Origin of the sequence: Streptomyces sp. NPDC058646, assembly GCF_042716875.1 — a bacterium.
Classification (GTDB): domain Bacteria; phylum Actinomycetota; class Actinomycetes; order Streptomycetales; family Streptomycetaceae; genus Streptomyces.
Genome location: NZ_JBHXRK010000020.1, coordinates 1 through 111395 on the forward strand (window position 1 = coordinate 1; position 111395 = coordinate 111395).

The 111395-nt window shown below is 74.4% G+C and carries 96 protein-coding genes and 9 pseudogenes (1 of these 105 running past the window's edge); 53 read left to right on the forward strand and 52 right to left on the reverse strand.

Annotation, left to right across the window (positions count from 1 at the left end):
* Positions 1–384 precede the first annotated feature (384 nt).
* Entirely contained in the window at positions 385–1431 is a 1047-nt protein-coding gene (locus ACFWUZ_RS23615; protein WP_384376214.1) for a LacI family DNA-binding transcriptional regulator, read from the forward strand.
* Positions 1432–1507: 76 nt separating this feature from the next.
* The gene (locus ACFWUZ_RS23620) at positions 1508–3364 is read left to right on the forward strand and encodes a galactose oxidase-like domain-containing protein (protein ID WP_384376217.1); all 1857 of its coding nucleotides are present in this window, start codon (positions 1508–1510) and stop codon (positions 3362–3364) included.
* 18 nt (positions 3365–3382) lie between these two features.
* Here ACFWUZ_RS23620 and ACFWUZ_RS23625 read toward each other — a convergent pair whose 3' ends face one another.
* Both ACFWUZ_RS23625 and ACFWUZ_RS23630 read right to left on the reverse strand, forming a co-directional pair.
* Positions 3383–3997, reverse strand: coding sequence for a HutD family protein (locus tag ACFWUZ_RS23625; RefSeq protein ID WP_384376220.1), 615 nt, complete (start codon positions 3995–3997; stop codon positions 3383–3385).
* A gap of 5 nt (positions 3998–4002) precedes the next feature.
* A complete protein-coding gene (locus tag ACFWUZ_RS23630; RefSeq protein ID WP_384376223.1) occupies positions 4003–4443 on the reverse strand; it encodes a MarR family winged helix-turn-helix transcriptional regulator in 441 nt (146 codons plus the stop codon).
* A 153-nt stretch (positions 4444–4596) separates the two neighbouring features.
* On the opposite strand from ACFWUZ_RS23630, the gene ACFWUZ_RS23635 reads away from it, so the two are divergent.
* From ACFWUZ_RS23635 to ACFWUZ_RS23645, 3 genes are all read left to right on the forward strand, one after another.
* Positions 4597–6189 carry an MFS transporter gene (locus ACFWUZ_RS23635; RefSeq protein ID WP_384376226.1) on the forward strand — a complete coding sequence of 531 codons (1593 nt, stop codon included), beginning with the start codon at positions 4597–4599 and terminating at the stop codon, positions 6187–6189.
* An 80-nt stretch (positions 6190–6269) separates the two neighbouring features.
* A complete protein-coding gene (locus ACFWUZ_RS23640) occupies positions 6270–6779 on the forward strand; it encodes a DinB family protein (RefSeq protein WP_384376229.1) in 510 nt (169 codons plus the stop codon).
* 110 nt (positions 6780–6889) lie between these two features.
* On the forward strand, positions 6890–7096 hold the full coding sequence (locus tag ACFWUZ_RS23645) for a cold-shock protein (RefSeq protein WP_384376232.1): 207 nt from the start codon (positions 6890–6892) through the stop codon (positions 7094–7096).
* On the opposite strand, the gene ACFWUZ_RS23650 is transcribed toward ACFWUZ_RS23645, so the two are convergent.
* The 3 genes and pseudogenes from ACFWUZ_RS23650 to ACFWUZ_RS23660 form a co-directional block, all read right to left on the reverse strand.
* Positions 7086–7268: a hypothetical protein gene (locus ACFWUZ_RS23650; RefSeq protein ID WP_384376235.1), complete on the reverse strand. Its 183-nt coding sequence runs from the start codon at positions 7266–7268 to the stop codon at positions 7086–7088. The genes ACFWUZ_RS23645 and ACFWUZ_RS23650 overlap by 11 nt on opposite strands.
* A gap of 183 nt (positions 7269–7451) precedes the next feature.
* The gene (locus ACFWUZ_RS23655) at positions 7452–7610 is read right to left on the reverse strand and encodes a hypothetical protein (RefSeq protein WP_384376238.1); all 159 of its coding nucleotides are present in this window, start codon (positions 7608–7610) and stop codon (positions 7452–7454) included.
* 167 nt (positions 7611–7777) lie between these two features.
* Positions 7778–8539: pseudogene (locus tag ACFWUZ_RS23660) on the reverse strand (NADPH-dependent F420 reductase).
* A gap of 480 nt (positions 8540–9019) precedes the next feature.
* Here ACFWUZ_RS23660 and ACFWUZ_RS23665 point away from each other — a divergent pair.
* From ACFWUZ_RS23665 to ACFWUZ_RS23710, 10 genes are all read left to right on the forward strand, one after another.
* Positions 9020–10648 carry a BTAD domain-containing putative transcriptional regulator gene (locus tag ACFWUZ_RS23665; protein WP_384376241.1) on the forward strand — a complete coding sequence of 543 codons (1629 nt, stop codon included), beginning with the start codon at positions 9020–9022 and terminating at the stop codon, positions 10646–10648.
* 55 nt (positions 10649–10703) lie between these two features.
* On the forward strand, positions 10704–12953 hold the full coding sequence (locus tag ACFWUZ_RS23670) for a TOMM precursor leader peptide-binding protein (RefSeq protein WP_384376244.1): 2250 nt from the start codon (positions 10704–10706) through the stop codon (positions 12951–12953).
* Complete coding sequence (locus tag ACFWUZ_RS23675) at positions 12943–14910, forward strand: TOMM precursor leader peptide-binding protein (RefSeq protein ID WP_384376247.1); 1968 nt, start codon at positions 12943–12945, stop codon at positions 14908–14910. The genes ACFWUZ_RS23670 and ACFWUZ_RS23675 overlap by 11 nt, the downstream gene beginning before the upstream one ends.
* 29 nt (positions 14911–14939) lie before the next feature.
* The gene (locus ACFWUZ_RS23680) at positions 14940–16583 is read left to right on the forward strand and encodes a SagB family peptide dehydrogenase (RefSeq protein ID WP_384376250.1); all 1644 of its coding nucleotides are present in this window, start codon (positions 14940–14942) and stop codon (positions 16581–16583) included.
* 31 nt (positions 16584–16614) lie between these two features.
* Entirely contained in the window at positions 16615–19413 is a 2799-nt protein-coding gene (locus tag ACFWUZ_RS23685; RefSeq protein ID WP_384376253.1) for a lantibiotic dehydratase, read from the forward strand.
* Entirely contained in the window at positions 19401–20465 is a 1065-nt protein-coding gene (locus tag ACFWUZ_RS23690) for a lantibiotic dehydratase C-terminal domain-containing protein (RefSeq protein ID WP_384376256.1), read from the forward strand. Before ACFWUZ_RS23685 ends, ACFWUZ_RS23690 begins: the two co-directional genes overlap by 13 nt.
* Entirely contained in the window at positions 20462–21574 is a 1113-nt protein-coding gene (locus ACFWUZ_RS23695) for a peptidase M50 (protein WP_384376259.1), read from the forward strand. Before ACFWUZ_RS23690 ends, ACFWUZ_RS23695 begins: the two co-directional genes overlap by 4 nt.
* A gap of 86 nt (positions 21575–21660) precedes the next feature.
* Positions 21661–22632 (forward strand): ABC transporter ATP-binding protein, encoded by a 972-nt coding sequence (locus ACFWUZ_RS23700; protein WP_384376262.1) that lies wholly within the window; start codon positions 21661–21663, stop codon positions 22630–22632.
* Positions 22629–23384 carry an ABC transporter permease gene (locus tag ACFWUZ_RS23705; protein WP_384376265.1) on the forward strand — a complete coding sequence of 252 codons (756 nt, stop codon included), beginning with the start codon at positions 22629–22631 and terminating at the stop codon, positions 23382–23384. Before ACFWUZ_RS23700 ends, ACFWUZ_RS23705 begins: the two co-directional genes overlap by 4 nt.
* Positions 23381–25327: a TOMM precursor leader peptide-binding protein gene (locus tag ACFWUZ_RS23710; protein ID WP_384376268.1), complete on the forward strand. Its 1947-nt coding sequence runs from the start codon at positions 23381–23383 to the stop codon at positions 25325–25327. The genes ACFWUZ_RS23705 and ACFWUZ_RS23710 overlap by 4 nt, the downstream gene beginning before the upstream one ends.
* 87 nt (positions 25328–25414) lie before the next feature.
* On the opposite strand, the gene ACFWUZ_RS23715 is transcribed toward ACFWUZ_RS23710, so the two are convergent.
* Positions 25415–25588, reverse strand: coding sequence for a thiazolylpeptide-type bacteriocin (locus ACFWUZ_RS23715; protein ID WP_007268044.1), 174 nt, complete (start codon positions 25586–25588; stop codon positions 25415–25417).
* A gap of 166 nt (positions 25589–25754) precedes the next feature.
* Between ACFWUZ_RS23715 and ACFWUZ_RS23720 the strand changes: the two genes are divergently transcribed.
* Positions 25755–27014 carry an amidohydrolase gene (locus ACFWUZ_RS23720; protein ID WP_384376273.1) on the forward strand — a complete coding sequence of 420 codons (1260 nt, stop codon included), beginning with the start codon at positions 25755–25757 and terminating at the stop codon, positions 27012–27014.
* An 83-nt stretch (positions 27015–27097) separates the two neighbouring features.
* On the opposite strand, the gene ACFWUZ_RS23725 is transcribed toward ACFWUZ_RS23720, so the two are convergent.
* Positions 27098–28459 (reverse strand): FAD-dependent oxidoreductase, encoded by a 1362-nt coding sequence (locus ACFWUZ_RS23725; RefSeq protein WP_384376276.1) that lies wholly within the window; start codon positions 28457–28459, stop codon positions 27098–27100.
* Positions 28460–28720: 261 nt separating this feature from the next.
* Between ACFWUZ_RS23725 and ACFWUZ_RS23730 the strand changes: the two genes are divergently transcribed.
* The 3 genes from ACFWUZ_RS23730 (at position 28721) to ACFWUZ_RS23740 (ending at position 30596) form a co-directional block, all read left to right on the forward strand.
* Positions 28721–28912 carry a DUF5302 domain-containing protein gene (locus tag ACFWUZ_RS23730; protein ID WP_214942692.1) on the forward strand — a complete coding sequence of 64 codons (192 nt, stop codon included), beginning with the start codon at positions 28721–28723 and terminating at the stop codon, positions 28910–28912.
* A gap of 194 nt (positions 28913–29106) precedes the next feature.
* Positions 29107–29520: a rodlin gene (locus ACFWUZ_RS23735; RefSeq protein WP_384376279.1), complete on the forward strand. Its 414-nt coding sequence runs from the start codon at positions 29107–29109 to the stop codon at positions 29518–29520.
* Between the two features lie 191 nt (positions 29521–29711).
* Positions 29712–30596: a glycoside hydrolase family 19 protein gene (locus ACFWUZ_RS23740; RefSeq protein ID WP_384376582.1), complete on the forward strand. Its 885-nt coding sequence runs from the start codon at positions 29712–29714 to the stop codon at positions 30594–30596.
* A gap of 16 nt (positions 30597–30612) precedes the next feature.
* Here the strand turns inward: ACFWUZ_RS23740 and ACFWUZ_RS23745 are convergent, their stop codons facing one another.
* The 3 genes from ACFWUZ_RS23745 to ACFWUZ_RS23755 form a co-directional block, all read right to left on the reverse strand.
* Positions 30613–33375 (reverse strand): AAA family ATPase, encoded by a 2763-nt coding sequence (locus ACFWUZ_RS23745; RefSeq protein WP_384376282.1) that lies wholly within the window; start codon positions 33373–33375, stop codon positions 30613–30615.
* A 234-nt stretch (positions 33376–33609) separates the two neighbouring features.
* Positions 33610–35370, reverse strand: coding sequence for a S8 family serine peptidase (locus ACFWUZ_RS23750; protein WP_384376585.1), 1761 nt, complete (start codon positions 35368–35370; stop codon positions 33610–33612).
* Positions 35371–35781: 411 nt separating this feature from the next.
* Positions 35782–36519, reverse strand: a complete 738-nt coding sequence (locus tag ACFWUZ_RS23755) for a DUF1838 family protein (RefSeq protein WP_384376285.1) — start codon at positions 36517–36519, stop codon at positions 35782–35784.
* A gap of 164 nt (positions 36520–36683) precedes the next feature.
* On the opposite strand from ACFWUZ_RS23755, the gene ACFWUZ_RS23760 reads away from it, so the two are divergent.
* The 3 genes from ACFWUZ_RS23760 (at position 36684) to ACFWUZ_RS23770 (ending at position 39090) form a co-directional block, all read left to right on the forward strand.
* On the forward strand, positions 36684–37673 hold the full coding sequence (locus ACFWUZ_RS23760) for a DUF1996 domain-containing protein (RefSeq protein WP_384376288.1): 990 nt from the start codon (positions 36684–36686) through the stop codon (positions 37671–37673).
* A gap of 83 nt (positions 37674–37756) precedes the next feature.
* Positions 37757–38368, forward strand: coding sequence for a sigma-70 family RNA polymerase sigma factor (locus ACFWUZ_RS23765; protein WP_384376291.1), 612 nt, complete (start codon positions 37757–37759; stop codon positions 38366–38368).
* Positions 38365–39090 (forward strand): anti-sigma factor family protein, encoded by a 726-nt coding sequence (locus ACFWUZ_RS23770; protein WP_384376294.1) that lies wholly within the window; start codon positions 38365–38367, stop codon positions 39088–39090. The genes ACFWUZ_RS23765 and ACFWUZ_RS23770 overlap by 4 nt, the downstream gene beginning before the upstream one ends.
* Positions 39091–39328: 238 nt before the next feature.
* On the opposite strand, the gene ACFWUZ_RS23775 is transcribed toward ACFWUZ_RS23770, so the two are convergent.
* From ACFWUZ_RS23775 to ACFWUZ_RS23800, 6 genes are read right to left on the reverse strand one after another with little or no spacing between them, the layout of a single operon-like run.
* Positions 39329–40573 (reverse strand): cytochrome P450, encoded by a 1245-nt coding sequence (locus ACFWUZ_RS23775; protein ID WP_384376297.1) that lies wholly within the window; start codon positions 40571–40573, stop codon positions 39329–39331.
* Positions 40570–41808: a cytochrome P450 gene (locus tag ACFWUZ_RS23780; RefSeq protein ID WP_384376300.1), complete on the reverse strand. Its 1239-nt coding sequence runs from the start codon at positions 41806–41808 to the stop codon at positions 40570–40572. Before ACFWUZ_RS23780 ends, ACFWUZ_RS23775 begins: the two co-directional genes overlap by 4 nt.
* Complete coding sequence (locus ACFWUZ_RS23785) at positions 41805–42437, reverse strand: ATP/GTP-binding protein (RefSeq protein ID WP_384376303.1); 633 nt, start codon at positions 42435–42437, stop codon at positions 41805–41807. Before ACFWUZ_RS23785 ends, ACFWUZ_RS23780 begins: the two co-directional genes overlap by 4 nt.
* Positions 42418–42771 (reverse strand): DUF742 domain-containing protein, encoded by a 354-nt coding sequence (locus ACFWUZ_RS23790; RefSeq protein ID WP_384376306.1) that lies wholly within the window; start codon positions 42769–42771, stop codon positions 42418–42420. Before ACFWUZ_RS23790 ends, ACFWUZ_RS23785 begins: the two co-directional genes overlap by 20 nt.
* Positions 42768–43169, reverse strand: coding sequence for a roadblock/LC7 domain-containing protein (locus tag ACFWUZ_RS23795; RefSeq protein WP_384376309.1), 402 nt, complete (start codon positions 43167–43169; stop codon positions 42768–42770). Before ACFWUZ_RS23795 ends, ACFWUZ_RS23790 begins: the two co-directional genes overlap by 4 nt.
* On the reverse strand, positions 43166–44731 hold the full coding sequence (locus ACFWUZ_RS23800) for a sensor histidine kinase (RefSeq protein ID WP_384376312.1): 1566 nt from the start codon (positions 44729–44731) through the stop codon (positions 43166–43168). Before ACFWUZ_RS23800 ends, ACFWUZ_RS23795 begins: the two co-directional genes overlap by 4 nt.
* A gap of 308 nt (positions 44732–45039) precedes the next feature.
* Here ACFWUZ_RS23800 and ACFWUZ_RS23805 point away from each other — a divergent pair, with 308 nt between their 5' ends.
* The 4 genes and pseudogenes from ACFWUZ_RS23805 to ACFWUZ_RS23820 all read left to right on the forward strand — a co-directional run.
* Positions 45040–45939, forward strand: coding sequence for a RimK family alpha-L-glutamate ligase (locus tag ACFWUZ_RS23805; protein WP_384376316.1), 900 nt, complete (start codon positions 45040–45042; stop codon positions 45937–45939).
* On the forward strand, positions 45936–46739 hold the full coding sequence (locus ACFWUZ_RS23810; protein WP_384376319.1) for a RimK family alpha-L-glutamate ligase: 804 nt from the start codon (positions 45936–45938) through the stop codon (positions 46737–46739). Before ACFWUZ_RS23805 ends, ACFWUZ_RS23810 begins: the two co-directional genes overlap by 4 nt.
* A gap of 114 nt (positions 46740–46853) precedes the next feature.
* Positions 46854–47708 carry a DMT family transporter gene (locus ACFWUZ_RS23815; protein ID WP_384376322.1) on the forward strand — a complete coding sequence of 285 codons (855 nt, stop codon included), beginning with the start codon at positions 46854–46856 and terminating at the stop codon, positions 47706–47708.
* A gap of 81 nt (positions 47709–47789) precedes the next feature.
* Positions 47790–48314: pseudogene (locus ACFWUZ_RS23820) on the forward strand (alcohol dehydrogenase catalytic domain-containing protein); the annotation flags it as partial.
* Here the strand turns inward: ACFWUZ_RS23820 and ACFWUZ_RS23825 are convergent.
* The gene (locus ACFWUZ_RS23825) at positions 48271–49353 is read right to left on the reverse strand and encodes a DUF2330 domain-containing protein (RefSeq protein ID WP_384376325.1); all 1083 of its coding nucleotides are present in this window, start codon (positions 49351–49353) and stop codon (positions 48271–48273) included. The pseudogene ACFWUZ_RS23820 and the gene ACFWUZ_RS23825 sit on opposite strands and share 44 nt — an antisense overlap.
* A 109-nt stretch (positions 49354–49462) precedes the next feature.
* Between ACFWUZ_RS23825 and ACFWUZ_RS23830 the strand changes: the two genes are divergently transcribed.
* The gene (locus ACFWUZ_RS23830) at positions 49463–49942 is read left to right on the forward strand and encodes a hypothetical protein (RefSeq protein WP_384376328.1); all 480 of its coding nucleotides are present in this window, start codon (positions 49463–49465) and stop codon (positions 49940–49942) included.
* 78 nt (positions 49943–50020) lie between these two features.
* On the opposite strand, the gene ACFWUZ_RS23835 is transcribed toward ACFWUZ_RS23830, so the two are convergent.
* Positions 50021–50839 carry a hypothetical protein gene (locus tag ACFWUZ_RS23835; RefSeq protein WP_384376331.1) on the reverse strand — a complete coding sequence of 273 codons (819 nt, stop codon included), beginning with the start codon at positions 50837–50839 and terminating at the stop codon, positions 50021–50023.
* A gap of 173 nt (positions 50840–51012) precedes the next feature.
* On the opposite strand from ACFWUZ_RS23835, the gene ACFWUZ_RS23840 reads away from it, so the two are divergent.
* On the forward strand, positions 51013–51474 hold the full coding sequence (locus ACFWUZ_RS23840) for an STAS domain-containing protein (RefSeq protein WP_384376334.1): 462 nt from the start codon (positions 51013–51015) through the stop codon (positions 51472–51474).
* A gap of 38 nt (positions 51475–51512) precedes the next feature.
* Positions 51513–52991 carry a condensation domain-containing protein gene (locus ACFWUZ_RS23845; protein ID WP_384376337.1) on the forward strand — a complete coding sequence of 493 codons (1479 nt, stop codon included), beginning with the start codon at positions 51513–51515 and terminating at the stop codon, positions 52989–52991.
* A gap of 15 nt (positions 52992–53006) precedes the next feature.
* Here the strand turns inward: ACFWUZ_RS23845 and ACFWUZ_RS23850 are convergent, their stop codons facing one another.
* From ACFWUZ_RS23850 to ACFWUZ_RS23870, 5 genes and pseudogenes are all read right to left on the reverse strand, one after another.
* Positions 53007–53237, reverse strand: a complete 231-nt coding sequence (locus ACFWUZ_RS23850) for a S8 family serine peptidase (RefSeq protein ID WP_384376340.1) — start codon at positions 53235–53237, stop codon at positions 53007–53009.
* A gap of 713 nt (positions 53238–53950) precedes the next feature.
* Positions 53951–54130 (reverse strand): annotated as a pseudogene (locus tag ACFWUZ_RS23855) (S8 family peptidase); the annotation flags it as partial.
* An 86-nt stretch (positions 54131–54216) separates the two neighbouring features.
* The gene (locus ACFWUZ_RS23860) at positions 54217–55437 is read right to left on the reverse strand and encodes an RNA polymerase sigma factor (RefSeq protein ID WP_384376588.1); all 1221 of its coding nucleotides are present in this window, start codon (positions 55435–55437) and stop codon (positions 54217–54219) included.
* A gap of 67 nt (positions 55438–55504) precedes the next feature.
* On the reverse strand, positions 55505–55861 hold the full coding sequence (locus ACFWUZ_RS23865) for a YciI family protein (RefSeq protein ID WP_384376343.1): 357 nt from the start codon (positions 55859–55861) through the stop codon (positions 55505–55507).
* 255 nt (positions 55862–56116) lie between these two features.
* Positions 56117–56386: a hypothetical protein gene (locus ACFWUZ_RS23870; RefSeq protein ID WP_031151204.1), complete on the reverse strand. Its 270-nt coding sequence runs from the start codon at positions 56384–56386 to the stop codon at positions 56117–56119.
* 161 nt (positions 56387–56547) lie between these two features.
* Between ACFWUZ_RS23870 and ACFWUZ_RS23875 the strand changes: the two are divergent.
* The 3 genes and pseudogenes from ACFWUZ_RS23875 to ACFWUZ_RS23885 form a co-directional block, all read left to right on the forward strand.
* Positions 56548–56757, forward strand: a pseudogene (locus tag ACFWUZ_RS23875) (thioredoxin family protein); the annotation flags it as partial.
* Positions 56691–57872 carry a cytochrome P450 gene (locus ACFWUZ_RS23880; RefSeq protein ID WP_384376347.1) on the forward strand — a complete coding sequence of 394 codons (1182 nt, stop codon included), beginning with the start codon at positions 56691–56693 and terminating at the stop codon, positions 57870–57872. The pseudogene ACFWUZ_RS23875 and the gene ACFWUZ_RS23880, both read left to right, overlap by 67 nt.
* 20 nt (positions 57873–57892) lie before the next feature.
* Positions 57893–58086 (forward strand): annotated as a pseudogene (locus ACFWUZ_RS23885) (ferredoxin).
* A 306-nt stretch (positions 58087–58392) separates the two neighbouring features.
* Here ACFWUZ_RS23885 and ACFWUZ_RS23890 read toward each other — a convergent pair.
* Complete coding sequence (locus tag ACFWUZ_RS23890) at positions 58393–58599, reverse strand: cold-shock protein (protein WP_384376350.1); 207 nt, start codon at positions 58597–58599, stop codon at positions 58393–58395.
* A gap of 295 nt (positions 58600–58894) precedes the next feature.
* Here ACFWUZ_RS23890 and ACFWUZ_RS23895 point away from each other — a divergent pair, with 295 nt between their 5' ends.
* Positions 58895–60370 carry a DEAD/DEAH box helicase gene (locus ACFWUZ_RS23895; RefSeq protein WP_384376353.1) on the forward strand — a complete coding sequence of 492 codons (1476 nt, stop codon included), beginning with the start codon at positions 58895–58897 and terminating at the stop codon, positions 60368–60370.
* A 44-nt stretch (positions 60371–60414) separates the two neighbouring features.
* Here the strand turns inward: ACFWUZ_RS23895 and ACFWUZ_RS23900 are convergent, their stop codons facing one another.
* From ACFWUZ_RS23900 to ACFWUZ_RS23915, 4 genes are all read right to left on the reverse strand, one after another.
* Complete coding sequence (locus ACFWUZ_RS23900; protein WP_384376356.1) at positions 60415–61356, reverse strand: class I SAM-dependent methyltransferase; 942 nt, start codon at positions 61354–61356, stop codon at positions 60415–60417.
* A 181-nt stretch (positions 61357–61537) separates the two neighbouring features.
* The gene (locus ACFWUZ_RS23905) at positions 61538–62050 is read right to left on the reverse strand and encodes a hypothetical protein (RefSeq protein WP_384376359.1); all 513 of its coding nucleotides are present in this window, start codon (positions 62048–62050) and stop codon (positions 61538–61540) included.
* Positions 62051–62278: 228 nt separating this feature from the next.
* Complete coding sequence (locus ACFWUZ_RS23910) at positions 62279–62785, reverse strand: SRPBCC domain-containing protein (protein ID WP_384376362.1); 507 nt, start codon at positions 62783–62785, stop codon at positions 62279–62281.
* A 150-nt stretch (positions 62786–62935) separates the two neighbouring features.
* On the reverse strand, positions 62936–63979 hold the full coding sequence (locus tag ACFWUZ_RS23915) for an NUDIX domain-containing protein (protein ID WP_384376365.1): 1044 nt from the start codon (positions 63977–63979) through the stop codon (positions 62936–62938).
* Positions 63980–64396: 417 nt separating this feature from the next.
* Here ACFWUZ_RS23915 and ACFWUZ_RS23920 point away from each other — a divergent pair, with 417 nt between their 5' ends.
* The gene (locus tag ACFWUZ_RS23920) at positions 64397–65662 is read left to right on the forward strand and encodes a DUF418 domain-containing protein (RefSeq protein WP_384376368.1); all 1266 of its coding nucleotides are present in this window, start codon (positions 64397–64399) and stop codon (positions 65660–65662) included.
* 39 nt (positions 65663–65701) lie between these two features.
* Here the strand turns inward: ACFWUZ_RS23920 and ACFWUZ_RS23925 are convergent, their stop codons facing one another.
* Positions 65702–67033, reverse strand: coding sequence for a phytase (locus ACFWUZ_RS23925; protein ID WP_384376371.1), 1332 nt, complete (start codon positions 67031–67033; stop codon positions 65702–65704).
* Between the two features lie 568 nt (positions 67034–67601).
* Between ACFWUZ_RS23925 and ACFWUZ_RS23930 the strand changes: the two genes are divergently transcribed.
* From ACFWUZ_RS23930 to ACFWUZ_RS23955, 6 genes and pseudogenes are all read left to right on the forward strand, one after another.
* Positions 67602–68069 carry a hypothetical protein gene (locus ACFWUZ_RS23930; protein ID WP_384376374.1) on the forward strand — a complete coding sequence of 156 codons (468 nt, stop codon included), beginning with the start codon at positions 67602–67604 and terminating at the stop codon, positions 68067–68069.
* 447 nt (positions 68070–68516) lie between these two features.
* Complete coding sequence (locus ACFWUZ_RS23935; protein WP_384376377.1) at positions 68517–69071, forward strand: hypothetical protein; 555 nt, start codon at positions 68517–68519, stop codon at positions 69069–69071.
* A gap of 69 nt (positions 69072–69140) precedes the next feature.
* Positions 69141–70970: an RNA ligase family protein gene (locus tag ACFWUZ_RS23940; RefSeq protein WP_384376380.1), complete on the forward strand. Its 1830-nt coding sequence runs from the start codon at positions 69141–69143 to the stop codon at positions 70968–70970.
* Positions 70970–73987 (forward strand): poly(A) polymerase, encoded by a 3018-nt coding sequence (locus tag ACFWUZ_RS23945; protein ID WP_384376382.1) that lies wholly within the window; start codon positions 70970–70972, stop codon positions 73985–73987. Before ACFWUZ_RS23940 ends, ACFWUZ_RS23945 begins: the two co-directional genes overlap by 1 nt.
* Positions 73988–74322: 335 nt before the next feature.
* Complete coding sequence (locus tag ACFWUZ_RS23950) at positions 74323–76479, forward strand: discoidin domain-containing protein (protein WP_384376384.1); 2157 nt, start codon at positions 74323–74325, stop codon at positions 76477–76479.
* Between the two features lie 114 nt (positions 76480–76593).
* A pseudogene (locus ACFWUZ_RS23955) lies at positions 76594–76818 on the forward strand (hypothetical protein); the annotation flags it as partial.
* Here the strand turns inward: ACFWUZ_RS23955 and ACFWUZ_RS23960 are convergent.
* The 3 genes and pseudogenes from ACFWUZ_RS23960 to ACFWUZ_RS23970 all read right to left on the reverse strand — a co-directional run.
* Positions 76805–77722, reverse strand: coding sequence for an NADP-dependent oxidoreductase (locus tag ACFWUZ_RS23960; RefSeq protein ID WP_384376591.1), 918 nt, complete (start codon positions 77720–77722; stop codon positions 76805–76807). The pseudogene ACFWUZ_RS23955 and the gene ACFWUZ_RS23960 overlap by 14 nt on opposite strands.
* Positions 77723–77924: 202 nt before the next feature.
* Positions 77925–78360, reverse strand: a pseudogene (locus ACFWUZ_RS23965) (family 1 glycosylhydrolase); the annotation flags it as partial.
* A gap of 165 nt (positions 78361–78525) precedes the next feature.
* Positions 78526–78842: pseudogene (locus tag ACFWUZ_RS23970) on the reverse strand (sugar ABC transporter substrate-binding protein); the annotation flags it as partial.
* Between the two features lie 46 nt (positions 78843–78888).
* On the opposite strand from ACFWUZ_RS23970, the gene ACFWUZ_RS23975 reads away from it, so the two are divergent.
* Entirely contained in the window at positions 78889–80199 is a 1311-nt protein-coding gene (locus ACFWUZ_RS23975) for an ROK family protein (RefSeq protein WP_384376387.1), read from the forward strand.
* A gap of 176 nt (positions 80200–80375) precedes the next feature.
* On the opposite strand, the gene ACFWUZ_RS23980 is transcribed toward ACFWUZ_RS23975, so the two are convergent.
* The 4 genes and pseudogenes from ACFWUZ_RS23980 to ACFWUZ_RS23995 form a co-directional block, all read right to left on the reverse strand.
* Positions 80376–81452 carry an RNA ligase (ATP) gene (locus tag ACFWUZ_RS23980; protein WP_384376390.1) on the reverse strand — a complete coding sequence of 359 codons (1077 nt, stop codon included), beginning with the start codon at positions 81450–81452 and terminating at the stop codon, positions 80376–80378.
* A gap of 120 nt (positions 81453–81572) precedes the next feature.
* Positions 81573–81791 carry a DUF6196 family protein gene (locus tag ACFWUZ_RS23985; RefSeq protein WP_384376392.1) on the reverse strand — a complete coding sequence of 73 codons (219 nt, stop codon included), beginning with the start codon at positions 81789–81791 and terminating at the stop codon, positions 81573–81575.
* 101 nt (positions 81792–81892) lie between these two features.
* Positions 81893–81949, reverse strand: a pseudogene (locus ACFWUZ_RS23990) (hypothetical protein); the annotation flags it as partial.
* A gap of 84 nt (positions 81950–82033) precedes the next feature.
* On the reverse strand, positions 82034–82876 hold the full coding sequence (locus ACFWUZ_RS23995; protein ID WP_384376395.1) for a peptidoglycan-binding protein: 843 nt from the start codon (positions 82874–82876) through the stop codon (positions 82034–82036).
* A gap of 316 nt (positions 82877–83192) precedes the next feature.
* On the opposite strand from ACFWUZ_RS23995, the gene ACFWUZ_RS24000 reads away from it, so the two are divergent.
* Together ACFWUZ_RS24000 and ACFWUZ_RS24005 are read left to right on the forward strand one after the other, a co-directional pair.
* A complete protein-coding gene (locus ACFWUZ_RS24000; RefSeq protein ID WP_384376398.1) occupies positions 83193–83657 on the forward strand; it encodes a hypothetical protein in 465 nt (154 codons plus the stop codon).
* 76 nt (positions 83658–83733) lie between these two features.
* The gene (locus ACFWUZ_RS24005; protein WP_384376594.1) at positions 83734–84573 is read left to right on the forward strand and encodes a MerR family transcriptional regulator; all 840 of its coding nucleotides are present in this window, start codon (positions 83734–83736) and stop codon (positions 84571–84573) included.
* Here the strand turns inward: ACFWUZ_RS24005 and ACFWUZ_RS24010 are convergent.
* Positions 84536–84865, reverse strand: coding sequence for a hypothetical protein (locus ACFWUZ_RS24010; RefSeq protein ID WP_384376400.1), 330 nt, complete (start codon positions 84863–84865; stop codon positions 84536–84538). The genes ACFWUZ_RS24005 and ACFWUZ_RS24010 overlap by 38 nt on opposite strands.
* 152 nt (positions 84866–85017) lie before the next feature.
* Between ACFWUZ_RS24010 and ACFWUZ_RS24015 the strand changes: the two genes are divergently transcribed.
* Positions 85018–85494 (forward strand): hypothetical protein, encoded by a 477-nt coding sequence (locus tag ACFWUZ_RS24015; RefSeq protein WP_384376403.1) that lies wholly within the window; start codon positions 85018–85020, stop codon positions 85492–85494.
* A gap of 482 nt (positions 85495–85976) precedes the next feature.
* Positions 85977–86549 (forward strand): GNAT family N-acetyltransferase, encoded by a 573-nt coding sequence (locus ACFWUZ_RS24020; protein WP_384376597.1) that lies wholly within the window; start codon positions 85977–85979, stop codon positions 86547–86549.
* Here ACFWUZ_RS24020 and ACFWUZ_RS24025 read toward each other — a convergent pair.
* Positions 86510–87571, reverse strand: coding sequence for a helix-turn-helix transcriptional regulator (locus ACFWUZ_RS24025; RefSeq protein WP_384376406.1), 1062 nt, complete (start codon positions 87569–87571; stop codon positions 86510–86512). The two genes, ACFWUZ_RS24020 and ACFWUZ_RS24025, sit on opposite strands and share 40 nt — an antisense overlap.
* 112 nt (positions 87572–87683) lie before the next feature.
* Here ACFWUZ_RS24025 and ACFWUZ_RS24030 point away from each other — a divergent pair, with 112 nt between their 5' ends.
* On the forward strand, positions 87684–88136 hold the full coding sequence (locus ACFWUZ_RS24030) for a DUF3224 domain-containing protein (protein ID WP_384376409.1): 453 nt from the start codon (positions 87684–87686) through the stop codon (positions 88134–88136).
* 76 nt (positions 88137–88212) lie between these two features.
* On the opposite strand, the gene ACFWUZ_RS24035 is transcribed toward ACFWUZ_RS24030, so the two are convergent.
* The gene (locus ACFWUZ_RS24035) at positions 88213–90945 is read right to left on the reverse strand and encodes a DNRLRE domain-containing protein (protein WP_384376412.1); all 2733 of its coding nucleotides are present in this window, start codon (positions 90943–90945) and stop codon (positions 88213–88215) included.
* 211 nt (positions 90946–91156) lie between these two features.
* On the opposite strand from ACFWUZ_RS24035, the gene ACFWUZ_RS24040 reads away from it, so the two are divergent.
* The 4 genes from ACFWUZ_RS24040 to ACFWUZ_RS24055 all read left to right on the forward strand — a co-directional run bounded on the left by ACFWUZ_RS24040 (position 91157) and on the right by ACFWUZ_RS24055 (position 93375).
* Complete coding sequence (locus tag ACFWUZ_RS24040) at positions 91157–91594, forward strand: hypothetical protein (RefSeq protein ID WP_384376415.1); 438 nt, start codon at positions 91157–91159, stop codon at positions 91592–91594.
* A gap of 165 nt (positions 91595–91759) precedes the next feature.
* A complete protein-coding gene (locus tag ACFWUZ_RS24045; protein WP_384376418.1) occupies positions 91760–92062 on the forward strand; it encodes a hypothetical protein in 303 nt (100 codons plus the stop codon).
* 119 nt (positions 92063–92181) lie between these two features.
* Complete coding sequence (locus tag ACFWUZ_RS24050) at positions 92182–92640, forward strand: Crp/Fnr family transcriptional regulator (RefSeq protein WP_384376420.1); 459 nt, start codon at positions 92182–92184, stop codon at positions 92638–92640.
* 291 nt (positions 92641–92931) lie between these two features.
* Positions 92932–93375 carry a subtilase-type protease inhibitor gene (locus ACFWUZ_RS24055; RefSeq protein ID WP_384376423.1) on the forward strand — a complete coding sequence of 148 codons (444 nt, stop codon included), beginning with the start codon at positions 92932–92934 and terminating at the stop codon, positions 93373–93375.
* Between the two features lie 75 nt (positions 93376–93450).
* Here the strand turns inward: ACFWUZ_RS24055 and ACFWUZ_RS24060 are convergent, their stop codons facing one another.
* Positions 93451–94341, reverse strand: a complete 891-nt coding sequence (locus tag ACFWUZ_RS24060; protein ID WP_384376426.1) for a GNAT family N-acetyltransferase — start codon at positions 94339–94341, stop codon at positions 93451–93453.
* Between the two features lie 65 nt (positions 94342–94406).
* On the reverse strand, positions 94407–94817 hold the full coding sequence (locus ACFWUZ_RS24065; protein WP_384376429.1) for a hypothetical protein: 411 nt from the start codon (positions 94815–94817) through the stop codon (positions 94407–94409).
* A gap of 161 nt (positions 94818–94978) precedes the next feature.
* Between ACFWUZ_RS24065 and ACFWUZ_RS24070 the strand changes: the two genes are divergently transcribed.
* Positions 94979–95704 carry an NAD-dependent deacetylase gene (locus ACFWUZ_RS24070; RefSeq protein WP_384376432.1) on the forward strand — a complete coding sequence of 242 codons (726 nt, stop codon included), beginning with the start codon at positions 94979–94981 and terminating at the stop codon, positions 95702–95704.
* A 39-nt stretch (positions 95705–95743) separates the two neighbouring features.
* Here ACFWUZ_RS24070 and ACFWUZ_RS24075 read toward each other — a convergent pair whose 3' ends face one another.
* The 7 genes from ACFWUZ_RS24075 to ACFWUZ_RS24105 all read right to left on the reverse strand — a co-directional run bounded on the left by ACFWUZ_RS24075 (position 95744) and on the right by ACFWUZ_RS24105 (position 103236).
* On the reverse strand, positions 95744–96226 hold the full coding sequence (locus ACFWUZ_RS24075; RefSeq protein ID WP_384376435.1) for a VOC family protein: 483 nt from the start codon (positions 96224–96226) through the stop codon (positions 95744–95746).
* Between the two features lie 136 nt (positions 96227–96362).
* Positions 96363–99944, reverse strand: a complete 3582-nt coding sequence (locus ACFWUZ_RS24080) for a CDP-glycerol glycerophosphotransferase family protein (protein WP_384376438.1) — start codon at positions 99942–99944, stop codon at positions 96363–96365.
* Between the two features lie 194 nt (positions 99945–100138).
* Positions 100139–100513, reverse strand: a complete 375-nt coding sequence (locus ACFWUZ_RS24085) for a hypothetical protein (RefSeq protein ID WP_384376441.1) — start codon at positions 100511–100513, stop codon at positions 100139–100141.
* A 62-nt stretch (positions 100514–100575) separates the two neighbouring features.
* Positions 100576–100995, reverse strand: coding sequence for a roadblock/LC7 domain-containing protein (locus ACFWUZ_RS24090; protein WP_384376444.1), 420 nt, complete (start codon positions 100993–100995; stop codon positions 100576–100578).
* A 71-nt stretch (positions 100996–101066) separates the two neighbouring features.
* Positions 101067–101858: a transcriptional regulator gene (locus ACFWUZ_RS24095; RefSeq protein WP_384376447.1), complete on the reverse strand. Its 792-nt coding sequence runs from the start codon at positions 101856–101858 to the stop codon at positions 101067–101069.
* The gene (locus ACFWUZ_RS24100; protein WP_384376450.1) at positions 101855–102274 is read right to left on the reverse strand and encodes a hypothetical protein; all 420 of its coding nucleotides are present in this window, start codon (positions 102272–102274) and stop codon (positions 101855–101857) included. The genes ACFWUZ_RS24095 and ACFWUZ_RS24100 overlap by 4 nt, the downstream gene beginning before the upstream one ends.
* Positions 102275–102672: 398 nt before the next feature.
* A complete protein-coding gene (locus tag ACFWUZ_RS24105; RefSeq protein WP_384376453.1) occupies positions 102673–103236 on the reverse strand; it encodes a TetR/AcrR family transcriptional regulator in 564 nt (187 codons plus the stop codon).
* Positions 103237–103363: 127 nt separating this feature from the next.
* Between ACFWUZ_RS24105 and ACFWUZ_RS24110 the strand changes: the two genes are divergently transcribed.
* A complete protein-coding gene (locus tag ACFWUZ_RS24110) occupies positions 103364–104653 on the forward strand; it encodes a PucR family transcriptional regulator (RefSeq protein WP_384376456.1) in 1290 nt (429 codons plus the stop codon).
* Here the strand turns inward: ACFWUZ_RS24110 and ACFWUZ_RS24115 are convergent.
* The 4 genes from ACFWUZ_RS24115 to ACFWUZ_RS24130 all read right to left on the reverse strand — a co-directional run bounded on the left by ACFWUZ_RS24115 (position 104559) and on the right by ACFWUZ_RS24130 (position 111008).
* Complete coding sequence (locus tag ACFWUZ_RS24115) at positions 104559–106511, reverse strand: APC family permease (protein WP_384376459.1); 1953 nt, start codon at positions 106509–106511, stop codon at positions 104559–104561. The genes ACFWUZ_RS24110 and ACFWUZ_RS24115 overlap by 95 nt on opposite strands.
* Before the next feature lie 62 nt (positions 106512–106573).
* Positions 106574–108004: a helix-turn-helix domain-containing protein gene (locus ACFWUZ_RS24120; RefSeq protein ID WP_384376462.1), complete on the reverse strand. Its 1431-nt coding sequence runs from the start codon at positions 108002–108004 to the stop codon at positions 106574–106576.
* 317 nt (positions 108005–108321) lie between these two features.
* Positions 108322–108777, reverse strand: coding sequence for a (2Fe-2S)-binding protein (locus ACFWUZ_RS24125; protein WP_384376465.1), 456 nt, complete (start codon positions 108775–108777; stop codon positions 108322–108324).
* A 20-nt stretch (positions 108778–108797) separates the two neighbouring features.
* The gene (locus ACFWUZ_RS24130) at positions 108798–111008 is read right to left on the reverse strand and encodes a molybdopterin cofactor-binding domain-containing protein (protein WP_384376468.1); all 2211 of its coding nucleotides are present in this window, start codon (positions 111006–111008) and stop codon (positions 108798–108800) included.
* A gap of 366 nt (positions 111009–111374) precedes the next feature.
* Between ACFWUZ_RS24130 and ACFWUZ_RS24135 the strand changes: the two genes are divergently transcribed.
* Positions 111375–111395 carry the 5' end (the start) of an SCO4226 family nickel-binding protein gene (locus ACFWUZ_RS24135; protein ID WP_384376471.1) on the forward strand. The gene runs 231 nt beyond the window's last position, so only the first 21 of its 252 coding nucleotides appear in the window; the start codon lies at positions 111375–111377; its stop codon lies off the right edge, out of view.

Sequence of the window (111395 nt, forward strand, 5' to 3'; positions counted from 1 at the left end):
ACCTCCACCTCCCCCCACACCCCCGCCCCCTCAGGCGCCCCGGCCACCCCCACCGCCCCCCCCGGCGCCCCCGCCCCCCCCCCCCCCCCCGCGGCGGCCCCGCCCCCCCCCCCCCCCCCCCCCCCCCCCCCCCCCCCACGTCCGGGGCAAGACCCTCAGCCTTCCCCGCCGGTGGAGGTGCGCGGGGCGCCGACCGGCTCGGTCTGCGGGGATCCGCGCCGGTGCAGGCCGGCGGAGGCCAGGCGCGCCAGGCGGAGGACCGCCCGCGCGGGGGTGCCCGGCAGCGGGCGTCCGGCTGTGACCGGACCACCGTGCGGGGCCGCGGCAGCGGTTACCCTGCTGTGCGGCGAGGCACCCGCCCGCGGGCCCGCGTGAGGAGCACCCGTGCCCGGACAGCGCCCTGGGGACCGCCCCACCCTGGAGGCGGTGGCGGCGCGTGCCGGGGTGTCGCGCGCCACCGCGTCCCGTGTGGTCAACGGTGGTGACGGCGTCCGCGCGCACCTGGTGGACCGGGTGCGCACCGCGGTCCGGGACCTCGGCTACGTCCCCAACCACGCGGCCCGCACCCTGGTCACCCGGCGCACCGGCGCCGTCGCGGTGATCATCGCAGAGCCGGAGATCCGGATCTTCTCCGATCCCTTCTTCTCCCGCCAGGTGCGCGGCATCAGCAAGGAATTGACCTTGCACGACACCCAGTTGGTCCTGCTGCTGGTGGAGGACCGCGGCGACTACGACCGCATCGAGCGCTATCTGGCGGGCGGCCACGTCGACGGGGCGCTGGCCTTCTCGCTGCACACCGACGACCCGCTGCCGGCGATCACCCGCCGCATCGGCATGCCCACGGTCTACGGCGGCCGCCCGGGCTGGACCGCCGGCCCCGGGGACCACGGCGCCGTGGCCTACGTCGACGCCGACAACCGCGGGGGCGCGCGGGAGGCCGTACGGTACCTGCTGGACGGGGGCCGCCGGCGGATCGCGCACATCGCCGGCCCGCTGGACCAGACCTCGGCGGCCGACCGGCTGAGCGGGTACCGGGACGTGCTGCCGGACGCCGATCCGGCGCTGGTCGCCGAGGGGGACTTCACCGCGGCGGGCGGGGCCCGGGCGATGGCCGAACTGCTGGACCGGGCGGGCCCGGTCGACGCGGTGTTCGCCGCGAACGACCTGATGGCGACGGGCGCGCTGCGGATACTGCGGGAGCGCGGCCGCACGGTTCCCGGGGACGTGGCGCTGGTCGGCTTCGACGACGCCGAGCAGGTGGCGCAGAGCACCGATCCGCCGCTGACGACGGTGCGCCAGGACATCGAGGGCATGGGCCGCCTGATGGTCCGTCTGCTGTTGGGCACCCTGGGCGCGGCCAGGTCCGAAGACGGCGGGGCCCCGGGTTCGGTGGTCACCGCGACCTCCCTGGTACGCCGCGGGTCGGCCTGACGCCGGACCGGTCGAGCCACACCGGCAACGCGCCCGATTTCTCCTAGTATCGGCTGGTCCGAACCTGAGGAGTTCCATGTCCCGCGTGCAACGGTCCGCCATCTTGTCGGCCTGTGTGATCATCGCCGCCCTCGCCGCCACCGCTTCCGCAGGAGCGGCCCCGCTCTCCGCACCCGGCCGCCCCTCCCACGACGGCGCCGCCTCCCCGCGGACGGCCGGGGCCGCGGCCGGGGTGCGGGCCGACGAGGCGGCCGTGCTGGGCACCGAGCACGCGCGGGCACACGCCCGGCTCCGGCGGGCCGTCAAGGACACCGAGGGCTATCCCCAGCAGACGCGGACCGCGAGCCTGACCGCCCTCCGGGACTCCCAGACCGCGGTCAACTCCCGTTTCGAGCGTGCAGAGTTCGGGAGGTTCACCGAGTTCTTCCCCTCGCCCGACTTCGGGGTCCACGCGGCCCAGCTGCCGACGGGCAAGGTGCTGCTGTTCTCCTTCGAACGCGTCGAGGCCGACCCCACCAAGGAGACCGGTCCGACGAACACGGTCGGGCGGACGAACGCCGGTCGCGCCTATCTCTGGGACCCGGCCCGCGGGACCTCGGCCCGGGCCTTCAAGAAGGTCCCGCCGCCGGTCGTGCTGGTGCCCGACGGCACCCATCTCCCGCGCCCGGCGCCGTTCTTCTGCGCCGGGCACGCCTACCTCCCCAACGGGATGCTCGCGGTGTTCGGCGGCAACGTCGGCGGGAAGGGCGGCAGCGGCGCGAAGCTGTCCTTCGTGTTCGACCCGTGGACGGAGACCTGGTTCCGCAACCGCGACATGTCCGTGGGCCGTTGGTACCCCTCGGCCGTGACCGGGCCGGACGGCCGGCAGATCATCATGTCCGGCCAGTCCGAGCGGGGCACCGGTACGCCCACCCCGGTGGTGGAGCGCTTCCCGGCCCTCGGGCACCCCGTGCCCTGGCGTCCGTACGACATCCCCCTGGACGTCCCCTCGCAGCGGCTGCGGTCGCAGGCCCCCTTCCGCAACGACTACCCGCACCTGTTCTCGATGCGGGACGGCCTGATCTACGGACTCGGCCGCGACGCCGACCAGCAGTGGACCTTCGACCCGGTCAAGGACGTGCGGACGGACCTGCCCCGGCGCCCGGCCGACTTCCGCGGCTACGGCTCGGCCGTGCCGCTGCCCGCCGGTTTCCGCGGCCCCGACTCGGTCCTGGTGCTCGGCGGCGACCCGCGCGACCCGCACACGTACCGCCTGTCGGCCGGGCGCTGGACCACGGAGGAACCGAGGGCCTTCGGACGCACCCAGGACGACACGCTGATCCTGCCGGACGGCACCCTGCTCACCGTCAACGGCGCCCTCGACACCCGGGACTACGGCAGCGGGCCGTTCAACCCGAAGGCCGACCCCAAGTACCGGCAGATCGAACTGCGGGACACGCGGGGGCGGTGGAGGCTCGGACCGGCCCAGCGGCTCCCCCGCGGCTACCACTCCAACGCCCTGATCATGCCGGACGGCCGGATGATGGTCACCGGGGACGAGCTCCAGCAGATCGCCAACGACCCCGACATCCGGGACGCCATGGACGGCAGCATCGAACTGTACGAGCCCGCCTACCTGCACCGGGGCGCCCGGCCCGCGCTCGACCGGGTGCCCGCCGGCGAACTCGGCTACGACAAGGCCTTCCAGGTCCGTACCTCCACCCCGAAGGACGTCCGGCGCGCCGTGCTCCTGGCACCGACGACGATCACGCACTCCGTGAACACCAGCCAGCGCCACCTGGAGCTCCGCCTCACCGGAATCGAGGGCGGCACCGTCGGGCTGCGGACACCGCCGTCCCCGGCCGACGCCCCGCCCGGCTACTACATGCTGTTCCTCCTCGACGCGAAGGGGGTCCCGAGCACGGCGAAGTGGGTGAAGCTGGGCGCCCGTTGACCGGACCGCCCGGGCCGCTCAGGCGAACCGCACCACGGCCACGTGTCCCGAGGTGCGGACGAGGCCGGTGAGCGCGCCCGTTGCCAGGACGGCGTCGTACGGGTCCAGGCGGACGGCCGCACCCGCGGACGACTCCGACGACGCGCACGCGTCCGACGGCTCCGACGGCTCGAAGACGGCCGTGCCCGCCAGGGCGACCAGCAGCAGGGTCTCGCCCGGGGCGGCCGTGAGGTCGAGCCCGCCCCGTACGACGGCGGTCCGGGCCCGTACGACGCCCCGGCGGTACATCACGTTGACATTCCGGACCGGGCCGTCGACGAGCAGGCAGTCGGTCGGCTCGTCACCGGCGAAGTCCTGGGGCGCGTAGCGCTCGGCCACCCGGCGGTGCACGCCGCCCACCGTGAGGTCCATGCCCGCGCCCTCGACCAGGGTCAGCGTGCGGTCGACGCCGGGGAAGGCCGAGAAGGGGCCGCCCGCGGCCACGTCGGCCAGGCTGACCCGCCACGCGAAGTCGTCCGTCCCCGCACCCTCGGGGCAGGCCGCGATCTCCCGGGTGACCCCGCCGCCGTTCTTCCAGGCTTCGGTACGGCGGTCGGCCGCCCGCAGGACGCACAGTGCGCCGTCTTCGGCCATGCGCCTCAGGCGTCCTTCTCCATCGTGGGGCGCAGGCGCTCCAGCAGGGCGTAGAGCGTGGCGCTCTCGGTCTCGTCGAGGGTGTCCAGCGCGCCGTGGGTCGCCTGCATCTCCTCCCGTACCCGGCGGATGACCTCGCGGCCGGTGTCCGTCGCGACGACGTTCTTGACCCGGCGGTCGGCGGGGTCCGGCTCACGGCGGACCAGCTCGCGGGCCTCCAGCCGGTCGACGATCCCGGTGACGTTGGACGCGTCGCACACCAGCAGGGCGGCCAGGCCGCGCATCGGCAGGGGCCCGTCGAGCTGGGCGAGGACCCGGGCCTGGGTGGAGGTGAGCCCGTGGTGGGAGGCGGCGGCCGCGAAGTCGCGCCACTGGGCGGCGCCGATGGCGGCGAGCAGTTCCAGCAGCTGGAGCTTGGCGGGGGCGGGCGCGGCGGTGTCGCTCATGCCTGGAGCGTACCCAGAATGGTTGACATTATCAATTGTTTACTTGACCACCTTAACTATCGAGGTCTACCGTCGATCGGGTTACTTGATGAAGTCAAACATCTGTGTTCTGAAGTACTGACGCTCCGAAGCACGAAGAAGGTCCCGCCAGCCATGAGCACCCCCTCCCCCGCCGCCCCGGACTCCGGGCACAGGAACGAGACGGTCATCGTCTTCGCCCTGAGCCTCGCCGCCATGGTCGTGTCGATGATGCAGACCCTGCCCGTCCCGATCCTGGGCCTGATCCGTACCGATCTGGGCAGCTCGACGGCCGAGGTGAGCTGGGTGACCACCGCGACCCTGCTGTCGGCGGCCGTCTTCACTCCGCTCCTGGGCCGCTTCGGCGACCAGCACGGCAAGAAGCCGACCCTGGTGGCCGTCCTCGGCGTCATGGTCGCGGGCTCCGTCATCGCCGCGCTGGCGTCCTCGCTGCCACTGCTGATCGTGGGCCGGGTCCTCCAGGGGGCCGCCACCGCGATCTTCCCACTGGCCCTCTCCGTCCTGCGCGAGGAGGTCCGCCCGAAGAAGCTGCCCGGCGCCATGGCCCTGGTCAGCGGCACCCTCGCCTTCGGCAGCGGCCTCGCCCTCGTCGCCACCGGGCTGCTCACCTCCGGGCCGGACGCGGACTACCGCAACGCCTTCTGGATGGCGACCGGCTTCGCGGTGCTCGCCCTCCTCGCCGTCGTCTTCCTGGTCCCCGCGACCCGGCACAGGACCGGCGGCCGGACCGACTTCCTGGGCGCGCTGGCCCTCGGCACGGCCCTGCTGCTGCTCCTGCTGCCGATCTCCCAGGGCCACGAGTGGGGCTGGGCCTCCGGCCGTACGCTGGGCAGCTTCGCCGGGGCCGCCGTCATGGCCGCCGCGTGGGTGCTGATCGAGCTGCGGGTCCGCGAGCCCCTCGTCGACATGCGGATGTTCGTCCACCGCCCGGTGCTGATGGCGAACCTGGCCGGCGTCCTCGTCGGCTTCGGCATGTTCGCCAACTTCCTCGGCGTCTCGTACCTGGTCCAGATGCCCCACGCACTCACCGGCTACGGCTTCGACGCCTCCATCCTGCGCGCCTCGGTCCAGTTCCTGCTGCCTGGCGCGATCGTCTCGCTGCTGGCCTCGCCGGTGGGCGGGCAGCTCGTCCGGCACCGGGGACCGCGGGCGGCCCTCACCCTGGCCGCCGCCCTCGGCGCGGTCGGCTTCGGATGGCTGGCCCTGGACCACGGTCACAGTGCGTCGGTGATCGGCGCCGGCCTGGTCGTCGGCGCGGCGGTCAGCTTCGGCTACGCCGCCATGCCCGCCGTGATCATGGCGAGCGTCCCGCACCACCAGAGCGGCGTCGCCAACGGCATCAACTCGATCTCGCGCTCCACGGGCAGCGCGATCGGCAGCGCCGTCGTCACCACCATCCTGGCGTCGCAGACCATCGGCCACCTGCCTGCGGGCGTGCCCCCGCTGCCCGCCGAGTCCGGCTTCACCCTCACCTTCGGGATCGGCGCCGCCGCCTTCGCCCTCGTGGCGCTGATCAGCCGGTTCGGCCTGCGCGGTGGCACCGGAACGGTGGCTGCGGCGCAGGCACCGCACGCGGCGACGGGGAAGACGGAAGGGCCCGGGACGGCGGAGGAGGCCGGAGAGGCGGAGGGACCCGGCCCAGCCGGGGCGGCCGGCACGGCAGCCGTGGCCGGGAGGACCGGGGCCGGCGTCGGGGCCGCCGGCTGACCTGCCGTCCGCGCGTCGCGCTCCGCCCGCCCGCGTGTCGCTCGCGGCGGGCGGAGCGCCGCGCCTTGCATGGTGGAGTCATGAAGGCTACGGACGTCATCGCCGACGGGTTCGGACGCATCCACGAGATCGTGCACGAGGTCGTCGAAGGGCTCTCGGCGGAAGACCTCGACGCACGCCTGGACCCGGAGGCGAACTCGATCACCTGGCTCGTCTGGCACCTCACCCGCATCCAGGACGATCACGTGGCGGACGCGGCGGGACGGGAGCAGGTCTGGCGGTCCCAGGGGTTCGCGGACCGGTTCGCCCTGCCGCTGCCCGCCGGGTCGACCGGCTACGCGCACACCGCCCGCGAGGCCGGGACGGTCCGGGTCTCCTCCGGTGAGCTGCTGCTGGAGTACTTCGACGCCGTGCACGAGCACACCCTGGCCTTCGTCCGGGGGCTCGCCGCCGCCGACCTGGACCGCGTGGTGGACGAGCGCTGGGACCCGCCGGTGACCCTGGGGGTCCGCCTGGTCAGCGTCCTGGGCGACGATCTCCAGCACGCCGGCCAGGCCGCCTTCGTACGGGGCCTCCTGGAGCGGCGGTAGAGGAGGCCCGTGGCCGGTGCGGCCCGCGGTCCCGGCCTCACCCGGTCGGAGTACGCCCGGAAGGCGGTACGGGCGGCCGTGGGCCAGTGTCGTGTCACGGGAGGTGCACGATGGAACCGCGCGTCAAAGGGTTCGTCCAGTCGTACAACCGCGACCGGGGGTACGGGTTCATCCTTCCGCTCGGTGAGACGACGCCCGTCTTCGTCGAGGCGGAGGACATAGAGGGTGACCCGAGGGTGCTCTCGGAGGAGCAGCAGGTCACCTTCACCATCGAGCTGGGCCCCGGCCGCATGACGGCACGGCACGTCAGGCCCTGACCCCGCGCCGCAGGACCGCTGCCGGCGCGGCGGCTCCCAGGACCGGGAGCAGGGCCTCCGCACGCAGCACCGCCTCGATGGCCGGGCCGTCGGATGCGGCCCGGTCCGCCGAGCCGCTGATCGCTTCGAGCACGCTCGTGGCGACGGCCACGGCGACGCCGCCGAGGAGCACCCAGCGAGGTCAGGGCCCAGCCGCTGCTGGCGCCCTGGTCGACGCCGGTCATCACCGCGCACAGCCCGGCCGCCGGCGTGAGCACTCCGGGCCCGTCCAGGCCCCGGTCGGCCGCGCTCGTCCCGGTCTCGGGGACGTAGCGGAGCATCAGCACGGCGGCGGCGAGGCAGAGCGGCCCGTCCATCAGGAACACCGTGCGCCGGCCGGCGTGTTCGGCGAGGGCTCCGCCGACGAAGGGGCCGGGGCGGTGCCGATCGCGCTGAAGGCGAGCACCGCGGCCACGGCCCGGTCCTGCCGGGCGAAGAGCCCCCGGCCCGGACGGGTCCTCGCGGGTACGGTCATGGCGCCGCCTGCTTTCCGCCTCTCTGCCGACGGTGGCACCGCGGTGCGACGCCCGCCCCCGAGGCGGCGGCCCCGGGCGGACCGTGCGCGGCTCCCCCGCGGGTCGGCACGCCGGGCCGGCGGGCCGGCGCGCGCGTCGGGAGGCGGGGCGGGCCGGCGCGGGGGGCTCAGCCTCGGAAGTTCTCCTGGCGGACCGGGGAGGCGGCGGCGAGGGCCCGGGTGACGGCCTCGACGCCCTCGCGGAGCCCGTACACGGGGGAGCCGGGCTGCTGGCGCCAGGAGTCGTCGAGGCCCCCGGGTCCACGGTGTCGAAGCCGAGTTCGTCGATGAGGGCGCGCACGGCCTTCTTCGCCGACTCGCCGTCACCGGCCACGGGCAGCGCCACCCGGTCGGGGGCGCCCGCCGGGCGGTGCCGGTCGAGCAGGCCCTGGGCGTACGTGCCGTCGAAGGCCTTGACCACCGGAGGGCCGAGCCGGCGCGCGGTCCAGCGGCTCTCCGTGAAACGTTCGTCCTCGATGCCGGCGATCCTGCCGTCGCGCTGCTGCGGGCGGCAGTTGCAGGTGTCGAGGACGGCGAACCCTCAGCGCTTCGGCAAGGAGGCCCGGCCGCAGGTCCGCCACCTTCTTCAGCGGGACGGGGACCACGACGATCCCGGCGCCGCGCGCCGCCTCGCCGACGGTGACCGCGGTCGCGCCGGTCTCCTCCACGAGGGCGGAGAGGGTGTGGGGCCCGCGCGAGTTGGTCACGGATACCTCGTGTCCGAGGGCCGTGAGCCGGCGGGTGGGATTGCCGCCGATGTTGCCCGCGCCGATGATGCCGCTTTTCATGTGAGCTCTCCGGTGCGGACGGGATCGGGTATCGCGCCGGTGCGAACTCCGCCCGCGGACCGTGCATTCCGTCAGGAGCTTCCCCTCCCCCGAAGGGGCGATCCGGGCCGTGCGGGCCCGGCCTGGCGAACTCCCGCCGCAGCCAAGGGGATCCGGCCATGCAGTGGCGGAATATAGACCTTAAATGGATCACCACTCCATGCTTGGATGGCGCCGCGCCCGCAATTCGTTTACCTGTGAACATTATTGACGGGGTGACTAAATCAAGACAGCCCGCGACTCGACTTTCACAAGATCCGTTATGTATGGTTCCCCCACATCGCCCAACGCGGGGCGGAGTACGGCCACAGGTTTGGTCCGGACTATTTCAGGAGTTTTTCTGAAGTACGCCTGGATAACACCTCGACCGACCAGCGCCCCCGCCATGCTCCATCGCGGAAATACGTGACCCGACACGGGGGACCAGTCATGCGGTTCCAGCTTTTGGGGCCCTTGAGCATTGCGCACGGCCCCGAAACCGTAGTTCTGAAACCATCCAAACCGACCAGCCTTCTCGCCGCGCTCCTCCTCCATCCCAACGGCGTGGTGTCCACCGACTACCTGCTGCGCGCGGTGTGGGACGAGGAGCCCCCCGCCACCGCACGCGCCGCACTCCAGACCTGCGTGCTCCGCCTGCGCCGGCTCTTCGCCAAGTACGGCATATCCGCGACCACCATCGAGGCCGTGCCGGGCGGATACCGCATGCCCAACGACACCGGAACCCTCGACCTCGTGCTGTTCCGCTCCCTGGTCACCCAGGCGCAGGACACCGCAACCCCCGCCTCCGACCGGGCGGAGGAGCTGTACCGGCTGCGCGGGGCACTGTCGCTGTGGCACGGCACACCCCTGGCCAACGTGGCCTCGCGGATGCTCCAGCGCGACGCGGTGCCGGTCCTGGAACAGGAGCGCCTGCGCGTCCTGGAGCGGGTCTGCGATCTCGAACTCGCCGCGGGGAACTGCCACCAGGTCCTGGTCGACCTGTACGAGACCGCGCGCCGGCACCCGGTGCGGGAACGTTTCACCGAACAACTCGTCGAGGCCCTGTACCGCACCGGACGGCAGGCGGAGGCCCTCGCCGAGTGCCGGACCGTCCGGGAACGGCTGCGCGACGAGCTCGGCGTCGACCCGGGTGCCGGACTGCGCCGCCTGGAGCTGGCGATCCTGCGGGCCGAGGACCTGGGGGCACCCGCCGCACCGGCGCTGCCCGCCGCGCCCGCGCTGCCCGCGCTGCCCTCCGGGCAGCCGCCGCGCCACGGCGCGAGGCTGCTGCCCGTACCGGGGTTCGCGGGACGCGAGGCCGACCGCAGGATGCTGGCCGCGCGGCTCACCGCCACCGGCGGCCCCCGGCTGACCGTCGTCTCCGGCGCCCCCGGCATCGGCAAGTCCGCGCTGGCCCACCAGTGTGCGTACGAGGTCCAGGAGGCCTTCCCCGGCGGCGTGTTCACCCTCGCCCTGACCCGTCCCGACGGCACGGGCGTGAGCGCCGAGGAGGCCCGCGGGCAGCTCCCCGGGCCCGGCGGCGGGCGACGGCTGGTGATCCTCGACGACGCATCAGGCGCGGGGCAGGTGCGCGGCCTGCTGCCCGCCACGGGGGACGCGTCCGTGCTCGTGACCAGCAGGCGCGGGCTCGCCGCCGTCGTCGCCACGCACGGCGGTACGGTGCACCGGCTGGACGTCCTGGGCCCCGCCGAGGCGCAGGGGCTGCTCGCCGGGCTGGTCGGGGACGAGCGGATCGGGGCCGGGACGCCGGCCGCGGCCCGGCTCGCCCGCGTCTGCGGCCACTTCCCGCTCGCGCTGCGCATCGCGGCGGGCCGGCTGCTCACCCGGCCGGGGCTGTCGGTCGCCGACTGCGCGGCCTGGCTGGCGGAGGACCCGCCCGCCCGGCTGGCCCTCGCCGAGGATCCGCGGCTGTCGGTACCGGAGGTCTTCGGGCAGGCGCTGGCCGCGCTGGATCCGGAACCGCGGGCGGCCTTCCTCCGGCTGGGCGCGCTCGACCCGGAGGCGCCCTTCACCGAGGCCGGCAGCGACAGCGTGCTCGAACAGCTCGTGGACGCCGGGTTGCTGGAGGACGGGCCGCCCGCGACCCCTTACCGCATGCACGAATTCCTTCGCATCTACGCGCGTTGGTTCGCCGGCGGACGCCTTGAGACCGTGGTGGCCGCCCCGCGCTAGGACCCGCACCTCACCTCCCGCTCCATCCCGCCCAGACCGCACCCAGGGGTGTCCCATGTCCCAAGCCAGTTACACGTCCGTCGCGACGACCCGGCCCCGGATCCGCCGGGACGTGCTCTTCACGGAGACGCCCGACGGCGTGCTCTTCCACAACTCCGACGGCGGCTTCCGCCTCACTGCCAGGACGGCGTACCGGTTCGCCACCCTGATCGTCCCGCACCTCACCGGCGCGCACACGGTCGAGGAGCTCTGCCAGGGACTGGGCGACACGCAGCGGGCCATGGTCGGGGAACTCGTCAGGACGCTGTACGAACGGGACTTCGCACGCTCCGTCACCCCGGCCGGGACCGGTCAGGACACCGGTCCGGACGCCGCGCTCCCGCCCGGCGCGGCCCGCCGGTTCGCCCCGCAGATCGCCTACGTCGACCACTATGCCGACGAGGCCGAGGCCCGCTTCCGGCGCTTCCGGTCCTCCCCCGTCGCCGTGCTCGGCGACGACGCAGTGGCCCGCTGGTGCGCCGCGAGCCTGGTGCGCAACGGCTGCGCGGTCGTCGGGGTCCTGCCGGGGCTGGACCGCACCGGCCTCGACCGCGATGTCGCGGAGGCCGTGGCCGACGGGGCCCCGGTGGAGGTGCGCACGCTGGCGGGCCCCGCCGAGGGGCTGGGCTGGTCCGGACTCGACGGCTACGACACGGTCGTGGTGACCGGCGGACACGGAGCCCCGGCGGTGCTGCTGCCCCTGCTGCGCGCCGGGATCCCGGAAGGCCGCACCCTGCTCCCGGCCTGGTCCTACGGCTGCGACGCCGTCATCGGCCCGCTGATGACGCACGACGGGACGGGCTGCTGGGCCTGCGCGGCGCTGCGGCTCGGCACGGAACGCGGGGCAGCCGGGACGGGCTCGCAGGGCGGTGCGGGCGCCGCCGCCGACCTGTGGAGTGCACTGGCGCTCGGGGCCGGCCCCGAGCACTCCGGTCCGGTGCCGGGCCGGCCGCTGGCCGCGATGATCGGCAACCTGCTCGGCTACGAGGTCTTCCGCGCGGCCTCGGGCGCGCTGCCCGCGGAGACGGCCGGGCGGCTGATCGTGCAGGACATGGAATCCCTCGACGTCACCGCCGAGCCTCTGCTCCCGCACCCCCGCTGCCCGTTCTGCGCGGACGGGGGGACCGAGCCCGCACCGGTGGACCTCGCGGCGGCGGGCACCTCGGGCCTGCCCGGGCTCCCGACGCTGGAGACCGCCCGCGCAGCGGACGCGCTGGTCGAGGAGTTGAACCGCCGGTCCGCGCTGGTCCGCCCCCACGCCGGGGTGTTCACCCGGTTCGCGGACGAACCGCTCACGCAGATCCCCCTCAAGCTCGGTGTGGTGGAGCTGGGCATCGGGCACGGGGGCGCCCGTTCCGTCGTCGCCTTCGACGTCCACCACGTCGCCGGGGCCCGGATGCGCGCCCTGGACGCGGCGGCGCTCGTGTACGCCGAGCACGTGGTCCCGGCCCGCCCCCTCGGGGCCGGGGCGGGCGAGCGCGTCGGGGCGGCGGCGCTGACCACGGCCTCCGGGCTGCCGGGCGAGGCCGCCGTCCACCAGCAGGCCGTCTCGCTCCTGACGAAGGAACCCGTACTGGTCCCGGCGGGCGCCGTCCGGCCCTTCGGCCCTCACAACGCCGAGGGGCTCTTCGAGCGCACCCGGGCCGGCGCGGGGGCGGGCCCGTCCCCGGCGGACGCCGCCGCCGCGGGCCTGCTCTCGGCACTCGCGCACGAGGCGCTCGCGAGGACCCTGCGGGGCGCGGCGGCGGCCCCGGTGGCGCTGCCGGACCCCGAGGACACCGAAGACGCGGGGACCGATCCCGAGCTGCTCTTCCTCGTCCGTTCGGCGGACCGGCTGGGCATGCCGGTCGAGCTGCTGGACCTCGGCGAGGCCGCGCGCAGCGGCGTCCAGGTGCTGCTCGCCCGGTCCGGGGAGCGCTGGGCGGTGGGCAGCGACCTGGACCGGCGGACGGCGGCGGTCGCCGCCCTGCGGGAGCTGCTCGGCGCCGTGCAGTACGAGCGGGACGGGGCGGGCGGGGTGCCGGCCGACACCGGCGACCCGCTGCTGCGGGACCTGGATGCCCGCGCACTGGCCGTGTCCGGGGCCGCCGTTCCGCCCGGAGACGGGACCGCGACCGGCTGGGCCGAGGTCCTGGCCCGCCTGGCCGCGGCGGGCCGCGAGGCCTACGTGGTCCCGACGGGCTCCCCCGACCTGGCCTCCGCGGGCCTGCACACCGTCCGGGTGCTCCTCACGGCGGCCGTCGCGGAGGCGGGCGATGACGCGTAGCCGGGTCACGGTGACCGGCGCCGAGGGGCTCGGGCCCGGGGCCGCCACGCGGTTCGCCGCCCTGCTGGAGGATTCGCTGGCCGCCCTGGACGGTCCGGGTGTCGCCCTGTCCGTCCTCGGCCTGGGCGACGCCTTCGACGACGCCTTCGACGCGCCCGGCGGGCCCAGGGGGGCGGCGGACACGGACGTGCCCGTGCACCTGTACGGCCACCAGGCGGTGGTCGGCCCGGTGGTCCCCGCCGGGGAGCCGGGGTGCGCGCGGTGCCTGGAGCGGCGCTGGCAGGCCGTACGGTCGGTCGCGCTGCGCGACGCGCTGGAACTCGGCGGGTCCACCCGGGCCGCGGGCGAGTGGCCGTACGCCCACGCCTTCGCCGCCGACGCCCTGGCCGCGCTGGTCACCGCGGTCTTCGACCGTCCCCCGGTGGCCGGGCCGTACCCCGAGGTAAGGCTGCTCGACCTGCGCGGCGGGACGGTCCGGCGCTACCCGCTGGTCCCCGACCCGGAGTGCCCGCGGTGCGCGAGCCCCTGCGCCGACGCCCCGGAGGTGCTCGCACTGCTGCCCTCGCCCAAGTACCGGCCGGGTGTCTTCCGTACCCGGCCCATCGGCTCGTACGGCATCGAGCTGGCCGCGTACGCCAACCCGCTGGCCGGCGCCCTGGGCCCGTCCGTGGTCCAGGACGTCTCCTCCACCTCCACGTCCGCGACCATCGGCTGCTTCTCGATGCGCGCGGGCGAGTACCTGCGCGAGACGTTCTGGGGCGGCCACACCAACTCCTTCGACCACAGTGCGCGCGTGGGAGTCCTGGAGGGACTGGAGCGGTACGCCGGCATGCGGGCCCGGACCCGGACCACCGCCGTCACCGGGTCGCTGAACCGGCTCGGCGCCGACGCGGTGGACCCCCGCGTGGTCGGCCTCTACAGCGAGGCCTTCCACCGGGACAACCCGCGGGTGCGGCCCTTCGGTCCCGACCGGGAGATCCCGTGGGTGTGGGGCTGGTCGCTGCGCGACCGGGCGCCCCGCCTGGTGCCCGAGATCCTCACCTACTACCACGCGCCGGGCCTGGAGAACCGGTTCGTCCAGGAGAGCTCCAACGGCTGCGCTTCGGGCGGGAGTCTGGCCGAGGCGGCGTACTTCGGGCTGATGGAGGTCGTCGAACGGGACGCCTTCCTGCTGACCTGGTACGGGCAGCAGCCGCTGCCCGAGATCGACCCGGCCACCAGCTCCCGGCCCGCCACCCGGGCGATGGTCGACCGGCTGGCCCTGTACGGCTACCGCGCGCGCTTCTTCGACACGCGGATCACCTTCCCGATCCCCGTGGTCACCGCGGTGGCCGAGCGGTTCGACGGCGGCCCGGGCCGCATGTGCTTCGGCGCGGGCGCCGGTCTGGACCCGGAATCGGCCCTGGACTCTGCCCTGTGCGAGATCGCCACGGACGCCGTCAACCTCCCGGGCCGCACCGAGCGGGACGAGGCCCGGCTGCGGGCCATGGCCGAGGACTTCGACCTGGTCACCGCCCTGCACGACCATCCGCTGGTGTACGGGGTCCCCGAGATGGGCCGTCACGCGGACTTCCTGCTGCGGCCCCGGCCCGGAGCCGCGGGGACGGCCGGGGCGCAGGGACCGGCGCCGGTGCCGGTCGACGCGCTGCGGTGGCCCGACGGGAGGGGCTCCGCCTCCTCGGACGACGTGCTCGACGACCTGGAGCGGTGCGTGGCCGCCGTCGCCGCGGAGGGCTTCGACGTGGTGGTGGTCGACCAGACCCTGCCCGAGCAGCGCGCCCTGGGACTGCACACCGTCAGCGTGCTGGTGCCCGGCCTGCTCCCGATCGACTTCGGGTGGTCGCGCCAGCGGGCGCTGGGCATGCCGCGGCTGCGTACGGCGCTGCGCGCGGCGGGCCTGCGCGCCCGCGACCTGGAACCCGCCGACCTCAATCCGGCGCCCCACCCCTTCCCCTGACCGCCCGCGACCGACCGTAGGAGGACCCCGTGGGCTACGCCCATGAGTACGCCGACGCCATCTTGCACCGTGGCCGGATACCGATGGAGCCCGTCGACTTCGTGCCCGACTGGGCGGACCGTCCCCGGAAGGCGAAGTTCTATCCCGGTGCGGAGACCCTGCCGCTGCCCGGTGCCGACGCCGCCGGTTCCGCCACCGGGCCGGAGTTCACCCTGCCGCTGCTCTCGGCGATGCTCCAGGAGTCCTACGGGCTGACCGGCCGCCGCCTGGCCGTGCAGGCCAACACCGACCTGGCCGCCCTGCCGCACTACACGCAGGCGAACTGGTCGCGGGGCACCGCCTCCGGCGGCGGGCTCTACCCGGTCAGCGTCTACTGGGCCGCGGGAGCGGGCGGACCCCTCGCTCCGGGCCTGTACCACTACGCACCGCACCAGCACGGCCTGCGCAGGCTGCTGGCCGGTGACGTCACCGGTGAGGTGCGCCGGGCCCTGGGTGCGCGGGAGGCGGACGCGGCGGGCTGCACCCAGTACCTCGTCCTGGGCGTCAAGTACTGGCAGAACTCCTTCAAGTACAACAGCTTCTCCTTCCACGCCGTGAGCATGGACGTCGGGGCGCTGCTCCAGACCTGGCGGCTGTGGGCAGGGGAACGGGGGCTGCGGATCGCGCCGGCCCTCTGGTTCGACGAGGAACGGCTGGCGCGGCTGCTGGGCGTGGCGCCGCGGGAGGAGGGGCTGTTCGCGGTCGTCCCGCTCGAGTGGGCGGGCGCCCCCCGGGAGCCGGGGGGCGCCGGGGGCATCCCGGAGCCGGTCCCTGCCGGAGGCGGACACGAGGCCGTGCCCAGCGGGGACGGACCGGGGTCCCGCCCCGGCGGAGACGGACCGGAGAGCCGCCCCGCCGTGGTCCGCCGGGACTCCGAACGCTCGCGCTCCGTGCTGCAGTTCGAGACGCTGGAGCACATCCACGAGGCCACCCTGGGCCGCGCCGCCGACCGCCCGGCACCGGGCGCCCTCGACGCGGCCGCCGCCTTCCCCCCGCGTGGCGGCGATCCGCTGCCGCTGCCCCCGCCCGCCGCCACCCCGCTCCGGGTGGACCGGGCGCTGCGTGCCCGGCGCAGCAGCTTCGGCCGTTTCGACGCGAGCCGTACGGTGACGGCGGAGCACCTGGCCGCCACCCTGGCCGACAGCGCCGCGGCCTCGGTCGGCAGCGAGGCGGAGCGTCCGGACGGGCCCCGGCTGACCGCCCTGTACGCCTTCGTCAACCACGTCGAGGGCGTCGCCCCGGGTGCGTACGCCTACGATCCGGCGGCCCACGCCCTGCGCCCGGTGGTGTCCGGACCGCCCGGCCCCTTCCTCCAGCGCAACTACTTCCTCTCCAACTACAACCTGGAGCAGGCGGGCGCCGTCCTGGTGCCGACCGTACGGACGACCGCGGTGCTCGACGCGGTCGGCGACCGCGGCTACCGCCTCGTGAACGCGACCGTCGGCGCGGTCGCGCAGACCTTCTACACCACCGCCGCCGCCCACGGGCTCGGGGCCGGCGTGGCGCTCGGCTTCGACAACATCGCGTACATCGAGGAGCTGGGTCTCACGGGCTCCGGCGAGGCGCCGCTGCTGATCATGCTGCTCGGGCACGAGCGGCCGGAACCCGCCGACTTCCGCCACGAGATCGCCTGACCGGGCCGACGAGAGAACCAGGACGATCCGGATGAACACCACCACCGAATGGCACGCGGGCGAGCGCTTCATGCTGCGCGTGGCCGGACTGCCCCTGTCGGCGGTCGACGCCCTGCGCTGCCCGGAGACCTGCCGCTGGGCCGAGGACGTGCTCGCGGACGAGGAGGCGCTGCGCGCCGACGGGGAGCGGCTGAGCGAGCTGCTGCACGAGGCCGTCGGAGCGACCGACCCGGCCCCGGACGGCCCGGACGCGGCCCGCCGCCGTGAACTGCTGCGTCTGCGCCGCCAGATCCACAACAACCGGCTGCCCGCCTCCCCTGACGCGGCCGTACGGGCCCTCGGGGCCGTCCCCGGGGCGGGCGAGCTGCTGGCCGGCTGGCTCCACCGGCGCCGGAGGCTGGAGCGGCTGCTCGCCGAGGGCGGGCCGCTCCTCGCCGGCGACCTCGGCCGCGGCCGCGCGGCCCTGCGCAGGCTGCTGGGGGACGAGCGGCTGCGCCACGGCCTGCTGCTGGCCTCGCCGGTCCTGGAAGGGCAGCTCGACGCCTACGCCAAGGCCACGGCGGAGACCGGCGCTCCGACGGGCCGGGCCCGCAAGGCGGAGCGCTCGGTGCTCTCGTACGTCTACCGCACGGCCTGCAAGACCAGCCCGTTCTCCACCTTCACCGGGGTGGCCACGGGCCGGTTCACCGCCGCTTGCGCGGGCGGGGAGGACGCGGGGGGCGCTCGGGGCGGCGGGGCAGGCCCGGACGTGATCCGCGTCGCGGACAGCTGGAGCAGCCACGTGCGGCTCAACGTGGTCGTGCTGGCCCGGCTGGCCGAGCTGATCCTCGCCGACCCGGTCCGCCGGCGCGACCTGCCGCTGCGGGCCGCCCCGGGCTGGGGCCGCGACGAGGACCGGATCCGCTACGTCCGGCGCTCGGTCACCGCGGGCGACGACTCGGCCGCCGTCACCTTCGACGCGGTCAAGGACCGGCTGTTCTTCCTGCGGCGCAGCGGCACCCTCGACCGTCTCCTCGCGCTCTTCGGCGAACGGCCCGAGCTGCGCCACCAGGAGCTGGCCGACTGGCTGGCGGCGGAGCACGGGGCACCGCCCGCCGAGTGCGAGGCCTACGTCGGCGCCCTGCTCCAGCTGGGCATGGTCCGGGTGCCGTGCCTGGACACCGAGGTCCACGACGGTGATCCGCTGCGCGCCTTCCAGCGGGCCCTGGCCGCGCTGGACCGGCCCTGGGCCCGTACCCTCGCCGCGCTCCTCGACGGGCCCGCCGAGGCCCTGGAGCGCTATCCGGCGGCCGGGCAGAGCGAGCGGGCGGAGCTGCTGCGCGCCCTGCGCTCGGGGCTGCGGCGGGCGCAGGAGGAGCTGGGCGAGCGGGAGGCGGCACTGCCGCAGACCCTGCTGTACGAGGACGTGAGCGCGGGCCGTGACGTCGGCGCCGCGGCGCCGGCCTGGATGGCCGCCGGCGGCGGAGCCCTGCGCGAGGTCGAGCGGATCCTGCCCGCCTTCGACCTCACCCTCGCCCAGCGGATCACCTTCGAGGGGTTCTTCACCGCCCGCTACGGCCCGGGCGGCCGCTGCGAGGACCTGCTCGGGCTGGTGCACGACTTCCACGAGGACTTCTTCGACCAGTACCTGTCCTTCACCGCCCGGCGTACGCCCTTCGACGCGCGCGGGGAGTACGTCCCCGAGGAGAACTGGCTCGGTCTGCCGGGCATCCGCGCCCTGGACGCGGCGCGGCGGGCCTTCACCGGCCGGATGCGGGCCCACTGGTCGGCGTACGAACAGCGGGGCGGCGGTACGGAACTGCGCCTCACCGGGGACGACATCGAGGCGGTGGCCGGCGAACTGGATCCGGTCGTACCGGCCTTCGCGCCGCGCTGCCACCACATCCAGCAGGCCCGCGACCCCGACGGCGGCGGGCAGCTGACCGTGCTGAACCGCTCCTACGGCGGCCTGTCCTTCCCCTTCAGCCGCTTCACGCACGTCTACGAGGCGCAGGACGGGCCGGGCGGGCGGGACGGCCTGGCGGAGGAGCTGCGGGCGGCCGCCGCCCGGGTCACGCCGGAAGGGGCGGTGTTCGCCGAGGTCACCGGCGGACCGGTCACCACCAACCTCAATCTGCACGGACCGCTGACCGACTACGAGATCGTCTGCCCGGGCGAGAGCGGCACCCTGCCGGAGGACCGCCGGCTGCGGCTGGACGACCTGTACGCCGAGCACGTCCCGGAGTCCGGGCGGGTCGTACTGCGCTCGCGCCGCCTGGGGCTGGAGGTCGTCCCGGTCTACCTGGGCTACCTGGTGCCGCTGGCGCTGCCCGCGATCCCGCGCACGCTGCTGCTGCTCTCCCCGTCGTCGATGTCCCCGCTGGACGTGTGGGCGGGCGTGCCGGAGGGTGCTCCGCACGCCGGGGTGACCTCCCGGCCGCGCGTGGTGCACGGGGACGTCGTCCTCAGCCGCCGGAGCTGGACCACGACGGTGGCGGAGCTGCCCGCGGCGGGTGCCCGGGAGGCCGGGCACTTCCTGGAGTGGCAGCGCTGGCGCCGGGCGCACGGACTGCCCGGGCAGGTGTTCGCGACCGTGTCCGCGGGCCCGTCGGCCCTGGGAGCGAAACCGCAGTACGTGGACTTCGACAGCCTGCTCTCGCTGGCCTCCTTCGAGTCGCTGCTGCGCGAGCCCGGCCACCGGGTCGTGTTCCGCGAGATGCTGCCGGCCCCGGACGCGCTGCACGCGGTGTCGGCGCGCGGCGCCCACGTCGCGGAACTCGCCGTCGAGACCTTCACCACCCGCACCCCTGCCCTGCGACGCCCGGAAGGCGGACTCCGATGTCAGAACTGAGCGACCCCGGCACGGACCGGCGCGGCGCATGGCAGGCCGTGCACATCTTCTACGCCGCGAATCCGCAGCCGCTGCTGGTGAACTGCGTGCGTCCGCTGATCGCCTCGCTGGACGCGGACGGGCTGCTGGCCGGGCACTTCTTCATCAACTACTGGCTGGAGGGCCCGCACGTGCGGCTGCGGCTGCGGCCGTCGAGCGAGCGGGCCGCCCCCGAGGTGCGCCGGCGCACCGAGGAAGCCGTCTCGGCCTTCCTGAAGGCCCGTCCGGCGCTCTACGAGGTGGATTCGGGATTCCTCAACGAGTTCTACAACACCCTCTTCGACATCGAGTTCCCCGAAGGCGACCGGGCCGCTTTCATGGGTGCCGACGGGCGGATGAACCTGCGGCCCAACAACTCGTACGCGTACGAGCCCTATGAGCCCGAATTCGGAAAGTACGGCGGGCCCGCCGGAATCGAACTCGCCGAATGGCATTTCGCCCGCTCCAGCGATCTGGTCATGGACGCCCTGAGCCGGATGAACCTGCACCTGCGCACCGTACTGCTGGGCACCTCGGCGCAGTTGATGATGGTGATGGCGGGGGTGTTCCTGCCCGACCGGGAGGAACTCGGCGGCTATCTGGACCGCTACTACGAGTTCTGGCACACGGCCTTCCCGGGGACGGGTTTCATCGGCTCGGCGGAGTACGACCGGACCTACGAGCAGACCGGCCCCGGGCTGGCCCGGCGGTTCGCCGCCGTGCGCGAGGCGCTCGCCTCCGGGGAGACGGGGCGGCTGCCCGCCTTCCTGGCGGGGTGGGCGGAGCACTGCCGTGAGCTGCGCGGGCGGGCCGAAGCCCTGGCGGTCGCCGGTGAGCTGGTCTTCCGTTCCTGGGACGGCACCCGGGACGAGCGGGTCACCGATCCGGCCGTGGCGCTGCCCCTGCTGCTCTCCCCGTACATGCACATGACCAACAACCGGCTCCACGTGACGATCCGGGACGAGGCCTATCTCGCGCACCTGCTGGGGCGGGTGCTGCGCGAGGGCGCCGCGGCCGGAGCGGTGCGCCCGTGAGCGGCCCCGCCGGGCTGCTGGGGCACCGGCCCGCGCTGCGGCCGGGCATCCTGCTGTCCCCGCCGCTGCTGAACGGACCGGCCGTGGTGCACCTCGTGAAGGATCCGGTCTCCGGGTCCTCCTTCGAGATAGGCCCGAAGGAGTTCTTCCTCGTCTCTCGCCTCGACGGCTCCCGCAGCCTCGCGGAGATCGGCGCCGCGTACGGGGAGGCCTTCGGCCGAAGACTCGGCGAGGGCAACTGGCAGCAGCTGCTGGCGCTCCTCGGCAGCCGCCGGCTGCTGGCGGGCGGACCCGGACCCCAGGTTCCGGACCCGCAGGGGCCCCCGCGCAGCGGGACCCTGCTGCGCGGCACGCTGCGCCTGGTCGCCGACGCCGACGCGGCGACGGCCCGGCTGCACCGCCTTCTGCGGCCCGCCCTGCACCCGGTGGTGCTGGGCGTGCTGCTCCTGCTGTGCCTGGCGATGGAGGGGGTGCTGGCCGCCGCGGCGGGCGGGCTCGCACACGACCTGTGGTGGCTGCTCTCGCATCCGGTGCCGTTGCTGGCGGTGGCCACGCTGCTGTGGTTCAGCACGGCGCTGCACGAGTTCGCGCACGGGGTCGCCGCCCGTCATGTGGGGGGAAACGTCGGGGAGATCGGGCTGCGCTGGCGGCTGCCCGTGGCCATCATGTACTGCACCGTGGACAACTACCGTTACCTGGACCGCCGCCGGCACCAACTGGCCGTCGCGGCGGCGGGGGCGTTCGCCAACCTCCTCTTCCTCCTGCCCTTCTTCGGCTGGTGGGCCGCCCTGCCCGAGGCGGATCCGACCGGCCGGGTGCTGGGGGCGCTGCTGCTGCTCGGCAGTGCGCAGGCCCTGGTCAACCTGTTGCCGCTGCCGCCGCTCGACGGGTACACGATGCTCGGCCACGGCCTGCGGGTCACCCGGCTCGCGCCCGCGAGCTCCGCGTACCTGCGGCTGCGGCTGCGCGACCGGGCGGCGGCCGACGCCTATCCGGCCCGGGCCCGCAGGCTCTACCTGGCGTACGGGGCGGGCTCCGCCCTGCTGGTCGTGCTGCTCGCCGCGGCTGCGGCGGGCACCCTCTGGTACGCCGTGGCCAGGGCCTCCTGAATCCCCGTCGTCCACCCCGCCGCCCACCTCCGATTCCGTGACATCCGCCCCCCACCACCACCGAGAACGAGGGAACCGCACGCCCCATGAGCACTGACAGCACCACCCCGCCGCCCGACACCGGACCCGACGCCGCCGTCACCGTCACGGAGGTACGCAAGCGCTACGGCGACCGCACCGCGGTCGACGGCGTCTCCCTCGACGTCCGCCGCGGCGAGTTCTTCGGGCTCCTCGGGCCCAACGGAGCGGGCAAGACCACCCTCGTCGAGATCATGGAGGGCCTGCGGCAGGCCGACTCCGGAACCGTCCGGGTGCTCGGCCGGAGCCCCTGGCCGCGCAACACGGCGCTGCTGCCGCGGATCGGCGTACAGACGCAGGCCTCGGCCTTCTTCGTCCGGCAGACCGCCCGCGAGCACCTCCTGACCGTCGCCGGGCTCTACCGGGCCGAGCGGGGAGCGGCGGACCGCACGCTGGAGACCGTCGGGCTGACCGGACAGCGCGACGTGCTGGTGGAGAACCTCTCGGGCGGGCAGCGCCAGCGCCTGGCCATCGCCTCCGCCCTGGTCCACGGCCCCGAGCTGATCTTCCTGGACGAGCCCACCGCGGCCCTCGACCCGCAGGCCCGCCGCGACCTGTGGGAGGTCCTGCGCACCCTCAAGAGCGAGGGCCGCACCATCGTCTACACCACCCACCACCTGGACGAGGCCGAGGCCCTGTGCGACCGGGTGGCCATCCTCGTCGACGGCACCATAGCCGCCCTCGACTCCCCCCACCGGCTCGTCACCGCCGCCGGGGCGCCGGCCCGGCTGCTGCTGCCCGCGGGCCGGATGGCGCTCGACGACGCGGCCGCCCTGCCGGGCGTGGACCGGGCCACCCTCCAGGGCGGCTCGCTGGTCCTGGAGACCGCTTCCCCGGGCAAGGTCCTCCAGGCCGTCGACGCGATCACCGGGCTCGACGGCGTGATGACCCGTACGGCCACGCTGGAGGACGTCTACCTCGAACTCACCGGTACGGCCGCCGGCCACGCCGCCACCCACCCCACGGAGTCCCAGGCATGAGCGCGTACACGGCCCTGATCGCGGCCGGCTACCGGGCGCAGGTCCGGGACAAGGCCACCCTCTTCTTCACCTTCGCCTTCCCGCTGCTCTTCCTCCTCGTCTTCGGCCTGATCTTCAGCGGGCAGGAGGTGGAGGAGAGCGGCCGCCCCTACATCTCGTACATCGCGCCCGGCGTGATGTCGTGGGGCGTGGCCAACGCCGCCGTGTTCGGCATCGCGTTCACCCTGATGCAGTGGCGCCGGGACGACCTGCTGCGGCTGATCCGGCTGACGCCGACACCGCTGACGACCGTACTGGCCTCGCGGTACGTGCTGGCGCTCGTCGTCGGCGTCGCGCAGGCCGCGGTGTTCGTGGCGGTGGCGATGCTGCCGGGCTTCGGGCTGGAGCTGGACGGGCGCTGGCCGCTCGTGCTGCCCGCCCTGGTCCTCGGTATCACCGCCTTCATGGCGATCGGCGTGATCGTCGGCACCTACGCGAACACCCCCGAGGCGGTGGCGGCGATCGCCAACTGCATGATGGTGCCGATGGCTTTCCTGTCCGGCTCCTTCCTGCCGCTGGACTTGATGCCGTCCTGGCTGCAGTCGGTGTCCCGCGTCCTGCCGCTGCGCTACCTCAACGACGCGGCGACCGGCGCGCTGACCGGCTCGGGCTCCCTGTCCGCGATCGGCACCGGGTGCGTGGTGCTCCTCGGCTTCGCCCTGCTGTTCGGCGGGATCGGGCTGAAGACCTTCCGATGGAGCAACCGGACATGACCCCGACTTCCGTGCGTACGCGTCCCGTCCAGGCCCCGGACGGCACCGCGATGGAGACGGCGCGGCGCGAACTGGCCGGCGCCCTGGCGGACCTCGGCGCGCAGGTGGTCACCCTCGGTGTCCACGACGCGCTGGGGCCGCGCGCCGCCGACCCGTTCGCCCCGGTCCGGGCGGCCGCCACCGTCCACCTCGCCGCCCGCGCCGTCCTGGTCGGGCCCTGGGGCGGGGACGGCACCGCGCCCGCCTGCGGCCAGTGCCTGGCGATGCGCCGCCAGCGGCTGCGCAGCCGGAGCGAACGGGACGCCCTGGAGACCGGCAGCGCGGCCCCCACCCCGGTCGCGGCGGACTGGCCGCGGCTCACCCCGTACCTGCTGGACGCGGTGCGGGCGCTGCACGGGGCGGTCTTCCAGGGATCCGCGGCCGCCCCCGGCCCCACGGCCGCGGACCGGGCCCTGCCGCAGGTCTCGCGGCTGGACCTGAAGACCCTCCAGGTGCGGACCTACCCGCTGGCGGCGGATCCGCTGTGCCCCGACTGCGGGCCGGGCGGGACGGACGCCCCGGTGCCCTTCGTCCCGGCCTCCCGGCCGGTGCCGGACCCGGGCGCGCAGCGGCTGCGCGCGGCGTCCTCGTACCCCATGCCGCACGCGGCGCTGGCGAACCCCGAGAGCGGCGTGCTCGGCGGGGGCACCTGGATCGACGTCACCTCGCCGACGACGGCGCCGGTCGCGGGCAGCGTGTTCATGCGCGGCTACGCGGGTCTGACCGACGTGACCTGGAGCGGCCAGGCCAACAGCTTCTCCGGCAGCCGCGACCTGGCCTACCTGGAGGGCCTGGAGCGGTACGCGGGCACCCACCGGCGCACCGGCGGCTCCCTGCTCACGGCCTCGTACGCGGAGCTGGGCGAGCGGGCGCTGGACCCGGCCCTGTGCGGTCTCTACCCGCCGGAGACCTACCGTGACGACCCGATGGTGTCGCCCTTCGACCCGGACCGGCCGATCCCCTGGGTGTACGGGCATTCGCTGCGCGACGACCGGCCGGTACTGGTACCGGCACGGCTGGTGCACTACAGCGCCGGACTGGCCTGCGACAACTTCGTCTTCGAGTGCTCCAACGGGTGCGCGATCGGCAGTTGCACGGAGGAGGCGCTGCTCGGGGCGTTGCTGGAACTGATCGAGCGGGACGCCTTCCTGGTCGCCTGGTACGCCGGACTGCCCCTGACGGAGATCGACTTGGCCTCCGTGCCGGGTCCGGCGGTGCGGATGATGGCCGACCGGGCCGCCCTCCAGGGGTACGACGTGCACGTCTTCGACAACCGGATCGACCTCTCCGTGCCCGTGGTGACGGCGCTCGCGGTGCGCCGTGACGGCGGGCCGGGGCTGTTCTCCTTCGGCGCGGGCGCGGCACTGGATCCGGCGAAGGCCGCCGAAGCGGCCCTGTCGGAGGTCCTGACCTACATCCCGCACCTGCCCCGTCAGGTGGCGGAGCGGCGGACCGAACTGGAAGCGATGGCCGCCGACTTCGGGCGGGTGCGCCATCTGAAGGACCACGCCCAGCTGTACGGGCTCCCGGTGATGGCCCCGTACGTGAGGCCCTACCTGGAACCGGCGTCCGTGCAGCCGATGGCCGAGGTCTACCGGTCGTGGAACGCGGAGGGCAGGCCGCGCACGGCGGACCTGCGCGACGACCTCACGTACTGCGTCGAGGAGTTGGTGCAGTCCGGGCACGACGTGATCGTCGTCGACCAGACGACTCCCGAGCAGCGGCGGATCGGGCTGCGCACGGTGTGCGCGGTCGTTCCGGGCCTGCTGCCGATCGACTTCGGCTGGTCGCGGCAGCGGGCTCCGTTCATGCCGCGGCTGCGCACCGCTCCCCGCCGCGCGGGGCTGCGCCCGACGGACCTGGACGGGACGGGGATCCGGATGGTCCCCCATCCCTTCCCCTGAGGCCCGAGCCGGCCGGGCAGGTACCACCGGTGCCCCGGCCCCCGCTCGCGCGGGGGCCGGGGCACCGGTGTGCGTACGCCGTGGACGTCAGGCGCTGCAGGAGGTCGTGCTGGTGGTCGAGGAACAGGTCGAGGTCGAGCTGCAGCTCGTGGAGCCGGCGAGCACGACCTCGCTGGCGTCCGAGTAGTCGGAGATCTCGAAGGTCTCGGACTCGAGCTCGAGGATCTCGTCGGCGAGCGAGGCGAGGGGAGACTTCTCCATGGTGACTCCTTCAACGTGGTGCGGTCGGTGGGTGGTGCGGTGTGGTGCCCCCCCATCAGAACCGGTCGCACCTGCACCTGACCCGGCGTACCGCTGACACCTCGCTGACGGAAAGTGTCAGCGCCCTGGCGTCCCGGTCCCGGGAGCGCTGACCGATCATGGCCGCATGACCGAACTCGCCGGACTTCCCGGACTGGCCGGAATCGTCAGGCCGTTGACGACCCTCTACCTGGACCTGCACCGGCATCCCGAGCTGTCGGGCGCCGAGGAGCGCACGGCGGGCCGGTTCGCCGACTGGCTGGAGGCCGCGGGGTACGAGACCACGCGCGGGATCGGCGGGCACGGCGTCGCCGGGGTGCTGCGCGGCGGCGGGGGACCGACCGTACTGCTGCGGGCCGAGCTGGACGCCCTGCCGGTCCGGGAGACGACCGGGCTGGCCTACGCGAGCGAGGGCGCGGCGGCGCACGCGTGCGGGCACGACCTCCACCTGGCCGCGGCGGCGGGGGCCGCCTCGCTGCTGGCCCGGTCGCCACTGGCCCGGCAGGGCACGCTGGTCGTCGTGGGCCAGCCCGCGGAGGAGACCCTGGCGGGCGCCCGGGCCATGCTGTCGGACGGCCTGTACGAGCGCACCGGCGTCCCGGACGCCGTGCTGGCACAGCACTCGGCCCCGCTGCCCGCGGGGATGGTGGCCCACGGGTACGGGCCGATGACCGCGGGCAGCGTCACCTTCCGCATCGTGGTGCACGGCCGCGGCGGGCACGCGGGGGCCCCGCACCTGACGGTGGACCCGGTGGTGGCGGCGGCGCACGTGGTGACCCGGCTGCAGACGGTGGTGGCCCGGGAGGCGGCGCCCTCGGAGCAGGTCGCCGTCACGGTCGGCTCGTTCCACGCGGGCGAGCGGGCGAACGTCGTGCCCGAGCGGGCCGAACTGGCCGTCACCGTGAGGGCGGCCGGTGAGGCGGCCCTGGCGCGCGCGGCCGCGGCGGTGGAGCGGATCGTGCGCGCGGAGTGCGCGGCGGCGGACTGCCCCCGGGAGCCCGGGATCGTCCGCGTGTCCGCGTCCCCCGTCACCCATCCCGACCCGGCGACGACGGCCGCGGTACGGGGGGCCCACGTGACGGAGTTCGGCCCCGAGCGGGTGGCCATGTGGCCGCCGTCCCTGGCGACCGAGGACTTCGCACTGTTCGGCGACGCGGGGCGTGACCTGCACGGCGCGGAAGGGGTCCGCCTCGCCTACTGGATGTTCGGGGCCATCGGGCCGGCGGCCTGGGCGGCCGCGCCGGGGGCGACCGCGGCCCTGAAGCTGGCGGCGCTGCCCGCCAATCACGCGCCGGATTTCGCACCGGACGTGCGCACGGCGCTGCCGGCGGGCGTACGGGCGCTGACGGCGGCCGCCCTCACCTGCCTGACGGCTCCGGTGCCGTAGGCGCCGGGCCGGCCGGCGCGCGCACCGCCTCGCGCGATGCGGAGGGGGCCGGGACCAGCCGGGTCCCGGCCCCCTTCCGCCGGTCAGGCTCCGCTCGCCTCCAGCATGTCCTCGCGCTCGACGATCTTCACGCGCGCGCGGCCCTGGGGTTCGCCGAGGGCCTTCTCCGCGGCGTCGAGGCGGTACCAGCCGTCCCACGTCGTCCAGCGCACGCTCCGCTCGGCGAGGAAGGCCTCGACGGCCTCCGGTGCGGGCGCGGCCGGGGTGAGCAGCCGGCCTTCCGCATGGTCGGCGAGGAGGTTCGCGACGGTCTCGTTGGCGTCGCCCTTGGTGTGGCCGATGAGCCCGACCGGGCCGCGCCGGATCCATCCGGTGACGTACGTCGACGGGAGGTGCCTGCCGGCCTCGATCACACGGCCGCCCTCGTCGGGGACCGTACCGGTCTCCACGTCCCAGGGGAGCTTGGGCAGCTCGTCCGAGAGGTAGCCCACGGCGCGGTAGACGGCCTGGACGTCCCAGTCGGTGAACCGGCCGGTGCCCTTCACGTTGCCGGTGCCGTCGAGCTCGGTGCGCTCGGTGCGCAGTCCGACGACCTTGCCGTCCTCGCCGAGCACCTCCGTGGGCGACTCGAAGAAGTGCAGGAAGAGCTTGTGGGGGCGGTCGCCGATGTCGCGGATCGCCCAGTTCTCCAGGGTCTTGGCGACCATGTCCGCCTGCTTGTTGGCGCGGCGGGTGGCGATGGAACCGTCGTCGTAGTCGATGTCCTCGGGGTTCACGATGACCTCGATGGTGGGCGAGTGGTCCAGCTCGCGCAGCTCCATCGGGCTGAACTTGGCCTGCGCCGGACCGCGACGTCCGAAGACGTGCACCTCGAGCGCCTTGTTGGCCTTGAGGCCGGCGTGGACGTTCGGCGGTATCTCGGTCGGCAGCAGCTCGTCGGCCGTCTTCGCGAGGATGCGGGCGACGTCGAGGGCGACGTTGCCGACGCCGAGCACCGCGACCTTCTCGGCCTCCAGCGGCCAGGTACGGGGGACGTCGGGGTGGCCGTCGTACCAGGAGACGAAGTCCGCGGCGCCGTAGGAACCGTCGAGTTCGACGCCCGGGATGGTCAGCATGCGGTCGGCCGTGGCGCCCGTGGAGAAGATCACCGCGTCGTAGAACGAGTGCAGCTCGTCGAGGCTGATGTCGTTCGGGTAGTCGACGTTCCCGAAGAGGCGGACCTGCGGCTTGTCGAGCACCTGGTGCAGGGCGGTGATGATGCCCTTGATCCGCGGGTGGTCGGGGGCGACGCCGTAGCGGATCAGGCCGAAGGGCGCGGGCATCTTCTCGAAGAGGTCGATGGACACGCCGGGCTCGAGGGCGGTCTCGGACTTCAGCAGCGCGTCCGCCGCGTAGATCCCTGCGGGACCGGCACCGACGATTGCTACCCGCAGGGGGCGAGGCATGACGAAGTTCCCTTCGAGCGATGAACGAGGTGGATCAAGCAGAACCATAAACTGAGGTAACCCTAACCCAGCACCCCGTGGCCGTTTATGGCCCCATAACCAAACCTTATGCCTCCCCCAAGCTATGCTTGGAGCCTTGCATTCCGGTCGCGTTCCACTGGAGGAGCGCCCGCCCGGTGAGCGCACCCTCAGGGGGAACTCGCTGGTCAGCAGGCACCCGAGCTGACAGACTGAAACGGTTTGATCACCCCAGGAGGACGAATGGCAGACGAAACAGACACCCCGCAGGACGAATCGCCGGCCGAGGAGGCCAAGCGCAAGTTCCGGGAGGCGCTGGAGCGCAACGCGGCGAATGCCCAGTCCCAGCAGGCGCACCAGAGCCGGGCGAAGGTCCAGGGATCCAGCAGCGGCCCCGGCGGCAAGAACAAGAAGGTCCGCCGCAAGACCGGCTGACCCTCCGCCCCGAGGAGCTCAGTCTCGCCGCCCCGGCGGCGGGACCGGGCCGCCCGCCGCACCCCGGGGCGGCCGGTGTGCCAAATGGGCCACCCGGGTGAGTGGGGATAACCACGAGCACCTACAGCAGTTGATCAGCGCGTCCCGCCGAGGGCAGCTATCTCATGCGACAGTGCGACAGAAGGATCCCCCACATGTTCAAGAAGTTCATGGCCACCGCCGCGGTCACCGCCTCCGTACTGGGCGCGGGCGCCGCCGCAGCCTCCCCGGCGATGGCGATCGGCAACGACAACGGCGTCAACACCGTGAACGGCAACGGCGCCGCGCAGATCTACGGCAACCAGGCCACCGAGGGCCGGATGAGCCCGCAGCTCGGTGCGATCCAGGGCTCGCTGAACAAGCTCTGCGTCGGCCTTCCGGCCAAGGTCAACGCCCAGTCCCTGGTGGCGGTCCTCGCCAACATCGGCGTCCAGGACGTCAACATCCTGTCGAACCCGCAGAACCAGCAGTGCACCGAGAACTCCACCCAGGCCAAGGGCGACGAGTCGCTCTCGCACATCCTGGAGAACATCCCGGTCCTCTCGGGCAACCTCTCTGCGGGCAGCTGACCTGCGGCCACGGCTCCGGCGCGACCCCCGCGCCGGAGCCGTGGCACGGAATCACCACGAGATCCCCATGGTCTAGACCTTGACAGGTCCAGACCATTTTCGCTTCAGTGGCGTAGTTGCCGCCCCACGGCAACTCCCCCCACTGAAGGAGCAGTTACGTGATACGTGCGTTTCGCCACCGTGCCCTGTCCATGGTCGCCGCCGCGGCCGTCACGGTCGGCCTCGCTCTGACCTTCCCCTCCTCCTCCGCCTCCGCGGCGCCCGCCTGCGCCGGAGCGTGGGGCTCCTCCGCCGTCTACACGAACGGCATGAGCGCCTCGTACAACGGGCACAACTGGCAGGCCAAGTGGTGGACCCAGGGCGAGACGCCCGGCACCACGGGGCAGTGGGGCGTCTGGTCGGACCAGGGCGCCTGCGGTGGGGGCGGCGGGCAGGACCCCGACCCGGGCAACCCCTCCGGCTTCGTGGTCTCCGAAGCCCAGTTCCAGCAGATGTTCCCGAACCGGAACCCCTTCTACACCTACAACGGCCTGGTCGCGGCCCTGTCGGCGTACCCGGGCTTCGCGCAGACCGGTGACGACACCGTGAAGCGGCGCGAGGCCGCCGCCTTCCTCGCGAACGTCTCGCACGAGACGGGCGGCCTGGTCCACATCGTCGAGCAGAACACCGCCAACTACCCCCACTACTGCGACGCGACCCGGCCCTACGGCTGTCCGGCCGGCCAGGCCGCCTACTACGGACGCGGCCCGATCCAGCTCAGCTGGAACTTCAACTACAAGGCCGCCGGTGACGCCCTCGGCCTGAACCTGCTCGCCAACCCCTACCTGGTCGAACAGGACCCGGCCGTCGCCATGAAGACGGCGCTCTGGTATTGGAACACCCAGAACGGGCCGGGCACGATGACCGCCCACACCGCCATGGTGAGCGGCGCGGGCTTCGGCGAGACCATCCGCTCGATCAACGGGGCCCTGGAGTGCAACGGCGGCAACCCGGCGCAGGTCCAGAGCCGCATCTCCACCTACCAGCGCTTCACGCAGCTGCTCGGGGTCACGCCGGGGAACAACCTCGGCTGCTGACGGCCCGGCCCGGGGCTCAGCGGCTGCCGCTGAGGGCGGTGGCCAGCTGAGCCCTGGAGCGGACGTTGAGCTTCTGGTAGATGCGGGTCAGCCGGGCCTCGACCGTCTTGACGCTGACGAACAGCTTCGCCGCCGCCTCCTGGTTGCTGGCGCCCCGGCCGACGAGCACGGCGAGACGGACCTCGGCCTCCGTCAGCGAGGCGACCGCTTCGGCCCCGTTCCCCTCCCCGGGTCCGGCGGCCGGTTCCCGGGCGAGTTCCGCCCAGGGACCCGCCCCGGCCCCCTCGAACTCCCCGGCCGCGGCCAGGAGGGCGGCGCGGGCCGGTGCTCGCCGCCTGCGGCGCCGTTCCACCCGGGCGAGGGCCAGCAGCGTCCGGCCCCGTTCCAGCGGTAGCCGGAGGGCGGCGAACCGCTGCTCCGTCGCCTCCAGGAGGGCGACCGCGGCGTCGGCGTCGCCCTGGGCCGACAGGCACAGGCCCCGGGCCCGGTCGAGGGCGGCGACCACCCCGGCGCGTCCGAGGCCGCGGGCGGTCCCGTGGACGCAGTCGAGCAGCCGGGCGGCCTCCTCCGGTGCGTCCGCGGCGACCAGCGCCTCGGCCAGGTCACCGTGCCAGCGCAGGACGGAGGGGTCCACCACCTGCTGGGCGGACTCCAGTGCGGCGACCCGGCGCAGGGTGGCCACGGCCTTGGCCGCCTCGCCGGTGGCCAGTTCGACCAGCCCGAGCGCGTGCAGGCTGCGCGAGAGGAACACCTGGTCGTGCTCCTCCTCCGAGGCCTGGATGCCGCGCCGGGCGTACCCGGCGGCCCGCGCGAAGCTGCCGCCCATCGCCTCGGCCATCGCGGCCACGTACCAGGCGGGTCCGGGCGACAGCCCGGCCTCGATCGTCAGCTCCAGGGCGCGCCGGGCGTGGGTGGAGGCGGCCTCGCACCGGCCGCCGCGCAGTTCGACCTCGGCCAGGCTGCGCAGGACCTCGAAGACGTCCTCGGCGGACCCGGTGCGCTGGACGGCGGGCAGCAGCACCATCAGCAGCCGGCGGGCGTCGGCGAGGCGGTCGTCGAAGAGGGCGTGGCGTACGGCGAGGTAGCGCGGGGCGTTGCGCATGCCGAGGGGCACTTCGGGCGCCGGCAGGGCGAGTGCCTCGGCCAGGATGTCCTCGGCGTCGGGGTCGCCCAGGATGCGTCCCATGCGGGCCCGGACCGTGAGGGCCATGGCCTCGGCGACCTGGTCGCCGCCCTTGGCCGCGAGCGCCCCGGCCTCGGCGGCCGCGTCGCGGGAGCGGACGGGGTCGCCGTCGCTGAGGTTGTGCTTCCAGGCGATCCGCAGCTGGACGGCCGCTTGCAGGGCGGGGTCGCCCTCGGCGTCGACCATGGCGTGGGCGAAGGTCTCCTCCAGGGTGCCGAGGGCCTGCCCGGCGGCGTCGATCACGGCGAGCCGGGCCCGTACCCGGTCAGCCGGGGAGGCGTCGCGGGCCAGTACGGCGCGGGTGGCCCGGCGGGCGAGGTCGGCGCGCCCGGCCCACCCGGCGTCCTCGGCGGCGGCGACGAGCCGGGCCAGCTCCTCCCCGGCCAGGTGGTGCGGCGTGCGCTCCGCGGCGAGCAGGCCCAGTTCGGCGGCGAGGGCCCGCTGTCCGCGGCGGCGGCAGGCGGCGGCCGCTTCGGTGATCTCGGCGGCGAGCCACTCGTCGGGGGTGTCGACGGCCAGCGCACGGTGGCGTACGGCCTGGACGGGGTCGTCGACGGCGGCGGCCAGGGCGGCGTGCCCGGCGGCCCGCTCGGGCCAGCCGGCGTCGGCGGCGAGCGCGGTGGGCAGCGCGCCCGCGGTGAACTCGACGGCGCCGTCCTCCCCCACGCTGACGAGCGCGGCCCGTTCCGCCTCGGCCAGTTCCGCCTCCGCGTCCGGCCGGCCCGCGCGGCGCAGCAGGGCGGTGGTGGGGCGGGTGGCGAGGGCGGCGAGCAGCAGGGTCCGGCGGGACCGGGCGGGGGCGGCGGCGAGGAGGCGGCGGGCCACCTCGCGGGCCGGTCCGGAGACGGGCAGGGTGTCGGCGTGGTGCGCGCTGCCGACGCGGGCTTCGGCGAGGGACTGGCCGAGGGCGAGGGCGAGACGGGGGTTGCCGCCGCTGGCCTGGTGGATGCGGCCGGCGAGGCGGGCGGGCAGGCCCCGGCGCACCAGGAGTTCGGCGACCTCGTCGGCGCCGAGCGGGGGGACGGGGATGGCCGGGGTGCCGGCGCCGCAGAGGGCCTCGCCGACTGCGGCCCCGCCCTGGACGCATTCGGCGACGAGGACGCGTACCCGGGGCGGGGTGAGGCGCAGTGCGAAGCGGAGCAGGTCGGTGCTCTCGGCGTCGAACCACTGGGCGTTGTCCAGGACGAGCAGGACGGGCTGGCGGCCGGAGAGGGTACGGAGCACTTCGACGACGGCGAGACGCAGGGCGACGTGGTCGCGGCCTGCGCGGGGGGCGTCGGCCTCCCGGCGGAGCAGGGCGATGGCGGTGCGCTGGGGGCCGGAGAGCCGTTCCAGTGCGGCGCCCGGGACGGAGGCCAGCAGCGCGGCCGCGGATGCCTCGGGTATCCACCGGTCGGCGGCCTCCGGGGCGAGACGGAGCACCGTCTCGCGGCGGGATTCCGCGGCGGCGGCGACGGCGCGGACCACCTCGGTCTTGCCCGCTCCGGCCGGTCCCGTCAGCAAGGCCCGCCCGTGCGTGGTCAGCGCGCGGTCGACCGCCTTGATCAGTTCATCGTGCCCGACGCTCGTGTCAGCGTGCCCCGTCGCCGCCACCACGCACAGCCACCAGCCTCTCGGTCCCCAGCTCCTGTGCCTTTCCTGTGTGACGCGACAATACGAGGTCGGATGCCGGACGGACCCGGATTGTGACGCAGAATTCAGTCAGCCGACAGGAAACACCGTCGGACCTGCCGATACGAGGTGTATAGGCAGGTCCGCCGAGTGGGATTGGTCCGTACTATCGGCCCGTCAGGCCGAGTTGAGGAGCCGGATCCGGTCGGAATGACCGGATCAGAAGCCGAGGCTCCAGGAGTCGATCTTGCCGGTGTCGCCGCCGGCGTTGTCGTTCACGCGGAGCTTCCAGGTGCCGTTCGCGACCTCGGAGGAGGCGTTGACGGTGTAGGTCTGGCTGATGTTGTCCGCGCTGCCGCCGGCCCGGTTGTGCAGGACGTAGACGGAACCGTCGGGGGCGACCAGGTCGACCTTGAGGTCACCGGTGTAGGTGTGCGCGATGTTCACGCCCACCTTGAGGGCGGCCGGGGCGTTGCCGGTGACGCCGCTGACGGTGATCGGGCTCTCCACGGTGGCGTTGTCACCGATGGCGAAGTCCGCGGTGTTCTCGAAGGACGGGGTGACCGGACCGGAGGTCACGGCCGCGACGGTCGCGGCCGCGTCGGCGAGACCGGCGCCGCAGCCACCGGTGCAGGTACCGGCCAGCGGGCGGGCGTTCGTCTTGATCGCCGACTCGATCTGGGCCGGGGTCAGCGCGGAGTTCGCCGACTTCAGCAGCGCGGCGAGGCCCGCGACGTGCGGGGCGGCCATGCTGGTGCCCTGGAAGGGCTTGTAGATCTCGCCGCCGGGGGTGGTGGTGCCGGCGTTCAGGGTGGAGAGGATGCCGTTCTCGGGGGTCGTGACCGTGCCGGGCGTGTCCGTGGCGCGGCGGGTCTCACCGCCCGGGGCGGCGACGTCGATGATCGCGCCGTAGTTGGAGTAGAAGGAGCGGTCGCCGGTGCGGTTGCTGGCGGCCACGTTGACGACGTTGTTGCAGCTGGCGGGCGAGAAGCCGGCCGCGTCCGCGTTGCTGTTGCCCGCGGCCACGACGACGGTGGTGCCCCGGCCGACGGCGGCGTTGATGGCGTTCTGGTAGGACGCGGTGCAGGCGCCCGAGCCGCCGAGGCTCATGTTGATCACCTTGGCGGGCGTGGCGTTCGCCGGGACGCCCTGGACGGAGCCGCCGGAGGCCCAGGTGATGGCGTCGACGATGTCCGAGGTGGCGCCGCCGCACTTGCCGAGGACGCGGACGGGCTGGATCTTGGCGCCGTACGCGATGCCGGCGATGCCCTTGGCGTTGCCGGTGGACGCGGCGATGGTGCCCGCGACGTGGGTGCCGTGCCAGGAGGAGTCACTGGCCTTGGAGCCGATGCCGCACTCCCCGGCAGCGCTCCAGTCGCCCTGGTCCGCCGGGTTGGCGTCGCGGCCGTTGCCGTCGCGGGCACCTGAGGCGCTGGTGATGAAGTCGTAGCCGGCGACCACGTTCGCGGCGAGGTCGGAGTGGGCGACGTAGCCGGTGTCGAGGACGGCGACGGTGACCCCGGTGCCGGTGGTCCTGTCCCACGCGGCGGGGACGTTCATGCCCGCGGTGGGTTCGAAGAGGTCCCACTGCTTGGCGTACTCGGTGTCGTTCGGGGTGGCCAGCGCGTAGGCGCGGGAGTCGGGCTCGACGTAGGCGACGTCCGGGTCGGCCCGGAACTGCGCCATGACGTCGGCGGCCTCGGCGGGGGCGACGGTGCCGCCCAGGTTGACGAGGGCGGCACCGGTGCCGAGGCGGCGGTCGAACTTCGCCTTCTTGCCGGCCTTCTTGCCCTTGGCGGCGGCGTCGTCGGCGGCCGCGGTGTTGGAACTGGCTTCCGTCGCCGTGGACTTGTATCCGACGATGAGGTTCTCGACCGGCGCGGTGGGGGTGACCGCGGCGGCGGTCGGGGCGGGGGCCGGGGCCTCGGCGGCCACGGCCACCGAGGCGGTGGCGGAACCGGCGAGCAGGGTGACGGACATCGCCACCACGGATATGAGCCTTCGTCTGGATGCGTGCACGGTGTTCCCTTTCGCGGGCCGCTTCCGGGCAGGCCGGAGCGGCCGGTCGGTGCAGTGTGGGAGGTGAACCGGCGGCCACGGGGCCGGGGCGGGCTGGTCGAACCCGCCCCGGTCACCGTCAGCGCCACGCTGCCCGTCCACGACGGCGGGCCGGGCAACGGCGTGACCGGCGATCCCCCCGGCCCGGCCGCATCGCGCCATGTGGGGTTGGAGCGTGGGCGGTCGGACTGGGGAAGGTCGCCGGTGGGCAGACAGTAGGCAACGTGGCGGTGAACCCGATACGGGGAAAACCCTTGTCCGGCCCCTGCCGCTCCCCAGGGGCTCCCCGGGGGGGGCCGCACGGACGGGGTGGCGGACGGGCGCGCCGGCCCGCTACCGGCCTTCGGAGAGCTTGCGGAACCAGGTCCAGCTGGTCTCGTTCGGCTCGCTCCACTTCTCCGGGGCGTGGGCGAACGCGGGGTGGTGCCCGGCGACGTACGCGCGGGTGCGCTCCGGGACCTCGGCGTAGGACTCCAGCTTGCGGCCGCGGCAGTGGAAGGTGAGACCGCCCGGGCGGGCGCCCCGTTCCATCCAGGGGAGCCACGGGGACATCCGCGTCCACGACATGGTGGAGGGCACGCTCACCGCGTCGGTGGCCAGGACGGACGCGGGTGCGAAGAACTGGAAGAGCTCCAGGGCCCGGTAGGTGTCGTCGGCCGAGTTCTGCGGGAACTCGGCCACGGGCAGCGGGGACGGATAGGCCAGCGGGATCTCCAGGCTGAAGCAGACCTGTTCGCCGAGGTCCGTGACGGGCACGGGGAAGGGGCGCCACTTCTGGTTGGCGGGGTCGTTCCAGACGTGGACGACCCGCTTGCCCTCCCAGGTCTCCAGGATCTCCCGGGTGAGGGGGTCCAGGTAGAAGGCCGCCTCCCGGGAGAGCAGCCGGTAGCCGCCGCTCTCCTCGTCGGTGACGAGGCGGGCGACATTGAGTCCCTCGAAGCCGAAGATGCGCTGATAGGGCTCGCCCGGGGCCCAGGAGTAGACGTCGCCGGACCACCAGAAGGTCACCTCCCGTCCGTCGAGCGAGGCGCGGGTGCGGGCGAGGGCGTTCAGGAGCTCGGCGGGTGTCATACGGCGTACTGTGCTGGGTCGTTGTACGGGTCGGCAACCGTCCGCTACCGGTACCGAACGGCAGTTATGGCGCATGGCGTGATCTCCAGGGATACAGGGTGCAACGGCGTCCGCCCTGCGGATGACAGGTTGACTGGGGTGGCGCCACCGGTGACCGTGACCGCATGGGGAACGAACACCGCCTGCTCACGCTCGTCGTCTGCCTGGTGCTGGGGGGCGGGCTGCTCGCCGCCGTCCTGGGCGCCTCGCGTGCGGCCGGCCCCCGGCACGGGGCGGGCCCGGCCCCTGCCGACTCCGTGGACATCCGCGACGTTCCGCGCACCCCGGACCACGCCCCCTCCCCCGGCCCCGACGCCTCGACCGGCTCGGTGGTGGTGGACTGCGGCCGCAACGAGCAGGGCCACTACAACGAGGACAACCTGGTCGTCTCGCCCGGCCTGCCCTCCGGGGCACACCACACGCACGCGTACGTCGGGAACCTCTCCACGGACGCCATGTCGACCGACGCCTCCCTGGACGCGGCCGCCACCAGCTGCGCGGGCGGAGACCGCTCCACGTACTACTGGCCGGTCCTGCGCCGCCCGGACCGCCCGGGCACGCGCCCCCACGAGACCTCGGCGGGCCACGGCAACACGGGCGAGATCGTGCCGGAGGCCTCGGTCGTGGTGGAGTTCCGCGGCAACCCGACGAGCCAGGTGGTTCCCATGCCGCGCTTCCTGCGCGGGGTGACGGGGGACGCCGTCGCGTACACGGCGGGCAGCGAGGCGGACGTACGGGCCCGCTGGGGCTGTTCGGGTTCCCCCGACCGGACCACCACCCGCTACCCCCGCTGCCCCGAGGGTGACCTGCTCACCCGCACCCTGACCTTCCCCAGCTGCTGGAACGGCCTCGACACGGCCGGCGCCGGGCACCGCTCGCACCTGCGGTTCCCCTCCACGGACGGCGTCTGCCCCCGGAGCACCTTCCCCGTGCCGGAGCTGCGCGTCTCCTTCACGTACGCCCTCCCGGCGGGCGCGCCCATCGCGCTCGACTCCTTCCCCGAGCAGCGGCACAGCCCCAGGACGGACCACGCGATGTTCGTGAACGCGATGACCGACGAGCAGATGGCCGCGGTGGTCGACTGCCTCAACACCGGCCGCACCTGCCGGAGCTGAGTGACGTACGTCACATGAACCGTCGGCGTACCGGGGGCGTGTTCCGACCGCACCAGGTACGCGCGAAAGACGGAGAGGGTGAGATGGCCGGACCACTGTGGCCCCGCACTCGGCGGGGCTCGACCGATGAGGCTCTGATCAAGTCGGTCTACGAGGAGCACGGCCAGGCCCTGCTCGCGTACGCCACCCGGCTGACCGGGGACCGGGCCGCCGCCGAGGACGTCGTCCAGGAGACCCTGATCCGGGCCTGGCGGCATACCGAGGTCCTGGTCAACGGGAAGGGATCGGTGCGCGGCTGGCTGCTCACCGTGGCCCGCAACATCATCACCGACCGGTACCGGGCCAGGGCGGCCCGGCCCCCGGAGGTCTCCGGGGAGGCGTCCGTTCCCCCGGTGGAGGCGGACCACGCCGACTCCGTGGTGGACTCCATGACGGTCCTGGGGGCCCTCGACCAGCTGTCCCCGGAACACCGGGACGTCCTCAAGGAGTTGTACTACCGGCAGCTCAGCGTCGCGGAGGCCGCGGACAGCCTCGGCATCCCGGCGGGCACGGTCAAATCGCGCTCGCACTACGCGCTCAAGGCCCTGCGCGAGGTCTTCGTCGACGGCGCTGCCCGGGGGAACGGCTCCAGAAGAGGAAATCGAACGGGCAGGCCGCCCCAGCAGCCCGCCGGACTGCGTGAGGTGGTGGCATGAACCGGCAGCGACACGAGGAGGAACTGCTCGGCCCGTACGTGCTCGGCGTCCTGGACGGCGAGGAGACCCGGCGGGTCGACGAGCACCTGCGGAACTGCGTGCAGTGCCGGGAGGAGGTGGCCGCGTTGCGCGAGATGGAGCTGGCGCTCGGCGAGGTGCCCGAGGAGGCGTTCCTCGACGGACCGCCGCAGGGCGGAGACCTGCTGCTCCAGCGCACGCTGCGGCAGATGCGCGGGGAGCGGGCGGGCGCGCAGCGCCGCCGCCTGGGTCTCGCGGGACTGGCCGCGGCGGCCTCCATGGCCGCGGTGTTCTGGGCCGGCGCCCAGCTGGGCGGCGGGGATCCGGAGCCCCGGGCGCTGCCTCCGCAGCCCTCCCCGTCGGCCTCCGGGGCTCCTTCGCCGCCTCCGCCCGGGACCAGGGTGGCCTCGGCCACGGACCGGGCCACGGGTGCGCGGATGACCGTACAGATGACGCCCGCCAAGCAGTGGGTGCGGGTGAACGCCGCCGTGACGGGCATCCCGCCGGGCGAGCGGTGCCGGCTCGTCGTCGTCGCCAAGGACGGTACGCGCACCACCGCGGGCGGCTGGGTCGTGGGCGGCCAGGAGAACGGCGAGGGCAAGGGGGCGGCGCTGGACGGCTCGGCGGCCGTGGATCCCTCGGACGTCAGGGCGATCCTCGTCGAGAACGAGGCGGGCAGGGCGTTCGTGTCCGTACCGGTGTGACGGGTGTTCCCGTCCGGGCAGGGGGACGGGAACGTGACAGAGCCCGGGAGCATGTCCAGCTCCCGGGCTCCTGCTTGCCACCCAATCAGTTGCAGCTCGCGCTCTCGCGCACCCCCCGCTCACCACCGGGGGCGATCACGGGGCTACCTGAACAGGTAGCTCGACCCGGCCCAGCAGCTCGTTCACCCGCCGGGCCGGCAGCGCGCCGGAGAACGCGGCCGCACGTGGACATCGCCGGTCAGGACAGGTGGACCGGCAGGTCGAACAGGTCGTTCTGGGTCAGGACCGGCTTGTTGCGGAGTTCCTCGGGCGCCACGGCCAGGGCCAGGTCCGGGAAGCGGGCGTACAGGGCCGGGAGGGCGACCAGGGCCTCCAGCCGGGAGAGCGCGGCGCCGGGACAGACGTGCGGGCCGTGGCCGAAGGAGATGTGGCGGTTGGGGGTGCGGGTGACGTCGAACTCCCCCGCCGTGGCGCCGTGCTGCTCCTCGTCGCGGCCGATGGCGCCGAAGGAGACGACGAGCCCTTCGCCCTTCGGCAGGATCCGGTCCCCGACCTCGATGTCCTCGGTGGCGAAGCGGATCAGGACGTGCGAGGTCGGGGTGGACCAGCGCAGGGTCTCCTCGATCACGTTCTCCCAGGGGACCTCGCCCTTCAGGACGCGGGCCCGCTGCTCGGGGTGGGTCTGCAGGGCGACGACCGCGTTGACGATCAGGCTGATCGTGGTCTCGTGGCCGGCGGCGACCATCAGCTGGAGGGTGTTGGTGATCTCCTCGGTGGTCAGGTGGTCCCCGTCCTCCGAGGCGGCGATGAGCGCGCTGGTCAGGTCGTCGCCCGGGTTCTCGCGCTTGGACTCCACGATGCGGGAGAAGAGCGCGCCGAGGTCCGCCATCATCTGCGGCACCTCCTCGGGGCGGGTCTGCGTGGAGAAGAACTTCTCGAACAGCGCCTTCAACCGGGGGTGTTCGGCCGCGTCGACGCCCATCAGCTCGCTGATCACGTTCATCGGCAGGGGGTAGGCGAACTCGGCCTTCAGGTCGACGCGTTCGCCGGCCGGCAGGGCGGCCAGCCGGTCGAGCATGCCGGCCGTCAGCTCCTCGATGCCGCCCCGCAGCTTCTCCACCCGGCGTACGGTCAGGGCCTGTGCGACCAGGGTGCGCAGCCTGCGGTGCTCGGCGCCGTCGACGGTGAGCATCGAGCGGCCGGGGTTGGCGAGGCCGATCAGCGGCCAGTCCGCGGGTATCTCACCGCGCTGCCAGGCACCCCAGACGCCGATGTCCTTGACGACCCGGGAGTCGGTGAGCAGGGTTCGCGCCTCCGCGTGGCGGGTGACGGCGTAGACGCCGACGCCGCCGGGCAGGACGACCCGTACGAGCGGACCCCGGGCGCGCAGCAGGGCGCTCTCCGCGTCCAGGTCGGTGACGAAGGGGTCGAGGACGACGGGCGCGGCCTCGTCGGCGCCGGAGTGGTCGATCGGGCAGGTCATCGGGAGGCTCCAAGGGCGGGGGTCGGGGTGTAGGTCACCGGGAGTTCGGACAGTCCGCGCAGCCAGGGGGACGGGCGCCGGGCCAGTGCGGAGGCGGGGACCGCGAGGTCGACGTCGGGCAGCCGGTCCAGGAGGACTTCGATGCCGGTGCGCGCGATGACCTCGGCGACCTCCTGGGCGGGGAACGGGCAGCGGTGGTCACCGTGTCCGAAGGAGAGGAAGGCGCTGTTGCCGCCGGTGAGGGCGCCGGCGTCGGTGCGCACCTGCGGGTCGGCGTTGGCGGCGGCGAGGCCCAGCAGGAGCAGGTCGCCCTGGGCGATGCGGCGACCGGCGAGGTGGGTGTCGCGGGAGGCCCAGCGGCCGGCCACGTTCTGGGTGGGGGTGTCCTCCCACAGCACCTCGTTCATGGCCTCGCCGACGCTGTGCCGGCCGCCCGCCAGGGAGGCTTCGAAGCGGGGGTCGGTGAGCATGAGGCGGAGCGAGTTGCCGATCCAGTCGGCGGTGGGCTGGTGGCCCGCGGCCATCATCACCATGAGGTCCTGGGCGATCTCGTCCACGGAGAAGCCCGCCCGGTTGGCGAGCATGTGGGAGACGACGTCCGGGCCGGGCTCGGCCTGCTTGGCCGCGAGCAGGGCGTACATCGAGCCGCCGAGGTGGCGCTGGCCCTCCAGAGCCCCTTCACGGCCGTTGATCATGTCGTTCATGGCGGTGACGAGGCCTGGTCCCTGCTCGTCGGAGAAGCCGTAGATCCGGGCGAGGACGCGCAGCGGCAGGAGCATCGCGTACTCGCCGACGATGTCGCAGGCGCCCTTGCCGCAGAGGCCGTCGATCAGCTCGTCCGCGAACCGTTCGGCGTGGTCCTTGAGTTCGAACGGGTCCACGGACTCCAGCGCGTCGCTGATCACGGCGGCCCGCTCGCGGTGTCGTTCGCCGACGGTGTAGAGGATGGACGGCTGCTTGCGGCCGATCATCGGCAGGAGCGGCCAGTCGCCGGGGATGCGGTCCCACTGGTTCCACAGCTCGGAGTCCCGGGAGAAGAGCACCGGGTCGCTGGTGACCTGGTGCAGTTCGCGGTAGCCGAGGACGAGCCAGGCCGGTACGCCGCCGTCGAGGACGACCGGGGCGACGGCGCCGTGGTCGCGCCGCATCTCCCGGTACAGCCCGAGGGGGTCGGTCTGGAACCGGGGGCCGCTCAGGGGGACGGGCTGGGGCTCGGGCGCGGCGGGGGTGGTCACGGGGTGGGCTCCGGGGTCTTCGGCTGATGCGGCCGGGCGGCCGTCTGGAGGTGCTGGACGAGGGAGATCAGGACGTGCTTGGCCGACTCCCGGGAGCGGGCGTCGCAGAACACCAGCGGGACGTGGGGCGGGAGGTCCAGGGCCGCGCGGACCTGCTCCTGGCTGTGCTGCGGCCCCCCGAAGTCGTTGCAGGCGACGACGAAGGGGGTGCCGTGGTGTTCGAGGCGGTCGATGGCGTACCAGGACTCGGCGAGGCGGCGGGTGTCGGCGAGGACGACCGCGCCGAGGGTGCCGGAGAACAGCCGGTCCCACAGGAACCAGAAACGTTCCTGGCCGGGGGCGCCGAAGAGGTACAGCACGTTGTGCGCGTCGAGGGTGATGCGGCCGAAGTCGAAGGCGACGGTGGTCGCCTTCTTCGCCGCGATCCGGTCGGTGTCGTCGACGCCCTCGCCGGCCTGCGTCATGGTCTCCTCGGTGTTCAGCGGGCGGATCTCGCTGACCGAGCGGACCAGGGTGGTCTTGCCGACTCCGAACCCGCCCACGATCACGATCTTCAGACCGTTGTCGGCGGTGCTGAGCAGGGTCTGGCGACGCGGTTCGGGGATCGCGTCAGAGGCTGCGGAGTCCAACGAGCACCTGCTCCAGGATGTCGGGGTCGGGAAGGCGGTACGTCGTACGGGGGTGGCGGGCCCTGATGCGGCCGGTTCCGAGCAGGTCGGCGAGGAGGATCCGGACGATGGACACGGGCAGGCCCAGCCGGGCCGCGACCTCCACGACCGCCGTGGGGTACCGGCACATGCGCAGGATCGCCGCGTGCTCCGACTGCATGCCGGGGGCCGCGTCGCACTCGGCGACGATCAGCGTGACCAGGTCGAACGCGTCGGAACCGGCGCGGCTGCGGCCGCCGGTGAGGGTGTAGAGCCGGTCCGGGGAGTCGTCCCGGCCCGGTCTGCTCCTGCTCATCCCCGGGGCCGGGCGACGAGGTGCTCGCCGAGCTGCTCGACCAGTTCGGACATGTTGTGCCCGGCCAGGCCCGCGTCGGCTTCCTCGGAGGCGACGAGCGCGAGGTGCGCGCCCTCGCCGGCTTCGACGATGAAGAGGATCCCGCCGTAGAACTCGGCCATGGCGGAGCGGACGCCGCCGGTTCCGTCGCCGAACTCCATGGACGCCCCGTGCGAGAGGCTCTGGATGCCGGCGGCGATCGCGGCGAGCTGGTCGGCCTGGTCGACGGAGAGCTCCGGTGTGCGGCACAGCTTGAGGCCGTCGCGGGAGAGCACGAGGGCGTGCCGGGCGCCGGGGGTGCGCTCCAGGAGGCCTTCCAGGAGCCAGCTGAGCGTCTCGTCGGTGGTGGAGGCGGTCATTGCGCGGTGCCTTCCGGATGCTGGGGGGTCTGAGGGTTCTGGTGTCTCTGGGGGTGCGCGGGGTGCGCCGAGGGGCCGCGGACGGCCTCGCGGAAGGTGCCGAAGCGGGTGGCCGGCCGGTGCGCGCCGGTGGGGGTCTCGCCGGTACGGGGCGCCGCTTCGGCTCCGTCGGGGGTGCGCCCGGCTCCGGGCTGGGCGGCGGCGAGCGTCTGGCCGCGGCGGCGCTGGGGCAGCCCGCTCCCGCCGGACCCGGGGGCCGGGTCCGGCCCGGTCGCGGACCCGCCCTCGGCGGCGCGGGGTCCGCCCTGCGGGGCGGGGTCGTCGGCCCGTGCGTGCGTACGGTCGCCCGTGCGGCCGTCGCGGGCGGGCGCGGGCAGCACGGCCGGGGCGGGGGCGGGCTCCGGCGCGGCGGCGGTTGCCGGGGCGGGGACGGCTTCGGCCGGGCCGTGGCTGATCAGCTCCTGCGGCAGCATCATCAGGGCCCCGGTACCGCCGCGGGCCGAGGGCCGGAAGGACACGGTGAGCCCGTGCTTGCGCGCGAGGCGGCCGACGACGGCGAGGCCGAGCCGGGTGCCGGAGAGCCCGGCCAGGTCCAGCGATTCGGCGCTCACCGCCTGTTCGGCGCGGCGCAGCTGGACCTCGCTCATGACCAGGCCGCTGTCCTCGACGGTGATGACGATCCCGGCGGGCACCTCTTCCACGTACACGTGGACCTCGGCGGAGGGCGGGGAGAAGTTCGCCGCGTTGTCGAGGAGTTCGGCGAGGGCGTGCATGACGCCCTCGGCCGCGTGCCCGGCGACGGCGGCGTCGCTGGTGGAGTGCAGCCGGACCCGCTGGTATCCACCGATCCGCCCCATCGCGCCGCGCAGCACGGACTCCATCACGATCGGCTTGGCCCAGCGGCGGCCCGAACGGGCTCCGGTGAGCACGGCGATGGAGTCGGCGAGGCGGCCCGCCTGGGCGGTGCGGTGGTCGAGGTGGAGGAGGTCGCCGAGGACGTCCTCGTCGGCGTGCCGGTGCTCCATGTCGCGGAGGTCGGCGAGCATGCCGGTGGCGAGGGCCTGCATACGGCCGGCCGCGTTGGCCGCGGCGGCCATGGCGGCGGCCCGGCCGGACTCGGCGCGGCGCAGCTCGTCGGCGAGGTGCTGGCGGGATGCCGCCCCGGTGGCGGCCAGCGTGTCGAGCTGGGCGGCGTGGGCGGCCGCCAGGCGGTCCAGTTCCGCGGAGTGGGCGGCGGTCAGCCTGTTCCGCTCGGCGGTGTGCGCGGCCGCGTCGCGGGCGGCGTCGGCGGTCAGCCGGGCGATGTGGGCGTCACGGGCGGCGAGTTCCCCGCCGAGACCGGATATCCGGCGGCGCAGCAGCCGGGCCGTGCGCGTCGACCAGACGACGGCGAAGGCCGCGACGGCGAGCAGCAGGACGCCCGCACCGGAGAACCAGGCGAGGGGGACGCGGACGGCCGGGGGGGCCGCGGCCACCGCCGCCGTGCAGACCGCACCGGTGACCGCTGTGGTGATCAGCAGGGCGAGCGCGGAGGGGCGGAGTGGAGAGGAGGGCGCCGTCATCGATCAAGGCCTCATACGGGGCGGGAGGAGATTGGTTTCCTGGGATAACGAGGGCCAACTATAGGAGAGTTATTGATCGATTTGGAAAGTACTTGGCCACTCTCACGTTCCGTAATGGCTGATAGAGGACGTTCCGGATCCGATCGCCGTCGCGCGGCGCACCGGCGACCACCCCCGGACGCCACTCCCCCGCCACCCCCGCCCCGGTGCGAGACGGACCGATCATCACATTGCGGTCCATGACATCCTGTGACGTCACAACTCGCCGGGCGGAATCGGCGGACGTCCGGGGAATTTGGGGAAGGTCGATGAGGCTCTGCTTCCTGGTGGAAGAGCACTACCGCCACGACGGCATGCCGAACGAGGTGATCGGGCAGCTGACCGCGTGGGGTCACCGGGTGGACGTGGTGCGGCCGGGCGGCTCGCTCCTGCGCATGTCCGAGGTGGTGGACGCCGGGGCACACGACGCCTGGGTGCTCAAGACCGTGTCCGGCGGACCCGGGCTGACCCTGCTGGAAGCCGCCGCCGCGGCCGGGGCGACCACGGTCAACGACGCCCGCTCGATCCGGGGCGTACGGGACAAGGCGCTGGCCGCCGCCATCGGGCGCGGCCGGGGGCTCCCGCTGCCGCCGACGTACGCGGTGGCCCGTCCCGAACTGCTGCGGGAGATACCGGCATCGGAGTACCCCCTGGTCGTCAAACCCGCCGACGGCAGCTCCGGGCGGGCCGTGCGCCTGGTCTCCACCCCCGAGCGGCTGGAGGCGATGCTGCCCGTCCTGGCGGGCGAGGGCATGCTCATCGCCCAGCCCTACGTGCCCAACCCGGGCACCGACCTCAAGGTGTACGGGGTCGGCGGCGAGCTGTTCGCGACCGAGCGCTGCTCCCCCCTGCACCCGGACCCCACGGTGCGCGAACGCCGCGTACCCCTGTCCGCGGAGGTCGCCGCGATCGCCGCGCAGGTGGGCTCGGTGTACGGGCTCGACCTGTACGGGGTGGACGTGCTGCTGGGCCCGGAGGGACCGGTGGTCGTCGACGTGAACGACTTCCCGAGCTTCCGTCAGGTGCCGGACGCGGCGGCGCGGGTCGCCCGGGCGGTCCTCGGACTGGCCCGGGCGGGCGGCTCCGCGGCCCCCTGCCTGCGGCCGTACCCGTCACTGCCCGTACCCATCCCGGCGCAGGCCTCCGCGGGAGCCGGTGACGGCGCGTGAGGATCGGCCTGATCACCCCGGAACCCGGCCATCCGCTGCTGGCGGCGGCCTCGGGCCTGCTGGCCGGCGAACACACCGTCGAGGCACTCGACCCGCGGACGTCGGACGTACCGCGCCGGCCGGCCGACGTGTACCTGCTGAAGACGGGGACCCCCCGGGCGCTGGACCTCGCACGGCAGCTGGAGCAGCGCGGGGCCACGGTGGTGAACACCGCGGCGGCGACCGCGCTGTGCCAGGACCGGACGCGGATGGCGGAGCTCGCCCGGCGGTCCGGCCTGCCCTTCGCCGCCACCCGGACCTTCGCCTCCCTCGCCGCATGGGCTTCCGGCGCCCAGCTCTCCTCCTCCGTGGTGGTCAAGAGCCGGCACAACCGCCGGGGCGACCTGGTCGCCCGCGTGGACGGCCCCGCCCAGCTGGCCCGGCTGCGGACGCCCTGGGCCCAGGAGCCCGTGGTGGTCCAGGAGTTCGCGCCCAACAGCGGCTGGGACCACAAACTGTGGGCGGTCGGGGGCCGGGTCTTCGCGGCCCTGCGCCGTTCCGAGCTGTCCCCCGGGGGACGCGGCCCCGACCGGCCGCTGGAGCCCGGGGAACTGCCGGCCGGCTGGGCCGACCTGGTGCACCAGGTCGGCACGGTGTTCGCCCTGGACGTCTACGGCGTGGACATCGTCGACACCGGCGGCGGGACACCGCTGATCGTCGACATCAACGCCTTCCCCGGCATCCGGGGCCAGGCGGGCGCCCCGGAGGCCCTGGTGGCCCTGACCCTGCGCCGGGCGTCCGGGGCTCCGGGGCCCGCGTAGCGCCACGCCCCGGCGGACGGCCCGCAGAGGCCCGGACGGGGAATGGGCGGGACGCGCGGGGTCCGGGCCGGTGTCGCGGCACCGGACGGCGCCGGGCCCGGCGAGGATCGGGGCATGGGCGTCGTCCTGCCGGTCCTCTTCGCGCTGTTCGCGGCGCTGAGCAACGCGCTCGCCACCGTGCTCCAGCGGCGGGCCGCCCTCACCGTGCCGCAGAGCGCAGGCTTCCGGGCCGGGCTGGTCCTCGACCTGGTGCGCAGGCCGCTGTGGCTCGCCGGGATCCTGGCCGTGATCGCGGCCGGCGTCGGGCAGGCCCTGGCACTGGCCACGGGCGCACTGGCCCTCGTCCAGCCCCTGTTCGTGCTGGAGCTGCCGCTCGCCCTGCTCATCGCCTCGCTGATGGCCCGCCAGCGGCTGTCCGGGACGCTGTGGCTGGCCGTGGCGGGGGTGGTGGCCGGACTCGGGATCGTCCTGGTCGCCGCCTCGCCCGACGGCAACCGCACGCACGTGCCGCTCGACCGGTGGAGCCTGTCCCTGGCCGTGTGCGCCGCCGTGGTCGCCGCCCTGACCGCGGCCGGACTGAGCCGACCCCCGGGCCGGGCCCGGGCAGGCTGCCTCGGCGCCGCCACCGCCGTCTGCTACGCGCTCACGGCCGCCCTGATGAAGTCCTCCGTGCACATCCTCGACGAGCGGGGCATCGGCGCGTTCCTGACCACCTGGCAGACCTACGCCTTCGGCGCGACCGGCATCTGCGCCCTGCTGCTCCTCGAACACGCCATGCAGGGCGGCCCCCTGGTCGCCTCCCAGCCCGCACTGACCCTCGGCGACGCGGGCGTCAGCGTCGCGCTGGGCGTGGTCCTCTACGAGGAGCACCTGCGGGCCCACTGGTGGGTGCTCCCCCAGCTGCTGGGCCTCGCCCTCATCTGCGCCGGGGTGTACGCCCTGGCCCGGGCGGGGACGGGCGCACCCTGACCGGCCGCCGCCCCGGCCCGCCCCGTGGGGCTACTTGATGACCTCGACCTTCTTCTCCCCGGCGGGGGCCGCGTAGGCCGGGGAGCCCGCGCCGAACACGGTGACGGCGTGCTGCCGCACGTGCCCGGACACGAACTCGCTGGGGTGGTCGAGGCGGTGGGGGCGGGCGGGACCGGACGGCGGCCCGGGGACCGGGTGCCCGCTCCGTTCGTCTGCGTCTGCGTCAGCTGTCCCGACTGCACGGCCGGCGACCACAGCTCTCGGCCGTGATGGTCGCGACGGCGGCCGGGGCCGTACGGGAGGTCACCGGCGGCGCGCACCCCTCGCTCGACGCCCTGGGGCCGCCCGTGACCGCCGCGGCCTCGGTGGCGGGGCTGCGCCCGGCGCGGCCGCCCCGTGCAGGTCGGCCACGGGATGGCCGCGCACGCCTACCCGCCGATGATCGAGATGGTCCGGGGCGGCCTGCTGGGCCCGGACCTGCCGGGCGGTGAGGCGGGGCCCGCCCGGGAGGCCGCCCGGGCCCGGGCCGGCTCCCGCGCCTGCCGAGCCGGACCCCCGCGGGTCAGACAGGGCTGCCGCTGCGCCGGCGGCGTAGACGGACCGTGACCAGGACGGCTCCCGCCGCCAGTACGAGGGTTCCGGACACGGTCAGGAACCAGACCGGTATGCCGTCCCCGACCGTGAGCAGCTCGTTCCGGTAGATCACCCGCCGGTACGGCGTGTCCTTCGCGGTGGCGCGGAGCTCGTGGTCGGCGTCGATGCGCCCCGGCTCGGGGAATTTCTGGTCGATCGCGGTCAGGAACACGGGATTGCCGCCCGTGAGGCCGGCGAGCGGGCCGGCCCCGGGGGCGACGGTTCCCGCGAAGGTCACCTTCGGTGCGTTCCCGCCGATCGGGGAGACGGGTTCCATCCGGTGGTCGGCCAGGACGTACAGGCCGAGGGACTGGGGCGTCTTGGCCATCCGCGACAGCCTCATCGGGTAGACCAGCCGGTCGCTGTCGAAGCGGATGCTGAGCGGGTCCAGTTCGCCCCGCAGCGGACTGCCCGCCTCGCGCGGGGCGAGGCGTACGGCGACGTACTCCCACTTCTGGTCCACGTACGGCCTGACCTCCTCGGCGAGGCGGTCGGGGAGCTGGAAGCCGTTCTCCTCCAGCCAGGTGCGCAGGGCGTCCGGGTCGCCGGCGGTCAGCCGGGCCACGTCGAAGTCGCCGAGCTGCTCGCGGCCGACGACCCCGACGCCCTGCTCCCCGCTGCCCGGCAGGGGTGCGCCCGCGCTGTCGCGGCTGCCGGAGGAGAAGGGCCAGTCGTCGTCCCGCGGCCAGAAGTAGCTGCGCGTCCGGTACTCGGGCCCGGTCATGCGGGCGAGCTCGTCGAAGACCTTCCCGTCGCCCAGTTCCACGGTGGCCCGCCCGGGCACCGGCATGATCCATGCGGCCCTCCGGGCGTCGCCGCCGACGGTGAACCGCATCACGATCTGCTCCGTGCGGCCGTCCCAGCGCACGACGGACGTCTCGCGCTCGACCCCGATCCGGGACCGGCCGTCGGGAACCATCGCCCCGCAGCCGCAGGCGTACGCCGGGCTGATGAGCGAGCCCAGCTGGGTGGCGAGCAGGGCGAACAGCAGGGCGAGGACTCTTCGTTTCATGGGCACGGGATCTCAGACGAGGGCCCGCGGCTTCCGGTTCCGTGCCCTGGTCAACGCGGTGAGGAGGGTGCCTCTGGCCCCCGGCGTGACCGAATCGCATACTCCTCCCATGAGAGGGATGGACAAGCCGCGCAGCAGCCCGTTGGTACCGGATGCGGTGGCGGACGAGATCGCGCGGCACGACTGGGATTCCGTCGAGTGCGGCTGCGGGCGTTCCGCGCTGCACCTGGAGGAGACGCTGTGGGCTGCGGCGGAGGGTCATCCGGCCGCGTTCCGCGCGCTGGAGGGGCACGCCTTCGCGGGGACGCGGCTGGCGCCGCCCGCTCCGGCGGTGTCCGGGGTGCTGATGGCCGTGTGGACCGCGGGTCCGCCGCGCAGGGCCACCCGCGAGGCACTGCTGTGGACGTTGCTGGCCCTGCTGGGCACGCAGGACGACGGGACCTCGCACGAGGCGGGGCTGTACGGGCAGTGCTCCGCGTTCATCCGCCGGGGCCTCCCCCGGATCCACGAGGAGGCGGCGGCCGCCCCCGGCTCGGTGACCGCCGCCTACGCCGAGGGCATCGTGGACATCCTCGGCCTGCGGACCTGACCACCCCGCAGGGGTTCACCCGCCCGGGTGCCGTCCGGGCGCGGGCCGCCCCGCGCGGTGGCCGGGTGCGCCGGCACGTCAGCCCGCACCGGCGCCGTCCTCGGGCGGTTCCGCGGCGACGGCGCGCAGGCGCCGCTCCGCGGTGTCGACGGCACTGCGGGCCCCCTCGGCGGCCTCGGCGGCGGTGCGGAGCCGTTCCTCGGCCTGCGCGACGGCCGCGCCGGCCCGCTCGGCCTCCTCCACCGCGCGCCGGCGGGCCTCCCGGGCCAGCTCCAGCTCGTCCTCCCGGGCGGCGGCGGCCGACCGTGCGTCCTGGGCGGCGGCCCGGGCCGCCGCGGCCTCGCGCCGATCGGCCTGACGCTCGGCGGCCGGGGGCGGGGCGGGAGCCGGGGCCGGGGCAGGCGGCGACGCGTCCGGGTCGGTCGGCGGGAACTCCGTCACCACCGCCGGGGGCTTCACCAGCCGGCCCGAGGCCCAGTCCTCGGCCGCGTCCGGATCGGCGAGGACGGCCCGCAGGATCTGCTCGACCTCCCGCACCACCGTCTCGGAGACCGGCGTCCCCGCCTCCGCGGCCAGCCGCACCGCCTCCCTGGCCAGCGCCCCGATCACCACGTGCTGCTCGTGGGAGAGGTCGCGCAACTGCTCCCCGTCCAGGGACCGGTGGGCCTCGCGGAGCGCCTGGCCCAGCTGGCGGAACTGCTCGGCCTCCTCCGGCTTCGCCCTGACCAGCAGGTTCGACGCCCAGGCCGCGAGCCGGGGGCGCCGCTGTGCGGCGATCCGCCGCGCCGCCTCCCGGTCCCCCTCCCGCTTGGCACGGGCCGCGGCCCCGTCCCGCTCCGCCGTGAACCGTGCCGGCGCAACCCCGTACAGCGCATCGATGACCTCTTCCACATCCACGCCGCCCACTGTCGGTCATCCCCGCCCGCGGACGACGGACGCGCACCCGCTGCCACCGGCACCGGACGAAGATCGCCGGAACGGCGCAGTACCTCGGCCCGCGCGGGTGAAAGACCGGCCCGCGCCGGTGCCGGCCTGGGGCGCGGCCCGTTGCAGAGGGCATGCGCACTCCGATGGACGCCCCGACAGACGCCCCGACAGACGTCCCGGCTCGGTCCGCCGCCGATGCCGCGGCCCCGGCCCCTTCCGGCCCGCCCCGGTCCTTCGCCGGGCTCGCCGCGGAGTCCGGCCCCGACCCCCTCCCCCGCATACGGGCCACGCTCGGCGACGACGTCCTCGCCGTCAGCCTGGCCGGGGAGTTCGACCATTTCACCTCCGCCCCGCTGCGCGGACTCCTGCTGGAGGGAGCCGCCCGCGGCGCCCTCCGGCTCGTCCTCGACACGAAGCTGGTCACCTTCTGCGATTCGGCTCTGCTGCACGCACTGGACCAGTGGGCCGGCAGCGGCGGCCGCGTGGAACTGGCCACCGCCTCCCGGGCCGTCCGCCTGCTGCTGACCACCGCGGCCCGCGTACCGGGTCCCGGACCGGGGGGCCGGCAAGTCCTTCCGTCACTTCCCCGGGCCGGAGGTCGTTAGGGCCTGGGGGTCGGCTCGGGGGGCGAAGGGATGACGGCATGCGGCAGTTTCCTCTGGAGATGCACCACGTGGCACCCGGTCGGGTGGTCGAGTGGCGGTTGCGGTACACGGCGGCGGAGGCCGGCGGGCCCGACGACGAGTGGGGCAGGAGGGCCTCGTTCAACCAGGAGAAGCATTTCACCGTCGCCGAGGAGAGCCGGGCCGCGGACGACCCCGTGGCCTCGTGGGTCGCGGTCACCTTCGAGGTGACCGGGCAGCTGGACCAGCCTGCCCTGGCCCGGGCCCTGCTCTCCTTCGTCCAGCGTCACGAGGTGCTGCGCTGCGCGTTCCGCCGCCTCTCCGGTGAGCTGGCCTGCGAGCCCTTCGACCCCGCCGGGCTCTCCCTGGAAGCCCTCCACGTGGACACGTTCGACACGCCGGAGCGGCTCGGCGGGTTCCTCTCCGAGCGGTTCAAACGGAGCATCGACACCCTGTCCTGGCCGCTGTTCACCATGGGCGCGGTCCTGCGCGAGGACTCCGCCACCGTCTACCTGGCCTTCGACCACATCGTGTGCGACGGCATGTCGATGCCGATCGTCGTCCACGAGGTACTGACCGCCTACGAGGCCCTGTGCCGCGGCGAGGACGCGGAGCTGCCCCCCGCCCCGAGCTACCTCGACTTCGCCGAGGAGCAGCGCCGCCGCTACCTGTCCATCGACGCCGGCGACGAACGGCTGGACTACTGGAAGGAGTTCATCGCGCGGGGCGGCGAGTTCTTCCCCCGCTTCCCGCTCGACCTGGGTGTGGAACCGGACCGGATGTACCCGATCGTCAACGAGGCCTCGATGCTGCTGGACGCGGCCGAGGCGGAGGTGTTCGAGAAGGCGTGCCTGACGGTGGACGGCAAGCCCTTCATGGGCGTGCTGGCCGCCGTCGCCGTGTGTCTGCGCGAGGCGGGCGGACCCGGGGTCTACCGCGGGTTCATGCCGGTCAGCGAGCGCGGCCGGGGGGCCTGGACGAACTCGGTGGGCTGGTTCGTGAACACCATGCCCATCGAGTTCGACGCCTCGCCCGGCCGGGACTTCGCCCAGGTGATGGCCGCGGTCCGCAGGGGCTTCACCGAAATGATCGGCCACATCGACGTGCCCTTCGTACGGGCCTGGGAACTGCTGGCGCCCGAGGAGTTCGCCGCCCGTTCCTGGCCGTACCCGGTGAACTTCTTCTCCTACATCGACATGCGCAAGTGCCGGGGCGCCGAACGGCACGAGGACTGGCGGCCCGCGTCCCACGTCTGGTCGGCGCGGGCCAACGGGGCCTGCTCCTGGTTCCAGCGGGACGCGGACGGCCTGCACATGAACTCCATCTACGTCGACACCCCCGCGGCCCGCCGCACCATGGGCGGCTTCCAGGAGGCGCTGCGCGGCACGGTCCAGGAGATCGCCCGCTCCGGAGGGTTCCGCCGGCCCGTCGCGCTCACCGCGCCCCGGCGGCCTGTGCGGACCCCGCTGGACGTGGCGGCCGCCTCCCGGCTCCGCTGAGCCGGATCGGGCCCGCTACCTGTAGAGGGTGTACAGGAGGCGGTCGGGTGCGACCGGCGGGGTGCCTTGCAGGACGCCGGTCGTGGCACCCGCGATCAGGGCCTGCTTGACCTGGCCGGGGGTGGCAGCCGGGTGGAGGGCGAGGTGGAGCGCTGCGGCCCCGGCCGTGTGCGCGGTCGCCGCCCAGGTGCCGCTGAGGGTGGCCGTGATGGTGTCGCCGTCCTTCCAGGCCGAGGGGATCCCCACCCCGGGGTGCGGGCAGGGTCACGCACTGGCCGTAGTGGGAGGAGGACGCGCGGCGGTCCAGGCTGTCGCCGGCACCGACTCCGATGGTCTCGGTCACCCTGGCGGGCGAGGTGGAGCAGGCCCCGTCGGGCCGGCCGGAACTGCCCGCCGACACGGTGCAGGTGATCCCGGAGCGGATGGAGTTCCGTACGGCCGCGTCGAGGACGGCGTGGGCAGCGCAGCCCAGGCTCGTGTTCGCCACCGCGGGGCGGACCGCGTTCGCCGTCACCCGGTCGACTCCGGCGACGACCCCGGACGTGCTGGCGGAACCCTGGCAGTCGAGGACGCGTACGGCCACCGGCCGCGCCTCCTTGGCGACTGGCGTAGGTGCGGCCCGCGGCGATCCCGGCGACGTGGCTGCCGTGGCCATGGCAGTCGTTGCCGTTCCGGCCGTCGCCCACCGTGTCGGTGCCGACGCCCGCCCGGCCGCCGAATTCCGTGTGGGTGGTGCGCACCCCGTTGTCGATCACGTACACGCGGACGGCCGGGGCGGTGGTGCGGTAGGTGTACGCGGTGGAGAGGGGGAGCCGGCGCTGGTCGATCCGGTCGAGCCCCCAGGGGGCGTCCGGCTGTGTCGCGGACGGGGTGGCCGTCGTCGCACGCGCCGGGGCGTCGAGGGTGACGAGGGTGTCCTGGTGCACCCGGGCCACGCGCGGGTCCGCGGCGAGCCGGGCCGCCTGGGCGCTGCTCATCCGGGCGGAGAAGCCGCTCAGGGCCGACCGGTACACGTGACCGAGCCGGGTGCCGTCCGCCCGGGCCAGGAGTTCCTGGACGGATCGGGCCGCGGCCGGCTGCTTCAGGACGACGATCCAGCTGTCGGGAACCGCCGTCTCGGCGGGGCCGCCAGGGTGCACCCGGCCCGCGCGCGGGCACAGGAGTGCCGCCCCGGCCGTCCGCGGTCGTCCCGTGCCGAGGCCGTCCGGGGCCGGCCGGGGGGAGGTCAGACGCGGGCCGCGCGGCGCAGGAGCAGGGCGCGCTCCTGGGCGTTGCGGGTCAGCGCGGCCGCCCGCTCGAACTCCGCACGGGCCTCGTCCGGCCGGCCGAGCCGCTCCAGCAGGTCGCCCCGTACGCTCGGCAGCAAGTGGTAGGCGCGCAGAGCGGGTTCCTCCGCGAGGGCGTCGACCAGCGGCAGCGCGGCCTGCGGCCCCTGGGCCATGGAGACGGCGACCGCCCGGTTGAGCTCGACCACCGGTGAGGGGACGAGCTGCACGAGGCGGCCGTACAGCGCGGCGATCGTGGGCCAGTCGGTGTCCTCGTAGCGGACGGCAGCGGCATGGCAGCCGGCGATCGCCGCCTGGAGGGAGTACGGCCCGGTGCCCGCGTGCCGCATCGCTTCGACGCCCCGGCGGATGAGCAGGCGGTTCCACCTGGCCCGGTTCTGGTCGGCGAGCAGGACGGGCTCCCCGTCGGGCCCGGTGCGGGTGGCGAGCCGGGAGGACTGGAACTCCAGCAGCGCGGCGAGCCCGTGCGCTTCGGGTTCCCCGGGCATCAGGGCGGCCAGGACGCGGGCCAGCCGCAGGGCGTCCTCGCACAGGGCCGGGCGCACGAGGTCGTCGCCGGCGGTGGCGGAATGGCCTTCGTTGAAGACGAGGTAGACGACTTCGAGGACGGAGGCGAGCCGCGCGTCGCGGTCGGTTCCGTACGGGACCTCGAAGGGCACGCCGGCCGTGGCCAGGCTCCGCTTGGCCCGGACGATGCGCTGGGCGACGGTGGCCTCGGAGGTGAGGAAGGCGCGGGCGATCTCCTGGGTGGTCAGCCCGCCCATCAGGCGCAGGGTGAGCGCGATCCGGGCCTCGGTCGACAGGACGGGATGGCAGGCGGTGAAGATCAGCCTGAGCAGGTCGTCGTCGATGTCGTCCGGGTCGGGGGGCTCGTCGGGGGGCTGTACGTCCTCCAGGCCGCGGCCGACCTCCGCGAGCTTGCGCGCGTACGTCTCCTTGCGCCGGACGAGGTCGATCGCGCGGTGCTTGGCGGTGGCCATGAGCCAGGCGCCCGGTTTGCCGGGGACTCCTGTGGACGGCCACTGTTCGAGTGCGGCGACGAGGGCGTCCTGCGCGAGTTCCTCCGCGATGCCGACGTCCCGCACGATGCGGGTGACACCGGCGATGATCCGCGCGGACTCGATCCTGAACACCGCTTCGACCGCCTGGGCCGTACTCACTGCCGTCACGGCCACCCATCAGAGCAGCCGTGACGAGGCAGGGCAAACGCGGCGGCGGGCCGCCGGGTCACATCTCCTGGATCTCCCGCACCTCGGCGCTGAGCTCCCACTCGGCCGGGTGGATCTCCAGGAAGCGCTTGGTCCACTCGATGGCCTCGGCCTTGTCCTTGCACTGGCTGAGGGAGTAGCCGCCGATGACCTCCTTGGTCTCGGTGAAGGGGCCGTCGGTGCAGCTGATCTTCCCGCCGGACCAGCGGACGCGGGTCCCTTCGGCGGTGGGGAGCAGCCCGGCCGTGTCGAGCATGACCCCGGCCTTGGTGATCTCCTCCAGCAGGGCGGCCATGCGCTGCTCGAACTCGGGCGGGAAGCCCTCGGCGGGGAGGTTCTGCTCGTCGATGCGGATCATCGTCAGGAAGCGCGGCATGGTGACTCCTCGGTCGGGAGGGCGGGGGCTTTCCCTGCCTCTCACCCCTGCGTCGAACGGGAGACGGCCGGATCGACAGCTCCCCGGAAATTCTTCGAAGTTTTTTCTCCGGCGGCCACCCGGCTGCCCTCCCTGGGCACGGCGGGCGAGCCGCGACGCATCGGCCCGCTGTCGCATCCGGATCCGGCCCCACGCCGGAAGAGCGTACGGAGCCCCCGGTCGCACGTCGGCGGACCGGGGGCTCCGCTCTGCCGCTCAGCGGCTGTCCCCCGCCCAGTCCCAGCGGCCCGGGTCCGCCGCGCGGCGCCGGTAGTGGGCGCGGCCGCCCGCTCCGTAACGCCCTATCTCCGTGGGCAGGCGGGCCTCCTCGGCCAGCTGGGGCGCGCTCCAGCCGGTGATGTCCAGGAGCAGCCCGTCCAGGGGGCCGCCCACGAGTTCGCCGTAGACGTGGCCGGGGCGCGGGCCGGGGTCGGGGTCTTCGTGGTCGGCGCCGTAGACCCGGCGCCGGAGCATCCTGTCGTCCATGGGCCCAGCTTCACAGGCGCCTCTGACAACGGGACCTGCGGCGGAGCGGCGATGATGGTCTCCGCTTCCCGATCACGGGGGCGCACGAGCGAGGAGCAGCACGCATGACACGTCGGGTACACCAGCCCCTGGAGGACCAGGAGTTCGACTTCATCCTCTCCATGGCACCGGGTCCGGTCCTCGCCTACTTCTGCGGTTCCTGGCCCAAGGCGCTCGAGGGGTGCCGCGCCATGGACGCCGTCGTGGCGGAGCTGGCCGAGGAGTACGGGACGCGGTTCACCGCCGTGCGCACCGACATGACCCGTTGCCCCGGGACCACCCGGCGGTACGGGGTGACCGCTGCCCCCACCGCCGTGCTGATCGAGGACGGCGGGGCGGTCGCCGCCCAGGAGGGGCCGATGACGGCGGCGGAGCTACGGGAGTTCCTGAACGCCCGGCTCTGAGTCCCGGCTCCGTCCGGCCCACCCTCTCGGCCGCGTCCGACCGCCGCAACGCCGCGTTCTCCACCCCCACCCGGCGCCTCCAGGGTGTGAGCAGGCGGCGCCCCGCACTCCTCGGCGTCGACGATCCCGCGCACCACGTCCAGCGCCGGATGCTGATCCCCAGCTTCACCCTGAAGCGGACCGCCGCCCTGCGACCGCGGATCCAGCGGACCGTGGACCTGCTGATCGACGCCACGGTCGCCAGGGGCCCGTCCGCGGAACTGGTGGGCGACTTCGCCCTGCCGGTCCCGTCGATGGTGATCTGCGCGCTCCTCGGGGTCCCGTACGAGGACCACGAGTTCTTCGAGGGGCAGTCGCGGCGGCTGCTGCGCGGGCCCGAGGCGGCCGACGTGGAGGACGCCCTGGGCCGGCTCGACGTCTACTTCCGTGACCTGATCGGGCGCAAGCGCCGGGACCCCGGCGACGGACTGCTCGACGAGCTGGTCACCCAGCGGCTGGAGACCGGCGAGGTCGACGTCGAGGAGCTGGTGTCGCTCGCCACCATCCTGCTCGTCGCGGGGCACGAGACGACGGCCAACATGATCTCGCTCGGCACCTTCACCCTGCTGCAGCACCCGGAGCAGCTGGCCGAGCTCCGGGCGGACCCGTCCCTGATGTCGGGGGCCGTGGAGGAGCTGATGCGCTTCCTGTCGATCGCCGACGGGATGCTGCGGGTGGCCACCGAGGACATCGAGGTGGGCGGGGTGACGATCCGCACGGACGACGGGGTGGTCTTCTCGACCTCCGTCATCAACCGCGACGGGAACGTGTTCGCGGAACCGGACGCGCTGGACTGGCACGGGCCCGCCCGGCACCACGTGGCCTTCGGCTTCGGCATCCACCAGTGCCTGGGCCAGAACCTGGCCCGGGCCGAGCTGGAGATCGCGCTGAGCACGCTGTTCGGGCGACTGCCCGGACTGCGGCCGGCCGCAGAGCCGGACCGGATCCCGTTCAAGCCCGGGGACACCGTCCAGGGCCTGGTCGAACTCCCCGTGGCGTGGTGAGCCGGATGCCGGCCGGCCCCGTGCACATCGAGATCGACACCGGCGTCTGCATCGGCGCGGGCCAGTGCGCCCTGACCGCGCCGGAGGTCTTCACCCAGGACGACGACGGCTTCGGCGGGCTGCTCGCGGGTCGCGAGGACGGCGGGGCAGTCCCCTGGTCCGCGAGGTGGCGCGGGCCTGCCCGGTCGCGGCCATCTCCGTGCGGCCGGACTGACCGGGAGACGGCGGGGCCCGGAGGCCGGGGCCCGCCGTCTCCCGGTGACCCCTCAGGCCCCGGACGGACCCGCAGGACCGGGTGGACCCCCAGGGCCCGGGCCCGGAGGACCCGCGCACCGCGGGCACCAAGGCCCGGCTCCGCGAGAGCCTGCTGACCGAGTGCGCCGGCCGCCCGCTCGCCGGGGCCGGCGTCTCCGCGGTGGTCCGCCGGGCCGGGCTCGGCCGTGCCCTGTCCCGGACGTGCGAGAGCCCCGCCGGGCCGACCCGGCGGGGCTCACATCACGGCGCGGTTCGTGAGGCGGCGCTAGCGGAGGGGGACCACCCGCTCGGCCTGGGGCCCCTTGGGGCCCTGGGTGACGTTGTACTCCACCTTCTCGTTCTCCTCCAGCGACTTGAAGCCGGTGGTCTCGATGGCGGAGAAGTGCACGAACACGTCGGGGCCGCCGTCGTCCTGCTGGATGAAGCCGAACCCCTTCTCCGAGTTGAACCACTTCACGATGCCTGTTGCCATCTGGCTGATCCTTCACAACGTTCCACTGCGGGCCGCACACGCGGCCGTCTCGATCCTGCCCGACCGCCCCGCGCACCACACGTTCAACGCGGCCAACCGGGGCGCGGCACCGAATCGAACTTCTGGCCGTGCTGTCCGTGATTCGGGGGATCCGCGCCCGCGCGAGCGGGTTCCGCCGCTCCCCGTCCCGGCCGGTACCGGGCGGCAGCACGGACGCCGCAGGGGTACGGTCCCCGCTGGTACCATGGGCGGTTGACCATCTTGTTGTTTTTGTTCCTGTCTCGAAAGGTTCTGCATGAGGAACCCGTCAGCTCATGGTCGATTCGGTGTGAAGGGCGGCGCCAGGAACGGCGGCAAGACCCCTCGCAGCATCGGACCGCAGGGTGAGTTCACGATGCACGAGCCGAAGGTCCCGGCGCTGCCGCCGGTGGATTCGTTCTCCGCGCTCGGCCTGCCCCATGAGCTGGAGTCGAAGCTGGCCGAGCTGGCGGTGGAGACCCCCTTCCCCATCCAGGCCGCCACCCTCCCCAACGCGCTGGCAGGCCGGGACGTGCTCGGCCGCGCGCAGACGGGCTCCGGCAAGACCCTCGCCTTCGGCCTGGCCCTGCTGGCCCGTACGGCGGGACAGCAGGCGGACCCCAAGCGCCCGCTGGCGCTGGTCCTCGTACCGACGCGCGAACTGGCGCAGCAGGTGACCGAGGCGCTGACCCCGTACGCCGAGGCCCTGAAGCTGCGGATGGCCACGGTCGTCGGCGGGCTGTCCATCGGCCGGCAGGTCGGCTCGCTGCGCACCGGCGCCGAGGTCGTGGTGGCCACCCCGGGCCGTCTCAGCGACCTGATCGGCAGGCGGGACGTGCACCTGGAGCGCGTCCGGATCACCGTGCTCGACGAGGCCGACCAGATGTGTGACATGGGCTTCATGCCGCAGGTCACCGAGATCCTGGACCAGGTGCACCACGCGGGGCAGCGGATGCTGTTCTCGGCCACCCTGGACCGCAACGTCGACCAGCTGGTCCGCTCGTACCTGAAGGACCCCGTCGCGCACTCCGTCGACCCGCAGGCGGGCGCGGTGACCACGATGGACCACCACGTGCTGCACATCCACGCGGCCGACAAGTACTCGGCGGCCACCGAGATCGCGGCCCGCGAGGGCCGGGTGCTGATGTTCCTGGACACCAAGCACGGGGTCGACCAGTTCGTGAAGCACCTGCGGGCCATGGGCGTACGGGCGGAGGGGCTGCACAGCGGCAAGTCGCAGCCCCAGCGCACCCGCACCCTCGCGCAGTTCAAGACGGGCGCGGTGGGCGTCCTGGTCGCGACCAACGTGGCGGCGCGGGGCATCCACATCGACGACCTCGACCTCGTGGTCAACGTCGACCCGCCGGCCGACAGCAAGGACTACCTGCACCGGGGCGGCCGCACCGCCCGGGCCGGCGAGTCCGGCCGGGTCGTCACGCTGGTCACCCCGAACCAGCGCCGGGACATGGTGCGGCTGATGGCCGACGCCCGGATCCGGCCGACCATCACCCAGGTCCGCTCCGGCGAGGTCGCCCTGAGCCGGATCACCGGCGCCAAGGCCCCCTCCGGAGTGCCGCTGGCGGGCTCCGCGCCGACCGACGCCAAGGGCAAGCCCTCGGGCACGGAGCTCGGCTTCCGCGGGATCGGCACCCGCCCTGGCCGTCCGGGCAAGGGCAAGGAGTCCCGTAAGACGGCGGAGGCCCGGCAGACCGCCGAGGCCCGCCGGGCGGCCCGGGTGCGCCGCGGCTTCTGACGTGCACCGCAGGCCCCCGGTGCGGGGGCCTGCGGGGACGCCGGTCAGCCGCGCGCGCGGCGCCGCTTGGTCCGGGCGACGATCGCCCGCGTGACGACGGGGGGCAGCAGGTCCTTGGCGAGCCTGCGCCAAGCGGCGCCCTTCCGCGCCGGGGCAGCGGCCGGGCGCGGCGCCGCCGGGGGCGGTGCGGGCGCGGGGTTCAGCAGCTGCGGCGGCGCGGGCACCACGGCCCCCTGGTCACCGATGCGGACCAGGGGACGGCCCGCGACGGTGTCGATGCCGTGCCAGAGGTCCTCCCGGCCCGCGAGCCAGTCGAGCAGCGCCGCCTGGTGGGGCGCGGGGTCGTCCCAGGTCGCGTAGAGCTTGGAGCCGGACACGCAGATCGGGTGCAGATCACCGTCCACCACGGCGGCCCAGACGGCGGCCGCGACGCCGGGGCAGTGCTCGGACCGGTAGTCGTCGAAGGCCACGACCCCGCCGGGGACCGACACGGTGCGCGAGGTCTCGATGTCCGTCACCACGTGCTCGTACAGGTGGGAGGCGTCGATGTGGACGAAGCGGCAGCTCTTGGGGCGGACCCGGTCGGCGACCACGGAGGTGGGGGCCTGGATGACCGTCGGCAGCTCCGGGTGGAAGGCGAGGTAGTTCGTCTCGAATCCGCGGCGCGTGAGGGTGGGGTAGGAGCTTCGGGTTTCGGCGAGGTTCGATTCGTCCGTCACGGGCGAGCCGAAGAGGTCGCAGACGGTGAACTCCTCCCCGGGCCGCAGGTGGCCGCCGAGCAGGATGGCGCTCTTCCCCATGAACGCCCCGAGTTCCAGGAGATCACCCGGCAGCGGGTCGCCGGTGTCCTGATACGTGAGGAACCAGTCGAAGAGCACCTGGTCGGACGCGGAGAACCAGCCTTCGACCGCGCTGTACGCGGTGGGGGTGGACGGGGTCGGCTCACCCTCAGGGGTGGTGACGGGAGCCTGTGAAAGGTGTGACACGGAGCGTCAATCCTCCAGCGGAACGGGAGCGGCTCAACACGGACACCCGGCCGGGTAACGGCACCTTAAGGCCCGCAGGGGCCTGTGACGAGCCTCCAGCGCGGTATGCGTGGAATCGACGGCCCCCGCTTTCCCATAACAGCCGCTCCATCACCTTACGTCCCGGTGTGCCCGCCTCGCGTCAGTGCCGACGCACCTGTCCCGGCAGGGGGCCGTCCCCGGCGGCGCGCCTGCGCAGCCGCTCGGCAGCGGCGTTGCGGACCCGGCGGGTACGGGCGGCGCCCGCCAGCAGGCTCAGGGCCGCGTACGAGGTCAGCGACCGGACGGCGGTGCGCTGGCACCAGTCGGAGGCGGCGGTGAGCTCGGCGCCGGACCACGGCTCGCCCCGGCTGATCGACTTGAGCAGGTTCCACTCGCGCAGCCTGCGCTCCGGGAACTCCCGGCCGGCCAGCACGGTGGTCATGGCCCCGGCCCAGGCGGGGAAGGCCTCGTCCGCGAGCAGGCCCGCGGCCCGGCGGTCGAGGTGGGTGACCACGGCGGCCTCGGCCATCACCGGATCGGGGTCGCGCAGGACGGCGGCGACGACCTCGGCCTCGCCGCTCCCCCCGGACCGGCCCGCCACGGCGGCCAGGGACTCCAGGTGACGGGCGTAGCGCCAGTGCTCGGCGGGTCCTGAGCTGTCCGCGGGGCTCATCCGGCCGCGCCTTCCCGGCCCGGTGCCCGGCCGGCCCGGCGGCCGGTCACCGGGAGGGGCTGAGCGGCCGTCCCGGGCACGGCTCCCCGACCGGTCACGCGGCCGGTCGTACGGGCGGCCCGCGGGCCGGTGTTCCGGTCGGCGGCGCGCGGCCGCCGTCTGTGGCTCCCTCTCCCCATGGCACCCATTCCACACGACCCGGATGAACGGTCGGCGGTCAGGGGCCTGTCAAAGTTCCTGCCCCGCCTCGTGGCCGGGTTCGGGCAGCGGGGCGCCGGTCTCCAGGAGGGTCTTGAGGCTGGAGGCCAGCATCGGCCAGGCCCGTCCGCACATGCCGATCAGGGTGCCGCCGGGCTCGAAGTCCTCGTGGAGGATGGTCAGCCGGGCGAGGGTGTCGCCGACCGGCTCGATCTCGTACGTGACCTTCGTGCGCCGCTCGTCGGCCAGCTGGGCCCGCAGTTCCTCGGCGACCCCGACCGAGGCCGCCCACTCGGGGCTGAACGTGTGCCAGGTGTAGGAGAGCCGGCGGTCGGGGACGCAGTCGAGGACCACCTGCGCGGGGTCGCTGGTGCGGGACCCGCGCTCGACCCAGTCCATCTGCGAGCCCACCGCCCAGTCGGTCTCGAAGCTCAGGCCCCAGTACCGCCGGGTGAGGGCGGGATCCGTGAGGGCCTCCCAGACCCGGGCGGGATCGGCCTGGATGTACAGGGTGTAGGTGATCGCGCTGTCGCTCATGGCCCCATGCTGCGGGACCGCGTGCCGCGTACGTCGGATTTGACCGCCGGCGTCCTTGATCGTCGACGGCCGCGCGCACCTGCGTCACCGTCCGCGGCCGCCCGGGCCGGTGCCGGGGGCCGGACGCCGGACGCCCGCGCGCGGCACCCGTCACCAGCGGGTGCCCTCGGCGGGGAGTTCGGTGAGCGGCGTGCGGGCGGGGACGGGCAGGGAGAGGTGGGCGCGGGCCGCGAGGACCGCCGCGAGTTCGTGGTGGCCGGCCGGACCCCAGTCGCTGAGCTCGCGGACCTGCTCGGGCGTGGCCAGCAGCCGGGCGTACGCCGGGTCGGCGGCCGGCGGGACCGAGGTGAGGCGGGCCGCGGTGCGGGCGTGGGCGGCCCGGTCCGCGTACCGGTAGCCGAGCGGCAGCGCCCCCGAGGCGGGTGCCGCTGCCGGGGAGGGGAGGTGGGCGGCGCCGGTGGCCCGGGCGATCAGGAGCAGGACCCGGCCGTCAGGGGCGAAGAGCCAGCCCGACCGGTCCCGCACGGGCAGGTGGGCCGGGACCGGACCGGGACGCCAGGCGCCGTGCTGCGGGGTGCGGCGGGTGCGGAGCACGCCCAGCCGGTCGAGGGCGGTGGGCACCGTGGGCCGGCCGTCCTCCAGGAGGGCCGGGCCGGCCCCGTCGATGCGGGCGCGCAGCGCGGACAGGGTGCGGCGGGCGTCCCCCGGGTCCATCAGGGCGGGCAGGTCGGCGGGCTCCGCGAACTCGATGCCGGTGACCTCCTGCGCCGGCAGCCGGACGGCGTCGATCCGTTCCGGCGTCCAGGTGCCGCCGTCGTAGACGTGCAGGATCTCGCCGGGGAAGCGCATCTCGGGCGGGATGCCGGGGGTGTCGGCCGGGATCCAGTCGACGGCGAGGCCGCGCGGATAGCTGCCGTCGATGCCCAGCTCCTCGCGCATCTCGCGGGCCGCCGCGGCGGACGGCGCCTCGCCCGGGTCCACCGCCCCTCCCGGCAGCAGCCGGTCGGGGCGGTAGTCGACGCTCTGGACGAGGACGCGGCCGTCGCCGTCCGTGACCAGCACCACGGCGCCCGCCCAGAGCCCGGCGCGGGAGGCACCGTACGCCTGCGGGCTCATCCACGTCCCCGCCCGCTCCGGCCGGGGCCCGTCGGCCCCCGGACCGTCGGTCACGGCGTCGTCGGTCAGCTGCGGCATCGGAACTCCGTTCACCGTGGGTGGATCCGCAGGCTGTGCAACAGCCGGGGCGCTCCCCGGGTTACGGCGCCCTCCCACCCGGGACCGCCCGCCCGCCTTCGCCACCCCCATACCTCCTTATTACCTGGTTATGCAGTCCTTGGTATTTTCCGGGAGCGGACTGGCGGCCGGAAACGCCGCCGGTCCGACCACGTCACAGGAGCGAGGAGAGACCGACCATGCGGCGCGCTCCCCGTGCGGGCCCCCCTACGGCCCCCGGGGGACGCCGGTGGACCGTACCGGTGCCGGCGGGACCGGCCGGCGGCGCGGCGGTCCTCGGCTGCGGCGGGCTGTACGCCGAAGGGTGAGGCGTACGGGGGCCGCCGCGGACAGGGACGCGGCAACGGGTGGGCAGACGGGCGAGGGACGGGCACGGGCGTGGGCACAGGTACGAGCAGGGGTGCGGGTACGGGTGCGGAGAGGGGTGCCGCGGCGGAGAAGGGCGGCGGAGGCGGAGGCGGCACGGGGCGGCTGGCCGGAGTGGATGCCGTGCGCGGCCTCGCCGTCCTCGGCATGTTCGCCGTGCACGTGGGCCCGGGCCCGCGACCCGAAGGGGCCGGGTACCTGATGGTGGCGGCCGACGGACGCGCCCCGGCCCTTTTCACCCTCCTCGCGGGCTTCTCCCTCGTCCTGGCCCAGCGCGGCCGGAACCCGGCGGCGCAGCCTGGGGGCTGGGCGCTGCGCTACCGTCCCCTGCTCGTCCGCTGCGCCATCCTGGCGGCGCTGGGCCTGTGGCTGGCAGGGCTGTGGCCCGGGATCCTGGTGATCCTGGCCTTCTTCGCGGTGTACTTCCTCGTCGCCGAGCCGTTCACCCGGCTCTCCACCCCCGTGCTCAGCGCCGTCGCGGGCGTCTCCGTGGTGGCGGGTCCGCTCCTGTCGTTCCTGCTGGGCCCGTTCTTCGGGTACGAGGCGTCCGGCCGGGGTTCGGTCCCCGAGGCCACCGACCTGATCAGCTGGGCCGGACTGGGCGACGCGGTGCTGGCGCTCCTGCTCACGGGGGCGTACCCGCTGGCCACCTACTTCCCGTACGTCCTGGCCGGGATGGCCCTGGGCCGGCTGTGCGACGTGCGCAGCCGGACGGTGGCCGTACGGATGACCGTGTGGGGCGCGGTGGCCGCGCTGGCCGGGTACGGCTCCGCGTGGGTCGCCACGCACCTGTTCGGCACGCGGGAGCGGCTGCTGGAGGCGATAGCCGTCCACCACCCGGAGGCCATGGCCGCCGCAGACCCCGTGCGCGAGGTGCTCGGCGGACAGTACGGCGCCGTGCCCAGCACGTCGTGGCACTGGCTGCTGGTGGCCGACCCGTACAGCCAGACGCCGCTGGAGACACTGGGCAACGCGGGTGTGGGCTGCGCCCTCATCGGCCTGTGCGCTCTCGTCGCCCGCGGCCGGTTCGGGGCCGGGCTGCTGCGGCCGTTCACGCTGCTCGGTGCGATGGCGCTGAGTGCGTACGTGGTCCACGCGCTGGTGCTGGCCGGTCCGGCCCACGGCGCCGCGTCCTGGTCGGCCTGGTTCCTCTTCAGCGGCGCGGCCCTGGCCCTGACCTGGGTCTGGCAGCGGGTCTGGGCGGACAGTCCGCTGCGCCGCGGTCCGGTGGAGCACGCGCTGCGGCTGGCCACGTACGGACGTCCGCCGGCCCGGTGAAGGAGGCCGGCTGACCCGGCCGGCGGCGTCCGCAGCCCGTCAGGCCCTCGGGGCCCGCCGGAGCCGCCGGTCCTCCAGCGCGTCCATCACCTTGCCGAGGTCCACGAACTTGAAGTTGGTGGCGGTGCGCTCCCCGTTCCCGGGGGTCTCGTGGCCGTCCTGGACGACGAGCAGCCCGCGCGGGTACCTGCTCCCCAGGGGCGCGTTGAGGGCGGCGGCGCCGTCGCACTCCTCGGAGCCGTCGAGGGGACCGGAGGCGGCGATCCGGAAGCCGCCCTCGTACTCGTTGTCGTCGCCGGTCTCGCGGTCGTAGGCGGCGAAGGTGTTGTCGCCCTGGCTGGACGCGAGCAGGTGGCCGTCGCCGCCGGGCTCGGTGACCAGCGTGAGCCCTTCGACGTCGGCGGAGAGCCGGCGGCCGCCGAACCCGGCGTCCGGACCCGGCACGCACTCCTCGGTGGCCTCGTCGTAGGTGCCGGGGGTGCCGTACTCGCGGACCTTGTCGACCAGGTGCGGCGTCCCGGTCAGGTCGGCGCGCAGCCGCCAGATGCCGATGTCCTCCTGGCCGGCGTAGAGCGTGCCGTCGGCCGGGTCGACGACCATGCCTTCGACCTGGGGCAGCTGGCCCGGTTCGGCGCAGGGCGACCAGGTGGTCCCGTTCGGCAGGCGGAAGGCGGAGGGCAGGTCGAGGGTGCGGACCGTGCGGTAGCCGACGGTTCCGGCAGCGGTGGGGAGCAGTTCGAGCAGCGCCACGGTGGTGGTCTCGCGCCTGCTGACGAGGGCGTAGGTGCGGCCGGTGGCGCGGTCCGTCCAGGTGGCGAGGCCGTAGGCGGTGCGCTGGCCGTTGACCTCCTCCTGGTCGGCGGAGAAGACCGGGCGGGCCGCCGGGTCGGTGACGTCGGTGAGCGGGCCGCCGGGCCGGTCGCGGTCGATGCGGTAGAAGCGCAGCCGGTCGTTGCCGCGGTCGGTGGTCACCGCCAGGTCGGTGCGGCCCGTCGTGAGCCGCATCCCGTGGACGAGGTCGACGTTGTTGAAGCGGCCGGGGGCGTCACCGGGCGCCGGGCCTGCCGGAGCGGGGACGGACTGGACCTGCCGGGCCTCGAGGTCGTAGACCCGCAGGCCGCCCTCCTTCGCGGTCGCCACGACCAGGCTGCGGCCGGGGGCGGCCGGGTTGCGCCAGATCGCCGGGTCGTCGGCGTCCGCGTTGCCGCCGTCCTCGTCGTCGTACAGGGGGGCGGTCTCGGCCCGCGGGGCGACGGCCGGGAGCACGGCGCCCCTGGACGGGTCGGCTTGGGCGGGCACCGCCGCGGCGAGCGCCGCGAGGGCGGCCGTGGCGGCGACGAGGCTGGACCGCCGGATACGGGAGAGGGGCACGGTGCGGCTCCTTCTTGGTCGGGCACGGGGTCGTTGCCGGGGCGTTCGGGTGACCGCCGCCCCGTCCCGGCCATACCTCCATACCGCCATGACCTTGACATGAACACCACGTGGCTACTGGGACGCCGGGCCGCCTCCGGCCCCGGGCCCCCCGAAGGGCCGCCGAAGGGCCGCCGAAGGGCCGCGGGCCGCACCGGATCGGTCCATGACGTGCCCTCCCAGTATGGACGGGGGCTCCGGGGCTGCTCACGGGGACGGGCGAGGTACGCGGGCCGGCCCCGGCAAGACGCCCCCAGGGCTCGGCCGGCGCCCGCGCGGGCAAGGCAGGAGCGACGGGCAGAGGCCGCCCTACCCCGGGCCTCCGGGCGCGGGCACGCACCCGCGGGCCGCACGGACGCGAGGCCCATCGGCCAGGGGCGGGGCGCAGGGCCGGGCAGCGGCTCGGCGGGGTCGCTGGTCCGCGGGGTGCGGTGGGGGGCGGCGCGGGACGGGGCGGGACGGGGCGGTGGGCTCACTCGTCCGCGTGACGGGGGCGGCACCGGCAGCGCCCGTACGGCAGGGTGGGCGGATGCAGTTGAGCCGGCTCCTGCCCCTGTCCCTCGCCGCACTCGTCCTGGCCACCGGATGCGTGACCGTGGGGCCCGCGGCTCCGCCGGACGCCCGGCACGTGGCACCCCCACCCGCCGGGGACCGACTGCCGCCGCAGGGGCAGCCGTTGGGTACGCTGCCTGCGGTTGCGGCACAGCCTCCGGAGCCGTCGGCCGAGCCGCCGCAGCGGGTACGGCAGGACGTGGTGCGGCCCGCTCCCGCCCGGCCGCACCGCCCGCGGGGGGACGCCACGGGCGACCGGGCACGGCCCGCGCAGCCCGCCGCGAAGCCCCGCCGTGCCCGTACCGCCGCACCGGCCGAGCCCCGCCGGCGGCCGCCCGCGGCGGCGAAGTCCCGGCCCGCACCGCAGCGTACGTACGACATGGCCGCCTTGTGCGCGGCCGCCGAGGGTACGGTCTCCCCCGCCATCGTGGCCCTGTGCCGCTGAGGGTCCGCACCCGCGGTGAGGCTGCGGGCCGCGGGCCGGACGGCACGGGGGGTGGGACCTGAGCGGTGCGGCAGCCGCGGAGGCGGCCTCGGCCGCCATCGGGACACTGAAGGAGCGGGCGCGGGAGCGGCCCGGCGAGGTCGAACCCCACGAGGCTTCAGCGAGGCCGAGACGGACGGCCGGCGGGTCCCCGTACCGGAGCACGCCGGCCGGCACGTCCGGGGTCCCGTCCCGGCCGGCACGACGCCCCTGGCCGCCCGCTCGGCACCACAGGCCTTCCCCGCCGCTGCCGGGGCCCGTCCCGGCCGATCGCCCGGAGCAGGTCGGCGACCACACCAGGCCGGGCCGGACCCGGGCGCCATCCTGGTGTCCCGCCCGGTGCACCCGGTGCACCCCCGGGGGGATCCCCGGCAAGGGCTCCAGGGGCGTTCGGCTACGGTCGGCGACGTGAACGATCTCGCCCCGGCCCCCACCTCCCGTTTCCTCGTCCTGCACGACTACGGCATGGGCGGGTGCTGGTGGTGGGTGCACGCGGCGTCGGCCCGTGAGGTGCGCGAGACGTTCACGGACGTCGAGGTCGTCGACGACCCGGAGACGGTCGAACGGGCAAAGGCCTGGGGGCTGGACGAGGCCCGGACCGACGCGGAGACCGCGCCCGACGGGCTGGACGACCTGCGGACCAAGCGGGACCGCCGGCGCGGGCGCGAGGGCTTCGGTGCGCTCGCCGACCGGAGCGTGGCGTGGCTGCGGCGCCGGTGGGACTACGACGACGACGAGGACCAGGTCCTGTACCTCATGGAGGTCGGGAACGACGGCCGCAGGCTGCGCCAGGTCGAACTCGTCCCGGACGGGCCCGGCCTGGCCGGTGGCCCCGACGACTGGCCCTTCAACCCGCCGGTCGTGGACCTCTTCGACCCCGACCTCCCGGGCATGGAGATCAGCCGGGAGGAGTTCGAGGCGGCGTGGCGCGGGGCCCGGCACGTGGCCGCAGCCGAGGGTTAATGGGTGGAATGGTCCCGCTCCGGATCCCTAGGGTGACGGCACACCCCCGTCGTCGACCTGGAGCGGACCATGCGCACGCACTATCCCCGTACGGCCCATCTGCCCTGGTCCCCGGGGGCGACCCCGGACGACCTGCGGGCCGAAGGGGCGGCGGGGCTGGCCGGGCGGGAGGTCGTGGTGACCGAGAAGCTCGACGGGGAGAACACCACGCTCTACCGGGACGGGCTGCACGCGCGCTCCCTCGATTCCGCGCACCATCCCTCGCGCGCCTGGGTCAAGGGGCTCCAGGGGCGGATCGGTTCCGGGATCCCCGAGGGCATGCGCGTGTGCGGGGAGAACCTGTACGCGCGCCACTCGCTGGCCTACGAGGAACTGGACAGCTGGTTCTACGGTTTCTCGGTGTGGGACGGCGAGCACTGCCTGGACTGGGACCGCGGCGTGCGGTTCCTGCGGGGTCTCGGGATACCCACCCCGCCCGTGCTGTGGCGCGGCGTCTTCGACGAGCGGGCCCTGCGGCGGCTGAAACTCGACACCTCCCGCCAGGAGGGGTACGTCGTACGGACGGTGGCGGGCTTCCCGCTCGCCGAGTTCGGGCGGTCCGTGGCGAAGTGGGTCCGTGCCGCTCATGTACGAACCAGTACGCACTGGATGTTCGCGCCGGTGGTGCCGAACGGGCTGGGGCCCGCAGCACCGCTGTGGGCGGTCAGGTCGGGGGCCGAGCCGGACGTGGCGGCCCTGTCGGCGCTTTCCGCGGCTGCGGGCACCCGCAGGGCGGGCCAGACGGGTCCGACCGGCGCGGCCGGCGCACCCGACCCCGCTGACGCACCCGGCCCGGCCGGCGGGCGGCACGCCGCCGGGGACGTCGCGGCCCAGGTGGCGGAGACCGCCGCCCTCATCGACGCCGCGGGGCGCACGGGGGAGGCCCGGCTGGCCGGGGTCCTGGCCGCGCTGCTGCACCGTGCGCCGCGCTCGCGGATCGCGGCGCTGCCCGCGGCGGGTCGGGCCGCGGGGCTGCTGGCGACGGGACTCGCGCGGCGGGTGGCCGACCTGGCCGGTCTGTACGGGCTGCTCCAGCGGTCGTTCCCGGACGCCGAGCGGCGGACCGGGCTGGTCCGGATGGCCGCCGCGGCGGACCTCGGCCTCTTGCACGCCCTCGCCGTAGCACTGGCCGGGGACGCCGCGGAGTGGGAGCGCGCCGAGTGGTCCGCGCTGTGCGCCGAGGAGGCGGGGCTGCTGGGGCCGGACCCGCTGGGCTTCCTGCGCGCCGGGCTGCGGGAGGCTCTCGCGGGGCTCGACCCGGAAGCTGCCGACCGCTGCTGGGCCGAGGCCCGGCACGCCTTCGCGCAGGGCCGGATCAGCACCCCCGAGGAGGCGGTGGCGGCCACCTGGCGGTGGCGCGAGGGAGACTTCCCCCGCCTGATCCAGCTGTGCGGGCCCTCGGGCAGCGGCAAGAGCACCTTCGGCCGCACGCTGTCCGGGGTGGACGCGTACATCAGCCTGGACGACCTGCGCAGCGCCCGGGGTTCCCGCGCCGATCAGCGCGACAACGCGGCCGTGCTGCGCGAGGGCCTGGACCGGCTGGACTCCGCCCTGGCCCGCGGCGGCACCGTGGTGTGGGACGCCACCTCGCTCACCGACCGCCAGCGCGATCCGGCCGGATCGGTCGCGCGGCGCCGCGACGCGCTGGTCACGCACGCCGTGGTGCTCGTCGACGAGGCGGAGCTGGTCCGGCGCAACGGCGTACGGGCCCATCCGGTGCCGCCGCAGGTGCTGACCTCGCAGCTGCGCCGGTTCAGCCCGCCGTATCCCGGTCAGGCGCACCGCACCTGGTACGTCGGTGCGGGCGGCGCCGTCGAGGACGTGGCGGGCAGCCTGGCCGTGACCGACGGGGAGTACTGATGCGCACCAGCGAGGAGCTCTACCACCAGGTCCGCTGGGACCCCCGGTTCGACCCGGCGCGGTTCGTCCTCGGACTGCTCCAGCGCGGAGCACCGCCGAAGCGGGTGCCGCTGCCGTCCTTCGTGCCCGGCGGCGACATCCCCTGGCACCGGGTGCTGTTCGCCGAGGCGGACGGCGAGCTGGTGTGGGACCGGGCGACGGGCCTCGACCGGGTCGGCGTGAGCGGGGCCGGTCGGGTACGCGATCCGCGCCTGCTGCGGTCGCCGTTCTTCACGGCCCGGACCCCGTACGCCTGGGACCCGGCGGGCGGCGGCTGGCTGCCCGCGGAGGGGGCTCCCGCGCCGGCGGCCGGACACGGCGCGCAGGACGCGGCCCCGGCGCGGGTGCGGCTGCTCACCTGGAACACCCTCTGGGACCGCTACGACGCCCCGCGCATCGCCACCGCCCGGCGCAGGCCGATGCTGCTGGCCGAGCTGGCGGCCGCCGACGCCGACGTGATCACGCTCCAGGAGGTCGAGCCCGCGCTGGCCGGCATGCTCCTGGCCGAGCCGTGGGTGCGGGCCGGGTACACGGTGGGGACGGATCCGGCCGGCCCGGACGTCGCCGCGTACGGGCTGCTGGTGCTGAGCCGGCTGCCGGTGCGGGAGGCCGGGCTGCACGAACTCGGCCGGCACAAGGCGGTCACCGCCGTGACGGTGGACACCGCGGCGGGGCCGCTGGTCGTCGGCGCCACCCACCTGAGCAGCGACCACTCCTCGAACGGGGCGGGCCGCAGGGCGGCCGAACTGGCCGTGCTGGCGAAGGGGTTCGGCGAGCTCGCCACCGGTGGCGGCGCGGAATCCGGAACCGGGGCCCGGGGCAGGACCGGGGCCGTCGCGGGCCTCGCGCTGCTGGGCGACTTCAACGACGGCCGGGCCGGTGCCGAGGGACCCGCGGCCGCACTGGGGCTGCGCGACGCCTGGAGTGAGGTGCACGGGGCGGCGGACGCGACGCCCACCTTCGACCCGGCGGCCAACCCGCTCGCCGCGGTCGCCTCACTGACGGGGCGGTCGGCGCGACTGGACCGGATCCTGGTGGGGACGGCGGCCGGCGCCCGCGTGGCGCGGGCTGCCCTGCGGGGCGACTCCCCCGGCCCCGAGGGGCTGTTCGTCTCGGACCACTTCGGCGTGGAGGCGACGCTGGAACTCGGGGCGCGGAGCGGCGGGCCCGCGCGGCTCGGCGTGGAGGCGACCGCACGGACCGCGGTGGCCTGGCTGCCGCCGCCGGACCCGGTGGTGGAGGAGCTGCGCCGGGAGCTCGATCCGCGGGTCGGCCGCCGGCCCGCGCACGTCGACCTGCTCTCCGGTTTCGTGCCGGAGTCCTCCTTCGACGAGGCGCTGCCGCTGCTGGCCGAAGTGGCGGCCGGGACGGCGGCATTCACCGCCCGTCTGGATGGCGTGCACAGCTTCGGGCACCGGGAGGACGCGACCGTGTGGCTCGATCCGGCCGCGGCCGGCGAGGCCCCGTGGCAGGAGCTCCGGCGTGCCCTCGCCGACCGGTTCCCGGGCTGCCGGGGGCGGGCCGGTGCAGACCGGGGCTACACCCCGCACCTGGCACTGGGGCGCAGCACGGACCCCCGGCGGACGGTGGCCGAGGCCGCGGCGCGCCTGGGCGGCGGGAGGTCCGCGCGGGTCGGTGAGCTGGCGGTGCTGTCGCGGCGCGGGGAAGGGCCGATGCGGGTCCGGGCCCTGGTCGCCCTGGGGACGGGCGAGGTCCGCTGGGTACCTTCGCCTTCCGGGCCGGACGGCGAGCCCGGCCCGGGGCGGGGCGCCGGAGCGGGCGAAGGGCCTGGCATCGATCCGGGCATCGATCCGGCCGGCGATCGGTTCGCCGCGTCCGTGGCGGACCGGGTGGCGCGGGCCGTCGGCGGGACGGGGCTGGTCCGGGTGGCCGGGTCGCGCCGCATGGGCTGCGGGCTGCCGCACGCGGACCTGGACCTCGTGGCGGTCCTGCCGGGCAGGGCCGACTCCGCGCAGGTACGGGGCCGGATCGAGGCCGCACTGCCGGAGGCCGCGCGGATGCGGGAGGTGAGCGGCGCACGGGTCCCCGGGCTGCGGTTCCGGTGCGGGGCACTGGACGTGGACCTGGTGCTCGTCGGCTCGGGTGCGGTGGAACCGGGTGAGGCGCTCGCGCGGCGGTCGGAGCTCGGCGAGGGGGCGGCCGTCGCACTGAGCGCGCTGAGCGACGCGGATGCCGTACGGGCCTCCGTGCGCGGGGAGTTCGCCGCTTGGGCCCGGCTGGCGCGGGAGGTGAAGGCCTGGGCGCGCGCCCGGGGGCTGGACTCGGCTCCCTTCGGCGGGCTTCCGGGGCCGGCCTGGGCGGTGCTCGCGGCCCGGACCGTGCGCGCGGCCGGGCCGATGGAGCCCGGGGCCCTGCTGCGGGAGTTCTTCGGCACGTGGGCGGCATGGGACTGGCGGGACCCGGTCGCGCTGTTCCCCGGGGCCGGGGGAGCCGCGGCGGCACACCACGCCGCGGGGCCCGCCGGAGCTGCCGGCCGGCCGGACCCCGTGACGGTGCTGACGCCCTCGGCTCCGGTGCGCAGCTGTACGGCCCAGGTGGGTCCCGGCATGCGCGACCTGCTGGTCCAGGAGCTGTACGGGGCCTGGGAGCTGCTGGAGTCGGGGGACGGGTCCCGCGACGGGCTGTCCGCCGCCCCGCCGCTGCACCGACGGCACGCGGCCTGGGCGGTGGTGACCGTACGGGGTGCCACGCCCGCGGACTTCGAGGAGGCCCTCGGGCGGACGCGCGGACGGCTGCGGTCGCTGCTCGCCGCCCTGGAGGCGGGCGGAGTGGCGGACGCGCACGCCTGGCCGCGCCCCTTCGCCTCGGGCCCCGGACTGGCCCGGTTCGCGATCGGCCTGGGCGCCCGCCCGCCGGACGCCGCGGAGCTGGCCCGCCTGGCCGGGCCCTGGGTCGGCGGCCTGCCGGGCGTCGAGGTCGTCCGGGCAGCGGGCGGGGACGTCCCGGACCTGCCCTGAGGCATCCCTCCCCCACCCCACCCGTCGACGAATAACGAACGCACAGGGATGCCCGGGCCGGAACACCGGTCACTTCCCGAACTCGGAGCGGGCTGCCTCCCGCTCAGCGGGCGCCGCGGGACGCAGCGGTCAGGAGCCTCAGTAGAGCCGGGCAGATTTTTTCCGTCAATACTTTTCACAAGGATTGAAGAAACTCCGAGTTCACGGGCCTGACGGGGATGTGACATGCCGTTGGGTCTTCAGTTCATGAACGCGCGAACTCTTGACGGCCACCGTGGCGGGCAGTTCACTCACGCTTCGATCCCCCCGGACCCACGACGTCAGGAGCACCCCGCATGCCCCTCCTCTCCGATCGCCCGCCCCGCCTCACCGTCGCGGCGCTGGCCGCCGCGCTGGTGGCGGCCCTCCTCGTCCTCCTGCCGGGCACCGCGGCTCAGGCGGCTCCCGTACTGCTGTCCCAGGGCAAGTCCGTCACCGCCTCCAGCCTGGAGGGCGCCGGCACCCCGGCCGGGGCGGCCGTCGACGGCGACCACGGCACCCGCTGGTCCAGCCAGTTCGCCGACCCCCAGTGGATACAGGTCGACCTCGGCGCACCGGCCCAGCTGAGCCAGGTCGTCCTGCGCTGGGAGGCTGCGTACGCGAAGGCGTACCGGGTCGAGCTGTCCACCGACGGCACCAACTGGTCCACCGGGTACGCGACGGCCGCGGGCACCGGCGGAGTCCAGACCCACGACATCACCGGCACCGCCCGCTACGTCCGCGTCCACGGCACCCAGCGGGCCACCGGCTACGGCTACTCGCTCTGGGAGTTCCAGGTGTACGGCACGACGGGCACCGGTCCGGAGATCCCCGGCGGCGGCGACCTCGGCCCGAACGTGATCGTCTTCGACCCGTCGATGCCGGACATCCAGACCAGGCTGGACGAGGTCTTCACGCGGCAGGAGTCCGCCCAGTTCGGCTCCGGCCGCTACCAGTTCCTCTTCAAACCCGGCACGTACAACGGCCTGAACGCGCAGATCGGCTTCTACACCTCGGTCTCCGGCCTCGGCCTGAACCCCGACGACACCACCATCAACGGTGACGTGACCGTCGACGCCGGCTGGTTCGGCGGCAACGCCACGCAGAACTTCTGGCGTTCGGCGGAGAACCTCGCCCTGAACCCGGTGAACGGCACCAACCGCTGGGCGGTCTCCCAGGCCGCACCGTTCCGCCGCATGCACGTCAAGGGCGGGCTGAACCTCGCTCCGAACGGGTACGGCTGGGCGTCCGGCGGCTACATCGCCGACTCCAAGATCGACGGCCAGGTCGGCAACTACTCGCAGCAGCAGTGGTACACCCGCGACAGCTCGATCGGCGGCTGGTCCAACGCGGTGTGGAACCAGGTGTTCTCCGGGACCCAGGGCGCGCCGGCGCAGTCGTACCCGAACCCGCCGTACACCACCCTGGACACCACCCCCGTCTCCCGCGAGAAGCCGTTCCTGTACCTGGACGGCGCCGAGTACAAGGTCTTCGTCCCGGCCAAGCGCACCGATGCCCGCGGCACCTCCTGGGGCAACGGCGCGCCGCAGGGCAGCTCGATCCCGCTCAGCCGGTTCTACGTGGTCAAGCCGGGCGCGAGCGCGGCGACGATCAACGCCGCGCTGACCCAGGGCCTGCACCTGCTCTTCACCCCGGGCGTCTACCACGTGGACCGGACGATCCAGGTCAACCGCCCGGACACGGTCGTCCTGGGCCTCGGCCTCGCCACGATCGTCCCGGACAACGGGGTGACGGCGATGAAGGTCGCGGACGTGGACGGCGTGAAGCTGGCCGGCTTCCTGATCGACGCGGGCCCGGTCAACTCGCCCACCCTGCTGGAGGTCGGACCGGCCGGGGCCTCGGCGGACCACGCGGCCAACCCGACCACCGTCCAGGACGTGTTCATCCGGGTCGGCGGCGCGGGCGCCGGCAAGGCCACCCTCGGCATGGTGGTGAACAGCCACGACACGATCGTCGACCACACCTGGATCTGGCGGGCCGACCACGGCGAGGGGGTGGGCTGGGAGACCAACCGCTCCGACTACGGGTTCCGGGTGAACGGCGACGACGTCCTGGCGACCGGGCTGTTCGTCGAGCACTTCAACAAGTACGACGTGGAGTGGAACGGCGAGCGCGGCCGCACGATCTTCTTCCAGAACGAGAAGGCGTACGACGCGCCGAACCAGGCCGCGATCCAGAACGGCGCCACCAAGGGCTACGCGGCCTACAAGGTGGCCGACTCGGTGAACACCCACCAGGGCTGGGGACTGGGCAGCTACTGCTACTACAACGTCGATCCGACCATCCGTCAGGAGCACGGATTCCAGGCCCCGGTGAAGCCGGGAGTCCGCTTCCACGACCTGCTCGTCGTCTCCCTCGGCGGCAACGGCCAGTACGAGCACGTCATCAACGGGATCGGCGCCCCCACCTCGGGCACCTCGACCGTCCCTTCGACCGTCGTCTCCTTCCCCTGATCCACCCCTGACCCCGCGAGGACGCGGGGCGGCCCGGCGGCCGCCCCGCGTTTTCCGGAACTTCGCGGCCGGCCACGGACGGACGGGGCGGCACCCCGCCGGGCCGGCGCCCGGTCCGGCCCGCAGTGGCTCCAGGTGGACCTGGGGTCGGTGAAGCAGCTGCGGCACACCCCGCTCGTGTGGGAGACCGCGTACGGCAGGGTCTACGCGATCAAGGTGTCGGACGGCGGCCTGAACCGGTGGACGGCGTACTCGCCGTCCACCGGGTTGCGCGCCGCCCTTCTCCCCGCCGGGCGGCGCGCGGTTCCGCGTGTCCGCGGCGGGCTCAGACCTCGATGACGATCTTCCCGGCGGTGTGCCCGGCCTGGCTCAGCTCGAAGGCCGCCGCCAGTCCGCTCAGCGGGAAGGTCTCGGCGACCGTCACCGTCAGCTGTCCGGCGTCGGCGAGCCGGGCCAGTTCCGCGAGGTCGGTGCCGACGGGCCGGACCCACATCCACTCGCCGCCCGAGCCGGTGACGGTGGGGTCGGCGATGGAGGCGTGCCGGCCGTCGTCGTGCAGCACCTCGCGGGTGACGGCGAGGACTCCGCCCACGAAGTCGGCCACGACGGTGACCCCCTCGGGGAGGAGGCCGAGCACCCGGGACGCGAGCCCGTCCCCGTAGGCGACGGGCTCGGCGCCGAGCTGCCGCAACCGGTCGTGGTTGCGCGGTGAGGCGGTGCCGATGACGCGGGCCCCGAGGGAGAGGGCGATCTGCACCCCGAAGGAGCCGACGCCTCCCGCGGCGCCGTGGATCAGGACGGTGTCGTCCTTGCCGGTGCCGAGGCGGGTCAGGACCTGGTAGGCGGTGAGCCCGGCCAGAGGCAGGGCCGCGGCCTCGGCCCAGCCGAGGGAGGCGGGCTTGCGTGCGAGGGCCCGCACGGGCACGGTGACGAACTCGGCGCAGGTCCCGCCGTGCACGTAGTCCTTGCGGACGTAGGCCATGACCTCGTCGCCCTCGGCGTACTCGGGGGTGTCGATGCCGACCTGCTCGACGGTGCCCGACACGTCCCAGCAGGGCACGACGGGGTACACGACGTCCATCAGCGGGTCGAGCCCGCCCGCCATGATCTTCCAGTCGACGGGGTTGACGCCGGCGTACTTCACCCGGACGAGGACCTCGCCCGGGCCGACCTTCGGAAGCGGCAGCCGGGTCTCGCTGAGCACCTCCGTCCCGCCGTACGTCTCGTAGGCCATCGCCCGCATGGTCTTCTCCTGCGCCATCTACCCGACCTCTCCGTGAGCTGCTGGATCCACCCCCCGGCCCATCCCACCACGCACGGCGCGCCCGCCCCGAGAAGCGGGGCGGGCGCGGAGGGGCGAAGGGTCAGCGGGATCGGCGCGCCGGCGATGATCTCGGTGTAGCGGCGGCCACCGGACTCCACGGTGCGGAGCTGGGTGGCGTGGTCATGCCGGTGCGCGGGACGCCGGGCCGGTCGATCTGGCGGGCGAAGGGGGCGGGCCCGTCCGGGTCGGCGGTGACCGCCTGCGGGAGTAGTGGTTGAGGCCGGTCCGGTCGAGGGGGCGGCGATGGCCGCGAGGTCGCCGGGGCGTTCGGGGAGGTCGACCCCGTAGACCTCGCGCATGTCGGCGGGGAAGCCGCGGCCGTGGACGGGGTCCAGCCACCACCGGTTGACGTGGACGTCCATGCGCCGGACGGCTGCGCGGTCGGTTCCGCTGCCGGTGGCGGGCTCGACGGTGGAGAGGCTGTCGACCATGCCGATGCGGGCTGCGGGGGCGGCGGCGCGGATGGCCTGGGTGGCCGGACCGTGGCCCAGGAGCAGAGGGTAGGAGGCGCGGACCGCTGCGGTGAGGTCGGTCCGGCCGGGGGCGCAGCCGTCCTCGTCGACGGTTCCCTCGATCTGGTAGGCGGAGGTCGCGGCGCCCCAGGCGAAGTCGGTGGGGAACGCGGCGAGGTCGAGGCCGGCGGGGTCCGCGGCCGGCGGGGTCCGCGGCCGGGTCGGTCGCGGAGAAGTTCGGAAAGGGTCATGTGACGTCCTTTGCCGTAACTCCGTGCCGTGCTGCCGGGAGAGGACGAAGACCTGGTGGATGTTGTCGCAGAGGTTCGCCCCCTCCCCGCCCAGGGCCCACTTGCCGTCCTGCGACAGCTCCCGGCCGGGGGTGACCGTCTCGTCCCAGCTGGCCGGGGCCCGGAGAGCGCGTACGACAGCGATCGGAGCGGGACGGCGGCGGGGTCCTGGCCGGTGGCGCCCGCCGAGCCGAGGGCGGACTCCACGAAGCGGTCCCTGCCGCCGGTGGCGGCGAAGTTCCCGGCGGTCCAGGGCATCAGGGCGCCGGTGGCCCGGAGGGAGGAGGACCAGGTGTTTCGCGCAGGGGTATGTTGCGATCGACGGCGGGGCGGAAGGAGCCACATGACCACGGGTCGTAGCGGACGAACGGTGCGGGACCTGCGGCGCGGCAACCGCAGCGCCGTACTCCAGCGGTTGTACTTCGGCGGCCCGATGAGCCGTCAGGAACTGGGCCCGGTGACCGGGCTGAGTTCCGGATCGGTCAGCAACGTGGTCGGCGAACTCGTCGCCGACGGCCTGCTGGAGGAGGCCGGCGTCGTCGACTCGGACGGCGGCAGGCCCCGCACCCTGCTGCGCGTCACCCCCGGCAGCGCGCACATGTTCGGCGTCGATGTCGGCGAAACCCGGGTGCGCGTCGAGCTGTTCGACCTGGCGCTGACCGAACTGGCCCGCACCGAGATGCCGTTGCTGCCGCGCGGCTGCTACGACGTCGGCCCGATCGTCGACCACATCAAGGCCGGGATCTCCACCGTGCTCGCCGAGGCCGGCGTGGGGACGGAACGGCTGCTGGGCGTGGGCGTCGGCGTGCCCGGCATCGTGGACCGCGACGCGGCGGGCCGCGCCGTCGTCCACGGCCAGACCATCGGCTGGGACGCCGTACCGCTCGAAGCCCTGCTGCGCGCCACCGGAGCCCTGCCGGACGAGATCCCGTACATCATCGACAACGGCGCCCGCACCCTCGGCCAGGCCGAGATGTGGTTCGGTGCGGGACGCGGTGCCCGCGAGGCGGTCGTGGTGCTCTTCGGCTCGGGCGTCGGAGCGAGCCTGATCACCGACGGCTCCCCGGACGGCGGCACGACGGAGGGGACCCCGCTGGAGTGGGGCCATCTGACGGTCTCGGTACGCGGCCGGCGCTGCCGCTGCGGGGCGCTGGGCTGCCTGGAGGCCTACACCGGGGCGGAGTCGCTGCTGGCACGCTGGGCCGAACTCGGCGGCGGACCGCAGGACACGGTGGACGAGGAGGAGGCGCTCGGCGCCCTGCTGAAAGCCGCCGGTCAAGCGGATCCGGTGGCGGTGGAGCTACTGGAGGAGACGGCGGAGTACCTGGGTGCCGGGCTGTCGGACGTGATCAACCTCTTCCAGCCGGAGCGGATCCTGATCGGCGGCTGGGCCGGCCTGATGCTGGGCCCGCACATCCTCCCGGGCGTCCGGGAACACGCCACCCGCTACTCCCTGCGCCATCCCGCCGGGCGGGTCAGCATCACCATGGGCTCCCTGGGCCCCGACGCGGTGACGGTGGGCGCGGCCACGCTCCCCCTGTCGGCCTTCTTCGCGACGGGCGGCCGCCGCGCCCCGGCGGAGCCCCCGGCGGAACAGCCGGGCTGGCAGACCGCGCTGGAGGTCCGCAGCGGGGCCGGGACCCGACGCGCCTGACCCTTCCGGGCCGCGGGCCCGTGCCTGCACGCGACGGCCCGCGGCCGGTGGTTCTCGGGGCCTCGGGGCGGGCGCCGCGCTGGGGGCGACGGTTCCGTGCGGGCGGGCCGGTGCGGGCAGGCCGCCGTGCGGACGGGGCCTCCCCGCCGGGCAGGCCCGGCGGGGCGTCCTGCCGGTCACTCGTACTCCGTGCCGCCCTTGCGGGTCAGGTAGGCGGGGCTGACGGCCTTCGCGATGGCGCGGCCGCCGACCACCGGGCTGTACCGCTCCGTCTTCGGCCGGATGACGACGCCCTCGCGCAGGTGCAGGTCCCGGCCGGACACGGCCTCCCGGCCGCTCGCCCGCTCCAGCACCACGTCGAGGTCGTACGGGCCCTCGTACAGCCGTGGCACCAGCGGGAGTTCGCCGTCCTCCAGGACGACGGCCGGGTCCAGCCACCGCAGCTGTCCGTCGATCTCGGCGGACACGTCGAAGACGGCGTATCCGGGCGCGTCCCCGGCAGCGCGGGCATCGGTGCCGTACGCCAGGTCCTGGACGCCGGCGCCGTACACCTCGCCGAAGACGCCGATGCGGGTGGCTCCGAGCCGGGCGGCCAGTTTCGCCGCGACGGCGGCGACCTCGTGGCCCCGCACGGCCCGCCAGTACAGGTTGCGCTCGTCCTCCTTGAGCGCCAACCCCTTCGAGCCGAAGCCCTTGGAGGTGACCTGGACCCGTTCGCCCTGGACCACGTAGGTGAACAGGCAGGCGGTGCCGTGCAGTTTCTCCGTGAGGACGACCGGCTCGCCCGGCTCGAAGATGTGCGGGTAGCGCTGCAGGTTCTCGATGTCCACCCACGGCATGAGGTCGGGCGCGGCCTCGACTTCCCCGCTCATGGTGGTGGGGATCGGCGGGGACCACTTGGTGATGCCGAGCAGTTCGGCGAAGTCCGTGCCCTCCCCGGCCGCCCGGGCCAGGTCCACTCCGGCCAGGGCACGCGGCCGGCACACCAGGCCCTGCGAGAGCTCGCCCCGCAGGCGGACGGCCTTGACCCGGTCGGCGGAGCCGCCGGCGAGCCGCCCGGTCAGACCCAGCTCCTCGATCAGACCTGCCGGGAGTACGGCCTGTTCGGGTATGTAGAGGGCGAACTCGCCCGTCCGGTAAGCACCCTTGGCGACGACGGCGCGGTAGAGGCCCACCTGGGCCAGCTCCAGCGCGTCGGCATTGGGATGTTCATGGACGGTCAGTTCCTCGGCGGTGACCCGCAAAGTCGACATGGCTGGGCTCCTGGGGTGTCGTGGCCGCGACGGCGTTCGGGGCCGGCACGGCGGTCGCGCGCATCGGCGACGCCCAGTCTCCGGCCTGCCATTTCCGCTGGTCCACCGCTTATTCAGGTGCTAGGGGGTGTCATGCCGTAGGTCGTGGGCGTCCCGTGGTCCGCCGGCTCGCAGCGCTCCGACGGCCGCGACGGACGCGTCCAGCAGGTCGATGGGACGACCCCGGTGGTCGTAGATGCCGCCGCGGGTGCGGTTGCTGCCGCAGACGACGAACACCCCCGTCCCCGGCTCGGCCTTGAGGTGCGTGGCCGGCCGACCGACGAAACCGCTGTGGTCCACGTCCTGGGCGAGCGGGAGGAGAAGGTTCCGAAGCGTTCGATGTCCTGGTCGCGTACGACCGCCGGCGTCTCGCCGGTGAGTGTGGGCGGCCGGTCGGCCGGGAACTCCTCGAAGCACCGGACGCCGTCGTGCACGACGAGGTCGGCCCGGCTGATCACACGGCGCAGCGGCCCCGGTCCGCATGTGCCGCCGGGCGGGTCCCGGCGCGTTCCGGCGGCCGCCGGAACGGGGCGTGCCGGAGGTCAGCCTCCGCTGCCGAAGGCCGCCTGGGTGGCGGGGCCGTAGACGCCGGGCGGGTCGCCCTTGATCCCCCGGTCGCGCTGGAGCTGGGCCACTCCGCGCTTGGTCTGGCTGTCGAAGACACCGGTGGCGGACACGTACGTGAAGCCCTGCCCGAAGAGCCGCTCCTGGAGGACGCGCACCGCCTCGCCGCTGTCCCCCATGCGCAGCGTCCCGGGCGTCGGCGTGCCGGGCGCCTGCTGTCCGGCCGGGGCGCTGGACGCAGGGGGCTTCGGGGACGCGGGAGCCGCCGGCGGGGAGGGCGCGGCCGAGGCCGTGGCCGAGGGAGTGGGCGAGGGAGTGGGCGAGGGGCCTGTCTCCGCCGCCGGGCCGGACGGGGCGGGCGCGGGCTCGGCTCCGTCCGGGCTGGGCACGGGGAGCACGGGTGCGGGGAGCGAGAGAGCGGGCGAGTCACCGGTCCGCGAGGGGGCCGGCCGGTCGGGGGCGAACAGCAGGTACGCCAGGACGCCCGTCATGCCGAGGGCGAGCAGGGCGAGGGCCGCCACAGGGGTCCGCCGGCCGCCTCCGTCGCCGTCGCCGTCGCCCTCCTGCGGTCGGGCCCCGGCGGGCTGGACGCCTTCCCGGCCCGAGTCGGTGCCTGAGCCGGGACCTGAGCCGGTGCCGGAGCCGGGCCGGCCGGCATCGTCCCGGAAGGGTTCGGGTACGCGGAAGGACACCGGGGGCGGACCGCTCTGCGGCCAGGCGGGAGCCGTGGACGGGGCCGGGCCGGACACGGGCACGACGTACGGGCGTACGAGCAGGCGGTCGTCGGGGACGATACCGCTCTCTTCGGGGTGGTGGGACACGACTGCCGGTCAGGCCCTGCACGACGGGACGGCGCCGCGGGCGGCGAAGCGGCCGGGGGCACCGGACTCGGGAGCACCGCCGGCCGGGGCCGGCGTGAACGAAGAGCGGACCGGTATGTACATCGTGGGTCTCCGAGTGCGGCGCATGCGGTGGATCTCGATCGGGCGCACTCTGTCCCCTTTGCACAGCCGGGTCAAGCCTGGTGTCCGAACTGCCCCTTCGGTCCGCAATCCGTGCGGCCGGGCCGCAATCGGCGTCACCCGGACGCGTGAGACCGGGGGCCGGACCTCCCGGCCGGTGCGGCATGGTGGTCGGATGCAGTTACGCCGGACCGTGCCCCTCTCCTTCCTGGCGCTCCTCGCGTGCGCCGGCTGCGTCACCGTGGGCCCGGACGCCCCGGGTGCCGTCCCCGGTGCCGTACCGCCCGTCGGCGTGGCCGGCGTCCCGCCGCCGCTGCCGCTCGGCGAGCTGCCGGAGCCGCCTTCCGTACCGGAGGGGGACGCCGCCGGGGAGCCCGCCGGGGACGTGGGACCCGGCACGGATCCCGGCCGCCCGGACCCGGCCCCGTCGCGGTCCCCCGCGAAGGCGGACCGGCCGTCCTCCGGACGGGCCGAGAAGCCGAAGACGCCGCCCCGGCGGGTGCGTTCGCCGAAGCCGAAGGCCTCCCACCCGCACCGGCATCCGCCCCTGCCGTCCCGGATGGGCGAGCTGTGCGCGGCCGCGGAGGGCACCGTACCGCCGCCCCTCGTCGACCTGTGCCTGCGGCAGTACGGACGCTGACCCGGCCGGCGCACGTCCGCCCACGGATGCGAGGCTTGACCCTCCCCCTGTGTCAGGCCTTGCACTGGAAGACGTCATGTTCACCATCGGAGACTTCGCCAAGCACGGCCGGGTGTCGGTCCGCATGCTGCGTCACTACGACGCGCTCGGACTGCTGCGCCCAGCACGTGTCGACCCCTTCACCGGCTACCGCTTCTACGAGGCCGGGCAGCTCGCCCGGCTCAACCGTGTCATCGCCCTCAAGGAACTCGGCTTCAGCCTGGACCAGGTGGGCGCCATCCTCGACGAGCGGGTGGGCGCGGAGGAGCTGCGCGGCATGCTGCGGCTGCGGCAGGCCGAGCTGGAGGCCGCCGTGGCAGCCGCCACGGCGGGGCTGCGGCAGGTCGAGGCGAGGCTCCGGACCATCGAGAGCGAGGGTTCCATGCCGTCCGAGGACATCGTCGTCAAAAGCCTCCCGCCCGTCCGGCTCGCCGAGTTGACGGGGGTCGCGGGCAGTTTCGCACCGCAGGACATCGGGCCGGTGATCGGTCCGCTCTACGAGGAGCTGTGCCGCCGGTTCGAGGCCGCCGGGCTGGTCCCGGCCGGGCCCGGCACCGCCTCGTACGAGGACGCTCCGGAGGCCGGTGCCGGGTCGGTCCTGGTGCGTGCCGGGCTGCCGGTGGCGGGCTCGGTCCGCGCCGAGGACCTGGGGGGCGGGGTACGGATCGTCACGCTGCCCGGGGTCGAGCGGGCGGCGACCGTGGTGCACCGGGGCGCGATGGACGGCGTACTGCCGGCGGCGCAGGCCCTGGCCCGGTGGATCGACACCAACGGGGAGCGGTCCGCCGGGTACGCGCGCGAACTCACCCTGGCCTGCCCGGAGGACCCCGACCAGTGGGTCACCGAACTCCAGGAACCCCTCGCCCCCAGGTCCTGAGGGCGCCCGGCCCGCGAACGTGAGCGCACCGGCGGGCCGTGCCGCGCCGGGCTGTCCGCAGCCGGCGCAGGGTGGCGTGGCCGCGGCGGCGCCACTCCGCCCGCGGCAGGCCGGCCCGCTGACCGCCGCTGCTGATCAGGGCGTTGACCGGGGTCATCGGGTCAGCTGCGAGCCCTTTCGCCAGCAGCACCCCGACCACGAGCGGGACCAGGGCCACGGCCAGGGCGGACCCGGCGGTGGTCACGTGCTGCATGCGCGGGCGGGGCTCGCCGCCCGGGGCTTCGTACGTCATGCCCCTCATTCGATCAGCGCAGGCGCGGCGGGGAATCGGGGCGGGTACTCAGGCCGTTGGGCATGAAGTACTCAAACCGGCCCGGCCGGGCGCGGCACGGCCCGGCCCGGGTGCGGTCTCGTGCGGACGGACGGACAGGCGGGGTGACGGCGATGGCGGTGCCCGGGCAGGGCTTCGAACCGGCGAGCGGCGACGGTGAGGCCGTACCGCCGGGCGCCGCTCGGGCGGCGGAGCTGCGCACGGCGTACGAGGGGCTGTTGCAGATCCGCCGTCTGGTGAACGGGGCCGCGGGCGCGGAGGTTCCCGCCGCGTGGGAGGTACGGCAGCCGGCGCGCGCGGTGGCCCTGGCCCTGGAAGCCTCGGGGATCCCGCCGTCCGCGGTCGACGGGCAGGGGCGGCGTACCCGGACGGGATACCGCGTGGCCGCCGCGGCGGAGCCGGGCCGGGTGGAGGTGACCTGGCTCGGCCCGCCCGGCGGGGGCGCGGCCGGGGAGGAACAGGAGAGGCTGACGGAGTGCGCCGGGGTGCTGGAGCCCCTCGGGTGGGCGTGCCTGCTGTACCGGGGCCCGCGCCGGCGCCGTTTCCTGGAGGTGGAACCCCCGCACGGACACCGGCAGGGCCCGGCCTGACGGGCCTGACCTCCACGGCGTTCCGGCGCCGCCCGGCCGGCCCCGGCCCGCCCTCCCGCCCTGCCGGTGCTGCTCCGCCAGGACATAATCGCTGGCCGCGCCGCCCGCGCGACCGGCAGACTCGCCCCATGGGCATGCTCGACGCGTGGGCGAACCGTACCGGCCTGGGCGAGACCGTCGAGTTCCGGCCGACCGGCGGTTCGATGGTGCCGCTGATCCGCTCCGGGCAGCGGGTCCGGGTCGGACCGGTGTTCCCCGGGCGGCTGGAGGCCGGCGACATCGTCCTGGCCCGGGTCCACGGCACCGTCTACCTGCACCTGGTCCTCGCGGTGGACGCCCCGCGCCGGCGCGTGCAGATCGGCAACAACCGGGGCGGCGTCAACGGCTGGGCCGGCTACGACCGGGTGTTCGGCATCTGCCTGGCCGTGGACGGTGTGCCCCGCCCCGGCGCCGCCGCGAAGGTCCGCGCGGCGCCGCCCGCGATCCGGCCCGGGCTCCTCGCCACGCGCCGTCTCGACCTGCTCCCGCTGCGGGCGGAGCACGCCGGTGAGATGGCCGTCGTCCTGTCCGACCCCGCCCTCCACACCTTCATCGGCGGCGCCCCGGCCGCCCCCGACGCGCTGCGCGCCCGGTACGAGCGGCTGGCGGCCGGTTCCCCGGATCCGGCGGTCGTCCGGTGCAACTGGGTGCTCCGGCTGCGCGCCGGGGGGCGGCTGGTCGGCACCGTCCAGGCCACCGTCACGGCGGACGCGGGGCAGGCCGAAGTGGCGTGGGTCGTGGGGACTCCGTGGCAGGGCCGGCGCCTCGCCTCCGAGGCGGCGCGGGCGCTGACCGGCTGGCTGGCGAAGCTCCCGGTCGGCCGCATCCTCGCGCACGTGCACCCGGAGCACGCGGTCTCGGCTTCCGTTGCCGCGGCCTGCGGGCTCCGGCCGACCGCGCACCGCCAGGACGGCGAGATCCGCTGGGAGTCCGGTGACGGGGGGCGCCCGGCCCCGGGTGGGCGGGGCCGTGCCGCTCACCAGCCTCCGGCCGCGGCCCCGCCCTGCGGCTCCTGACCGCCTCCCCGCGTGTCGTCCTCCAGGTGGCGCGGGGGTCCGTAGCGGGCGGCGAGGGCGGTCGCGGTCTCGGCGACCGCCCGGCGCAGCTCCGGCGGCCCCAGCACCTCCGCTTCCGTGCCGAGCCGGAGCAGGTCCCCGACGGCGAGGGCCCCGGCCTCGACGGGCAGCCGGACCCGGACCCAGCCCTCGCCGCCGGCGGGGTGCGGGCCGGGGTCGGGGTCGGGCTCGGCGTCGGCGAGTGCCCGGACGCCCGCCGCGCCGAACAGCATGGGCAGCAGCCGCCGCCCGCGGGGCGAGAGGCGCAGTTCGGCGGTCCGGCGCCGGGTTGCCGCGTCCAGGCGGCCGACCGATTCCTGCCAGTAGGCGGCGAGAGCGAAGCCGGCGGGCCGCTCGAAGCCCTCGTCCGTGGCGTCCACCGCCAGGAACCGGGTGACCCGGTAGGTCCGCAGGGTCTCCCCGGCCCGGGCCACCAGGTACCAGATCCCGCCCTTGAGGACGAGGCCGAGCGGGTGCAGTCCCCGGTGGACCTCGCCGTCCCGGCGGCGGTAGCGGGTGCGCAGGACGCGCTGGTCCCAGACCGCGCGGGCGATCGCTGCGAGGTGCGGGACCGGGTCCGCGTCCCGGAACCATGCGGTGGTGTCCAGGTGGAAGCGGTCCTGGACCTGCCGGGCCCGTCCGGCGAGGGCGGCGGGGAGCGCGGCTTGCAGTTTCAGCTGGGCGGCCGCCAGGTCGGCGCCGAGGCCGAGGTCCTCGGCGGGTCCGGGTGCGCCGGACAGGAAGAGCGAGGCGGCCTGGTTGTCGGTGAGACCGGTGAGGCGGGTGCGGTAGCCGTCCGGGAGCCGGTACCCGCCGGCCGGGCCGCGGTCGGCGAGGACGGGGACTCCGCAGGCGCTGAGCGCTTCGACGTCCCGGTAGACGGTGCGGACGGACACCTCCAGCGTGGCGGCGAGTGCGGGTGCCGTCATCCGGCCGCGGTTCTGCAGCAGCAGGAGGAGGGAGAGGAGCCGGTCGGCACGCATGGCACCCATGGTCGCGCATACCTGACAGGAGGTGTCAGGTAGGGCTGCCAGCATGGGGACACAGCCTGCTCAACCGCCGGACGGTCAAGTCCGGCCGGCCGAAAGGACCGTCGTGCCCGCATCCGCATCCGCATCCGCGCCCGTTCCCGCGCCCGTTCCCGCGCCCGTACGCACCGAAGGGCGGTTCACCTTCGCCGACTGGGAGGAGCGGGAGGTGGGTCCCTCCGGGACCTCCCCGCGGCTCGCCCGCGCCACCGTCCGGAACTCATTCACCGGCGGGATCGAAGCAGCCGGCACGCTCTGCGCGTACACCGTCGCCTACACCGGGGAGAGCACCGGCACCTTCACCGGCATGGAGCTGGTGTCCGGCAGCGTCGACGGACGCGAGGGCAGTTTCGTCCTGGAGGAGCGCGGCGGCTTCGACGCGGAGGGGACCCGCTGCCGGTTCGAGGTGGTGCCCGGCTCCGCCACCGGCGCGCTCGAAGGACTGTCGGGATCCGGGGCGTTCACCACCCGGCACGGTGACTCCTCGGTCGCGTACTCCTTCACCTACGCGGTGGGCTGACGGGCCGGCGGACGCCGAGGGGGCGCGGACCCCGGCGGTCCGCGCCCCCTCCTGCCGTGCCGGACTCAGCCCCGGGTCACGGTGCGCCGAACGTCAGCGTCAGCTGCGGCGTCCCCTCCCCCGCCTGTGCCTCCGACGACCACAGCCACAGCGCGTCCGTCCCGGTGCTGCTCAGCGCGAGCGCGTAGCTGCCGCCGAGCGCCTGCGCCACGGTCGCGGTGTTCAGGCCGGTGGTGTGCACCGCGGAGCCGTCGGGGATGCCGGCGAAGGTGCCGAGCGCCGGGCTGCCGAGCCCGGGCCGGTCGGCGTAGGTCGTACCGCCCTCCGTCCAGGCTCCGGTGACCGGTACGACCGAGACGGTGTCGGTCGTACCGGCGCCGCTCATCGTGCTGGTCTTCACGCCCAGCGCGGCCGATTTCAGCACCGTGCCCGCGGGCGCGGCGGGCAGGTCGAAGCGGAGGTAGCTCGCGTAGAAGGAGGTGCCCCGGACGGCGAGCGATCCGGAGGTCCCGTAATTGGTGCCGGGTGCACCGGCGTTGGCGTAGGTGTCCTCGGCCGCGGTGACCCGGACGACGGAGTCGGCCGGGGCGGAGGCCAGGGCGTAGTGGTGCTGCACCTGCGCAGCACCGAGGACGCTGGGGTAGACGGCCGTCTCGTCGAGCCGGCCGGCCCAGTATTCGCTCGTCGGGCGGTCCGGCCAGCCGCCGAGGCTGTCGCCGCCCGCGTGCCAGTAGCCGGAGAAGTTCTCGTGGGCGGTGACGTCGAGCGTGCCCTTCTGGGCTCCGTCGACGTACAGGGTCATCCCGCCGGGGCCCTGGGTGGCGACGACGTGGTGCCACTTGTTGTCGTTGTAGGCGGTGCCGGTGGTGATGGTGCGGGTGGCGCCGGTGTAGACGCCGTAGACGAGCCGGCCGTCGTCGGTCATGTAGATGTGCTTGTCGTACTGACTGCTGCCGCGGGTCTGGTTGTTCCCGAAGCCGACGAGCTTCCCGCCCCGGGTGGTGTTCGTCTTGAACCAGGTCTCGATGGTGTAGCTGTTGCCCACCGTCTGACGGCGGTCCGCGTACACCTGGGTGTCGGACCCGTTGAAGCCGATCGCCGTACTCGCGCCGGAGACGGCCCCGGGCGACTGGCGAAGGGCGGGGCCGTTCAGGTGCACGCCGCTCTGGTTGCCGCCGGCCGAGGAGTCGGCGACGAAGGGCAGTGCGGACTCGTCGTAGCGCCAGTACTGCTCCGCGCCGTCCGCGCGGACCGCGTCGGGGTAGGCGTCCACCGAGGTGGGGACGGTCACGCTCGCCGTGCCGGACGACGCGCTGGCGTTGCCCGCGGCGTCGGTCGCCGTCACCCGGTAGGTGTACGACCGGCCCGGTTCGACGGTGGTGTCGGTCGAGGAGGCCTGCGGGCGCCGGAAGAACAGCGAGTCCGCGACGACCGTGGCGATCGGCGTGGCCGCTCCGTTGCGGTACACCTTGTAGGTGAGCGCGCTGTCGTCCAGGTCGAGGCTGGTGCGCCAGCGCACCTGGGCCTCTCCCGGCTTGAAGCTGACCGCGCTCGCGACGGGCACCGTGGGCGCACCCGTGTCCCCGGTGGAGGCGAAGCGCGTCAGGCTCTGCTGCGCAGCGCCGTTGACGGTGGTGAACTCGCCGCCGACCCACATGTACTGGACGCCGGCCTTCGAGCCGACCGCCATCACGCGCGGGCCGATGCCCTCGCCGATGCCGTCGTTGGTGTCGGGTGCCCAGCCCAGCTTGCCGGTGCCACTGGTCGGCTGGGCGAGCAGGTGGTAGCGCCGGCCGTCGGGGAACTCGCCGACGCTGGAGCAGTCGTGCGCGTGCGAGGCGCTGTACAGCACGCTCTGGTACGGGAGCACCGCCTGTGTGGCGCCGAGGCAGGTGTCGCGCCAGCGCTGCCCGAAGTCGTCGAGGTCGAGCGCGATGCGGCCGTCGAAGACCCCGCCGCCGGTGCCCTCGTTGGCGGTGTAGAAGCCGGTGGCGTCGGTGGCTATGTCCTTGACGGCCGAGTTGGTCTCGATGAAGCCCGGGTAGGACCTGGTGAGTGCGCCGCTCGTCGCGTCGACGACGGCCAGCGCGTGCGTGCCGGTGCCGTTGACGGTGAAGAAGTCGCCGCCGAGGATCACCTTGCTGCCGTCCGGGGTGAGCTCGACGGCGCGGCCGGGCTCGTCGGCGTTCGCGGTGAAGGGACGCAGGGCCCCGTCGGCGGCGTCGACGGCGGCGAAGCGCTGGCGCTGCCGGCCCGCGACGGTGAGGAAGTCGCCGCCCGCGTAGACGGTGTCGCCGGTGACGGCGAGAGCGCGGACGGTGGCGGCGAAGGCGGGCCGGAAGCCGGGTTTCACCGTGCAGGTGGCCACGTCGACGGCGGCAAGGCTGGAGACCGGGGTGCCGTTGACCGCTCCGAAGTAGCCGCCCGCGTAGAGGGTCTTCCTGTCCGGGGAGAGGGTGAGCGCGCGGACGGTGGCCGTGCCCGAGCCGACCGTGAAGGACAGCTTGCAGGAGGTCGGCGCCCCGGTCGCCGCGTCGAACGCCGCGAAGTTCACGGCCGGCTGCTCGCTGCCCCCGCCGCCCGCGGGGGGCCGGACGGCGGAGAAGGTGCCGCCGGCGAAGACCTGGCCGCCCGCCTCCGCGAGGGCCCAGACGACGCCGTTGGGCTGCCAGGTCGGCAGCGCGTCGGCGGTGAAGGCGACGGGCGGGGTGACCGCCGCCGCCTGCGGGACGAGGCCGAGCCCCATGACGGTGCCGGTTCCGGCCACGGACAGGGCGAGAGCGGCCGCCAGCCTTCTGGATCTACGCATGAACCCCCCAGTTCGGTGTGCGGTACGGCCGCGTCGCCGGCTGGCTGGCGGCCGAGGTCGGGCATGGCCGGAACCAGACGTACAGCCGTCCGCGGCCATGCATACGGGCGCACCCTAGAGTGGTTCATCATTCCGTTCATCACACTTGACGTATCGGATACCGAATTGGTCCGGTCGGCACGCGGCCCACAGGGGGAACCGGAACCATGACGTGCCCGCGCAGCACAAGGACCCGGTCCCGATGACGGGCCCCGGTTCCCTGACCTTCGCCGCCTGGCGCCCCGATCCGCACCGGCGCTACGTCTGCCTGGCGGAGCTGCTCGTCCGCCTCGGCTCCTTCGGCCTGGACCTGGTGTGGAAGGTCGACCTCCCCGACGGGCCACCGGGCCGGTCCCGGCCGGACGAGTGGGCGGCGGCCCGGGAGGGCATCGGGTCGCTGCGGCTGCTGTCCCTGGTGACGCCCGAGGTGCAGTTCGTCGACGGCAACTACGACGGCTACGACGCCGACGGCCGGCTCGTGCTGGAGCTCCAGGAGTTCGACAGCACGAGCTGGGACGTCAGGAGCGCCGATCCGTGGGTGCTGGACGAGGTCCGCCGCTGGTTCCCGGACGCCCGGCCGAGTCCGCCCGGCGCCTGGGGCGACGCCTGATCCGGACCGTCACCCCGCCGGCAGGGGGCCGGCCGGACCGGCGCCCGGGTACCGGGGGCGCCGGGCGCACGGCGCGGGGTCACCCTGGCGAAAGCGCCCCGCGCGGGCCCGCGCACCTCTACCGTGCCCTGGGGGGACGGTGGACGGCGGCGGAGGGTGGGACGGATGGACGACGAAGAGGACATGCGGCTGGCGAGGATGACGCCGGAGATCTCGCGCCGCACCCTCACCATGCTGCGGGGTCTCGTCGGCCTGGAGCCCCCCGAGCAGGTGCCCGAGGACGCCATGATCGTGGCCGACGCGATCCTGGCTGAGCACGGCACCGACGGGCTCCGTGTCCTGGTGATGACCCTGGCGGCGTGGACGACCGCGCAGATCGAGAACGTCGCCGAGCTGAGCCAGCGCAGCCACGAGGCCGTACTCGACGCCATGGAGCTGGCCTGCCTGGAGGCGAACGCCGAGGAGTAGGCGGCGCCCGCCCGGACCGGCCGGGAGAACCGGGCGGCTCCCGAGCGCTCGGGATCGGGCCTCCGTCGGCGACACTGGGGAGAGCAGAAGCTTCGTGGGGGGTCTGATCGGAGGCCGTCGTGAGCACACCTTCCCCCATCCGGATCGCCGCCGTCCTGTCCACCGAGCACCGTGGACGGCTCATGTCCCAGGCCCGCGAGGTCAACTTCCCGGAGAACGCCCGGATCTTCGAGGAGGGCACCGCGGCGGAGTCCTTCTGGATCGTGCGCTCCGGCACGGTGACGCTCCAGATACCGGTGGCCGGGCGCCGGCCGGCGCCCGTGGAGAACCTCGGCTCCGGTGAGCTGGTGGGCTGGTCGTGGCTGTTCCCGCCGTACGTGTGGCAGCTGACGGCGGAGGCGATGACGCCGGTCCGGGCGTACGAGTTCGACGCCAGGGCCGTGCGCGTGCTCATGGACGCCGACCCCGTCTTCGGGTCCGCGGTGGGGCATTGGGTGGGACGCGTCCTCGCCCTGCGGCTGCACCAGACCCGCACCCGGCTGCTCGACCTGTACGCCCCGCGCCTCGGCGCGCGCTGACCGGCCCCCGCCCCCGGCAGCACCCGACCTCACCCCGAGCCCGCCCGCCCGCCCGCCCGCCGGAGAGATCTCGGCAATGTTTCCGGCAGGTCTCGGGAGCGTTTCCTGGGTGGTGTTCGGCCGATTCGCGCGTCCGTTCCCCCACAGGTCAGCCCCGCCCCACAGCTGCGGTCTGCACTCATGCGCACACGATGAGTGACGTGAAATCGGGGTGCGGACGGGCGTTCACGTCCCGCGTGGGCAAGACTCTGTCCGCTGTCCGAAACAACCACCTTCAAAGGAGTGTTCGAAATGCGGTCCATCGCAAGGGGTCTCGGGCTCGGTTCGGCCGCCATGGCGCTCACCGCGCTCACCGCGCTGGCCTGGCCCGGAGCGGCCGGAGCGGCTCCTTCCGGCGCAGGGAGCCTGTTCGCTCCGTCCGCACTCGTGCTCGCCGTGGCGGAGGGGGACGACGCCGAGACCGGTACGGTGCTGCGCGCGGTGACACTGGTCTGCGCCCCGGCGCCCGGGGGCACGCACCCGGACCCGGTCGCCGCGTGCGCCGAACTCAGGTCCAGCGCCGCCCAGCCGGACGCCCTCACCGAAGCCGCCCCCGACACGGCGTGCACCCGGGAGTGGAATCCGATGACCGTGACGGCCGACGGGGTCTGGGAGGGCCGGCGGTTCAGCTACGACCACACCTTCGGCAACCCGTGCGGCCTGCGGAGCACCAGCAGCATACTGTTCGACTTCTGACCCGGCGTCATACGGCGCCCCCGGGGCCGGACCGCGGCGGTGAACCGCGGTCCGGCCCCACCGGTGTCCGGCCGGTCAGCCCAGCTCGAGGCTGGTGATCCCGTACAGGCCGGCCAGGTCGAGGTCCGGAGCCGGGCCGGTGTACATGCGGGCGGCCTCGAAGGTCGGCTCCAGGCCCAGTTCCACGGCCAGGGCGGTGGCCCGCGGGTTGGCGTCCGGCACGTCCACGGCGACCAGCCCGCCCGGGGCACGGTCCGACAGCTCCCTCAGCAGGGCGGCCGCGACCTGCGGTCCGGACGCGTACAGCGGGCCGATGCGGGAGGCGCCGCTGGACGGTCGGACCACCCCGAGCCCCTCGATCCGGCCGTTCCGGACGGCCGCCAGCGCGGTGCGGCCGGGCAGGCCGGTCCAGGCGGCGAGAAAGGCGTCGCGCGGCGCCGGGAAGAACCTCCGGTCGTAGACGGCGAGTTGACCGAAGGGCAGCGAGGCCGCGTCCACCACCTCGACCGCCCGGTCCCCGCCTGCCGCACCATCCGGGCCTTCCGCGCCGAGGGGAGTGCCGGAGCCGGCCCCCGCGGGGACGCCCTCGTGACGGACGTTGTTCCAGGCCGAACGGAATCCGGACCTACGGTAGTTGTCCTGCTGGGCGACCACCCCGTCCAGGCCGACCAGCCTTCCGTCCAGCCGTTCCATCCCGGCCTGCCACAACCGGAACCCGTAGCCCTGGCCGCGGACCTCGGGGCGGGTCATGTAGAAGCCGATGAAGCCGAATCCAGGACCGTAGCGCACGGCGGAGATGCAGCCCACCGGCTCGCCGCCGAGCCTGCCGATGAGGAAGCCCTCCGGGTCGGCGACCGCGAAGGCGAAGCGGTCCGAGTCTCCCGGATTCCATCCCTCCTCATCGGCCCAGGCACGCATGGTCTCCATGTCGGCGCCGCTCGCGCCGGTGATCTCGAATCCCCTCATGTCCGGTGTTGTACCAGACCTGACGGGCGGGCACAGCGGGGTGACCGGCCGTCCTCGGAGGACGGTCAGCCCGCGCAGATCACGTCGTCGAGCCGGATGGGATGGGAGTCCAGGCGTACGTACGCGGTGAAGGTGTCGATGGTGTCCGTGTTCCAGTGGGTGGTCACGGTGGCCCAGCCCACGCCCGCCGACTGGGCCACGGTGACCGGACCGATCACGATGTGCTGCGGTTCGTTCTGTGCGCAGAGCAGGACGTCCGCGTCCGGATTCTCCCTCTGCCGGTCCTTGAGCACCTGCGAGACCCTCCCCTCCCGGTCGTCCGCGGAGGGGCCGTGATCACCGTAGAACTCGGTGAGGAAACGACCGATGTCGGAGGCCGTGTGCCGATGCGCGGCCGGAACGGCCGCGGAAGACGGCGCGAGCAGCGCGAGCAGGGTCAGCGGCAGGACACCGAGGCTGTACGGCATGAGCTTCATGCACCGGTGTGTACCCGCCCGCCGGGCCTGCCGGAGGGACACGCTCCGGATCTCACTCCAGTGGGGGTCCCCATTCACCGCAGAATCGCCCCCCGGGGGGTGTCGGACGAGGCCCCGGTAATCCGGTCGCGGCCGCCCGGGGCGGTACGTAGGGTCGGTCCATGGGGAAGCCGCTCGTCGTCGTGTTCAGTGGGGCCGGGATGTCCACGGATTCCGGGATTCCGGACTATCGCGGTCCGCAGGGTCTGTGGCGGCGGGACCCCGACGCCGAGAAGCTCGTCACCTACGCGTACTACATGGCCGATCCGGACATCCGGCGCCGGGCCTGGCAGATGCGCGCCGAGGTCGGGGCCCTCGGCGCGCGGCCCAATGCCGCCCATCTGGCGGTGGCGCAGTTGGAGCGCGGCGGCACCCCGGTGCGGGTGATCACGCAGAACGTGGACGGGCTGCACCAGCTCGCCGGGATGCCCGCCCGCAAGGTGTTCGAGCTGCACGGCACCGCCCGGTCGGTGGTGTGCACCGCCTGCGGGGCCCGGTCGGGCATGGCGGAGGCGCTGGCCCGGGTCGCCGCCGGGGAGCCGGATCCCGCCTGCCTGCTGTGCGGCGGGATCCTCAAACCGGCGACCGTCATGTTCGGTCAGCGGCTCGACCCGGTCGTCCTGGGGCGGGCCATGGCCGTGGCCAAGGGCTGCCAGGTCTTCGTCGCCGTCGGGTCCACCCTCCAGGTGCAGCCCGCGGCCTCGCTCGCCGGGATGGCCGCGGCAGCGGGGGCCCGGCTGATCATCGTGAACGCGGAGGAGACCCCGTACGACCCGCTGGCCGACGAGGTCGTGCGCGAGCCGATCGGGACCGCCCTGCCGGCGCTGCTGGACCGCCTCGCCGGATAGCGGGGCGGCGGGCCGCCCGGCGCCGCGGCCCGCGCCGCCCTACGCGCCGTCGGCCGCGCGCCGCATCGCCGCCACGTCCAGCTTCTTCATCTTCAGCATGGCCGCCGCGGCCCGGGCGGCCCGCGCCGGGTCGGGGTCGGCGATCAGGTCGATGGCCTCGGTCGGGGTGACCTGCCAGGACACCCCGAACCTGTCCTTGACCCAGCCGCAGGCCGACTCCTCGCCCCCGTCGCGCGTCAGCGCCTCGTAGTAGTAGTCCGCCTCCGCCTCGTCGGCGCAGCGGATCTGGAAGGAGATGGCCTCGGTGAAGGGGAACTGGGGGCCGCCGTTGAGGCCGATGAACTGCTGCCCGTTGATCTCGAACTCGACGACCATGACCTCCCCCTCCGGCCCCGGCCCCGCCTCCGTGTACCGGCCGATCCGGCCGAGCCTGCCGTCCTTGAACACGGACAGGTAGTAGTCGGCGGCGGCCTCCGCGTCCCCGTCGAACCACAGGCACGTGGTGAATCCGTTGCTGCTCATGGCTGCCTCCAGGCAGGTGCGCGACGGACGGATCCGCGGTGGACGCCGTCCCTCACATACAGACCGGCCCCGGGCCCGAAATTCATCGGTGTGCCCGGGGCCGGTCCGTGTCCCGCCTGGAATTCGCTCGTACGGGTTACTTCGCGGGCGTTCCGGTCACTCCGAGCATCCGGTCGACGACCCGCTTCGTGGCCTCGCCGTCGTCCAGGTCGCAGAACTCGGCGCGGAACGCCGCCCGCGCCTCGGCGTACTGGGCGCCGACCGAGTCCGCGTTGCGCACGGCCTCGATCAGGCTCTCCGAGTCCGCGAGCAGCGGGCCGGGAGCCTTCTCCTCCAGGTCGAAGTTGAAGCCGCGCAGGGTGCCGCGGTAGTGCTCGAGGTCGTACGTGAAGAGCAGGATCGGCCGGTCGGTCAGCGCGAAGTCGAAGATCGCGGAGGAGTAGTCCGAGATCAGCACGTCGGCGACCAGCAGCAGGTCCGTGGCGTCGGGCCAGCGCGAGACGTCGACGACGAAGCCGTCGCGGACCCCTTCGCGGACCTGCTCGCCCACGTTGTGGTGGCCCCGGATCAGCAGGACGTGGTCCTCGCCCAGCTCGCGGCGGGCCCGGTCGAGGTCGATCCGCAGGTCGAGCTTGTAGCCCCCGGACCAGCCCTCGCAGTTCTCCCGCCAGGTCGGCATGTAGAGGACGACCTTCTTGCCCTCGGGCAGGCCGAGCCGGCGCCGGACCTCCGCGATCCGCTGCGCGTCGGGCCGTACGAGCGCGTCCGTACGCGGACTGCCGGACTCGATGACCTCGCCCTGGTAGCCGAGCGCGCGCCGGAGCACGGGCGTGGCGTACGAGCTCGGGGAGGCGAGCAGGGTCCACTGGGCGCTGTCGTGCTCCAGCCCTTCCAGCACCTCGGGGCTCGTGTAGTAGTCGTGCACGAAGTCGTGGCCGATCTGCTTGATCGGCGTCCCGTGCCAGGTCTGGACGACGGTCTGGCCGGCGCGGCGCAGGAAGTTCCGCGGCACGTTGGAGTTGACCACGTAGTAGCGGGCGCGGGCCAGGACGTCCCAGGACTCCACGCTGTCGTACTGCACGGCGCGGGCGGTCTCCGGCACCTCGGCGCGGCCGTCGCGGACGAGCCAGATGTGCTCCAGCTTCTCCCCGCGGCGCAGCAGCTCCTCGTGGATGGCGCGCGGGGAGTCCCCGGCGCCGTTCCCCTGGAAGGTGTCGTAGACGACGACGTCCTTGACCGGCAGGGCGCGCTGCGCCGGGTAGGTCTCGAAACGGGCCACGCGCTGGGCGTAGTTGGAGCGGTCGTGCGGGCTGAGCAGCGGGTCGGAGACCAGCACCACGCGGTCGTAGAAGCGGGCTTCCACCCGCATCCGGCGGCCGAGGGTGGTGAAGGGGTGGGGGCCGGCGAAGAGCAGGCCCGGGCCCATCTGCACGGGTGCGCCGCGGTCCACGCCGAGCAGGCCGGCGGTGGTTCCGCCGAGCGCGGCCGGGCGCATGGTGGGCCACCAGCGGCCCTCGGGGAGGGTGGTGCGGCCGGCGTACGCCTCGGGGAGCGCCGGCTCGAAGGTGGCGGTGAAGGCGTTCCCGTCCCGGGTGACCGGGTAGCTGAACTCGACTCCGTGCGCGTTGTGCAGGACCAGCTCGTAGGGCTCGTCGGTGGGGGCGACGAAGCGGCCCCGCAGCGTCACGGCGCCGCCCTCGGTCTCGACCGCGTCGACCAGCGGCGGGGAGGGCTGCACGGAGAGGGTCAGGTGACCGGTGTTGCCGCGCTTGGCGAAGAGGGTGCGGCCGGTGTCGCCGCCGGGCAGGGGCACGACGAGGCCGGTGAAGCCGCCCCGCTCGTCGTGGACCAGCCGGTGCTCGGTGCCGCCGGCGGCGATGACGGACAGGCTCCAGGGCTCGGGGGTCCACTCGCCCGGCTCGCTCGCGGCGTCCGGTACGGCGGCCAGCCCGGCCAGCGGCACCTTGACGGTGAAGGGGGTCCGGCCGCCGCCCGCCGGGGCGGCGGTCTCCACCGGGAAGGTGAGGACGGTGCCGGTGGAGACGTGGACGGCCTGCAGGGTGGCTCCGGCGCCGACCTCGGCGGCGAGCTCACCGCGCACCTCGATGGCGTCGTCGCCGGCCGGGCGGACGTCCAGGGCCCGGGCGCGGACGATCTCCACCTGGATGGTGAGGGCGCCGGAGACGGTCGGCAGGACGCGGACGTCGGGGGCCACCCAGTGCGCGGGCGGGTTCTGCCCGGTGTCGTGCTCGCCGCCCTTGAGGCGGGCCCGGTGCAGGCCGCCGGCGCCGGTGACGGCGATGGACGTGGTCCATATGCCCTCGCGCCAGGTTCCGCCCGACTGGAAGATCGACGGGTCGACGACGGCGGTGAAGCCTGCCCAGTCGGCGTGCTTGAGGGCGAGGTGCGGGGCGTTCACGGTGGCCATGGGCGAGGCGACCGTACGGGCGCTGACCACCGAGCGGCGGCGCTTGCCGCCCTCGCGGAACACCAGCATCTTGCGCGAGCCGAGACGGCTCTCGGCGCCGAGGTGGCCGGGCACCGCGTAGCCGCGCAGGAGGAGCTTGCCGTCGGCCCAGGCCGCCTGCTCCAGGCGGCTGACGACGCGGCGCTCGCGGGGGCCGAGGGTGAGGATCTTGGCGGGGACCGGCGGGCGGCCGTGCAGGAAGGGGTAATCCGCCTGCGGGCGGGCGAGGCCCTTGACCGGCACGCTGTAGTGGTAGTCGCGCTGGTGGTCCTGGAGGGCGATGAAGTCCTCGACGCGTCCTTCGCGGGCCAGGTACGCCTTGAGGCGGTCGGCCACGGTCAGGTCGGACCAGGGGCCGGTGCCGATCTCCCGGACGAGGCCGCCGACCTCCTTGACGAAGGCGGCGCGGAAGTCGGGGCCGCCCTCACCGACGTACTTGTAGATGAGCGGGAGCTCCTCGCTCAGCACGTTGTAGTCGTAGTCGCGGAGGTAGCGCTCGTACTTCGCGCCCTGCTTGGCCTTGAGGGACTCGCGGACCAGGCGGACCGACGTCACGCGGTCGATGAGGGACACCGGGTCGGTGGAGCGCTGGGTGATGGAGCGCTCGCCGGTCTCGCGGACGCGCCAGTGGTAGACGCAGTCGCTGATGATGTCGACGCTGGAGGCGAAGTAGTGCGCCGGGATGCTGACGGGGGCGTCTTCGTAGAGGATGCCCTCGGGGTACTGGAAGCCGTGGGCGTCCCAGAAGCTGCGCCGGTACACCTTGTTCCACGCGGTGCGGTCGGTGACCAGCGCCGGGAACTTGGAGATGTGGGTCTTCAGCTGGGTCTTGGCGAAGGCCGCCCGGTGGCCCCAGGACTGCTGCATGCCGACGGAGCGGAAGCGCTTCACGTTGCCGCCGGCGAAGTCCGAGCCCGTCTCGTCGAGGGCGTCGATGAGCTTCTGGTAGGCGTAGGTCGGCATGGTGTCGTCACTGTCGACGAAGGCCAGGTACTCACTGTCCTTGTCGGCGTGCCGGGCGCCCACGTTACGGGCGGCACCGAGGCCGGCGTTCTCCTGCATGACGACCCGGAACCGCTTGTCCCGGGCGGCGAACGCCTTGGCTATGACGGCGCTGGCGTCCGTGGACCCGTCGTCCACGAGGATGGCCTCGAAGTCTTCGAAGGTCTGGGCGGCAATGGATTCCAGGCATTCGTCGAGGTAGAGCTCGACGTTGTAGACGGGGACGACGATGCTCAGGCGCGGCGGCATGGGTGGCGGATTCTCCAGCGTTTTATGCTTTATCGATGATCAGCTGATGACAGCATCCTACTCTGTAACAGATTCATAAAATCCCCCTATCCCGGGCATACCCTGACTGATCACCGGGGCGGACGGCAAAGATTTAAGCCGCCCGCCACCCGGACGATGCGGTCGGACCCGGTCCGGCGGGCGGGGAACCCGCGTCAGACCTCCAGCTCGCTCTCGATCTTCTTCAGCTGGTGGCGGGCCATCGCGAGGTTCGCACGGCCCTTGTCGAGGGCCAGGTAGAGGAAGAAGCCGGAGGAGCCGCGGCCCTTCAGCAGCCGGATCAGGTGGTACTGGCCCCCGAGGGTGATCAGGATGTCCTCGATCTCGTCGTTCAGCCCGAGCATCTCCATTGTGCGGACCTTGGCCCGCACCACGTCGGTGTTGCCGGCGGCGGCGACCGCGAGGTCGAGGTCCTTGCCGCCGCCGATGGTGCCGAGGGCCATGCCGCTGCCGTAGTCGACCAGTGCGGCGCCGAGCGCGCCGTCGATCGTGGTGGTGGCTTCCTTGAGGGCGGTCTCGACGTTGGCCATGGTGCGTACCTCTTTCTCTGCTGTCGGTGCGGTGGCTCCGGGTGCTCCCGGCTTCGGGTGGTCTAGGTGAGGGGCGCGGCGGGGCCGCGCCGCCCGAGGGTGTGGTCGATGAGTTCGGCTATGCGCAGGCTGGAGCGCCGGGCCTCCAGGTGGAGGCGGCCCACGTTGAGGCGGGGCTCCGCGATGAGGGTGAGGACGGCCGCGTCACCGGCCGCGTACGTGGCCACGTAGCCGTGCTCGCCGCGGACCAGGAGTTCGCGGAATCCGCCCTGACCGGTGCTGTCGCTGAGCCGCTGGGCCACCGCGAGCGCGGCCGCGGTCAGCGCCGCGACCGACTCGGACTCGGTGGCGGCGCTGTCCTGGGCGAGCACCAGGCCGTCGCTGCTGGCGGCGAGGGCGCCGGTGAGCTGCGGCACGCGGGCCCGCAGCCTGCGGAGCTCGGCGAGTATCTCCGCTTCCGCTTCGGCGGGCACCGTACTCATGTCGGCCTTTCTCCTCTCGGGCTGCCTACGCTCGGAGCGGTCGGCGCGCAGGGCCGGTCGCAGCGGGAGCCTCACAGGCTTGCCTCCAGTGCGTCGCGTAACCGGCGGAGCAGCGCCACGTCCGGGGATTGGGCCTGGGTGATCCAGTCGGGCAGGGGCGGTGCGACCGGCTCCGGGGCCGGCGCGTGCGGGGTCTCGACGAGTCCGGCCGCCGCGAGGCGCCGTACGTCGAGCAGCGTGTGGAAGGCGGGCCGGCCCAGCAGCCAGGCGAGGTCCGCGGGGGTGCGTATCCCGTCCGCGCGGTCCAGCAGCGTCCGCTGGCGGGCGGTGACGGTCTGGCCGGGAGCGGCGGGCCGGGGCACCACGGGGGCGGTGTCCAGCAGGGGGTAGGGCCAGACGGCGTCGAGCAGCTCGCGGCGGCGCCGGGTCTCGCGCTCGACGGCGGCGGCCGGGACCGAGCGGACGGAGCCGATCCAGTGGGTGGCGCCGCGGCGGAACCGGGAGGGCCCGCTGCCCGGGGACAGGGCGAAGAAGGCGGCGTCGAAGATCGCGGCGAGGTGGCAGATCTCCAGTTCGCCGCCCGCCATCCCGCCGCTGTCGACGAGGAAGCGGGCGACCTGGCGGCGGGCGCCGGCCCTGTCCACCGCCTCGCGCCAGCGTTCGGGGGCGAGGCCGCCCCCCGTGGTGAGGAGCACGTCGAGGCCGGGGGTGGCCGGGCTCTCGGCGTGGACGATGCGGCCGTCCTCCAGGAAGAGGGTGCCGCGGTCGCGCAGGAGGGCGCCGGTGGCGCGCTCGGCGGCGAGCCGGGTGAGGAGGGGGGAGACGGCGACCGCGGGGGCAGGGGCCGTTGCCGCGGCGGTCATCTGAGCACCAGCCCTTCGGCCAGTGCGCGGAGTCTGTGGCGGGCGAGGGCGAGGTTGCCGTCCGTGCGGTCGAGCCACAGGTGCAGGAACACGCTGCTGTCGAAGCTCGTCTCCACGAAGCGGAGCACGTGGTAACCGGTGCGGGTGGTGACGATCAGGTCCTCCACGGGCGGACCGGAGAGGCCGGGGGCTCCTCCGCCGAAGGGTGGCTCCGCGTCCGTCTGGGGGGCGAAGGATTCGTACTCGGCGGCGGCCCGGGCCAGCTCCGCGGTCTCGGCGGCGGTCGTCTCGTGATCGCCCACGGGCGAGTCCCCGGCGGTGCCGAGGGCCAGTCCGCTGCTCCAGTCGACCAGCGCGGCCCCCCGCGCACCGGGCAGGGCCATGGCTTCGAGCAGACATTCGTCGATCCCGGGCACTCGGGCTCCCCTCCCGGCCGGACGTGCGGGCTGCACGGTCGTACGGCGCGACAGGAGGGAACTTACTCAAGTTCCACACTGTGGACGGGCGTTCTGGCATTTTCCGCTGGAACATGCGCGGAAGCGCCCGCCGACTTGGCCGGAACCCGTCGACTTCTGATCACCTGGGCCGCGAAAGATCGTCCGCGCTCCGGAAGCGCCCGGTCCGCCGGGGACCGCGCCGAGCCGGGCGGCGGGTTCGCCGGGATCGATGCCGCGGTCGAAGGGCGGGCCCGCGCACCAGTCGCCCGGTCGGCGGACCCCGCATGCCGCCGCCCGCACCTGCGGCGGTGTCCGCCGTCCCTGCGTTCCCCACGGATTCCCTCCGCGATGTCGGTGCTCCCCCTCCGGCACGATAGTCAGTCCCCGGGTCGCTCCGGGAGGAGGCGCTCGACCATCACCTGGATGAGCCCCTCCACCGCGTCGGGTTCCAGCAGGGCGGGCACGGTCAGGTCGTCCACGATGAGGCCGAGCGTGGCGAGGTAGAGCAGCACCACGCCCTGCCGGTCCCCGGGCAGGCCAGCGTCCAGGTGCCAGGTGACGTTGGCTTCCAGCTCCGCGGCCTGGAAACCGGTCAGTTCCGCCTGGAGTCCGGGGCGCCGGGTGGCCTCCAGCCGCAGCTCCAGCATCGCGATGTGCACGCTGCGTTCGCGCCGCATCCGTGCGAGGAGCTGCCGGAGCAGCACCTCGGTGTCCAGCGGGCCGGTCAGGTCGGCGGGGTCGGGGGTGAGCCGTTCGCGGGTGCGGTGCAGGATCTGCACGAGCAGCTGGGACCGGTTGGCGAAGTAGTTCGAGGCGGTGCCGACGGGTACGCCCGCCTCGGTGTCCACGGCCCGCAGGGTCAGGCCCCGTGAGCCCTCGCGCGCCAGGACTTCGATGGCGGCGTCGAGCAGCGCGGCGCGGCGCTGCGGGTTCTGGCGCATGACGGGTCCCTGCGGTGGGTGCGGATCGTGACGTGAGCACTGCAAGCGCAGTGCTTCGGTCACGGTAGCGGATGCGGCCGGTCCGGACCCTCCCCACCGCCGCCTCCCCCGTGTCAGGCTGCCGGTCATGGAGCGGATCATCGAGGAGATACGCGAGGACCTGGACCGCCGGCTCGCCCTGGCGGCGGACCGGCTCGCCGACCGGACCCTGGCCGAGGATCCCGCGTACGCCGCCCTGCTCGGCCGGGCCGAGCTGCGCGAGCGGATCCACCACAACCTCCGGCAGGCCGTCGAGGGCCTGGTCCGCAACCTGGGCGGGCTCCCGGTGGACCTCTCCGACGCCCGGGCCACCGGCACCCTGCGCGCCGGACAGGGGCTGCCGCTCGCCTCGCTGCTGCGCACCTACCGGCACGGCGGGCGGCTGCTGTGGCAGACCCTCACCGAGGCCGTAGCCGCCCACGACCGTGCGGCGCTGCCCCGGCTGCTGCCCGGTGCGACCGCCCTGTGGGACGTGCTGGACCAGATGACGGACGCCGTGACCGAGGCCTACCGGCGCACGGACGCGCTGCGCGGCGAGCGCGACCGCCAGCGCCGCGCGGCCCTGCTGGACGTGCTGCTCGACGGGGCCACCGCCGCGGACGGGCCCGCGGCCTCGGAAGCCGCGGCGCAGCTGGGGCTGCCCGAGCGGGGCCGCTTCGCGGTGGTCGCCGTGGGCCCCGGCACCCCCGCCCTGCCACCGGGGACCCCGCCCGCGGCCGCGAGCGGCCCGGGCGCCGTCCCCGGCTCCGTACCGTCCCCGCGCGTGCTGTGGCGGATCCGCGCCGACGGGGAGACCGGCCTGGTGGAGCTGGGGCACCATCCGCTGGAGGCCGTACGGGAACTGCTCGTGCCGTTCGGGGTCCGGGCCGGGGTCAGCCCGGTGGTGGAGGCCCCCGCCGGACTGGCCCGCGCCCGCCGGCTGGCCGCCCTCGCGCTGCGCGCCGCGCCCGCGTCGGAGGGCCCGCGGACCGCCCTGCTCGACGAGCTGCTGCCCGCGGCGCTCGTCGCCTCCCAGGCCGAACTCGCCTCCCGGCTGCGCCAGGTGGTCCTGGGTCCCGTACTGGCGCTGCCCGCGGAGGACTGCCGGGTGCTGGTGACCACCCTGGGCACCTGGCTGGCGTGCCGGGGGTCGACGGCGCAGGCGGCCCAGCGGCTGTACTGCCACCGCAACACCGTCTCCAACCGGCTGCGCCGCGTGGAGCAGCTCACCGGCCGGACCCTCGCCGACCCCGCGCACGTGGTGGAGCTGGCGCTGGCGCACGCGGCGGTCGTCCAGCGGGCCGCTATTGCCGTGCCGCGTCCTGCCGACCCGGCTGCTGCGCGCCCTTCGCCGACTCCAGGCGGTACGGCACGTCGATCACCGCGACCCCGGGCGTGAACAGCAGCCGCGCCTTCAGCCGCAGGGCGTTCTGGTTGTGCAGGGGCTGCTCCCACCAGTGGCCCACGACGTACTCCGGGATCACCACGGACAGCACGCCGGCCGAGGAGTCCCCGGCCAGTTCCTGCACGTGGGCCATGATCGGGCCCACCACCTCGCGGTAGGGCGAGTGGAGGATCTTCAGCGGGATTCCCGGATCGTGCTCGGCCCACTCCTCCCGCAGTCGGGCCGCGTCCTGCTCGTCCGCCGCCACGGTGACCGCCGTCAGCGTGTCGGCGCGCAGGGCCTGCGCGTAGCCGAGGGCCTTCAGCGTCGGGGCGTGCAGGGAGGCGACCAGGACCAGGACGTGGTGCCGGGCCGGCTTGCGGGGCCGGATGCCGGGGGCGACGGCGACCTGCCGGGCGACCTGGTCGTAGTGGCGGCGCACGCCCTTCATCCCGAGGAAGAGCAGGGGCATGGCGATGACGACCAGCCAGGCCCCGTGCGTGAACTTGGTGATCAGGACGATGACCAGGACCAGGGCGGTCAGGGTGGCGCCCACGGCGTTGATGGCCAGGCGGCGGTGGATGTGCACCCGCTCCTCGCGCGCGGTGGCCGGTGAGGCGAGTTCTCTCTTCCAGTGCCGGACCATGCCCGACTGGGAGAGGGTGAAGGAGACGAAGACGCCGATGATGTAGAGCTGGATGAGGCGGGTCAGCTGGGCGTCGAAGGCGACGATGAGGGCGATCGCGGCGAGCGCGAGCAGCACGACACCGTTGGAGTAGACGAGCCGGTCGCCCCGGTTGAAGAGCTGGCGGGGCGCGTAGCGGTCCTTCGCGAGGATCGAGGCCAGCATCGGGAAGCCGTTGAAGGCGGTGTTGGCGGCGAGGATCAGCACGCCGGCGGTGACGGCCTGGAGCAGGTAGAAGAGGAAGTGCCAGCTCCCGAAGGTCGCGCGGCCGATCTGGGCCAGGGCGGTGGACATCGGGGTGCCCGGGGGCAGGCCCAGTTCGGTGGGGTCCTCGGCGACGTGCACCTGGTACGACATGGCGAGGGCGGTGATGCCCACGAACATGGTCACCGAGAGCACGCCCATCGCGGCGAGCGTGTTCGCGGCGTTCTTGGCCTTGGGCTTCTGGAAGGCGGGGACGCCGTTGCTGATCGCCTCGACGCCGGTGAGCGCCGTACAGCCGGAGGCGAAGGCGCGCATCGCGAGGAGCACGAGGGCGAGGCCGGTGTAGGTGCCCTCGGCGGAGATCGGCAGGTCGGCCGACTCGGCGCGGATGGTGTCGCCGGTCGCCAGGCGTACGGCGGCGCAGGCGAACATGATGTAGACGACGAGGACGAAGCCGTAGGCGGGGATCGCGAAGACGCGGCCCGACTCCCGGACGCCGCGCAGGTTCATGAGCGTCAGCAGGACGACGAAGCCGGTGGACAGGGCCACTTCGTGGTGGCTGAGCGCGGGGATCGCCGAGGTGATGGCCCAGACGCCGGAGACGACGGAGACCGCAACGGTCATCACGTAGTCGACGAGGAGGGCGCTGGCGGCGGTGAGCGCGGCGGTCGGCCCCAGGTTCTCGGAGCTGACGACGTACGCGCCGCCCCCGCCCGGGTAGGCGTGGCAGGTCTGCCGGTACGAGGCGATGACCACCACGAGCAGGAAGACGATCGCGGCGGCCGCGTACCAGGTGAGGTGGAGCAGCGCGACGCCGCCGAGGGCGAGGATCAGCAGGATCTCCTCGGTGGCGTACGCCACCGAGGAGAGCGGGTCGCTGCAGAAGATCGGCAGGGCGAGCCGTTTGGGCAGCAGGGTCTCACCCAGGCGCGCGGTGTCGAGGGGTTCACCGACCAGCACGCGTTTCGCATTGATACGCCTCATTTTCGGCATGATGGTGCATGATCGTGGCTGTTTTACGGTCTTTGCACCCTGAAGTGCCTGTGTCATCCGGCGAGCTCTACCGCCCGGTGGGCCAGCCACAGGTCGTGCCGGGTGCTCGGGGACCGGAGCAGGGACCGCTCCAGCACCGCCTCGATCCGCGTGAGCCGCTTGCGGGCACCGGGTACCGAGATGCCCAGCGCGGCAGCCGTCGGGACGAGTTGGGCGTCGTGGTCCAGCCAGGTACGGACCGTCGTGCGGGCGCCCGGCGGAGCCGCCGGCGACGCGAGCGGGGCCAGATGGCTGCGGGCCCAGCCGGTCAGCCGCGGATCGCGCAGCACCTCGTCGAGGGCCGCCCGCGCGTCCGCCGGGGCCGCCCGGTCCCCGGACCGCGGGCGCACCGCATCCGCGCCGGCGCCCGGCCCCGGGGCGCCGGGCGTCAGCCGCAGGGCGAGCGAGAGCGCCGCCTGGTCCGGCAGGCGCGTGAGGTCCAGCCCGAGCACGGCCTCGATCAGGCGCAGCCGGCCGGCCAGCGTGTTCCGGTGGATCTTCAGCAGCCGGGTCGCGTGCGAGGTGAAGTTCAGCCAGGCGTGGGCGGTGGCGCGCAGCTCCTGCGCTCCCGGGTCCTGGAGGCGGCGGGGCTCGTACGTGTGGAGGGGCGCGAGCAGGGCCCGGGCCCAGCCCGCTCCCGCGCCGTGGGCGGCGAGCGCCAGTTCGGGTCCCGGCCCGAACCGGGCGTGCCGTTCGTCGCGGCCCCGGGCGACGGCGAGGGCGTGGAAGGCCTGCCCGTAGGCGGCCGGGGCCTCGCGGAGGAACAGTTCCCCGCTGACGCCCACCGCGCAGTCCGGGGCCGCGCCCACCAGGGCCGTCGCGAGCGGGTCGTGGTCGGCCGCGGCCGGGGCGGCCGGCACGAACACGATGAGGTGGCGCACGTACACCGGGCAGCGCACGATCCAGGCCTGGCCGCCCGTCACCTCCTCGCACAGCCGGATCACCTCGGCGCGGCTCCCGGCCGGGCATTCGACGACGTACAGCCGCATCGGCTCGGGCAGCGCGGGGCCGAGCGCCCCGGCGATCTGGTGGGCCGTCGAGAGCCTGCCGTTCATCAGCAGGTGCAGCACCGCCTCGCGCGCCCGGGACTCGGCGGTCGCGGCCCGCTCCTCGCGCCGCTCGGCCTCCTCGGCGCGCAGGACGAGGGCCAGCGGTACGGCGGCGTCCGCGAGCAGCGTCGGCGCGCCCCGGGGGTGCGGGGTCGCCAGTACGGCGGCGAGCGCCCGCCCGCCGTCCAGCGCGAACAGCAGTGCCACGGATCGGCCGCCGTGCAGGACGGCCGACCGCACCCCGCGGGCGCTCATCTCGGCGGCGCCCCGTACGGCGAGTCCGGGCCCGCGCGCCTCCACCGTGTCCACCACACCGGTCCAGCCGCCGAGCCGTGCGGCGAGCCATTCCAGCAGGACGGCCGACCCGCCGGTGTGGGCGAGCCGGTGGAGCCTCATGACGTCGTCGGACCGTGAGGGGTCCGCGGGGGTCGACGGGGCGGGGCGGGGCTGAATGGGACGCTCCCTCCGGGGTCCGGGCCAGGGCCCGCGGCATTCAACCATCCGCAGCCCACTGTGCGCAGTGATACCCGTCTCGCCCGGCCACTGGGCACAGCGAATCCTGCGAACCGGCCGGTGGCCGCCTAGGTTTGGCCGCAGGCACCGGACCCCGGTGTTCACGGGGGAAGCACCGGGGTCCGGCCCGCCGCGCCCCGGGCGGTCCGCGCGGCGTGCGGGCGCGCTCCGCCGACTGCCGGGGCTGCCGGGGCTGCCGGCTACATCTTCGCGGCCGCGCTGCGGATGGCCTCCCGGATCCGGAAGTAGGTCCCGCAGCGGCAGATGTTGGCGATCGCGTCGATGTCCTCGTCGGTGGGCCGGCTGGTGCGCTGGAGCAGGGCCACGGCGGCCATGATCTGGCCGGGCTGGCAGAAACCGCACTGGGAGACGTCCTGTTCGAGCCAGGCCTCCTGCACGGGGTGCAGCTCGTCCCCGTCGGCCAGGCCCTCGATGGTCGTCACCGTCCTCCCCGCGCAGGCGGAGACGGGCACCACGCACGGCCGGATGTCCGTACCGTCGAGGTGGCTGGTGCAGGCCTTGCAGACGTCCACGCCGCAGCCGTACTTGGGACCGGTGACGCCCAGCATGTCGCGGAGCACCCACAGCAGGGGCAGGTCGTCGGGCGCGTCCACGGTGACGCTCCGCCCGTTGACGGTGAAGGTGTGCGAGGGCACGGCGTACTCCAGGCTCGGTGCTATCGGGGGTAGGGGGTGAAGTCGACGTCGAAGTCGAGGGGGAAGCTGCGCGGCTTGGAACCGGTGGCCCGGGCCCAGGCGTTGGCGATCGCACCGACCGCGGCCGGGACCCCGAGCTCTCCCGCCCCGCCGGGCTCCTCACCGGTGGCCGGCAGCACGAAGACCCGTACGTCTCGCGGGGTATCCCGCTGCTGCGCCCAGTGGAACTGGCTGTAACTGCCTTCCAGGGGAAGCCCCTTGTCGAGGTGGAGTCCGGCGCGCAGGGTGGTGGAGATGGCATCGGTGAGGCCGCCGATCATCTGGGCCTCCAGCCCGCGCGGGTTGACGGGCAGGCCCACGTCCACGGCGATGACCGCCTTGGTGACGCGGACGCGCTCCGGGTCGCGCGTGTCGATCTCGACGAGACAGGCCGTGCGGGACTTGTACTCCTCGTGGAAGGCGATGCCCTGGGCGCAGCCCGGCTCCATCGTCCGCCCCCAGTCCCCTTCGGTCGCCGCCTTGTCGAGCACGGCCCGCTGGGCGGCCGTCTTCAGGAAGGTCCGGCGGAAGCGGTACGGGTCGCGGCCGGTCCGCCCGGCGAGTTCGTCGACCACGATCTCCTCCGCGCCGCGCGTGTTGGCGGAGTACACCGAGCGCCAGGAGCCGGTGGGGATGCCCGTCGGCACCTCGGTGAGCGCCTGGGTGGTGAGCCCGAAGTGGTAGGGGGACTTCACCGTGGTGTGGAAGAGGGTCTGGGCGAGGGTCGCGTTGCCGATGCCCAGCGGCAGGTGCGCGGCGGTGGCCGTGATGATCTCGCCGAGACCGTGCCGGAAGTCGGTCTCGGCGGCGGCGACCCGGTGCTCGAAGCTGAGCACCTCGCCTAGCAGGTGCGTGGCCCGGATCCTGTGGTGGGTGGCGGGACGCATCCGGCCGTGCCGGGTGTCGTCGACGCGGGTCCACATCAGGCGTACGGGACGGCGGCAGGCCCGGGAGATCCGGGCGGCCTCCAGGGCCGCGTCGAAGAACAGCCTCCGGCCGAAGGAACCGCCCGCCTGGACCACGTGCACGGTCACCTTGGCGAGCGGCAGGCCGAGGTCGGCGGCAATGGTCTGGCGGGCCACGATCGGGGACTTGAGCCCGGACCAGATCTCGGCGCGGTCCTCCCGTACGTCGGCGACCGCGGAGTTGGTCTCCATCGGGGCGTGGCTGACGAAGGCGAAGTCGAACTCGGCGTCGACAGAGGGGGTCAGCAACGGCGGCACCACCAGCGGTGCGGTCGCGGCGCGCAGCCTGGTGCGGATCTGCGCGTCCGAGAGGTGGTCGGCGGGGCCGGGTCCCCAGCTGACCTGGAGGGCGGCCTTGGCGTCCATGGCCTGCCCGAAGGTCTCGGCGACGACGGCGACCCCGGTCGGGACGGTGACGACGTGCAGCACGCCGGGCATGGCCTTGACCGCGGCGAGGTTGGCGACGCCCCGGACGGTGCCGCCGAGGGTGGGCGGGCGGCGCACCACGCAGGGCTTGGCACCGGGCACCTGGAGGTCGAGGGTGTACTGCTGGGCGCCGGTGACCATGGCGCGGGCGTCGACGCGGCCGGTCGGCTTCCCCACCAGGGTGTGGGCCGCGGCCTTCTTGGGGGTGGCGCCGAGGACGACGAGGCCAGGGGCGGCGGCGGCCGCGGCGAGGCTCCCGTAGTCGGCGGTCCGGCCGTCGGGGGCGTGGACGGCGCCGTCCGCCGTGGTCAGCTCGGCCGCGGAGAGGCTCCAGCGGTGGGCGGCGGCCGCGACGAGGCGGGCCCGGGCGGTGGCGGCGCACTGCCGGACGGGCGCGTAGAGGGAGCGGACCGAGTTGGAGGAGCCGGTGAGCTGGTTGAAGAGCAGCTCGGGCCGGGCGTCGTCCAGTTCGACCCGTACGGCGGACAGGGGCGCGTCCAGTTCCTCCGCGACCAGCATGGCCACGGCGGTGGTGAGCCCCTGGCCGACCTCCTCGCGCGGCAGCCGGAAGCGGATGGTCCCGTCCGCCTCGACGGCGAGCGCGAGCAGGGCGGAGGTGGGCGCGCCGGCGAGGATGAACAGGTCACCGAGGTCGATGACGTCGGCGATGGCGGGCAGGCTCGGCACCACGGCGTGCGCGGGCTGCGGGAACAAGGCGTCGGCGCCGGCCCGGGTGACGAGCGCGAGTGTCGGCGCGGCGACCAGGCAGGTGAGGAAGGAGCGGCGGCTCTGCCCGGTCATGTGTCGTGTCCCCACCCCTGCGCGGGTCCGCCCGTGCGGACCACCCCCGGATTCCCACCGGCACGTAGCGTAGCTACCGGCGGGTACGGAGGGAAGGCCGGCGCCGGTGGGGTCTGCGTCGGCGGGCCGTCATCGGCCGGAGTGCGCCCGTACGGGACCGTCGCATCCTCCGTTCGGGGGGCGGGAGCCGCCGTGTTGCTCCGCACGCCGGGCGAAGTTCCCCGGCCGGCCCGCTTCGTACGCCTCGGCCGTACGAACGAGGACCCGCCGCGGAGGGGCCCATTTCCGGCCGCCGTACGCCGCCGCCGCCCGACTGGACCGGCCACCGCCCGGGGCGGAGGATGGGAGGGGAGGAGGTGGTCCACGATGGCCACATTCATGGACGTC

What these genes read in the sequence shown, in the direction of transcription:
- ACFWUZ_RS23805 (WP_384376316.1), top strand. Translation starts at nt 45,040, where the DNA reads ATGAGGCTCTGCTTCCTGGTGGAAGAGCACTACCGCCACGACGGCATG.
- ACFWUZ_RS23705 (WP_384376265.1), top strand. Translation starts at nt 22,629, where the DNA reads ATGAGCGCGTACACGGCCCTGATCGCGGCCGGCTACCGGGCGCAGGTC.
- ACFWUZ_RS23755 (WP_384376285.1), bottom strand. Translation starts at nt 36,519, where the DNA reads ATGACACCCGCCGAGCTCCTGAACGCCCTCGCCCGCACCCGCGCCTCG.
- ACFWUZ_RS23840 (WP_384376334.1), top strand. Translation starts at nt 51,013, where the DNA reads ATGGACGCCCCGACAGACGCCCCGACAGACGTCCCGGCTCGGTCCGCC.
- ACFWUZ_RS23675 (WP_384376247.1), top strand. Translation starts at nt 12,943, where the DNA reads ATGACGCGTAGCCGGGTCACGGTGACCGGCGCCGAGGGGCTCGGGCCC.
- ACFWUZ_RS24110 (WP_384376456.1), top strand. Translation starts at nt 103,364, where the DNA reads ATGGAGCGGATCATCGAGGAGATACGCGAGGACCTGGACCGCCGGCTC.
- ACFWUZ_RS23980 (WP_384376390.1), bottom strand. Translation starts at nt 81,452, where the DNA reads ATGTCGACTTTGCGGGTCACCGCCGAGGAACTGACCGTCCATGAACAT.
- ACFWUZ_RS23795 (WP_384376309.1), bottom strand. Translation starts at nt 43,169, where the DNA reads ATGACCGCCTCCACCACCGACGAGACGCTCAGCTGGCTCCTGGAAGGC.
- ACFWUZ_RS23830 (WP_384376328.1), top strand. Translation starts at nt 49,463, where the DNA reads ATGAGAGGGATGGACAAGCCGCGCAGCAGCCCGTTGGTACCGGATGCG.
- ACFWUZ_RS23775 (WP_384376297.1), bottom strand. Translation starts at nt 40,573, where the DNA reads ATGACCTGCCCGATCGACCACTCCGGCGCCGACGAGGCCGCGCCCGTC.
- ACFWUZ_RS24090 (WP_384376444.1), bottom strand. Translation starts at nt 100,995, where the DNA reads ATGAGTACGGTGCCCGCCGAAGCGGAAGCGGAGATACTCGCCGAGCTC.
- ACFWUZ_RS23915 (WP_384376365.1), bottom strand. Translation starts at nt 63,979, where the DNA reads ATGCCGCAGCTGACCGACGACGCCGTGACCGACGGTCCGGGGGCCGAC.
- ACFWUZ_RS23910 (WP_384376362.1), bottom strand. Translation starts at nt 62,785, where the DNA reads ATGAGCGACAGCGCGATCACCTACACCCTGTACATCCAGGCCGATCCC.
- ACFWUZ_RS24105 (WP_384376453.1), bottom strand. Translation starts at nt 103,236, where the DNA reads ATGCGCCAGAACCCGCAGCGCCGCGCCGCGCTGCTCGACGCCGCCATC.
- ACFWUZ_RS23975 (WP_384376387.1), top strand. Translation starts at nt 78,889, where the DNA reads ATGACCACGGGTCGTAGCGGACGAACGGTGCGGGACCTGCGGCGCGGC.
- ACFWUZ_RS23690 (WP_384376256.1), top strand. Translation starts at nt 19,401, where the DNA reads ATGTCAGAACTGAGCGACCCCGGCACGGACCGGCGCGGCGCATGGCAG.
- ACFWUZ_RS23630 (WP_384376223.1), bottom strand. Translation starts at nt 4,443, where the DNA reads ATGAGCGACACCGCCGCGCCCGCCCCCGCCAAGCTCCAGCTGCTGGAA.
- ACFWUZ_RS23940 (WP_384376380.1), top strand. Translation starts at nt 69,141, where the DNA reads ATGCGCACGCACTATCCCCGTACGGCCCATCTGCCCTGGTCCCCGGGG.
- ACFWUZ_RS24070 (WP_384376432.1), top strand. Translation starts at nt 94,979, where the DNA reads ATGGGGAAGCCGCTCGTCGTCGTGTTCAGTGGGGCCGGGATGTCCACG.
- ACFWUZ_RS23725 (WP_384376276.1), bottom strand. Translation starts at nt 28,459, where the DNA reads ATGCCTCGCCCCCTGCGGGTAGCAATCGTCGGTGCCGGTCCCGCAGGG.
- ACFWUZ_RS23765 (WP_384376291.1), top strand. Translation starts at nt 37,757, where the DNA reads ATGGCCGGACCACTGTGGCCCCGCACTCGGCGGGGCTCGACCGATGAG.
- ACFWUZ_RS23635 (WP_384376226.1), top strand. Translation starts at nt 4,597, where the DNA reads ATGAGCACCCCCTCCCCCGCCGCCCCGGACTCCGGGCACAGGAACGAG.
- ACFWUZ_RS23865 (WP_384376343.1), bottom strand. Translation starts at nt 55,861, where the DNA reads ATGCCGCGCTTCCTGACGATGATCCGCATCGACGAGCAGAACCTCCCC.
- ACFWUZ_RS23685 (WP_384376253.1), top strand. Translation starts at nt 16,615, where the DNA reads ATGAACACCACCACCGAATGGCACGCGGGCGAGCGCTTCATGCTGCGC.
- ACFWUZ_RS23870 (WP_031151204.1), bottom strand. Translation starts at nt 56,386, where the DNA reads ATGGACGACAGGATGCTCCGGCGCCGGGTCTACGGCGCCGACCACGAA.
- ACFWUZ_RS23740 (WP_384376582.1), top strand. Translation starts at nt 29,712, where the DNA reads ATGGTCGCCGCCGCGGCCGTCACGGTCGGCCTCGCTCTGACCTTCCCC.
- ACFWUZ_RS24065 (WP_384376429.1), bottom strand. Translation starts at nt 94,817, where the DNA reads ATGAAGCTCATGCCGTACAGCCTCGGTGTCCTGCCGCTGACCCTGCTC.
- ACFWUZ_RS24010 (WP_384376400.1), bottom strand. Translation starts at nt 84,865, where the DNA reads ATGACGTACGAAGCCCCGGGCGGCGAGCCCCGCCCGCGCATGCAGCAC.
- ACFWUZ_RS23715 (WP_007268044.1), bottom strand. Translation starts at nt 25,588, where the DNA reads ATGGAGAAGTCTCCCCTCGCCTCGCTCGCCGACGAGATCCTCGAGCTC.
- ACFWUZ_RS23770 (WP_384376294.1), top strand. Translation starts at nt 38,365, where the DNA reads ATGAACCGGCAGCGACACGAGGAGGAACTGCTCGGCCCGTACGTGCTC.
- ACFWUZ_RS23625 (WP_384376220.1), bottom strand. Translation starts at nt 3,997, where the DNA reads ATGGCCGAAGACGGCGCACTGTGCGTCCTGCGGGCGGCCGACCGCCGT.
- ACFWUZ_RS24130 (WP_384376468.1), bottom strand. Translation starts at nt 111,008, where the DNA reads ATGACCGGGCAGAGCCGCCGCTCCTTCCTCACCTGCCTGGTCGCCGCG.
- ACFWUZ_RS23750 (WP_384376585.1), bottom strand. Translation starts at nt 35,370, where the DNA reads ATGTCCGTCACCCTGCTCGCCGGTTCCGCCACCGCCTCGGTGGCCGTG.
- ACFWUZ_RS23655 (WP_384376238.1), bottom strand. Translation starts at nt 7,610, where the DNA reads ATGACCGTACCCGCGAGGACCCGTCCGGGCCGGGGGCTCTTCGCCCGG.
- ACFWUZ_RS23845 (WP_384376337.1), top strand. Translation starts at nt 51,513, where the DNA reads ATGCGGCAGTTTCCTCTGGAGATGCACCACGTGGCACCCGGTCGGGTG.
- ACFWUZ_RS23945 (WP_384376382.1), top strand. Translation starts at nt 70,970, where the DNA reads ATGCGCACCAGCGAGGAGCTCTACCACCAGGTCCGCTGGGACCCCCGG.
- ACFWUZ_RS23790 (WP_384376306.1), bottom strand. Translation starts at nt 42,771, where the DNA reads ATGAGCAGGAGCAGACCGGGCCGGGACGACTCCCCGGACCGGCTCTAC.
- ACFWUZ_RS24025 (WP_384376406.1), bottom strand. Translation starts at nt 87,571, where the DNA reads ATGCGTGCCGACCGGCTCCTCTCCCTCCTCCTGCTGCTGCAGAACCGC.
- ACFWUZ_RS23640 (WP_384376229.1), top strand. Translation starts at nt 6,270, where the DNA reads ATGAAGGCTACGGACGTCATCGCCGACGGGTTCGGACGCATCCACGAG.
- ACFWUZ_RS23645 (WP_384376232.1), top strand. Translation starts at nt 6,890, where the DNA reads ATGGAACCGCGCGTCAAAGGGTTCGTCCAGTCGTACAACCGCGACCGG.
- ACFWUZ_RS23670 (WP_384376244.1), top strand. Translation starts at nt 10,704, where the DNA reads ATGTCCCAAGCCAGTTACACGTCCGTCGCGACGACCCGGCCCCGGATC.
- ACFWUZ_RS23800 (WP_384376312.1), bottom strand. Translation starts at nt 44,731, where the DNA reads ATGACGGCGCCCTCCTCTCCACTCCGCCCCTCCGCGCTCGCCCTGCTG.
- ACFWUZ_RS23620 (WP_384376217.1), top strand. Translation starts at nt 1,508, where the DNA reads ATGTCCCGCGTGCAACGGTCCGCCATCTTGTCGGCCTGTGTGATCATC.
- ACFWUZ_RS23895 (WP_384376353.1), top strand. Translation starts at nt 58,895, where the DNA reads ATGAGGAACCCGTCAGCTCATGGTCGATTCGGTGTGAAGGGCGGCGCC.
- ACFWUZ_RS23700 (WP_384376262.1), top strand. Translation starts at nt 21,661, where the DNA reads ATGAGCACTGACAGCACCACCCCGCCGCCCGACACCGGACCCGACGCC.
- ACFWUZ_RS23905 (WP_384376359.1), bottom strand. Translation starts at nt 62,050, where the DNA reads ATGAGCCCCGCGGACAGCTCAGGACCCGCCGAGCACTGGCGCTACGCC.
- ACFWUZ_RS24075 (WP_384376435.1), bottom strand. Translation starts at nt 96,226, where the DNA reads ATGAGCAGCAACGGATTCACCACGTGCCTGTGGTTCGACGGGGACGCG.
- ACFWUZ_RS23950 (WP_384376384.1), top strand. Translation starts at nt 74,323, where the DNA reads ATGCCCCTCCTCTCCGATCGCCCGCCCCGCCTCACCGTCGCGGCGCTG.
- ACFWUZ_RS24095 (WP_384376447.1), bottom strand. Translation starts at nt 101,858, where the DNA reads ATGACCGCCGCGGCAACGGCCCCTGCCCCCGCGGTCGCCGTCTCCCCC.
- ACFWUZ_RS24060 (WP_384376426.1), bottom strand. Translation starts at nt 94,341, where the DNA reads ATGAGGGGATTCGAGATCACCGGCGCGAGCGGCGCCGACATGGAGACC.
- ACFWUZ_RS23930 (WP_384376374.1), top strand. Translation starts at nt 67,602, where the DNA reads ATGCAGTTGAGCCGGCTCCTGCCCCTGTCCCTCGCCGCACTCGTCCTG.
- ACFWUZ_RS23825 (WP_384376325.1), bottom strand. Translation starts at nt 49,353, where the DNA reads ATGAAACGAAGAGTCCTCGCCCTGCTGTTCGCCCTGCTCGCCACCCAG.
- ACFWUZ_RS23960 (WP_384376591.1), bottom strand. Translation starts at nt 77,722, where the DNA reads ATGCGGGCGATGGCCTACGAGACGTACGGCGGGACGGAGGTGCTCAGC.
- ACFWUZ_RS24000 (WP_384376398.1), top strand. Translation starts at nt 83,193, where the DNA reads ATGCAGTTACGCCGGACCGTGCCCCTCTCCTTCCTGGCGCTCCTCGCG.
- ACFWUZ_RS24015 (WP_384376403.1), top strand. Translation starts at nt 85,018, where the DNA reads ATGGCGGTGCCCGGGCAGGGCTTCGAACCGGCGAGCGGCGACGGTGAG.
- ACFWUZ_RS24045 (WP_384376418.1), top strand. Translation starts at nt 91,760, where the DNA reads ATGGACGACGAAGAGGACATGCGGCTGGCGAGGATGACGCCGGAGATC.
- ACFWUZ_RS24115 (WP_384376459.1), bottom strand. Translation starts at nt 106,511, where the DNA reads ATGAGGCGTATCAATGCGAAACGCGTGCTGGTCGGTGAACCCCTCGAC.
- ACFWUZ_RS23760 (WP_384376288.1), top strand. Translation starts at nt 36,684, where the DNA reads ATGGGGAACGAACACCGCCTGCTCACGCTCGTCGTCTGCCTGGTGCTG.
- ACFWUZ_RS23890 (WP_384376350.1), bottom strand. Translation starts at nt 58,599, where the DNA reads ATGGCAACAGGCATCGTGAAGTGGTTCAACTCGGAGAAGGGGTTCGGC.
- ACFWUZ_RS24035 (WP_384376412.1), bottom strand. Translation starts at nt 90,945, where the DNA reads ATGCGTAGATCCAGAAGGCTGGCGGCCGCTCTCGCCCTGTCCGTGGCC.
- ACFWUZ_RS24120 (WP_384376462.1), bottom strand. Translation starts at nt 108,004, where the DNA reads ATGAGGCTCCACCGGCTCGCCCACACCGGCGGGTCGGCCGTCCTGCTG.
- ACFWUZ_RS24085 (WP_384376441.1), bottom strand. Translation starts at nt 100,513, where the DNA reads ATGGCCAACGTCGAGACCGCCCTCAAGGAAGCCACCACCACGATCGAC.
- ACFWUZ_RS24005 (WP_384376594.1), top strand. Translation starts at nt 83,734, where the DNA reads ATGTTCACCATCGGAGACTTCGCCAAGCACGGCCGGGTGTCGGTCCGC.
- ACFWUZ_RS23730 (WP_214942692.1), top strand. Translation starts at nt 28,721, where the DNA reads ATGGCAGACGAAACAGACACCCCGCAGGACGAATCGCCGGCCGAGGAG.
- ACFWUZ_RS24055 (WP_384376423.1), top strand. Translation starts at nt 92,932, where the DNA reads ATGCGGTCCATCGCAAGGGGTCTCGGGCTCGGTTCGGCCGCCATGGCG.
- ACFWUZ_RS23720 (WP_384376273.1), top strand. Translation starts at nt 25,755, where the DNA reads ATGACCGAACTCGCCGGACTTCCCGGACTGGCCGGAATCGTCAGGCCG.
- ACFWUZ_RS23735 (WP_384376279.1), top strand. Translation starts at nt 29,107, where the DNA reads ATGTTCAAGAAGTTCATGGCCACCGCCGCGGTCACCGCCTCCGTACTG.
- ACFWUZ_RS23815 (WP_384376322.1), top strand. Translation starts at nt 46,854, where the DNA reads ATGGGCGTCGTCCTGCCGGTCCTCTTCGCGCTGTTCGCGGCGCTGAGC.
- ACFWUZ_RS23710 (WP_384376268.1), top strand. Translation starts at nt 23,381, where the DNA reads ATGACCCCGACTTCCGTGCGTACGCGTCCCGTCCAGGCCCCGGACGGC.
- ACFWUZ_RS24080 (WP_384376438.1), bottom strand. Translation starts at nt 99,944, where the DNA reads ATGCCGCCGCGCCTGAGCATCGTCGTCCCCGTCTACAACGTCGAGCTC.